The sequence below is a fragment of the Corynebacterium sp. HMSC034A01 genome (genome assembly GCF_001838175.1).
In the GTDB taxonomy this organism is placed as follows: Bacteria; Actinomycetota; Actinomycetes; order Mycobacteriales; family Mycobacteriaceae; genus Corynebacterium.
The window spans coordinates 16036-129551 of sequence record NZ_KV835964.1; the positions used below are offsets into that span (position 1 = coordinate 16036).

The following is a 113516-nucleotide window of genomic DNA, read 5'->3' on the forward strand; positions in this document are numbered from 1 at the left end:
GGTGATGGTGCCCTCGGTGACGGACTCGCCCAGCTCCGGCATTTCCACGTCGGTGGCGTCGCCGGAGGCCTTCTTGGCCGGCTTGTCGTCCTTCTTCGGCGCCTCAGCCTCAGCCTTCTCCTCGGCCGGCTCCTCAGCCTCAGCCTTGTCTTCCTTCTCATCGGAAGAGGAGTCCGCTTCCTCGCCCTCGTCGCCGATGATGGCGATAACGTCGCCGATCTCAACGGTGTCGTCCTCGTCGGCCTTGATCTCCAGGATCACGCCTGCGACCGGGGACGGGATTTCGGTGTCGACCTTGTCGGTGGAGACCTCGAGCAGCGGCTCGTCCACCTCGACCGTGTCGCCGACTTCCTTCAGCCACGTGGTGATCGTGCCTTCGGTGACCGATTCGCCCAGCTCGGGCATCTCAACTGAGTGCGCCATTTCTTAAGTCTCCTCATTGAAACGTTGGAAGCTATACAGGCACAAAGCGTACCTGTAACAAGCCCCGCACGTTGCCCAAGGGGTGACCTTTCCTGCCCGAAGTGCACCGTATGATGTGGGACGTGTTCAACCTGTTCGGCAAAGGCAAGAAGTCCACGACGTTTAAACCGCCCCGCGCACCGGGGGAGACGATTCGTCCGGACGATGCGCAGTACCTGCGTGACTGGGTCGTCGGGCGGTCGTACGTGGAGGGCTTTGTCGAGCCGGAGACGATGGTCAACGAGATGTCCGTCGTCCTTGTGGACGAGAAGGGCAACTACACCCGCCGCCGCATCGGCGGCCCGAAGGGCATCGACCAGGTGGCCGACATGTTGGGCATCATGCTCTACGACGTCGAGGAGACCGGCTACCCCGACCGCATGCGCAGAAAGATCGAGCAGGAGCGCATCCTGCGCAAGCGGGAGGAGCAAAAGCAGCGCCGCGCCCGGTTCGAGCGCGGCGAGAATCCTTACGGCTAGCTATTGCTTATCGACGAGGCGCGACAACGTCTCCACAATCGTCCGCACCGGCGCGCCAGTGGCACGCTTCGGGGTGTAGCCGTAGGGGGCGCCGCCGTTCCAGGCGGGGCCGGCGATGTCGACGTGCGCCCACTCGACGTCCTCCGGCACGAAGCGGGACAGGTACAGGCCCGCAAACAGCATGCCGCCGGTGCGCGCGTTGTGGGTGTTGCGGATGTCGGCGATGGGGGACTTCAGCTCGTCCTCCTGCTCCTCCAGAAGCGGCATGGCCCAAGCCTGCTCGCCGACGCCGCGGCCGGTCTCGGCGATGAGGTCGCGCAGCTCGTCGGAGCCCATCACGCCGGCGGTGCGGTTGCCCAGCGCCACCAGTTGCGCGCCGGTCAAGGTCGCCGTTTCGATCAGGTAGGACGGGTTGTCTTCGCAGGCGCGGGCGACGGCGTCGGCAAGCACGAGGCGTCCCTCGGCGTCGGTGTTGATGACCTCGCTGGTGATGCCGCCATAATGGGTGATCACGTCGCCCGGGCGGGTGGCGGTGCCGGACGGCATGTTCTCCGCAAGGGGCAGCCAGGCGTCGACGCGCACCGGCAGCTCAAGGCGCGCCGCCGCGGCGATCACGGCGAGCTGGGCTGCGGAGCCGCCCATGTCCGAGATCATGTCCTCCATGCCGGAGCCAGGCTTCAGCGAAATGCCGCCGGTGTCGAAGGTGATGCCCTTGCCCACCAGCGCGACCTTCTTTGCTGCCCCGGAAGGCGCCCAGGTCAGGTGCACCAGGCGCGGCGGACGTGAGGAGCCGCGGCCCACAGACAGGATGCCGCCGAAGCCCTGGCTCTCCAGCGCGGACTCGTCGAGCACCTCGATATCCAAGCCCGCAAAAGAGGCGACCTCGCCCATCACGGACGCGTAGGACTCGGGGTAGAGGAAGTTGGCGGGGGTGTTGACCAGGTCGCGGGCCAGGTTCACGGACTCGGCGACAATCACGGCGGCGTTGTACTCGTCCTCGTCGGCGTCGATGACGGTGACCTCGGTGGTCTGCGGCGTCTCGGCGTCGGCGTTTTCGTCGTCCTGCACCTCTGCCTGGGACTTCAAGCCGGTGTAGGTGTAGCCGCCCAACAGTAGGCCCTCCACCACGGGGGCGACGCCGAACTCGGCGGAGATGGCGGCGCGCTCCACGTCGTTCAACGCGCGCGCAGCCGCACCGACGCCGCGGCGAACGGCTTCATCGTCGATCTCGGAGGCGTCGCCGAGGCCGAATGCGGTGACCAGGGAGCCGTCGATAAGCAGACGCGTCACCTCGCCCTCGGTGCCCTTGGCGCCGACCGCAACCAGTGCCTCCAGAAGACCCTTGGGGGCGAGCGCGGTGACCGGGACCTCGATGCCGTCCTCGCCGTTCGCGACGGGGATAAGCAGCGCCGCACCCTCAGGGGCGGTGGCGCCGAGCGTTGTGTGCACCGTGGTGCCGCGGGCGGGAAGGCTGATGTCGAAGGCCATGGATGTCCTTTCGTTGTGCGGGCAATTACACCCTGTGAGGGTACTGAACGAGGGGAGTACCCTGGCCCGTATGGCTGAGATCGAATTCACAATTACCCCCACCGCGAACCCCACCCCCGACGCCGAGCGCGCGAAGATCCTCGAAGACCCGGCGTTTGGCCAGCAGTTCACGGACCACATGGTCTCCATCGACTGGACCGAGGACGAAGGTTGGCACAACGCGCAGGTGCGCGCCTATGAGCCGATCTCGCTGGATCCGGCGTCCAACGTGTTCCACTACGGCCAGGCCATCTTCGAGGGGCTGAAGGCCTACCGCCACGCGGACGGCAGCATCACCGCGTTCCGCCCGGAGCAGAACGCGAAGCGCCTGAACAACTCCGCCGCGCGTATGGCGATGCCGGAGCTGCCGGAGGAGGTCTTCCTGGAAGCGGTGCGCCAGATCGTGGACATTGACAAGGACTGGGTGCCGGAGGCCGGCGGCGAGGCATCGCTGTACCTGCGCCCGTTCATGATCGGCACGGAGAAGACGCTGGGCGTGAAGCCGTCGTCGAGCTACAGCTTCTACATCATCGCCTCGCCGGCCGGCGCGTACTTCTCCGGCGGTATCAAGCCAGTTAGCGTCTGGATCTCCGAGGACTACGTCCGCGCTGCCCCCGGTGGAACGGGCGACGCGAAGTTCGCAGGCAACTACGCCGCGTCCCTGCTCGCGCAGCAGCAGGCGGCGGAGAAGGGCTGCGACCAGGTGGTCTGGCTCGACGCGATCGAGCGCAAGTACATCGAGGAGATGGGCGGCATGAACCTCATGTTCGTCGAGGGCTCGGGCGCGGACGCGAAGATCATCACCCCCGAGCTGACCGGCTCGCTGCTGCCGGGGATCACCCGTAAGTCCCTGCTGCAGGTGGCCGAGGACCTGGGCTACACCGCCGAGGAGCGCAAGATCACCGTCGAGCAGTGGCGCTCCGGCGTCGAGGACGGCACGATCACCGAAACCATGGCCTGCGGTACTGCGGCCGTGATCACCCCGGTCGGCACCGTGAAGTCCAATGAGGGCGAGTTCACGGTGAACAACAACGAGGCCGGTGAGATCACCATGGCCATGCGCGAGCGCCTCCGCGGCATCCAGACCGGCGATGTCGAGGACACCCACGGCTGGAACACCGTGCTCATCGAGAGCTAATTGCCTATCGACGCCCCTTCGGCCAGCACCTCACCCGCCAACTCCGCGGCGAGGTTGAGCTGGCCGAGCGCGGCCAGGGCCCCTGCGCCCTGGCCCGTTTTCATTTCCAGCGCCAGTACGGGTGTGAGGCCCAGTGCCTCGAGGCAGCCGGCGTGTGCCGGTTCCGCGGTGGATTGGCCGGCGATCAGCCACGCCTTCGTGCCGGGGGCGAGCCGCTCGGCCACGTAGGCGGCGAGGGCGGGGTAGGCCTCGCCGATGAGCACCGGGGTGCGGCGCGCGGCGGACTGGGCGATCAGCCCCACCAGAAACGCGAAGTCCGGGCCAGTGAGTTCGGCGCAGACGCGCTCGGTGTCCTCGCGGAAACCGCGCACGCGGAACATCGCGTCACGCACGGCGGCGACCTTGACCTTCCACACCTTGTCGTTGATGCCGGAGCCGCGGCCGATGGCTTTGACCGGCTCGGTGCGGGTGAACACGCCGTAGACCGCCGCAGCGACGGTGGTGTTGCCCACCCCGATGTCGCCGGGGATGATCAGGTCCGCACCCGAATCGATCTCGTTGTCGGCCACTTCCGCGCCGGCGGCGAGGGCGGCATCGAACACCTCGGGGGAGGTGGCGGGCTCCACGTCGATGGCGCCGGTGGGGGTGTCCAGGTAGTCGCCGATGAAGCGCACCGTCGCACCCGCGAGTCGCGCCGCGGCGTGGGCCGGGCCGGCGCCGGCGCGCAGCTGCTCGGCCTGTGCGGCGCCCGCGTCTTCCGTCCACGCGGACACGCCGCGTGCAGCGACGCCGTGTGTGCCCGCCACGACCACCACGCGCGGGCGGACAAACAGGGCGGGGATATCCTTGCCCTGCACCGAGGCGATCCTCGACGCCAAGGAGCCCAGCCTGCCCAGCGCCAGCCCTGCGGCAGAGCCCGCCAATGCGTCGGCGACGGCGTGGCCGTGGGACTGCTTCGGGGCGTCAACCGGCGGAAACTGCATGGCCTAGACCTGCTCGCCCACGGCCACGCGCGGCTTCGGGGTGCGCCAGTTACGCGGCTGGGTGGCGCGGGAGAAGGCGTACATGCCCAGGCCGAAGCCGGTGTCGGCCTCCGGGAACTTCTCGCGCACCGCGCGGTTGGCGCGGATGCCGATGATGAAGCCCTCGATGAAGATGGTCAGCATGAACAGCAGGCTCAGCAGCGACAGCACGGCGGACACGCGCGGCAGCCAGGTGCCGATCAGCATGATCAGCAGAAGCACCAGCGCGGCTGGCATGACGTAGTTGTTGAAGAAGCGCTTGGAGTCCACCCAGTCGCGCACGAACCCGCGGACCTCGCCGCGGTCGCGCTCGGTGAGGTAGCGCTCGTCGCCGGCGTCCATGCGGGCCTGGATTTCGCGGTTGCGGGCGCGGTTTTCCTCCCGCACCTTCTTCTTGTGTGCCTTCCACTCCTCCTTGGACATGGTCTTCTTCAGCTCTTTTTCGCGCTGACGGATCTGCGCCGGGGTGGCGGCGTTGGGGTCGCGCACCACGCCGCGCTTGATCTCTTGGTCGATGCGCTTCGGCGTCGGGCGGCCTTTCGGCGGGGTGTAGCCCTTGGGGAGCTGTTCCTCCGCCTGCTCGGCCTCGGCCGTGGTGTCAGCCTTGTCAACGCCATCAGCCTCAGGCAGCTCGACTTTCGTCGAGCCCTGCGCCGCGTCTGCGCTCTGCTCGGTTTTCTGCCAGGGAAGTTTCACGCTCATTAGGCTACAAGGCCCGCGTGCGGGAGTGGAATAACCCGGCACGCCTACCGGTTGCACTGTGCATGGCCAGTGGCGCGTAGCATGGGCGCCACTCCACATCGAAAGACTTGAGTCGAGGCACGAAGGAGACTGCAATGACTGCCCCCACCTCTACCACCGGCGTGAACCTCACCGAGGCCGCCGCTGCGAAGGCGAAGGCCCTGCTTGATCAGGAGGGCCGCAACGACCTGTCCCTGCGTATCGCTGTCCAGCCGGGCGGCTGCGCTGGCCTGCGCTACCAGCTCTACTTCGACGACCGTGACCTGGACGGCGACAAGGCCGACGAGGTCGGCGGCGTGCGCCTGGTCGTGGACAAGATGAGTGTGCCGTACCTCATGGGCGCGACCATCGACTTCGCGGACACCATTGAGCAGCAGGGCTTCACCATCGACAACCCGAACGCGGGTTCCGCCTGCGCTTGCGGCGACAGCTTCAACTAAGCACTTCCTGCTTATCGACGGCTAAAGCTCCGCACCGCGATCGGTGCGGAGCTTTTTCGTGCGCTATTTGCAGCTGTGCTCGGCCGCGAGCCACGCGAGGGCCGCGTCTTCGTCGCCGGGCTCATCGGGCTGAATCGGGTCCTCGGAGAAAATTTCGCCGGTGCGTGCCTTATCTTTCGCAATGGTCAGCATCAGTGCGCTGCCATCGGGGAAGTCGTAGACCATGTTGGCTGAGGCGTAGCCGGCTGTCGGGGTGCCGAAACTCTTGGCGTTGTCCAAGCCCCGGAACGCCAGCATGGTGGCCTCGGCGGAGGAAGCGGTATCGCCGTCGACAAGCACCGCGACTGGTGCGTCCCACTTGCCGCCGGAGGTGGTCGTCGGGCTCCCGCCGCCGCGCACCCCGTTGCCCTCGACGGTTACGGGGCTGGCGTAGGCGTTGGAAACAAATTCCAGCGCCGTGCCGTCCGGCAGTAGGGGAGAGACCCCGGCGAGCATCGGTCCCATGTCCCCGCCGTCGTTGCCGCGAAGGTCCACTACTGCGCCGCAGGCACCGCCGTCGCGGGCGGCGGCCAGCCCTTCGGCAAGCGTGTCGGCGTAGTGCTGGCCGTCGTCGTGGCGGCCCACACCGGGCACCGTCGCCCAGGCCACGCCGCCCCTGACATTCACGGACGGGGAGCGGGTGTCCGCTTCACTTGCGTTGTCCTGCTCGGCACCAGGCTCGATGAGCTTGGAGTGCTTGCCGCCGGCAGCCTTCACGGCATCGTTGAGGGCGGAGCGGACGTCGTCACGCGAAGATGCCCCCTGAACCGCATCTTCGGCTGCGGCGCGCGCGGCCCGGAACTCCTCGGAGTCGCCGTAGATGCCCTCCTCCGACAGGTCCAACACCGTCTTTGCGTAGCGGCTTGGTGTGTCCGTACCCCAGAATCGCGCGGTTCCCGAAACCTTCGCGGTCATGGTGGGGCCGTAGACGAACGCGGCGGCGACGGCGACAAGCATCAGTGCGCCGAGGACACCGCCTACTGCGATGAGGACTTTCCGTGCAGTTGACATGCAGTCCATTGAACCAGGCAGCCGTCATGCAAGCAGCCGGATTCGCCGGAAAATGGCCGCGTTAGAGCTGGACGGGGTAGTCCTTGTGCTCGATCTGCGGGTCGATGCGGTGCTCGACGAAGATGCCGTGCCAGACCATGAACGCCAGCACCGTCCACAGGCGGCGGGAGTGATCGGAGACGCCGTCGCGGTGCTCCTTGAGCATCTCCAGCACCTGGTCCTTGGCAAAGATGTCGTCGGTCTGGGACTCGCGGATGGTGTCCTGCGCCCAGCCGAAGAGCTCGTCGCCCGCCAGCCAGTGGCGCATCGGCACCGGGAAGCCCAGCTTCTTGCGGTGCAGCACGTGCGGGGGCACGATCTGCTCCATCGCCTTGCGCAGGGCGTACTTGGTGGTGCCGTTGGCGATCTTTTGGTCGTAGGGGATCGTCTGGGCGACCTCGAAGACCTCCTTGTCCAAGAACGGCACGCGCAGCTCGAGGGAGTTGGCCATGTTCATCTTGTCGGCCTTGACCAGGATGTCGCCGCGCATCCAGGTGAACAGGTCCAGGTTCTGCATGCGGGCCACCGGGTCCATCTCGGTGGATGCCGCGTAGATCGGCGCGGTGACCTCGCGGTGGTCCCACTCACGCTTCGCCCACGGCAGCACGCGTTCGAGCTGATCGAAGTTGAAGGAGCGGGCGTTACCGTAGTAGCGGTCCTCGATCGGGGTGGTGCCGCGCTCAAGCAGGCTCTTGCCCTTCATGCCCTCCGGCAGCACGCGGCTCAAGCGGTTCAGGCCCTTGTTCAGCGCGCCCGGCAGCTTCTCAAACGGCGCGAGCGACAGCGGCTCCTTGTAGATGGTGTACCCGCCGAACAGTTCGTCTGCGCCCTCGCCGGAGAGCACCACCTTGACGTGCTTTCGCGCCTCCTGCGCCACGAAGAACAGCGGCACCAGCGACGGGTCCGCAACCGGATCGTCCAGGTACCACATGATCTTCGGAATCGCGTCGGCGTACTCCTCGGGGGAGACAATCTTCACGATGTGCTCGACACCGATCGCCTCTGCGGACTCGGCGGCCACGTCAACTTCGGAGTAGCCCTCACGCTCGAAACCGGTGGTGAAGGTGAGCAGGTTCGGGTTGTGGCGCTTGGCCAGGGTGGCAATCGCGGTGGAGTCGATGCCGCCGGAGAGGAAGGAGCCCACGGTGACGTCGGCACGCATGTGCTTTTCCACGGAATTCTCCAGAGCACGCGCGATGCGGTCGTAGAGGTCCTGCTCCTTGCCCTTCGGCACCGGCTGAGATGTGAAGTCCGGCTTGAAGTAGCGGTCCGAGTGCACCTCGCCGCCCGGCTTCAAGGTGACGGTGCAGCCGGACTCGACGCGGCGGATCTCCTTGTGCAGGCTCTCCGGCTCCGGCACGTACTGCAGGTCCACGTAGTGCTCAATCGCCCGGCGGTCAAGGCCCAGTCCTAGACCGAGCTCCGGCGCCATCTCCAGGATGGACTTCTTCTCGGAAGCGAAGACCGTGCCCTTGTCCGTGGTGGCGTAGAACAGCGGCTTGATGCCGAACTGGTCGCGCGCCGCGAACATCGTCTGCGTTTCGGTGTCCCAGATGACAAAGGCGAACATGCCGCGCAGATGCTCCACTACGTTCGCGCCCCAGTGGTGGAAGCCCACCACGATCGGCTCGCCGTCGCCGCCGGTGTTGAAGCTGTAGCCGGCCGCCTGCAGCTCCTCGCGCAGCTCGACGTAGTTGTAAATCTCGCCGTTGAACGTCAGCGCGTAGCGCTCCGGGTTGTCTGCCGGGCCCCAGCGCAGCGGCTGGTGGGAGTGCTCGATGTCGATGATGGCCAGGCGATTAAAACCGAACACGGCCGAGTCGTCGTTCCAGGTGCCGGCGGCGTCCGGGCCGCGGTGGTACATGCACGGCAGGGCGCGCTCGACAGAATCAACGAACTGGGCTGCGTTTGCGTCCGCGGTAAGCAGGGCAAGAAGGCCACACATACTCAAACCTCTCCGTATATATAAGGTGCGCCGTTTTTACGCGGCGGGAAGTCCCCTCAACAATAAGGTTTTGGGGCCGATTTTCGTGAACCGGAACCGCCCAACTTTCGCCGTGCCCCATAAGGGGGCCAACTTAAGGATGAACTTTTTCACGGCTTCGTTTGCCGGGCGAAGCTTTATCGTCGCTAAGCACTTGCTTATCGACGTTCCTCCCGCCCCACCGCAACCTCCACTTCCTAGATTCCGACGGGCCAAGCCGGATGAACTATTCTGACCCCGTAGGAATGTTCTGTCACGAACATGGGCATTCAGTGTTTTTAGTGTGGACAGGAAGGCAGACACACGTGGATAAGGAAGTAAACCGCGGTTTCGCCAAGAAGGCCGGCGTCGCGGGCGCGCTCCTGCTCGGCAGCTTCGGGCTTGCTGGCTGTGACGTTGCTGCGCCGGAGGCGGTCGCAAACATCCTCGACATGGGCTGGCCGGACCCGGTCACCCCGGAGGGCACCCAGATGTACAACTTCTGGGTCTGGACCTGGGTTGCCGCCTGGATTATCGGCATCATCATGTGGGGGCTGTTCATCATGGCCATCGTGCGCTGGAACGGTAAGGCCCGCACCAAGCGCGGCGCCGGCGAGTTCCCGCGCCAGACGCAGTACAACGTCGGCCTCGAGCTGGGGCTGACCATTCTGCCGATCATCATCGTGATGGTGCTGTTCTTCTTCACCGTCCAGGCGCAGACGAAGACCACTGCTCTGGACAAGGACCCGAAGGTGACCGTGGACGTCACCGGCTACCAATGGAACTGGAAGTTCGGCTACGCCAACGTCGCCGGTGAGCTGACCGCCGACGGCCAGGACTACGACGGTCTGGATGCCGAGCGTCAGGCGCTGGCGGAGGAGACCAAGTACGACCCGGAGGACATGCACAACGCGAACCCGATTCACGGCACCTCCATGGGCGACCAGTCCTACCTCAACTTCAACGAGATTGAGACCATCGGCTCCACCGAGGAAGTTCCGGTTCTGGTGCTGCCGACTGACACTGCGATCGAGTTCCGCCTCGCGTCCGGCGACGTGAACCACGCATTCTGGGTTCCGGAGTTCCTGTTCAAGCGTGACGTCTACGCGCACCCGGAGAGCAACCAGCAGCAGCGCGCGTTCCAGATCGAGCGCATTGAAGAAGAGGGCGCCTTCGTCGGCCGTTGTGCCGAGATGTGCGGTACCTACCACGCAATGATGAACTTCGAGGTCCGTGCCGTGACCCCGGAGAAGTTCGAGCAGTACATCCAGTTCCGCCGCGACAACCCGGGTGCACCGAACTCCGAGGCGCTGAAGTCCATTGGTGAGGACCCGTACGCGACCTCCACCCGTCCGTTCGTCTCGGGCCGCACTGATTCCCGCGACGGCAACAACACTGTCGACCCGAACGCGAACGTTTAAGAAAGAGAGAGCGAAGCCATGGGAACTGGATCAAAGGTTTTCTACGCCATCGGCACCTTCCTTGCTTTGATGGCCGTGTTCTACATCCTCGCCACCGCCTGGATCGGTGAGGACGCGTACCTCTTCGGCGTGGAGTGGGTCGGCGCAGTCGGCCTCGTGCTCGCTACCGCCATGTCCTTCATGCTCGGTGGTTACCTCGACATCACCGAGCGCCGCATGGATATCGTCCCGGAGGACTGGGAAGAAGCGGAGATCGAGGACGGCGCTGGTGTGCTCGGCTTCTTCTCCCCGAGCTCCATCTGGCCGTTCACGATGTCCGTCGCCATTCTGGTGCTCGGCCTGGGCATCGCCTTCTGGCAGCTGTGGCTGCTCGCCCTGGGTGCGGTGTTCCTGATTTGGGCCACCACCATGCTGAGCCTGCAGTACGGTATCCCGCGCGAGAAGCACTAGACGCTGAATCGAGAATTCCCCCGCCGCGAATGGTCGCGGCGGGGGAATTTTCTATGGTTATCGTGCGGTTTATGGCGCAGTCATCCGAAAGTTGGTCCCCCGTTTGGACCGCTGCGCCGGGCCACTCAAAGTGTGAGATCAGGCACACTCGGGAACTTCGCGGCAACTCGAAAAAGTGCGAAACTATTTTGGCCAAAACGTCTCGGAGGGGGAGGGGTACGGGCGGACGACGCGATGACCAGCATTGATCTAGTCGGATGCGCGGCGAAAAAGTTCCCGGGAAAACGAAGAAAGTTTCTCCGCAACAAGGATGCAGTCAAAACCTGCTGGTTGCACACAGGTTCACAGGAAAATTTCGGGGGTGAGTGAGATGAATATCAGGACGAGATAGGGGATAATCTCACCCGTGACGACCGCAATGACAAACCAAGATATGGCGACGCCGCAGAATCGCGTCCCAGCGCTGAACCGTCCGAACATGGTCAGCGTGGGCACGATCGCGTTCCTCGCCCAAGAGCTCATGTTCTTCGCCGGTTTGTTCGCGATGTACTTCACGTCGCGCGCAAACGGCCTCGCTAATGGTGACTGGAGCACCCAGACCGATCACATCAACGTTTTGTTCGGCGGCATCATCACCGCTGTGCTGATCGCTTCCTCCTTCACCTCCCAGTTCGGCGTTTTCGCCGCCGAGAGGGGTGACGTGTTCGGCCTGCGCAAGTGGTTCACTGTGACCGTTGTGCTGGGCGTCATCTTCCTCGGCCTGGTGGCCTACGAGTGGACCGAGTTGGTGCTGGCCGGCGTAACGCCGCAGTCCTCCGTATTCGGTTCGGTGGTGTACATCATCACCGGCTTCCACATGGCCCACGTGACCGCCGGCATCCTCGCGTTCATCGTGGTGCTGCTGCGCGTGGCCAAGTCGAAGTTCACCCCGGCTCAGGCAACCGCCGCAATGGCAGTTTCCTACTACTGGCACTTCGTCGACGCCATCTGGGTCGGCGTGTTCATCACCATCTACCTCGTTCAGTAGTCCTCTTCCAGGCGTTTGCCTGGGGGAGCGGAAAAGTTCTGAAAAGTCGATAAAGGGAACACAATGGAAAACACACCCAAGAAGAAGCGCCAGGGACGCAAGACGCAGCGCACGCTCGCTGGCGCAGCGGCCCTGACGCTGGGGTTGACCGGTGCGGGTCTGCTCGCATCTGCTCTGACCCCGAACGCACAGGTGGCAACGGCAGCCCGTGATGACCAGGCACTGATCCAGGAGGGCAAGGACCTCTACGACGTCGCCTGCATCACCTGCCACGGCGCGAACCTGCAGGGCGTCGAGGACCGCGGTCCGTCGCTCATCGGTACCGGCGAAGGTGCCGTGTACTTCCAGGTCAACTCCGGCCGCATGCCGATGATGTCCAACGACGCTCAGGCCGAGCGCAAGCGTCCGCGCTACACCGAGGAACAGGCGCTCGCACTTGCTGCCTACGTCGCGGCAAACGGCGGTGGCCCGGAGCTGGTGTACAACCCGGACGGCTCGCTGGCTATGGAGGAGCTGCGCGGCAAGGACTTCGACGGCAAGATCCAGGAAGCAGACGTCGCCCGTGGCGGCGAGCTGTTCCGCCTGAACTGCGCGTCCTGCCACAGCTTCACCGGCCGCGGTGGCGCACTTTCCTCCGGTAAGTACGCACCGGTGCTGGATCCGGCCAACGAGCAGGAGATCTACCAGGCCATGCTCACCGGCCCGCAGAACATGCCGAAGTTCTCTGACCGCCAGCTCTCCGCTGACGAGAAGAAGGACATCATCGCCTTCATCAAGTCCACCAAGGAAACCCCGTCCCCGGGTGGCTACGCCCTCGGCGGCCTCGGCCCCGTTTCTGAAGGTATGGCGATGTGGATCATCGGCGTGACCCTGGTCGCTGCCGCTGCTATGTGGATTGGATCTCGCTCATGAGTGATGTGAAGAAGAATTACACGAAGGAAGAGCTGGACCGCATGAGCAATGCGGAGCTGGCTGCCCTGGGCACCGAGCTCGACGACGTCACGGTGGCGTACCGCAAGGAGCGCTACCCGGTCGAGGGCGACCCGCGCGAGAAGTCCGCCGCCACCGGCATCGGCATCTGGTTGACCATCTCGGTCATCTCCGCGCTGGCCTTCCTCGGCGTGTACCTGTTCTGGCCGTGGGAGCCGAAGTTCCACGGCGACGAGGGTCTGTTCATCTACACCCTCTACACCCCGCTGCTGGGTCTGACGTCCGCGCTGGCGTTCTGCGGTCTTGGCGTCGCGATCATCCAGTACGTGAAGAAGTTCGTGCCGGAAGAGATCGCAGTGCAGCGCCGCCACGACGGCCGCTCCAGCGAGCTGGACCGCCGCACCACCACCGCGCTGCTGAACGACGCATGGGAGACGTCGACCCTCGGCCGTCGTTCGGCACTGAAGGGCCTGCTCGGCACCGCCGGTGTTCTCGCCGGCCTGATGGTTATTGCTCCCCTCGGTGGCGCGATCAAGAACCCGTGGAAGGTCCGCCACGAGCTGGACTACCACGGCGACGGCACCCTGTGGACCCACGGCTGGACCATCCAAGACAAGGGTGTGAAGGTCTACCTCGGCCGCGACACCGGCGCGATCGCCGAGCTGCACGAGGGCGAAACCGGCTCGCACTACACCACCGCGGGTGTCTCCCGCCTGGTGCGCATGCGCCCGGAGGACCTCGCAGCCGCCGCAATGGAAACGGTGTTCCCGCTCTACCCGGAGGACGTCAACGACGGCGACGAGTACGACCCGCAGCGTGACGTCTACGAGCACCACATGCACTCGATCCACGGTCCGCGTAACCCGGTCATGCTCATCCGCCTGCGTTCGAAGGACGCGGAGAAGGCGGTCGAGCGTGAGGGGCAGGAGGACTTCCATTACGGCGACTACTACGCCTACTCCAAGATCTGCACGCACATCGGTTGCCCGACCTCGCTTTACGAGGCTCAGACAAACCGCATTCTGTGCCCGTGCCACCAGTCGCAGTTCGACGCTCTGCAGTACGGTAAGCCGGTCTTCGGCCCGGCCGCCCGCGCACTGCCGCAGCTGCCTGTGACTGTTGACGAAGACGGTTACCTCATCGCCAACGGGAACTTCATTGAGCCCGTCGGCCCGGCATTCTGGGAGCGTCAGTCCTAATGAGCACTAAACTTGAGCAAGTCGCGGATAACGTTGATTCGCGCTACACAATCTCGGGCGTTCTGCGCCCGCAGCTGAACAAGGTCTTTCCGACCCACTGGTCCTTCATGCTCGGTGAGATGGCGCTGTACAGCTTCATCATCCTGCTGCTGACCGGTATCTACCTGGCACTGTTCTTTGACCCGTCTATCACCAAGGTCATCTACGACGGTGCGTACCTGCCGCTTAACGGCGTCGAAATGTCCCGCGCATACGCAACCGCGCTGGATATTTCCTTCGACGTCCGCGGCGGCTTGTTTGTCCGCCAGATGCACCACTGGGCCGCGCTGATGTTCATGATGGCGATGTTCGCCCACATGATGCGTGTGTTCTTCACCGGCGCGTTCCGTCGCCCGCGTGAGGCCAACTGGCTCATTGGCGTCACCCTGGTGCTGCTGGGCATGATCGAGGGCTTCATGGGCTACTCCCTGCCGGACGACCTGCTCTCCGGTGTTGGCCTGCGAATTATGTCCGCCATCATTCTGGGTCTGCCGATCATCGGCACCTGGATGCACTGGGCAATCTTCGGCGGCGACTTCCCGTCTGACCTGATGCTGGACCGCTTCTACATCCTCCACGTGCTGATCCTGCCGGGCATCATCCTCGCCCTGGTTGCGGCTCACCTCGCACTGGTTTGGTTCCAGAAGCACACCCAGTTCCCGGGCCCGGGCCGCACCGAGAACAACGTCGTCGGCGTGCGCATCATGCCGGTGTTCGCCACCGAGGCAATCGGCTACATGATGGTCGTGTTCGCCGTACTTGCCGCCATGGCTGGTCTCACCTCCATCAACGCGATTTGGAACCTTGGCCCGTACAACCCGTCCCAGGTGTCCGCCGGTTCCCAGCCGGATATCTACATGCTGTGGACCGACGGTGCTGCTCGTGTCATGCCGGCATGGGAGCTCTACCTGGGCAACTACACCATCCCGGGTGCGTTCTGGGTGGCCCTGCTCTGTGGCCTGATGGTCGTTCTCCTGATCACCTACCCGTTCATCGAGCAGAAGGTCACCGGCGACACCGCCCACCACAACCTGCTGCAGCGTCCGCGCGACGTTCCTGTGCGCACCGGTGTCGGTGTTATGGGTCTGACCTTCTTCCTGCTGCTGACCATCTCCGGTGGTAACGACCACGTGGCGCACTTCTTCCAGATCTCGCTGAACGCGATGACCTGGGTTGGCCGTATCGGTCTGATCGTGCTGCCGCCGCTGGCATTCTTCATTACCTACCGCCTGTGCATCGGCCTGCAGCGTTCCGACCGTGAGGTCCTGGAGCATGGCATCGAGACCGGCGTGATCAAGCGCCTGCCCAACGGTGCGTTCGTGGAAATCCACCAGCCGCTCGGCCCGGTGGACGAGCACGGCCACCCGGTGCCGCTGGAGTACGCAGGTGCACGCGTGCCGAAGCAGATGAACCAGCTCGGCTTCGCGGACTCCGACACCATCGGCAAGTTCTCCCCGGCAGAAATCGGTGTCACCGAGCGTGTGCGCGATGCAGAGGAGCAGAAGCACCACGAGGCCGTCGAGACGCTGCGTGCCCTTGAGGCCGCCAAGGACCGCTCCGACCGCGACGCAACCCACGAGAACGCGGAGTAGTCACGGAGTAAAGACAGCGCTCTAGCGGTCGCGAAAAGGCCCTCTTCCCGGCAACGGGAAGAGGGCCTTTTTCTTGGTTACAATCCCGTAAACTCCGCCATGTGACAAAGACCACAGAGATTCTCAGGTTGTGCTTGAGTACAAAGCGGGTGAGGTCGCTATGGGTGCACTATGGGTTCGAAAAGCCGCAGCATAGAAGGGGTAAATGCGGGATCGTCGGGTGTCTGAGTGGAAGTTAAATGCCGACGCGGCGAAACCGTGAAAAGGGCAATTTTGGTTGATAACGGAACTGTAACGGCGTGGCGGGTGGACACCGTTGTTGCCGTTTCGTAACCTGTTCGAGACATTGCGACAACAGCCGTTGGCAGCATGTACCGAAAACAACATATGAGCCGTAACCCGAAGCGGCGGACCGCACCCCGCGGAACGCGCGCCATGGGGACCGGGGAACCACCGCGGAGCGAAGTGCTCCCGAGGGGCGCAGGGCCATTTCTCAGCACCCCGCCCGACAGCTAACCCGGTTGGCGAAGAGAAGATATGGAGAGAATTATCGTGGCAAAGCACCGTCGCCAGGACAACACCGCAGCACGCGCAGCAGCGGCTACCGTAGCCGTCGCAGCGGGCGCCGCACTGGTCGCGCCGGCCGCCGCCTCCGCAGCAGAGGTTCGTGTTCCCAACACTCCGGTTTCCGTTCAGGTCCCGGGCATCGAGAACGTGCCGGGTGTGGCTTCCATTCCGGGCATTGACGCTTGGATCCCGTCGCTCGCAGGTGCCCCGGCAAACGGCAACGTCCAGAACGCTATCGCTTCCGTGAAGGCTTTGCCGGGCGTGGCTAACGTCCCGGGCTTCAGCCAGTTCCTCGCTAACGTTGAGCAGCAGGTCCGTCCGGCGGCCCCGGCTCCGGTCCAGCAGACCTACTCCGCACCGGTTGCCGCTCCGGCACCGGCGCCGGAGCCGTCCATCGGTGAGCGCATCGTTTCCATTGCGCAGTCCAAGATCGGCTCCCCGTACGTCTACGGCGCAGCAGGCCCGAATGCCTTCGACTGCTCCGGCTTCACCTCCTGGGTTTACGCGCAGGCTGGCAAGTCCATCCCGCGTACCTCCCAGGCTCAGGCTTCCGCCGGCCAGCAGGTCGCACTGAGCGATATCCAGCCGGGCGACATTGTCGCCTACTACGGTGGTGCCTCCCACGTCGCCATCTACGCCGGCAACGGCCAGATCATCGACGCGCTGAACTCCGGTATCCCGGTGGGCTACCGTGATCTGCACATGATGCCGATCCACTCTGTGGTTCGCTTCTAGTAGCCGGAGAATGTGCCCCGTCCCGCTTTGCGGGGGCGGGGCATTTTTTCTCTCTTACCTCAGTATTCACTCAAATCACACGTTGAGCATTTTGCTTTGCGACGGCGCCCGGAGCAGCTATAGTTTGTTCGTTCGCGCCGAAATCTGAAGAGGTGTCCATAGTGGGTAAACACTCGCTCCGCTCCAACCGCTCCCGCGCCGCCGTTGCGGCTACCGTCGCAGGAAGCGTCATCGCCACCACGGTGCTTCCCGCCGCCCCGGCGCTGGCGGACGACGTAGATACCTTGATCGAGGAGATGGAATCCGTTTCCCACGACGCCACGGCGAAGGCCGAGGAGATCAAGGAGCTGGAAGACGAGATCGCCGAGTCCGAGGCGAAGCTTCGCTCGGCGAACGCCCGCGCGGCCGAGGCGAAGTCCCAGCTGGAGTCGCTCCGCGGGGTTTCCGACGCGCAGCGCAAGAACGTCGGCGACATCGCGCATACCCGCTACCGTATCCCTCAGTCGGATGCGATTTTGACCACGCTGGATTCCGGCAATCCGCAGGAGGCGATCGACCGGTCGGCGTACCTGGCTGCGCTCGGACGCAATTCACAGCGCGCGCTTTCGGAACTTGAGGACGCGAACCGCGCCGCCGGCGAGCGCGCGAGCGTAGCCAGCATCGCGGTGGCGGAAGCGCAGCACGCGCGCAACGAGCTGGACGGCAAGCGCAAGAAGCTGGAGGAGGAGCGTGAGGAGCTGGATCTGCGCGTCGCCGACATTGAGCGCCGCGTGGACAGCCTGAGCGAGGCTGACCGCCAGCGCTGGATGAACAAGGACAACCCGGTGGACTCGGCGTTCCTGCCTGGCGCGGACTCCGGAATCGTCGCAGCGGCCATGGCGCAGCTGGGCAAGCCGTACGGATGGGGCTCAGCTGGCCCGGACGCGTTCGACTGCTCGGGTCTGATGGTGTGGGCCTACGCCCAGAACGGTATCGGTATCCCGCGCACTTCGCAGGCGCAGCTCGCGGGCGGCACCCCGGTGTCGATGGATGCCCTGCAGCCGGGCGACATCATCGGCTACTACCCGGGTGTGACGCACGTGGGCATGTACATCGGCGACGGCATGGTGGTCCACTCCTCGGACTACGGCATCCCGATCCAGGTGGTGCCGCTGAACTCCATGCCGGTCCAGGGGGCCGTGCGTTATTAAGACGCTGCTGGTCACCAACGACTTCCCGCCCACCGTGGGCGGGATTCAGTCGTATTTGCGGGACTTCGCCGCTGAACTTGCACGCCGCGTAGGCCCGGACAACCTCGTGGTGTTCGCCTCCACCCAAGACGCAGTCGCCGCGCGAGAGTGGGACGCCTCCGTGCCCTACATGGTGGTGCGCTGGCCGCGCCGCGTCATGCTGCCCACCCCGGCGACGGCCCGCGAGATGCAGCGTCTGATACGCGCCCACGGGATCGGCACGGTGTGGTTCGGGGCCGCTGCACCGTTGGCATTGATGGGCGCGGCCGCGAAGCGGGCCGGCGCGACCACCGTCATCGCCACCACCCACGGCCACGAGGTCGGCTGGGGCATGCTGCCCGTCGCCCGCCGGGCCCTAGCCGCCATCGGCCGCAGCGCAGACACGGTCACCTACATCTCGGACTACACCCGGCAGCGTCTGAAAGCATTCGGCACCCACCCCCGGTTCGTGGCGCTGCCGTCCGGCGTGGACACGGAGTTCTTCCGTCCCGCCACAGCATCCCAGCGGGCCGCCACCCGCGAGGACCTCGGCGTCGACGGCGCGCCGCTGGTGGTCTGCTCCTCGCGGCTGGTGGCCAGGAAGGGGCAAGATGTGCTGATTCGGGGTTGGCCGGAGGTTCGTCGACAAGCACAAGGCGCCCGGTTGGTCATCGTGGGCTCCGGCCCGTACGAACGGAAGCTGCGGGCGATGGCGGGCGAGGGCGTCGTATTCACGGGCGCGGTGCCGGGGGAGCGGCTGCGTGACATCGTGGCGGCCGCGGACGTGTTCGCCATGCCTGCGCGCACGCGCCTCGGCGGGTTGGACGTCGAGGGCCTGGGCATCGTCTATCTGGAGGCGCAGGCCTGCGGCGTGCCCGTCGTCGCGGGCAACTCCGGCGGCGCGCCCGAGACCGTCACCGCGGAGACGGGGGTGGTGGTCGATGGGCGGGACACCGATGCCGTCGCCCAGGCAATTGCGCAGTTGCTTCTCGACGACCAAAGGCGCACCCGCATGGGCCGCGCCGGACGCACGCATGTGACCGAGCACTTCTCCTGGGACGTGCTCGGGGCGCGGCTGGCTGCGCTATGCGGCGCTGGCAAGCGGCGGGACTAGACTGCCATTCCATGGTTGCTCACTCACCGATGACCGTCGGATTCGACATCGGCGGCACAAACGCACGCGCCGCCGTGGTGGACGCTGACGGTGTGATCGTCGATTCGCTCGGCACCGACACCCCGCACGACGCTGAGGGACTCACCCGCACGATCGTCGAGATGGTTGGCGAGCTGCGCGCCAAGCACGACATCGGGGCAGTCGGCGTGGCCGTGGCAGGCTTTTTGGACCCGGACTGCGAAATCGTCCGCTTCGCGCCGCACCTGGCCTGGCGCGACGACCAGCCCGTGCGCCGCGACCTCGAGCAGGCGCTGGGCCTGCCGGTGCGCCTCGAGCACGACGCGAACTCCGCCGCCTGGGGCGAATACCGCTACGGTGCCGGCCGAGACCTGGACACCTGGGTGTTCTTCGCCGTGGGCACAGGCATCGGCGCGACGCTGATGCACCACGGCGAGATTTACCGCGGCGCATTCGGCACCGCGCCCGAAATCGGCCACATCACCGTGGTCCCCGGCGGTCGCGTGTGCTCCTGCGGCAAACAGGGGTGCTTGGAGCGCTACGCCTCCGGCACGTCGCTTGTGGACTGCGCGATTGAAATCGCCACCAAAGGCAGCTTCCGCGATTCGTCGGTGTACCGGGCGGTCGTCGAGAAGCGGGCGAGCGGGCACGACATCATGGCCGCAGCCCGTGCCGGCGACCAGCTGGGACTGGCTGCCCTGGACAGCTTCTCCACCTGGCTCGGCCGCGGGTTGGCAATCGTCGCCGATGTGCTGGATCCCGCGCAGGTCGTCCTCGGCGGCGGCGTGAGCGAAGACGCCGACCTCTACCTGGACGACGCGCGCACCTCCATGGAGGCCAACATCGTCGGCGCCGGATATCGTCCGCAGCCGGAGATCCTCTGCGCTGAGCTGGGGTCCCGGGCGGGTATGATCGGGGTCGCTGATCTGGCCCGTGAACTGCTGTAGAAGGCGAGCGACGATGAACAACAAGTGGTATTCCCTGTTCAAGGTTATTCTCGGGCCGCCGCTGCTTGTGTGGAACAGACCCACCATCGAAGGCGCGGACAACATCCCCGACGACGGCGCCGCCATTTTGGTGTCCAACCACCAGGCCGTGCTGGATTCGTTCTACCTGCCGCTGATGGTGCGGCGCCAGATCACCTTCCCCGCGAAGAAGGAGTACTTCACGGGGAAGGGGCTCTCCGGGCGCATCCAGAAATTTTTCTTCTCATCGGTGGGCCAGATCCCCGTGGACCGCGGGGCGAAGGGCGCCGGCGACGCGCTGCAGACCGCGGCGGAAAGAGTGCTGGGTAAAGGCGACCTGTTCGGCATCTACCCGGAGGGCACCCGATCCCCGGACGGGCGCGTGTACAAGGGCCGCACCGGCATGGCGCGTGTGGCAATGGCCACCGGCGCACCTGTCGTGCTCATCGGCATGATCGGCTCCGGTGAGGCGAATCCGATTGGCACGAAAATCCCGCGACCGGTGAAGGTGCGCATCAGGGTCTCCGAACAGATCCACCCCCATGCGTGGGCCGCCGAGCACGGCTTCGACCCCGACTCGCGCGAGGTCATGCGCTCGTTTACGGACTACTGCATGCGCCGCCTGGCGGACATGGTGGGGGAGGACTACGTGGATGTCTACGCCTCGGACGTGAAGAAGTCCCTGGCGGAGACGGGGGAATACCCGGAGGAGGCACGCCCGTGAACAAACCCCTGATTATCCGTTTTGCTCTGGTCGCCGTCGTGGTGGCGATCTACCTGGTCGCTTCTGAGGCCGGCTGGTATCCCAAGTTGGCCGGGCCGCTCGCAGTACTGGCGGTGGCTGCTGTGATGTTCTGGCCCCGCCGCGGCGGGCCGAAGGGGCCGTCGAGACGCGAGCTTCTCGACGACATCCGGTCGGAGTCGCGCAAGTAGATGCGGTATTTCTACGACACTGAATTTATAGAGGACGGCTCTACCATCGAGCTAGTCTCCATCGGCATTGTCGCCGAGGACGGGCGCGAATTCTATGCCGTGAGCACGGAGTTCGACGCTTCCAACGCCAACGAATGGGTGCGCGAGAACGTGCTGAGCAAGCTGCCGCGCGCCTCGCACCCGGCGTGGAAGCCGCTGCAGAAGATCCGCGACGAGGCCCACGCGTTTCTCACCGCCGGCCGCGGCAAGCCGGAGCTGTGGGCGTGGGTCGGCGCCTACGACCACGTGGTGTTCGCCCAACTCTGGGGTGACATGGCCGGCCTGCCCAAGGACTTGCCGCGTTACACCCGCGAGCTGAAGCAGTACTGGCAGATGGCGGGGCGTCCGCGCCTGCCCAAGGTCCCGGACGGCAACCACGATGCACTCGTGGACGCGCGCCACAACCTGCGCAAATTCCGGGTGTGCATGGAGGCATTGCCTATCGACGCCTCCGGCACTGTGTCCAAATAGTGAGATTCAATCTTCGCATTTTGGGAAATTGCAGGTGAAGGTGGTTGTAGCCTGGGGTGAATCGTGCTACAACTGAATGGGTGAGTTGGACAATCGACATCCCCAAAGACGTACTGCCGGACCTGCCCCCGCTGCCGGGCGACCTGAACGAGCAGTTCCAGGACGCAATCTCCCGCGACGCGAAGCAGCAACCTTCCTGGGACCCCGCCCAGGCGCAGTATGTGCGCAAGATCCTGGAGTCCGTGCCGCCGGTCGTGCTCGCCCCCGAAGTGGAGGAGCTGAAGACCCAGCTGGCCGACGTCGCCAACGGCAAGGCGTTCATGCTGCAGGGCGGCGACTGCGCCGAGACCTTCGAGTCCAACACCGAGCCCCACATCCGCGCCAACGTCCGCACCCTGCTGCAGATGGCCGCGGTGCTGACCTACGGTGCCTCCATGCCCGTGGTGAAGCTGGCCCGCATCGCCGGCCAGTATGCCAAGCCACGTTCCTCCGACCTGGACGCCAACGGCCTGCCCAACTATCGCGGCGACATCGTCAACGGCGTCGAGCCCACCGAAGATTCGCGCCGCCACGATCCCGCGCGCATGGTCCGCGCCTACGCGAACTCGTCTGCAGCCATGAACCTGGTCCGTGCCCTGACGGCTTCAGGCACCGCGGACCTGCACAACATCAACGACTGGAACCGCGAGTTCGTGACCAACTCCCCGGCAGGTGCGCGCTACGAAGCTTTGGGCCGCGAGATCTCCCGGTCCCTGGCTTTCATGGACGCCTGCGGCGTGCGCGACGACAACCTGCGCACCTCCAACGTCTACGCCTCCCACGAGGCGCTGCTGGTGGACTACGAGCGCGCCATGCTGCGCCTGGCCACCGACTCCAACGGCGACACCAGACTCTACGACCTGTCCGCCCACCAGCTCTGGATCGGCGAGCGCACCCGCGGCATCGACGACTTCCACGTCAACTTCGCCGCCCTGATCTCCAACCCGATCGGCATCAAGCTAGGTCCGACCACCACCCCGGAAGAGGCCGTCGCCTACGGCGACAAGCTGGACCCGGACCGCGTGCCTGGACGCCTGACTATGGTCATCCGCATGGGTCAGGACAAGGTCCGCGAGGCCCTGCCGGGCATTGTCAAGGCCGTCGAGGCATCCGGCCACAAGGTGGTCTGGCAGTCCGACCCGATGCACGGCAACACCTTCACCTCCTCGAACGGCTACAAGACCCGCCACTTCGACAAGATCCTCGACGAGGTCCAGGGCTTCTTCGAGGTCCACCGCGAGCTGGGCACCCACCCGGGCGGTATCCACATCGAGCTCACCGGCGAGAACGTCACCGAGTGCCTCGGCGGGGCCCAGGACATCACCGACGTCGACCTGCCCGGCCGCTACGAGTCCGCCTGCGACCCCCGCCTCAACACCGAGCAGGCCCTCGAGCTGTCCTTCCTTGTCGCCGAGATGCTTCGCTACTAGTTTTCGGCAGGGCTCGCCTGTGTACTCCACCGGTCTTCGGGGCCTCCGGGGCCGACAGGTTTTGTAAAAATCGACAGCGCTCCAGCATTTCCCCAGGTGGGAAAATTGGGAACCGGGGCGTTTTGCCGATTCGTACAAAAGACTCCGATTGCGGACTCCGCATTGCGGACAACTCGGCCAGCACCAATGATTGGTCGCCACCCACTATGCAGCTGCATAGTGGAAGTCGGCCGGCTAGGGTTGGGGGACGATGACCTCCGGGATTTCTCCGTACATGCCGGAGCCGAACCACCAAGCCCCCAGCGCCACGGCGACGATCACGATGATGACGAAGACGGTGTACAGGGCCACGCCGAACGGAGAACGGTTCGACACGGGTTTAACGGTGGGAAGTCGGGAAGCGGGCTCGCGCGCTGAAGGGGCATCCGGGGCGTCGGGGGAAAGCGGCCCCGGAACAGGCCTCGGCGCAGGCGCAGGTGCCGGGCCAGCGGCCGGGACTGGCGTAGGAACGGGCGCCGGACCTGCCGCGGGCCACTGGCCACGGGTCGGGCCGGGCGCAGGCTGGGCGGGGGAGGGGGAGACGCGGGTGGGCGCGTCGTCGCCGGGGAAAAGCCGCTGGTGGGCGGCACTCCTGGCACCAGCACCGCCAGCACCGTCCGCGCCACCAGCACCAGCACCGCCGCCAACACCCGCGGCCAGCCCAAAATTGGTCGGGTGTTCAGCGGCGCGGTGTGCAGCGGAGTTGCGCGGGGCGGGCACGGTGTAGGTGGGCAGCGCCAGCTCGCTGGCCACGTCGTCCAAGGCCTCCAAAAAATCGGCGGCGTCGTGGAACCGGTCTTCGGCGTTGCGGGCGGTGGCGGTGGCGACGAGTTCGTCGAAAAGCTTGGGCACTCCGGCGATCAGCGAAGACGGCGCGGGCACGTCGGAGCGCAGCCGGGCGTAGGCGTGGGCCAAGGGGGTGTCGCCGCTGAAGGGGGTGCGGCCGGTGAGTAGCTCGAAGAGCACGATGCCGGCGGAGTAGACGTCGGAAGCCGCGGTCAGTGCGCCGCCGTCGACCTGTTCGGGCGAGAGGTAGGCGACGGTGCCGACGATTTGGTCGGTGGATTGGGTGGTTTCGGCCGCGGCGCGCACGAGCCCGAAGTCGGAGAGTTTGACGCGGCTGGAAGTGTCGATGAGTACGTTGTCGGGTTTGATGTCGCGGTGCACCATGCCTTTCGCGTGCGCGACACTCAACCCGGTGAGCATGCCGCGCATCACGGCAGCGGCGGCGTGTGGGGGCATGGGGCCGCGTTCGGCGAGCAGTTCGCGCAGGGTGCCGCCGGTGATGAGTTCCATGATCAAAAACACTTCGCCGCCGGACGCGGAGAAGTCGTACACGTTGACCAAGTTTGGGTGGCTGAGCTGGGCCATTGCGCGGGCTTCGCGGCGGAAGCGTTCGCGGAACACTTCGTCGTGCACGTATTGCTCGTGCATGACTTTTGCGGCCACTTCACGTCCGAGGCGTGCGTCGACGCAGCGGTAGACGGTGGCCATGCCGCCGCGCGCGATTGGGCGGTCGACAACGTAACGCCCGTCCAGTGTCGTGCCTGCCCGCAAGGTTGCCATGTGCACCAGAGTAGAATCGCGGACCGTGAGCGCACAAACGAATCTTGAGCAATTGCTTATCGACGAAACCCTGCTGCCGTTTCCGGATGTCGCCGAGAAGCTGGGCGTGCCGGTGACCAAGGTGCACGACTACGTCGGCGCGAAGAAGCTGGTGCACTACGTCAAGGACGGAAAGAAGGTTGTGCCTGCCAGCCTGCTCGGCGAGGACGGCTTGAGCAAGTTCGTCTCCGGCGCGATCACGGTGCTTTCCGACGGCGGCTACGACGCGGACGAGATCTTGGCGTTCCTGTTTACGTCGGATGAGTCGCTGCCGGGGCGTCCTGTGGACGCGCTGCACGGCCAAAAAGCTCGCGAAGTGATCCGCCGCGCGCAGGCGATGGCGTTTTAGCCGGGTCCCGGAACAGCCACTCCACCGCAACGACGGCGGCGATCGCCGCGAGTGCGAGGAACCACGCGTCGTAGAGGCGGTGATTGCCGCTGCCCTGGAATGCGAGGGCGACGATTATCGACGCCCCAACGGTCACCCGCACTACCCAGGCCGGCGGGCGGAATGTGCCTGCCAGCGAGATGACGGAGGCGTAGTACCAGGGCAGGGTCACCGCGTTGGCGGCAAATGCCACCGTGTAGGCGGCGGTGGTGCCGGCGACGGAGCGCCGCTCGTAGGCCTCGCCACGGCGGGGGCGGAAGATCCACCACACCGCCGCCAGGCCGACCAGCATGAGCACGGAGAAGACGGTGCGGGTCCAGGAAAGGGCGGTGTTGTAGCGGAACGTGTCGTCGAAAAGCTGGAGTACCGGCGTGATGAGCTCGGCGGCGAGGGTGGGGCCGGCGAGCGGGTTGATCACCTTCGAGTTGCCGGTGATTTCCTCGAGCCACCCCCACGTGGTGCCGGATGCCCAGGTGACCAGCTGGATCACTGCGATGTTGACGGCGAGCGCCCACGCCCCGCAGACAACCAGCATGCCGGCGGCACCGAGGGTGGTCCTGCTGCGCCGCTTAACCATCAGCCACACCACGAACGGCAGTGCCACCGCCGCTGTGGCTTTCAGCGACACCGCCAGAGCGATCAGCCCGATGCCCGGGGTGCACCAGCGGCTGCGCAGGCACCACAACAGGCCCACACTGACCAGACCAACCATGACGGCCTCGTTGTGCATGCCGCCGATGAGGTGCAGCAGCATCACCGGGTTGGCTGCCCCCAACCACAGAGCAAGGACGGGGTCGCCGCCGATCTGCTTCGCAATCCGCGGCAGTGCCCACACAATCAGCGCGAACCCTGCCAGGGAAATCAGCCGGTAGACCACCAGGCCTAAAGTGACGTTCTCGCCGACCAGCGACGTCACCGCCTTGCCCACCCCGAGGTGCAATGGGCCGTACGGCGTGGTGGTGTTGCGCCAGTCGTGGGAGACCTCCCACAGGTACGGCCCCGGGTTTATGGCGGCGCCTTCGGAGTAGGGGTCGAAGCCGTCGCGAAGCATCGCGCCTTGCATGAGGTAGGAGTACACGTCGCGCGACAGGATCGGCGCGGACAGCGCGATAACGCCTGCCCACCAGCACACGCTGCGGCGCACCTGGGCTAGACCGGGCCTGGCTTTCCACAGCAGTACCCACGCCACCACCAGGCCGATGATGCCGGCGGTGAGCAGCATGTCCATCAGCGCCCGGCCATGACCGTAGGAGAGGTGCTCCAGGCCTACTGCGCGCAGCAGGCCGCCGCGGTAGCGGGTCGCGCCTGCGCCGAACGAGCCCACGGCAATCAGCGCGCAGGCGGCGACACCCAGACTCTGCGGGCGCATCACATCCGCCGGTCGGTGGCCTTGTGCGCGAGCACGGTGAGCGCTTCCACGGCTGCGTCGTCGATGCCGGCGCCGTCCAAGAAGCCGAGGCCGGAGGCGGTGAGTTCTTCGATGCGCGCCTCCACCGCGTCTTTGGCGCCGCTGGAGCGGATGAGCCCTGCTAATCGACGCAGCTCCGCCTCATCCTCCGTCGTACCAATCCCGTCGCGAAGCTCTTGCGCCGCCGCCGGGTCCGTCTGGTCCAGCAGCTCAAGGGCCGTGGCGAACAGTTCCGTGCGCTTGCCCTCGCGGATGTCGTCGCCGGCCGGCTTGCCGGTCACGGCAGGGTCGCCGAATACGCCAAGCAGGTCGTCGCGAAGCTGGAATGCGATGCCGATGTCGCGGCCGTAACCACGGAACGCGTCGATGAGCGACTCGCTCGCGCCCGCAAGCGCGGCACCCAAGTGCAGGGGGCGCTCGATGGTGTACGCCGCGGTCTTGAACCGGTTGACGCGGTTGGCCATCTCCACCGACTCGCTGCCCAGGCTCTCGAGCATGATGTCCAGCAGCTGGCCGCCAATGACCTCGGTGCGCATGCCCACCCACGGCTCCGCGGCGCGAGCGAGAGCGTCCTGGGAGACACCGGAGTAGCGCCACATGTCCTCAGCCCAGGCGAGTGCGAGGTCGCCGAGCAGAATCGCGGCGTTGGTGCCGTATTCCTCCGCGGAGCCGAGCAGGCTCTGGCTGCGGTGCTCAGCCTCGATCGCGCGGTGCACTGTGGGGTTGCCGCGCCGGGTGTCTGAGGCGTCGATGATGTCGTCGTGCACCAGCGCGCAGGCCTGGATCAGCTCCAGGGCGCTCACAGCGCGGAGCACGGCCTCGGGGTCTTCCGTACTTTGCAGGCCGCCCGCGCCGACGAAGCCTGCCCAGCCGTACGTGGGGCGCACGCGCTTGCCGCCGCCGAGGACGAAGCGCCGCAGGTGGCTCACCGCCTGTGCGACAGGCTCGCCAATGGCCTCGACAGCTTTCGCACGCTCGTTGAAAAACGATTCAAGATGCTGCTCCACCTGTGCCGGTACGTCGTTGAGCCCAAGATCTGTCACGCCTACGCTCCTTGTGCCTGAAGTTGATGATCTCCCCGCAACCCTACCCAGTGCAGTTTTGTAGATCGAGGGCGAGGATGGCGAAGGGGCGTTTATCCCCCTCGTAGAGAAAATTACGCGCCACGTCCGTGAATCCGAACTTGCGGTACAGCCCGAACGCGTTGTTCGCCTCGTCTGCAACTTCCGGTGTGGATAGCAGCGCCCAGCGCGTCGGGGCTTCCCTCAGTAGCTCCGTGAGCAGGCGGGAGCCCAGGCCTTTGCCCTGCAGCGCGGGGGAGACGTGCACTTCCGCGACCTCGAAGTAGCTGCGCAGCATCTCCCGGTCTTGGTCCGTGATCCCGCCGTTTGCGTCCATCGCGCGCACGAGCTGACGGTCCCACCAGCGATCGCGGGTGCCGATGAAGCCGTAGGCGATGCCGACGACTTGGCCGCTATCGATCGCCGCGACCGCGGTGAAGCCGGGGGAGCGCACCTCGCCTTTCCACACCTGGATGCGTTGGCGGCGCATGGTCTGCGGGTAGCCCATGGCCTCTATATAGATGTCTACGAGCGTTGGGGCGAGCATCAGGAACTCGGCGGCCGTCAGGCGCTGAATGGTTGCAGTCACCCCTCTATGGAATCACTTGCGGGCGCTGTGTGTGGCAGGAACCCACACTTCTGGTCGAACAAGTGTTCCCATGTATGTCGGGTGGTGTCGAACGCGTGTTTTAGGGTGAGTCCATCACTTGTACAAAAGCAATGTTTATGCAGGAGGAAGCCATGGCGGGAAGCGTAGTTTCGGCAACAACCGGCGCGGTGTACGGACGGGGTGCGCGCATGAGTAAGGCCGACCAATTCTTGTCCGCGGCCGAGGAGCTGATTGGGCTGGCGCATGATGATTTCGAAGCTGGCCGGCACGACGTGGCAATGGAAAACGCCTATCGTGCGGCGCTTCGGATTGCCGGGGCGCGCAACGCGGCCTCGCCGATCGTGCGCAAGCGCAAGCGTCTACCTACGAGCGCGTGGGACAAGCTCGCGCTCACGGGTGATGACGGGGCGCATTGGGCCGCCGTGTTCAAGCGCTATTCGACGCAGCGCGGCAGGGTGGCGTCCGGGATTGAAATGGACCCGGGTGCGGCTGTGGTGCACCGGCTGCTCTCGGATGCGGAGGAGTTTTATCTGTCCACCAGGGCTGGGGAGGCTCCGATGGCTGCATAGTGTGAGGAAAGTGGGGCACGGGAACAATCTGCGTACCATGGCCGTTATACGGATAACGTCAGTCCGCCATCGGTATCGGGAGAGTGAGCAGTGTCTCTATCTGAGCAGGAAATGCGGGCGTTGCGCGAAATTGAGCAGTCTCTCTTCGCGGACGACCCGAAGTTTGGCAGCAGTGTCGTGACTGAATCTGGCTTCGGTTCCGCGCCAAAGACCGGTCAATTGACCATGCGCAGCGTCGCCCTGATCGTCTTGGGTCTGGTGCTCCTGCTTGGTGGTGTGGCGCTGGCGAGCCTGAGTATCTGGACGATTGTGCTGAGCGTCATCGGCTTCGCTGTCATGCTCTTTGGCGGCATCATGGCGCTGCGCACCCCGTCGAACCAAGTGTCTCCGTCTGCGCGCTCGTCCCGGCAGGCGAAGCCGCGCACGCAGCGCAGCGCCAGCATGGAGGAGAGCTTCCGTCGTCGTTTCGAAGACCGTCAGTAGTACTTAGCGGTATTTGCGGCAGCGCCTTCCCGTCGTGTCGGGGAGGCGCTTTTTCGTGCCCACCCCAAATCCCCCACTTCTCCCCACTAGCGCCCAAAGGGGGCTGAAACATGGGCAGTGCCGCCCCCTCGGGGCGTGAATCGTGGGGGTGCAGATATCGAGTGTGGCGCGTGTGGGGCATGTTCTGAGTTTTCGCGGGTAAACTCCCCACGGCAAAAATGGCACTCTGAAATGCGCAAACACGACACACTGGAACTAAAAACTGCTGAGGTGTGGCGTTTGTGGGGGAAAGTGGGTTAAAGTGGGGCTCAGCGGAGTGACGTGGCGCGCATCTTGACTACGTGCGCGGTACGGAACGAAGCCGAGAAAATTTCACAGCCAACGTCAGAAAGTGAAGGAAGGTAGGTCGCCGGATGTTTCTGGGAACCTACACTCCCAAGCTCGACGACAAAGGTCGCCTGACGCTCCCCGCGAAGTTCCGTGAGGATCTTGCAGACGGGTTGATGGTGACCAAGGGGCAGGACCACTCGCTTGCGGTATATCCGCGCGACGAGTTTGCCGCCCGCGCCCGCAAGGCCGCAGCGGCATCCCGCACAAACCCCAAGGCGCGTGCTTTTATCCGCAACCTGGCTGCCAGTGCGGATGAGCAAACGCTCGACGGGTCTGGGCGAATCACCCTGTCCCCGGCGCACCGGGAGTACGCAAGCCTTTCCAAGGAGTGCGTGGTCATCGGTTCGGTGGATTTTCTCGAGATCTGGGACCTCGAGTCCTGGAATAAGTATCAAGAAGAGACTGAAGCCGCGTTCTCTGCGGCGGATGACGACGACATTCTCTCCGGTCTGCTGTAGGGCTGACTACCCCGCAGGAGGCATCGACTACGGAGAGCGTGTACGGACTCTGTCCGGGGCGTGAAGCGTTCTGGTGTACTTCCCCGACATCAGAACAGCCGCCCCGGGCAGGGCTCTATGCGCTCCCCGCGCCGACAAAGAAGCTGACAACCACCGCACGAGCTAGGGACACTGAAGAGACACGGAGGGCACGCCATGGCGAACTTCACGCTCGCTGACGACCCGCACGGTCACGTCCCCGTCATGCGCGACCGCATGGCTGAACTGCTCGCGCCCAGCGTTGAGGCATTCGGAGCAAAAGCGGTGCTTATCGACGGCACGCTCGGCGCCGGCGGACACACAGAGCACTTCCTCAACGTTTTCCCTCACGCCCGCGTGATTGGTGTGGACAGGGACCCGAACGCGCTGCGTCAGGCGTCGGAACGCTTGGCGTCCTTCGGCGACCGCTTCGTGGCAGTGCAGTGCCGTTTCGACCACGTGGATGAGGCGGTTGCGAACAACGAGGGCGACATATTCGACGCAGCCCGCGAACACGGCATCGCGGGCGCCCTGTTCGACCTAGGTGTGTCGTCGATGCAGCTGGACCAGCAGGAACGAGGCTTCTCCTACCGTGGTGACGCCCCGCTGGACATGCGCATGGACCAGACAGAAGGCATCACCGCGGCCGAGGTGCTCAACACCTACAGCCACGGCGACTTGGCCCGCATTCTGAAGACGTACGGCGACGAGCGCTTCGCCGGAAAGATCGCCTCCGCCGTGATCGCGGAGCGCGAGCGCGAGCCCTTCGGCCGTGCCGCGCGCCTGGTGGAGTTGCTTTACGCCACCATCCCGGCCGCAACCCGACGCACTGGCGGACACCCCGCGAAACGCACGTTCCAGGCGCTGCGCATCGAAGTCAACCGTGAGCTCGAGGCGGTGGAAAACGTCGTGCCCGTGATCACCGACCTGCTCGGCGAGGGCGGGCGCGCAGTGTTCATGAGCTACCAGTCCCTGGAAGACAAGATCGTCAAAGCCGCGTTCAACGAGCTCACCACCTCCAAGACCCCGGTTGGCCTGCCGATGGACCTGCCGGGCACCGAGCCGGAGTTCCGCACCGTCACCCGCGGGGCGGAGAAGGCTCCGGCGGAGGAGATCGAACGCAACCCGCGCGCCGCGCCCGTGAGGGTGCGTTGCATTGAAAAACTCAGCCCACCCCAGCCCACCCCCTAAGCCCGACAAGGACGGACACCATGGCCGCACGAGCAACGCGATCGGCGACGCTGACCCGCAACCAGAGCCGCACACCTGGCCGCACTCAGGGCCACACTCAGGGCCGCACTCAGCACTCGGCCAGCCGCGTACGCACCATGCCCGGCGTAAAGCCGCACGTGGAGCACCCGAAGTCCCGCGGCCGGCTGGGATCCAACCAGGTGGTGTCCGTCCGTGGACGCCGGGTGGCCACCACGAAGGTGCGCTCGAAGTTCTCTTCGCTGTCCCAGATCGCTTTGCCGTTGCTGGTGGTGGGAATCGCGGTGGCCATGATCTTGTCCGGCATCGCCACCACACAAACCTTTGCGATTCAGAAGCTGCAGGCCAAGGAGCAGGAGCTGGCGAACGAGGTCGAGTCGCTCAACCGCGACCTGGAGGACCGTCGTTCCTCGGCGGCGCTCGCGCAGCGGGCAGACTCCATGGGCATGGTGCTCGCCGGCGAGCCGGGCGTGGTTGCCGTGAACGACGAGGGCCACGCGGAGGAGCAGCGCCCGTACAACCCGGAGTCGGCCTCCAAGCTGGTCGATGTCAACGGCGAGGGCAGGCCCGCCTCCCGCGCGTCCTCGGACGATCGTGCGACGAAGGAGCTGGAGGATGCCCTGACGCAGCGCCCCGGCCGCGCCGCGAACGCACCCCGTATTGACAACTTGGCGCCCTACCAGGCCAACGTTGCGGCCCAGCCGTAACGGCAGGCGTGGCGCACCTAGGTATCTGCCCGGGGGCGGGGCATGATGGTTGTCGACATAACGGCGGGTACCAGCCAGTGGATATGGGAGGTGAGCAGTGCCACGCTCTAATGCGAACTCGCAGGTAGCGCGGGAGAATCCGAAGCCTGCGCCGACTTCTCAGAAGCACATCACGGGCAAGCGTGTGTACTGGCTCGGCATTGCCTTTTTGGCGGTGGCCGCGTTGCTCATCGGACGTTTGTTCTGGGTGCAGGTCATCATCGGCGACGAGCTGCGCGAGCAAGCCAACGACCAACGAAGCCGCACCTACGTGGACCGCGCGCGCCGCGGCGAGATCGTGGACCGCGACGGCAACAAGATGGCCTACACCATGCAAGCCCGCTCCCTGACGGTGTCTCCGGTGCAGCTGCGCAAGGAGCTCAAGGAGCAGCAGGAACTGGAAATGCGTGTGGACGGGCTGTCTCCGGAGGACATCGCCGCCCAGGTGGACGCCCGCGTCGAGGACGTGCTGCGCACAATGGCCAACGAGATCCCGGGCATGATCGGCGATGGGGAAGTGGTGAGCGACACCCCGTCGAACACCGCTTCCGGCGAGCCGACCACCAAGGTCGGCCAGGTCAGCGCCAAGGAGATCCTGGACAAACTCCACGCGGATTCCAGCTACGAGGTGCTGGTGCGCAATGTGGACCCGGATGTGGCCGCCACCGTCGCAGACGCCTTCCACGGCATCGCGGCGGACCACCAGGACATCCGCCAGTACCCGAACGGGGCGGTGGGCGAAAACATCATCGGCAAGGTTTCCATGGACGGGCAAGGCCAGTTCGGTATGGAGGCCTCCCGCGACGCGGACCTCACCGGCATCGACGGCCGCTCCACCGAGGACGTGTCCGCGAACGGCCAATCTATTCCGGGCTCGCTGCGCGACGTTGTCCCGGCCGTCGGCGGCGCCCAGATCGAACTGACCATCGACCTGGACCTGCAGACCTATGTCCAGCAGACCCTGGAGCAGGCCAAGGCCAACTCGCTAGCCAAGGAAGCGCAGGCCGTGGTGCTGGATAGCCACACTGGCGAGGTGCTGGCCATGGCGAATACCGACACGATCAACCCGAACGGCAACGTCGACCAGCAGGTCAAACAGGGCAAGGACTTTGAGAACCCGAGCGTGTCTCACCCCTTCGAGCCAGGCTCGGTGGCGAAGGTGATCACCGCCGCCGCGGCGATCGACCAGGGGCTGACGGACCCGTTCGAGGTGCACCAGGTGCCCGGTTCGATCGATATGGCGGGCATTACGGTGCGCGACGCGTGGGAGCACGGCGTGATGCCGTACACCACCGCGGGCATCTTCGGTAAGTCCTCAAACGTGGGCACACTCCAGCTCGCCCAACGCTTGGGGGAGGAGCGGTTCTGGGATTACCTGAACCGTTTCGGCATCGGCCAGGGCACCGGGATCGAGCTGCCCAACGAGTCTGCGGGCCTGCTGCCGGTGCTGGAGCAGTGGTCCGGCGGCACTTTCGCCAACCTGCCCATCGGCCAGGGAATGAGTTGGACCACGTTGCAGATGGCGGGTGTGTTCCAGACGATCGCGAATGAGGGCGAGCGGATCCAGCCGCGCATCATCCACAAGATCACCGGCCCGGACGGTGAGGAGATCGCGCAGGAGGAACCGGAGCACTCCCGAGTGATCAGCGAGGAGGCCGCGCGCACCACGCTGGACATGTTCCGCGCCACGTTCCAAGAGGACCCGGCTGGGGTCAACAACGGCACTGCCCAGGGCAACAACCTGGAGGGGTACCAGTTCGCCGGCAAGACCGGCACGGCGCAGAAGGTCAACCCGGACACCGGCGCGTACTCCAACAGCGCGTACTGGATCACCTTTGCCGGTGTCGCGCCCGCGGACGATCCCCGCTTCGTGGTCGCGGTCATGCTGGACGAGCCGCAGCGCGGCGTCCTCGAGGGCGGCAACGGCGGACAGTCCGCGGCCCCGATTTTCAAGCAGATTGCGGGCTGGCTGCTCAACCGTGAGAACGTTCCGCTGAGCCCGCCGGCCGAGCCGTACCCGTTGCAGGGCCAGTAGATACAGATGGAGGTCTGAGAAAAATGACAAGCTTGCAGCAGCTCGCCGACATCGCTGGCGCGCGCATCGTCAACCCGCCGAGCGCGGATACCCCGGTGACCTTTGTCGGCCTGGACTCCCAGAACGTCGAACCTGGCGGCCTGTTCGCCGCGCTACCCGGCACCCGTGTCCACGGCGCGACCTACGCGTTCGATTCCGCCGCGGGCGCGATACTTACCGACGAGGCTGGTCTGGCGATTATCCAGCAGACGGCAGACCGACGCCCGGTGCTCGTGGTCGAGGATGTGCGGGCAATCCTGGGCCATGTGGCGGCTGAGGTGTACGGGCACCCGTCGCAAAGCTTCATGCTCCTCGGCGTTACAGGCACCTCCGGCAAAACCACGACCACCTACATGCTGGAAAAGGGGCTGACCGCTGCCGGCTGCAAAGTGGGGCTGATTGGCACCACCGGCACGAAGATCATGGGGCGCGACGTGGCCACGGAGCTGACCACGCCGGAGGCGCCGATGCTGCAGCGGCTGTTCGCGCAGATGCGCGACGAAGGGGTCACGCATGTGGTCATGGAGGTGTCCTCGCACGCGTTGATGCTGGGGCGCGTCACCGGCTCGGACTTCGACGTCGCCGCGTTCACCAACCTTTCCCAGGACCACCTGGATTTCCACCCGACCATGGAGGATTACTTCCAGGCGAAGGCGCTGTTCTTCGACCCGGCGAGCGAGCTGCGGGCGAAGCGCAGCGTCATCTGCGTCGACGACGAGTGGGGCCAGCGCATGGCTGATCTCGCCGAAGCGCCGGTCACGGTCGCTACCACAAGCGACGCCGATGTGACCGCGGAGCTTGTGCGTATCGACGACCAAGGCCGCCAACGCATCCAGCTCACCGCCGACGATACTTTCGAGTTCACCCTGCCCATGCCAGGCGCGTTCAACGTGGCCAACGCCGCGCTCGCCGCGGCCATCGCACAGACCGCGGGCGTGGAGCTCCCGTCGTTCTTGAACGGCCTGGAGCAGGCGGCGGTGCCGGGGCGCATGGAGCGTATCGACGAAGGCCAGACCTTTGTCGCCGTCGTGGACTACGCCCACAAGCCGGCTGCCATCGGCGCGGTGCTGGCAACCCTGCGCGGCCAGGTGGAAGGGCGCATCGGCGTGGCCGTGGGCGCGGGCGGCGACCGCGATTCCTCCAAGCGCCCGCTCATGGGCGCTGAGGCGGCCAAGGGGGCGGACTTCGTGGTGGTCACAGACGACAACCCGCGCACCGAGGACCCCGCCGCCATCCGCGCCGCAGTCCTTGCGGGCGCGCGCGAGGCCGGCGCGAGCGCGGAGATTGTCGAGGTCAGCCCACGTGGCAAGGCGATTGACGCGCTCGTTGAGTGGGCCCGGCCCGGCGACGCAGTGATCGTGGTTGGCAAGGGCCACGAGGTGGGCCAGCTCGTGGGCACCGAGAAGTTGCACTTCGACGACCGCGAAGAGATGCGCAGGGCAATTACAGAAAGGCAATCTCGAGCATGATCGACATGACGCTGGCGCGCATCGCCGAGGTCACCGGCGGGCGCTTGAGCCCGGAAGCCGACCCGAACACGCACGTGACCGGGTTCGTGGAGTTCGACTCCCGCAAGATCGGCCCGGGCGGACTCTTCGTCGCCTTCCCGGGGGCGCGCGTGGACGGGCACGATTTCGTGGACAAGGCCGCAGAGGCCGGCGCTGCCGCGTCGCTGACCACGCGGGAGGTGGGCAGGCCTTCGGTAGTCGTCGAGAAGCGGCCACCGCGCGAGGGGGACAACTCGGACCTGGCCGCGAATGACCCGGACGGTTCCGCGGCGGGGGTGGTGGACGGCATGTCTAAGCTCGCCTCCGCGGTCGCGCGCGAGCTGACGGGGGCGCACGGGCTGACCATCGTCGGCGTGACCGGCTCTGCGGGCAAGACGTCCACGAAGGACCTCATCGCCGCGGTGCTCTCGCGCGCCGGTGAGACGGTGGCGCCCCCGGGCAGTTTCAACAACGAGATCGGCCACCCGTACACGGTGCTGCGCTGCACCGAAGACACAGACTTTTTGGTCGCGGAGATGTCCGCGCGCGGCATCGGCCACATCGCGCACCTGGCCACCATCGCGCCGCCGACAATCGGCGTGGTGCTCAACGTCGGATCCGCGCACATCGGCGAGTTCGGTTCCCGTGAAAACATCGCGAAGGCCAAGGGGGAGCTGGTGGAGGCGCTGCCTCGCGACGGCGTCGCCGTGCTCAACGCGGACGACGAGCTCGTCGCCGGTATGGCCGGGCGAACGGATGCGCGCGTGGTCACCTTCTCCGAGTCCGGCAACACGGCCGCAGACTACTACGCCACGGACGTTGAGCTCGACGCGGTGGCGCGCGCGTCCTTCACCATGCACACGCCGAACGGTGATCCGCAACGGGTCACGCTCGGCGTGTTCGGCGCGCACCAGGTGGGTAACGCGCTCGCCGCCGCTGCCGTGGGCACGGAGCTGGGCATGGACGCGGCCACCGTTGCCGAGGCGCTGTCCGCGGCGAGCTCGGTGTCCGTCAACCGCATGGACGTGAACACGCGCGCCGACGGGGTGACCGTGATCAACGACGCCTACAACGCTAACCCCGAATCCATGCGCGCGGCCATCGCGGCGTTGGGCTATACCGCCGCCGCCCGCCCGGGCGTGCGCTCGGTGGCCGTGCTCGGAGAGATGAGCGAGCTGGGTGCCGGCGCCGAACAGGAGCACGCGCTGCTCGCGGACGAGTTGGCGCGATACCGGGTGACGCACCTCGTGGCCGTCGGCAAGTCCGACGCGATGGTTGCGCTCACCCAGCGCGCCGAGGGGCAAGGCATCCGCACCACCGCCGTCGCCGACACCGACGAGGCGGCGCAGACGGTGCGCGAGCTGCTAGCGTCCGCGCCGGTAGGGGAGGACAATTGGCGCGAGCGCAAAGACCGGGATGTTGTGCTGGTCAAGGCCTCCAACGCCGCCCGGCTGTGGGTAGTGGCGGAAGCGCTCCTGCAAGGGCATACGCTTAGGTAGTCACGCGACGTAGAGAAATAGCAAGGTACAACTTCCATGGTTCAAGTTATCTGCGCCGGAATCATCAGCTTCTTGGTTTCGATCTTCCTCACCCCTGCGCTCATCCGGTACTTCAACCGGCGGGCGATGGGGCAGGAGATCCGCGAGGACGGTCCGGCGTCCCACGCCCGCAAACGCGGCACCCCGACGATGGGCGGCATTGCCATCCTCGTGGGCATCACCATGGGCTACCTCGGCGGCAGCCTTGTTGCCCTGTTCACAGGGCATACTGCGTTTACCGCCACCGGCCTGATCGTGCTGTTTCTCACCCTGTCTCTGGGCTTGGTCGGCTTCGCGGACGACGGCATCAAACTGTTCATGCAGCGCAACCTGGGCCTGAACAAGACCGCGAAGCTGGTGGCGCAGCTGGCCATTTCGCTGATTTTCGGAGTGCTCATTCTGCGCTTCCCTGACGAGAACGGGCTGACACCGGGCTCGCAGTTCTTGAGCTTCGTGCGCGACATTGAGACGATCGACCTGACCTTCGGCGGCGGGACCATCGGCACGATCTTCTTCCTCGTCTTCATTTACATCCTGCTGGCCGCCTGGTCGAACGCGGTGAACCTCACCGACGGGCTGGACGGGCTCGCCTCCGGCACCACCGCCTTGGTGATGGCCGCGTACGTGGGCATTACCTTCTGGCAGTTCCGCAACTCGTGCGAGGCCGTGGCCGCCGCCGGCTGCTACAGCGTGCGCGACCCGCTGGACCTGGCCATCCTGGCCTCTGCCGGCTTCGGCGCCTGTGTGGGTTTCCTGTGGTGGAACGCTGCCCCGGCGAAGATCTTCATGGGAGACACTGGCTCGCTCGCACTCGGTGGCTTGGTTGCGGGCCTGTCCGTGGGGTCGCGCACGGAGCTTTTGATGATCATCATCGGCGCGCTGTTCGTGCTCGAGGCCGCCTCGGTGGTGATCCAGGTGGCGTCGTTCAAGTCCACCGGCAAGCGCGTGTTCCGCATGGCGCCGTTCCACCACCACTTTGAAAACGGCGGCTGGCACGAGATGACCGTCGTGGTCCGATTCTGGATCATCTCCGCCATGGCGTTCATGCTCGGCCTTGCGGTGTTCTACGGCGAGTGGCTGAACGGGGCGAACCTGTGACGCAGCCGATCCTGTCGGACTACACCCTGGTCGCCGGCGCCGGTGTGTCGGGGCTCGGGGCGGCGCAGCTGCTTCGGCGCGCCGGCGCCCGCTTCACCGTTGTCGACGACAACGAGGCAGGCCGCGCCCGCGCCGCCGAGGCTGGCTACGACACGTGCACCGGCGACGAGGCCCGCGCCCGCTTCGGCGAGGTCGGGCTCGTGGTCACCTCGCCCGGGTGGCGGCCGGATACGCCATTGCTTGTGGACGCCGCATCCGCCGGCATCGACGTCATCGGCGACGTGGAGCTGTGCTTCCGGCTGGACCGCGCCGGCGTGTTCGGCGAGCCGCGCACCTGGCTGGTGGTCACCGGAACGAACGGCAAAACCACCACCACGGGCATGCTCGCGCAGATGATGATTGAGGCTGGCAAGGACACCGGCCTGCGCGCCGGCGCGTGCGGCAACATCGGCGTCGCGGTGGGGGAGGCGATGCTCGCGCCGGAGCGTTTGGACGTGCTGGTAGCCGAGCTTTCCAGCTTCCAGCTCCACTGGTCCTCCCAGCTCGTTCCCGATGCGGGCGTGCTTTTGAACCTGGCGGACGACCACATTGACTGGCACGGCAGCTTCGCCGAGTACGCCGCGGCCAAGGCCAAGGTGCTTCAGGCGCCGGTGGCGGTGGCGGGTATCGACGACACCGAGGTCGCGCGGATCGCCGCCGACACGGGGCGCGAGGACATCGTCGGGTTCACGCTCGGCGAGCCGGCAGACGGCCAGGTTGGTGTGGTGGGCGGACGCATCGTCGCAAAGCTTGGCGGAACACCCGTGGATGTCGCACCGGCCGACGGCATCGAGCCCGCCGGTGCCGCAGGTGTGCTGGACGCGCTGGCCGCCACCGCGGTGGCGTTGACGCAGGGAGCCACGACCGAGCACATCCAACGCGCGCTGGACGCGTACCAGGTGGAGGGCCACCGCGGCGCGGTCGTGCACTCCGGCGGCGGAGTGGACTGGGTGGACAACTCCAAGGCCACCAACCCGCACGCGGCGGATTCGGCGCTCACCGGCGCTGGTTCCGTGGTGTGGGTCGCCGGCGGGCAGCTCAAGGGCGCTTCCGTGGATGCCGTGGTCAAAGCGCACGCCAAGCAGTTCCGCGCGGTGGCGCTTCTGGGCGTGGACCGGGAGATGATCCGCGCCTCGCTCGAGCAGGTGGTGCCGGAGGTGCCCGTTTTCGTCTCCGACGCGCAGGACCCGGAGCAAGCGATGGACGAGGTCGTGGCGTGGGCGGCCACCCAGGCGCAGGCGGGCGACACCGTGCTTTTGGCACCCGCCGCGGCGAGCTTGGACATGTTTTCCGGCATGTCTGCGCGTGGCGACGCATTCGCGGCCGCCGCAATGCGACACTGGAACCCGCACAACAAGTAAGCTCAACTAAAGGTTGAGGTTTTCTTCCGCGGTTCCAATCGAAAGGGCAGCATGACGGTTCAACGCGCACCCCGGCAACGCGCACCACGGCCGGACGCGCCGCGTAAGGCGGCACCCGCTCCCGAATCGAAGCTCAGCGCAGGGCTCCGGCGCATCCAGGATGCGCTCGATTCCCGGCCGCTGATCGACTACACCATGATCCGCAGCATCGTGCTCTTCCTCGCCGGTCTCGGCGTGGTGATGGTCATGAGCTCGTCCATGGCGACCTCGTTTGCCGCGAGTGCGAGCGTGTGGTCCCTGGCCGTGCGCCAGTTCGTGATGGTCGTGCTCGGCCTCATCGCGTTCTGGGCCGCGTTGAAGACGCCGCCCGAGCGGCTCCGGGGCCTGAGTAATTGGCTGATGGTCATCGCGATTGTGCTGCTCATCGCCGTGCTCACGCCTCTGGGCACTGGCCGTGCCGAGGTGGGCTCGCAGTCCTGGCTGGTCGCCGGCCCGCTGCGCCTGCAGCCTTCCGAGTTCGCCCGCGTCGCCATCGCCATGTGGGGAGCGAAGATCCTGGCCAACAAGGACCCGCGCCGTTTGTTCGCCCCGGACAACGGATTCGCCGCCTTCCTCACCGTCTCCATCCTCTGCGTGGGGCTGATTGCCATGCAGGGCGACATGGGGATGGCGCTCTCGTTTGCCGTGGTGGTGGCGTTCATCTTGCTCTTTGCGGGTGTGTCGCTGAAGGCCGTCGGCGTGGTTGCGGCCTCGGGCGTTGTGGCGTTGGTGGTGATCTTCCTCTCCGGCAGCTTCCGCTCCGCCCGCTTCCACGTCTATTTCGACGCGCTGCGCGGCCACTTCGACGACACCCGTGGCGTGGCGTTCCAGTCCCACCAAGGCTTTTTGTCGCTGGCGGACGGCCACATCTTCGGCGTCGGCCTGGGCCAGTCGCGCGCGAAGTGGTTCTACCTGCCGGAGGCGCGCAACGACTTCATCTTCGCCGTCATCGGCGAAGAACTCGGGTTGTGGGGCGGCGCCCTGGTGATCCTCCTGTTCGCGCTGCTCGGCTTCTTCGGTATGCGCACCGCGCTGCGCGCGCAGACGCAGTACCAGACGCTCATGGCAGCGTCCCTGACCGCGGCAGTGGTCTCCCAGGCCTTCATCAACATGGGCTACGTGGTGGGCCTGCTTCCGGTCACCGGCATCCAGCTGCCCATGTTGTCCGCCGGCGGTTCCTCGGCCGTGTTCACCCTCGGCGCGATGGGCGTGCTGGCGTCTGTGGCGCGCCACGAGCCGGACGCGATCTCGTCCATGCAGAATTACGGTCGCCCCATGTTCGACCGCATGTTCTTCATCGGCGAGCCCCGCGCGCTCAAGCAGCGCCGCCAGGCGCCTGCGGCCGCGCCGCGCCGCGAGCGCTACGGCACGCCGGTGACCCAGCCGGTCGCCGCGTCCTACCATAGGCAGCCGCACCGCCGGACCCCGCGCCGATAGGAGAGCCATGTCTACCGAGAAGTTCAGCGTCGTCATCGCAGGCGGCGGCACTGCGGGCCACATCGAGCCCGCTCTTGCAGTCGCGGAAGTGCTTCGCGACGCGTACGGGGCAAACGTGGTCGCCCTCGGCACTGAACGAGGCCTGGAAACCACCATCATTCCGGCCCGTGGGTTCGAGCTTTCCCTGATCGACCCGGTGCCGATCCCACGCAAGAAGCCCTGGAAGCTCGCCTCCGTGCCGTTCAAGCTGGCCCGTAGTGTCCGCCAGGCCAAGCAGGCAATGAAGCGCTGCGGCGCACGTGCCGTCTTCGGCACCGGCGGCTATGTCTCCGGCCCGGCGTACCTGGCCGCGAAACAGCTTGGCCTGCCGTTTTTCGTGTTGGAGACCAACGCGCTGGCAGGCATGGCCAACAAGCTGGGCGTGAAGATCGGCGGCACCGGGTTCAACGCGGTGCCCAATTCCGGCATGGACGGCGAGGTCGTCGGCGTGCCGGTGCGCCCCGGCGTGGGCGTGGACCCGGACGGCGCGAAGCGCGAGCGGGGCCTGCGCATGTGGAACCTACAAGAAGACCGCCCGACCATCCTGGTCACCGGCGGCTCGCAAGGTGCGGTGAGCATCAACGCGGCCTTGGCCGACGCGGTGGAGCGGCTCACCGGCGCGGGGTATCAGATCCTGCACGCCTACGGGCGCAAGAACGACGCCCCGGTCACGCACGACCACTACACGGCGGTGCCGTACATCGACGACATGGAGGCCGCGTACGCAATCGCCGACGTGGTGGTGTGCCGCTCGGGCGCGATGACGGTTGCGGAAAACTCCGCGGCCGGCATCCCCGCCATCTACATCCCCCTGCCGCACGGCAATGGCGAGCAGGGGCTCAACTCCGCCCACCTCGTCGACGCCGGGGCGGCCCTGCGTATCGACGACGCGGCGCTGACCGGCGACGTGCTCGTCGACAAGCTGCTGCCTCTCTTGGAACCCGATGCCCGCGCGATTATGCGCGCGGCGCTCGAGGACTCGGGTGCCGGCAGCGTTGCCGAGGACCTTGCCGCGCGCATCGCCGCGGCTGCTGGAAAGGACACATAAATGACAGATCTCTCCCGCGTCCACCTCATCGGCATCGGCGGGGCCGGCATGTCCGGCGTGGCGCACATCCTGCTGGACCGCGGCGCGACAGTGACCGGCTCCGACGCCAAAGACTCCCGGCCAGTGCGCGCGCTCAAAGCGAAGGGCGCCAAGGTCGCGCTCGGCCACGACGAAGCAAACCTGGAGCTGTCCGGCGAGCTGCCCACCGCAGTGGTGACCAGCTTCGCCGCCATCCCGCAGGACAACCCGGAGCTGGTGCGCGCCAAGCGCGAGGGCATCCCGCTGCTGCGCCGCTCCGACCTGCTTGCGGAGCTGATGGAAGGCTCGACCCAGCTGCTGCTCGCGGGCACGCACGGCAAGACATCCACGACGTCGATGGCCGTGGTGGCGCTGCAGGCGGCGGGGGAGGACCCCTCGTTCGCCATCGGCGGCCAGCTCAACCGAGCCGGCACCAACGCGCACCATGGCCACGGCGACGTGTTTGTTGCGGAGGCCGACGAGTCCGACGCCTCGCTGCTGCGCTACTCCCCGGATGTTGCTGTGATCACCAACATCGAGCCGGACCACCTGGATTTCTACGGCACGCGCGAGAAGTACTTCCAGGTCTTCGACGATTTCGCGGACCTGGCCAAGCATGTGGTCGTCTGCCTCGACGACGACAACGCCGCCGCCTGCGGCGAGCGCGCCCTCGAGCGCGGCTTGACCGTCTCCGGCTACGGCACCGCGGAGGCCTCCGCACGCCACCCCAAGATCCCGGCAGGCGCTGTGGTCACAGGCGAACGGCAGGAGGGCGAGCACACCGTGGTCGAGGTGCAGCTGCGCACCGGCCGCATCTCCGGTGGTGTTATGTACACTCTGGCGATTCCGGGCCGCCACATGGTGCTCAACTCTGCCGCGGCACTGTTGTCAGGCGTGCTGGTTGGCGCCGACCCGGCGAAGCTCGCCCAGGGGTTGAGCGAGTTCACCGGCGTGCGCCGTCGCTTCGAGTTCAAGGGCGAGGTGGGCGGAACCCGCGTCTACGACGATTACGCCCACCACCCGACGGAGGTGGCCGCCGTGCTCACCGCCGCCCGCGACAAGGTCGACGCTGAGGGCAACGGCGCCCGCGTTGTGGTCTGTTTCCAGCCTCACCTGTACTCGCGCACGCAGGAGTTCGCAGGCGAGTTCGCCGACGCGCTGTCGCTCAGCGACGAATGCGTGCTGCTGGACATCTTCGGCGCCCGTGAAACGCCGGTGGAGGGTGTGACCTCCCGGATTATTTCCGAAAAGATGACCGCGCCGGTGCGTGTGGAGCCGGACTTTTCCGCGGCGCCTGCGACCGTGGCGGCGGTAGCCAAGCCCGGTGACCTGGTGCTGACCATGGGGGCGGGCAGCGTGACCATGCTGGCGGACGAGATCCTCGCCGCGTTGCGGGAGGCGTAGGATGTCCCGCCGCGCGATCACCATCGTCGCCGGCTGCGTCGCACTTGTGCTCGCAGTCGTGGCGGCGCTGCCGTTTACCCTGGCCATGCCCGTCGACGACGTCAACATCGAGGGTGCGGTGAACCTGCCCGCCGAGGAAGTGAAGTCGCTCTCCGGCGTGGAGGTGGGCACCCCGATGGGGCGCGTGGATGTGCACCGGGCAGCCCAGGACGTGGCGGCGAATCCGTGGGTGGATTCAGTGACGGTGAAGCGCCGGTGGCCAGATGCGGTGGACGTCACTGTGCAGGAGCACACCCCGGTGGCCTGGATAGACCAGGGCGGCGAGCCCCACCTGATCAACAGCGAGGGCAAGGATTTCGTGGTCGCCCAGCCGCCGCTGGGGGCGGTGCAGCTCGTCGGCATTAACGAGGAGCAACTGCCGAAAGCGGTGGAGGTCGCTTCCGCGATCACGGACCCGGCCCGCCCGCAGGTCCGCGAGCTGACCCGCGACGGGGACCACAGCTTCGTGCTCAAGCTGGACGGGGACAGGACAGTCACGTGGGGTTCGTCCGAGGACAACCAGAACAAGGCGCTCGCGCTTGAGACCGTGCTGCAGCTGGACGGAAAAACATTCAATATTTCCAACCCAGAACTGGTCACTTCGCGCTAAAACCGCAGGTCACAACCCTAAAGTACAGGTTTAGGGTTGTGACACGCCGGACCAGAAAACAAAAATCCGCATGCTTTCACACAAGATGGGTAGCAACTGCAAAAACCAACTTGTGAAAGGCGAGACCACCACCATGACCTCTCCCGCCAATTACCTCGCCATGATCCGCGTCGTCGGTGTCGGCGGCGGCGGCGTCAACGCCGTCAACCGGATGATCGAGGAAGGCCTCAAGGGCGTCGAGTTTGTCGCGATAAACACTGACTCCCAGGCGCTGCTGTTTACGGATGCCGACACGAAGCTCGACATCGGACGCGAGGCCACCCGCGGCCTCGGCGCAGGCGCCAACCCTGAGGTTGGCCGCACTTCCGCTGAGGACCACAAGCAGGAGATCGAGGAGTCTCTGAAGGGCTCCGACATGGTCTTCGTCACCGCCGGCGAGGGTGGCGGCACCGGCACCGGCGCCGCCCCGGTGGTCGCCGGCATTGCCAAGAAGATGGGCGCGCTGACCATCGGCGTGGTCACCCGCCCGTTCACCTTCGAGGGCAAGCGCCGCACCCGCCAGGCGCTCGAGGGCATTGAGAACCTCAAGGAAGTCTGCGACACCGTCATCGTCATCCCGAACGACCGCCTGCTGCAGCTGGGCGACGCGGAGCTTTCCATGATGGAGGCCTTCCGCGCGGCGGATGAGGTGCTCTACAACGGTGTCCAGGGCATCACCAACCTCATCACCATCCCGGGCATGATCAACGTCGACTTCGCGGACGTGCGCTCCGTCATGGCCGACGCTGGCTCCGCACTCATGGGCGTCGGCTCCGCCCGCGGCGACAACCGCGTGATGACGGCTACCGAGCAAGCCATCAACTCCCCGCTGCTGGAAACCACCATGGAGGGTGCCAAGGGCGTGCTCATCTCCGTCGCCGGCGGCTCCGACCTGGGCCTGATGGAGGTCAACAACGCGGCGTCCATCGTGGAGGAGAAGGCCGACGAGGACGCCAACATCATCTTCGGCACGATCATCGACGACAACCTGGGCGACGAGGTCCGCGTGACCATCATCGCCACCGGCTTCGACGAGAAGGCCAACGCCCGCCCGGCCGAGCCGGCTGAGTCGGCTGAGCAGGAAACGCCGCAGCCGGAGCGGAGCTCGACCAAGGTCGTGGAGGCCGAGCCGGCCAAGGAGGAGTACCAGCCGCGCCACCGCTACGAGCCGTCCAGCCGCAGCGGCCTGTTCACCGAGCGTGAGCGTGAGCCGCGCGAGGCCCGCGACGGCGGCTTCGACGGCGGCTTCGATGACGTCGATGTGCCGGACTTCATGCGCTAGTTAAGCTGGCAGGCATGCCAGATCTTTCCACTCGCCCCGTCCGCATGGTGTTCACTTCCCGTGCGGGCGGGGTTTCTGCTGCCCCCTACGACTCGTTCAACCTGGGCGCCCACGTCGGCGACGACCCCGCAGATGTCGCCGCCAACCGCGCCCGCCTTGCGCAGGTGCTCGGCCTGCCCGAGGAGCGTTTCGTGTGGATGGAGCAGCTGCACACCAACACAGTCACGCTTGTCGACGGACCTTCGGCCACCCCCGTGGAAGCCACCGACGCCCTCGTCACCAGAGAAAAGAACCTGGCGCTGTGCGTGCTCGTGGCAGATTGCACTCCGGTGCTGCTGTCCGACCACACTGCCGGCGTCATCGGCGCGGCCCACGCCGGCCGGATGGGCGCGCGCAACGGGATCGCGGAAAACACCGTCGAGGCGATGGTGGGCCTCGGCGCCGAACCGTCGCGCATCCAGGTGCTGCTGGGTCCTGCCGCGGCAGGGGAGTCGTATGAGGTCCCGGAGGGGATGGCTTTAGACGTCGAGAAGCATTTGCCCGGATCCCGCACACGCACAACGAAGGGCACGCCCGGCATCGACGTGCGCGCCGGGCTGGTGCGCCAGCTGCTGAGCCTGGGCGTGACCCACATCGACGCGGACCCGCGCGACACCATCACCGACAACGATTTCTTCTCCCACCGCCGCGAAGGTGTGACCGGACGGCAAGCTGGCGTAATTTGGATGCCTAATGTCTGATCTCGCACAAAACCTTGAAACCGTCCGCCAACAGATCCGCGACGCGGAGCGCGCCGCCGGCCGCGAAGAAGGCAGCGTGGCACTTTTGCCGGTAACGAAGTTCCACCCGGTGGAGCGCATTGTCGAGCTCGCCTCGCTCGGCGTTGAGCTGGTGGGAGAGAACCGGGAACAGGAGGCCCGCGACAAGGCGGCCGCGCTTGAAGGCCGCTGCGGCATCGCCATGATCGGCCAGATCCAGTCCAAGAAGGCGAATTCGGTGGCGCGTTGGGCCTCGGAAGTGCACTCGCTGGACTCGCTGAAGCTGGCCCACGGGCTCAACCGCGGCATGGCGCTTGCGCTCGAACGTGGCGACCGCGAAGGCGAGATATTGCCGTGCATGGTGCAGCTGTCTTACGACGGCGACACTGCCCGCGGCGGCGCATCCCTGGCGGACGTGCCCGCGATCGTGGAAGCGGTGGAGGAATCCGAGCACCTCGAGCTGGCCGGGTTCATGGTCGTTCCACCGCTGGATTCGCAGCCGCGCGAGGTGTTCGCTCAGGCGCGCTCGTTGACGGATGACTACGCCGCCAAGCTCAACCGAAACTTGAGGCTTTCTGCAGGTATGAGCGGTGATTTCGCCGACGCGATCGCGTGCGGATCCGATATCGTGCGTGTCGGAACAGCCCTCCTCGGGCCCCGCCCCGTAGTCTGAAATCCACCGCGAATCACCCCATAAAAGGAGCCGCCCGCATGTCCTTCTTTGACAGTGCTAAAGACTTTTTCGGCCTCGGCCCCGTGGATAACGGCGAGGACGACGCCTACTACGACGACCCGCAGTACAACTCACACACCGCCGGTTCTACCGCGTATGACCGCACCCCGCGCGCCGAGCGCCCGTCCCGCATGGATCGCCCCGCCCCCCGCGATTACGGCCGCGACGCTGTGCGCCCGAGCTACCGCTCCACTCCGCATATCGTGACCGCCGCGCCGCGCAACTACAACGACGCCAAGGAGATCGGCGAGCCGTTCCGCGACGGCGACGCTGTGGTCATGGACCTGACCGACCTGGACACCGCCGACGCGAAGCGCATCGTGGACTTCGCCGCTGGCCTGTGCTTCGCCCTGCGCGGGAGCATGCACAACCTCTCCCGCGGTGTTGAGACGCGCAAGCGGATGTTCGCCATCGTGCCGGAGAATGCGAACCTGGAGAAAGACGACCTCAAGCGTGCTGCTGGCTTGCGCTAGCCGGTAGGGTGGTTCGGCGTGGCACTTTTCGGAGCAATCATCTACGCCCTTGTGGGGCTGTACTCTCTATTGGTTATCGTGCGCATCATCATTGAGATGGTGCAGGCGTTTTCCAAGCAGTTCGACCCGCCGCACTGGTTCATCATGGTGGCCGAGCCCATCTTCCGGATGACGGACCCGCCAGTGAATGCGCTGCGCAAACTCATCCCGCCGCTAAAGCTCGGCGGTAGCGGGGTGGGCCTGGATGTGAGTGTCATTGTCCTGTTTTTCATCCTCATGCTCATCCAGATGCTCGTTGGCGCCGTGCTGATTAATCCGGCACTGCGGTAGCTTTACTTGAGCTTTAACCCGGCTTTACAGCTAGGCTGGGCTACACTCGTCGAGCGAAACCGTTACAATTCAGCAAACAATGCTTCGCGCTAGCGAGTACTCACACGATTATCGAAGGGAACGCAAATGCCGCTGACACCAGCTGACGTGCACAATGTCGCTTTCAGCAAGCCGCCGATTGGCAAGCGAGGCTACAACGAGGACGAGGTTGACCAGTTCCTCGACCTCGTCGAGGACACGCTTGCACAGCTGCAGGATGAGAACGACGAGCTGCGTTCCCGTCTTGAGGAAGGCGGCACGGACGCAGTTGCTGCAGCGCCGGTGAAGCGTTCCGATGATTCCGCGAAGGTCGACGAGGCTGCCATCCGCCGCGAGGTGGAGCAGAAGGTCCGCGCTGACTTCGAGGCGCAGCTGCGTTCCGCGAAGCAGGCGCAGGAGAAGGCTGAAGCTGAGGCCCGCTCCGCCAAGGACGAGGCCGCCAAGGCCCGCAAGCAGGCTGAGGAGGCCGCGAAGGCTCCGAAGCAGGCGACCGCTCCGGCCGCTGCCGTGTCCGAGCCGGCCCGCAGCGATGTCTCCGCTGACACCCACGTGCAGGCGGCCAAGGTGCTCGGCCTCGCGCAGGAGATGGCGGACCGCCTGACCAGCGACGCGCAGGCCGAGGCTTCCTCCATGCTGGCAGACGCTCGTGCCGCTGCAGAGCGCGAGATCGCCGAGGCCGAGTCCAAGTCCAAGAAGCAGATCGAGGACGCACAGACCCGTTCCCGCACCCAGCTGCAGGACGCGGAGACCCGCTCCAAGCAGCTGGTCACCGACGCGCAGAAGAAGGCCGAGGAGACCACCAACGAGGCAAACTCCCGTGCTGAGGCGCAGATCCGCCAGGCGGAGGAGCAGGCGAACAAGCTCAAGGCCGACGCGGAGCGTAAGCACACCGAGATCATGAACACGGTGAAGCAGCAGCAGACCGCGCTGGAGAACCGCATCGCTGAGCTGCGCACCTTCGAGCGCGAGTACCGCACGCGCCTGAAGACGCTGCTGGAGTCCCAGCTGGAAGAGCTGGAGTCGCGCTCCAGCACCGCGCCGAACGAGAAGTAGTTCCTGGCTCTTCACAAACGCCCAGCATCCCTGTAGGATGCTGGGCGTTACTCGTAACACGCAACGATCCGGCCATCACCGGGGAGCGTATCCGGAAGAACGGCTTGTGCTTAATAGACCCGGACGTCACACACGGAAGACGTAACTTCCTTCACCGCAACGAAGTGGGGGCGCATCGCGCGCCCCAAGCAGGGTGGTACCGCGCAGCAATGCGTCCCTGCACGGCTGAAGGAGTGATGTCATGGTTGGCAACGTTTACCCCAAAGTGGACATGACCGGCGGCAGCGACCGCTTCCCGGAGATGGAACGCGTCGTCCTTGATTATTGGAACACGGACGGCACGTTCAAGGCGTCCCTGGAGCAGCGCGAGGGCTGCGAGGAGTACGTGTTCAACGACGGCCCGCCGTTCGCCAACGGCATGCCTCACTACGGCCATCTCCTCACCGGCTATGTCAAGGACATCGTGCCGCGTTTCCGCACCATGTCTGGTTACCACGTGCCGCGCGTGTTCGGCTGGGATTGCCACGGCCTGCCCGCAGAGCTTGAGGCGGAAAAGCAGCTCGAAATCACCGACAAAGCCCAGATCGAGGACATGGGCCTGGAGAAGTTCAACGAGTACTGCGCCAAGTCCGTCATGCACTACGCGGGCGAGTGGGAGGACTACGTCACCCGCCAAGCCCGCTGGGTGGATTTTGAAAACGGCTACAAGACGATGGACCCGGAGTACATGGAGTCCGTCATGTGGGCGTTCAAGGAGCTCTACGACAAGGGCCTGATCTACCAGGGCTTCCGCGTCCTGCCGTACTCCTGGGCCGAGCACACTCCGCTGTCTAACCAGGAGACCCGCCTGGACGATTCCTACCGTGACCGCCAGGACCCCACCGTCACGGTCACCTTGCCGTTCACCGGTGGGCGCGCAGGCTACGCGGCGGAAAAGACGTGGGCCGAGCATCCTGAGCTTCACGACGCCGCAGCTATCGCCTGGACCACGACCCCGTGGACCCTGCCTTCCAACCTGGCTCTGGCTGTCCACCCCGAGGTGGAGTACTCGCTTGTTAAGGTCGGTGCGGATGGGGCCGAAGGGTTCGTCGATAAGCAATTGCTTCTTGCCTCGACCCTGCTGGGCGCCTACGCGAAGGAGCTCGGTGAGTACGAGGTAGTGGCTACCTTTGAGGGCGCGCAGCTGGAGGGCCTGGAGTACGAGCCGGTCTTCGACTACTTCCGCGACCACGACAACGCGTTCATGATCCTCAACGCGGACTACGTGACCACCGAGGACGGCACCGGCGTGGTGCACCAGGCACCCGCCTTCGGTGAGGACGACATGCTCACCTGCCAAGAGTACGGCATCGACCTGGCCATCCCCGTCGACGCCGACGGCAAGTTCACCTCGCTCGTGCCGGAGTACGAGGGCAAGCTCGTCTTCGACGCGAACCGCGACATCATCCGCGACCTGCGCGCCAAGGGCCGCGTCGTGCGCGACCAGACCATCGTGCACTCCTACCCGCACTCCTGGCGCTCCGGCGAGCCGCTGATCTACATGGCGCTGCCGGCGTGGTTTGTGAAGGTCACCGACATCCGCGACCGCATGGTGGAGCTCAACCAGGAGATCGAGTGGATCCCCGCGCACATCCGCGACGGCCAGTTTGGCAAGTGGCTGGAAGGCGCGCGCGACTGGAACATCTCGCGCACCCGCTACTGGGGTTCGCCCGTGCCGGCGTGGGTTTCCGACAATCCGGACTACCCGCGCGTGGACGTCTACGGCTCCCTGGATGAGCTGGAGCGCGACTTCGGCACCCGCCCGAAGTCCCTGCACCGCCCGCACATCGACGAGCTGGTGCGCCCGAACCCGGACGACCCGACCGGCAAGTCCATGATGCGCCGCGTGCCGGACGTTCTGGATTGCTGGTTCGAGTCCGGTTCCATGCCGTTCGCGCAGTACCACTACCCGTTTGAGAACCGTGAGGAGTTCGACACCCGCCAGCCCGCGGACTTCATTGTGGAGTACTCCGGGCAGACCCGCGGCTGGTTCTACGTGCAGCACGTGCTGTCCACCGCGCTGTTCGACCGTGTGGCGTACAAGAAGGTCGTCGCTCACGGCATCGTGCTGGGCTCGGACGGGCAGAAGATGTCCAAGTCGAAGGGCAACTACCCGAACGTGATGGAGGTCTTCGACCGCGACGGCTCCGACGCGATGCGCTGGTTCCTCATGTCCTCGCCGATCCTGCGCGGTGGCAACCTGATCGTCACCGAGCAGGGCATCCGTGAGGGCGTGCGCCAGGCGCTGCTGCCGATTTGGAACGCGTACACGTTCCTGCAGCTGTACTCGTCCTCGGATGCTCAGTGGTCTGTGGATTCGGACAACGTGCTCGACCGCTACATCCTGGCCAAGACCCACGACATGGTGGCAGCTGTGGGCAAGGCGCTCGACGACACCCGCATCGCCGACGCCTGCGACGTGGTGCGTCGCTTCGCCGACACGCTGACCAACTGGTACGTGCGCCGCTCCCGCGACCGTTTCTGGGAGGGCCAGGAGGCGCACCCGGAGGCGTTTAATACGCTCTACACGGTGCTGGAGGTCGTCTCCCGCGCAGTGGCGCCGCTGCTGCCGTACGTCTCCGAGGTCATCTGGCGCGGGCTCACCGGCGGTCGTTCGGTGCATCTGACGGACTACCCGCAGGCCTCCGAGTTGCCGGCGGATGCCGAGCTGGTCGCCGCCATGGATGCGACCCGTGCGGTGTGCTCTGCGGCGTCGTCAGTGCGCAAGGCGAACAAGCTGCGCAACCGCCTGCCGCTGCCGAAGCTCACCGTCGCCCTGCCGGATTCGGCCAAGCTTGAGGCGTTCCGCTCCACCATCCGCGACGAGGTAAACGTGAAGGACGTCGCTTTGACTGACGACGTCGACGCGGCCGGATCCTTCGAAGTCGTCGTTAACGCGAAGGTGGCTGGCCCGTCGCTGGGTAGGGACGTGCAGCGCGCCATCAAGAACGTCAAGGCCGGCAACTACGAGCGCCGCGGCGACGATGTGGTGGTCGACGGCGACATCGTGCTCACCCCGGAGCTGTACACCGAGCGTCTGGTGGCGGAGAACCCGGAGAGCACCGCGCGTGTCGACGCCGACGGCACCGTCGGCCTGGTCGTCCTCGACACCGAGGTCACCGAGGAACTCGAGGCTGAGGGCTGGGCTGCCGACGTGATCCGCGGGCTGCAGGACGCCCGCAAGCGCGAGGGCTTCGACGTTTCCGACCGTATCGCTGTCGTGCTGGCCGTGCCGGCGGAGAAGAAGGAGTGGGCCCGCACCCACGCCGACCACATCGCCGCCGAAACCCTGGCGACATCCTTCGACGTGGTCACCGAGCCGGTCGAGGGTCACGACGTCATCGATGGTGTGACCGCCACTGTTCGTAAGAACAGCTAGGTTCTTTCGGGCTTGGGTCTCACTCGTGCAGAGTGGGCCCCTTTTTGTCTGCTCAGCGGGGGTGTCGCACCGTCGTTCGATGATTCGCACTATGCAGCTGCATAGTTTCTCGTGCCAATACTGGGGTGGCACCAACTATGCAGCGGCATAGTTTCTGGGGGTGTTTGTGTGGGGTGCTGACTATGCAGCTGCATAGTTTTTCTTGCCAACACTTGGTTGGCACCAACTATGCAGCTGCATAGTGAATGGGGTTTATGTTCGACTTCTGGGTAAGCGAAACCGCATGCGTTGTCCACTTCAATGGACATTTTCCGCAAAACCCTTGACTCGAACACATGAGCGTTCTATAAAAGTGTCAATGTTCATGAGTAAGGGGATCAACCATGACAATTGCGGTGGACGAACGGACAGAAGATCGAACGAGTGACCTGTCGGCAGAGGTGCTCGAGGACCAGATCAAGTGCAATCAATTGTCGGCGAACCACCACCGGGCGCGGATGCTCGATGCGGTGGGGCAGTTCGACGAACAGGGGCTTGCGGAACAGTACGGGGAGAAGTCGACGGCAACGTGGTTGCGCAGCGAGCTCAACCTCCCGCAGGCCACGGCATTCGAGTACGTGCGCGTGGCGCGAGGGCTGAGAAAGTTCAGGCTCTTGTTCGACGCATTTGAATCGGGGGTGATGCCGTATTCGACGGTTCGCTTCCTTCTCCAGTATTTGGAGGAGTGCAACGAGGAGCAATACGTCCAACTCGCGCTGAGCATGTCGTTCGCCGATCTCCAGCTTGTGCTTGCCGGGGCAAGACCCAAAGAGGAGGACCCGACTGAGCCGTATGCGCGCGCCCGCGAGTGCGACGACGGCATGCTTGCTTTCGAGGCGCGGCTTCCGGCGGTAGCTGGCCAAAAGCTTCTGACCGCGTTAAAGGTGGCCCAGCTTGCCAGTTTCGGTCTCGAGGATGTGGACCCAGATGATCTGCAGGATCCGGAGAAGGTGCAGAAGCTTATCGACGACGCAGCTGCCGCCGAAGACGCCGTCCCATCAGAGCAAGACCGCGCTCCGCGAAAGCGCACGAAGATCACCATGGACGACATCGTGCGTTCGGTGTCGCGGTACGGGCCTCCGGAAAAACAGGACGTTTACGGGGCGTTGTTGGCGATGATCGATATGGTTCGCGCGAACCCAAAGAGTCCGCTTCGCAGTCCAGGCGTGCAGGTCAACCTCATGGTCAACCAGTTTGGCCAATGTTGGATGCCGGAAAACCGCTCGGCCAGTTCTGAGGACGTGCGCAGCTACCTCGCCAACGCGATGGTGCGTTTGCACTTGCTGGATGACACGGGACTGACGATCCACGTTGGCCGTTCGCGGCGGTTCGCCACCGACGGCCAAGTGCAGGCACTGTTGGCAGTCTGGGGGTATCAATGCGCCATGCCTGGATGTTCGCATAGGCGCTTCATAGAAATGCACCACATAAAGGAGTGGGAGCACGGAGGTATGACTGATCTAGACAACCTGATCCCACTGTGCTCGAGCTGCCACTCTCAGGTGAGCCACGGAGTGATTGCCATCGAGCGCCAAGGAGCTGACCTGTTCTTCACGTTCAAAAACGGTGCCCGGTTCGTCTCGCGCAACAGAGGACTGCCGAGGCGGATGGAGTATGTCACCGGAGATTCGTTCGCCGTGTGATCGGATTGGAACATGGTGGTACCGGTGGTGCACAGTGGTGGACATGAACCGTTGGGTGCTGCACATCGACATGGATGCGTTCTACGCATCGTGCGAGCAGCTGACCCGCCCAACGCTCAAGGGGCGCCCCGTGCTGGTGGCGGGAGTGTCCGGCCGCGGCGTGGTCGCAGGCGCCAGTTACGAGGCGCGCAAGTACGGGGCGCACTCGGCGATGCCGACGCATCGGGCCGCACGGCTGGTGGGTTCAAAAGCGGTGCTGGTGGCGCCGCGCAGGCCGGTTTACGCGGTCGCGTCGCGCCGGGTGTTCGAGATCATCGGCAGATACGTGGACGTGGTGGAGCAGCTGTCCATCGACGAGGCGTTCATGGAACCGGAGAACTTGATCGGGGCGAGTCCGGAAGACGTGGAGCAATGGGCGAACGAGCTGCGGGCGGCGATCAAGGAAGAAACAGGCCTGCCCAGTTCGATCGGCGCGGGTCCAGGAAAGCAGTACGCCAAGATCGGCTCGGGCCGGGCGAAGCCGGACGGGGTCTTTGTCATTCCGCACGACCGGCAACTAGAGATCCTGCACCCGATGCCGGTCAGCGAGTTGTGGGGTGTGGGACCTGTGACTGAGTCGAAGCTGCTTAGTGCCGGGATTGAAACGATCGGGGATCTAGCAAACCTCAGCGAGAAAGAGCTGGACATTGCCATCGGAGGCGCGGTGGGCAGGCAGCTGTGGTGGTTGGCGCGCGGGGTGGATGAGCGGCCGGTGGCGCCGAGGGCGGAGTCGAAACAGATCTCCTCGGAACACACGTACCCGCAAGATTTGACCACCCCGCCGGAGGTGGACGCGGCGTTGGAACGAGCGGCTGCGGAATCACACCGCAGGCTGCGCAAGGATGGGCGCGGAGCACGCACCGTGACGGTGAAGCTGCGGATGGCAGACTTCCGCATCGAGTCGCGTTCGGCGACGCTGCCGTACGCCACCGACGACGCGGAGACGCTGCTGGCCACCGCGTTCCGAATCGTGCGCTACCCCGACGAGGTGGGCCCGATTCGGCTGGTGGGAGTGTCGTACTCCGGCCTGGAGGAGACGCTGCAGGACGTGCTGTTTCCGGAGTTGGATCAGGCGATTGTGAAGCCTTCGCCGGTGTCGGCAGACTATGAAACCGGCGTCAGCGACCACGAAACGCAACTCGACACGGAGGTGCACCGGGAGACCGCTCCGGAGCGCGGCGTGTGGCGCGCGACGCAGGACGTCTACCACCCGGATTACGGGCACGGCTGGGTCCAGGGGGCCGGCAAGGGGTGGGTGACGGTGCGGTTTGAAACGCGGGCGACGGGGCCGGGCAGGATCAAAAGCCTTCGTGCGGATGATCCGCAGCTCCAGCAAGCTGACCCGCTGGATTCGTTGGCGTGGGAGGAATGGTTCTCACAGCAGTGAGCGCGGGTCCACGCCGGTGGCCAGCGCGGTGGCCAGCGCGATGCGGGCCTGCCCGGCGCTGAGGTAGCCGGCGGGCAACGCGCCCAGGTCGCCGAGGGTGGAGCCGCCGCCGGCGCCGCCGTAGGCGAACGACACCTCGCCGTAGGGCACCGACGTTGCGACGACCACAGGCACCCCGCGGCGCAGCAGCTTTGCGACGGCGCTGCCCATGTACGCCGACACATTGCCGGAGCCGAGGGCTTCTAAGACGAGCCCGTCGATGGGCCCGAGTGCGCGGATGAGGGCGTCATCGGCGCCTGCCCACGCGCGGATGATGGGGATGTTCAACCCGGCCAACGGCGCGGCAGGCACCGCCATGGGGCGGGGCAGGGGCGTGTCGCTGGTGAGGGTGAAGGCGTGCTCGGCGGTGGTTTGCGTCTTCATCAACCCGCGCGCCGGGAGGGTCTCGCCCGCGAAATGGACGAGCACGCCGCAGTCGCGCCGGGTGGCGGCCACCTCGATCGCGCCGCGCAGGTTGGCGGGGCCGTCGGGGGAGGCGTGGTCGGCGGAGCGCATCGCGCCGGTGAGCACAACGGGGCGGGGATCGGCGTGGACGAGGTCCAGCGCGAGGGCGGTCTCGGCCATGGAGTCGGTGCCGTGGGTGATGACGAGGGAGGCGGAGTCGTCGAGAAGCGAAGTGCGCACGGTTTCGCGCAGTAGGTCGATCTCAGCCAAGCCCATGGACGATGAGTCGAGGCTGGCCACATCGATGGCGCGCACCTGGCGCGTGGTGCCGCAGCGGGCGACGAGCTCGTCGCCGGTGAGCGTGGGCACGAGCGCGCCACGGTCGTTTGTGGTGGAGGCGATCGTGCCGCCGGTTGAGATGACTAACACGTTCATGCACACAGAGTGCCAGAAAGTTGCGGGTGTGCAGTAACGTGAAGCAAGAGATTTACGCTACGCAAGGAGAACACGTGAAAGCACCGAAACTTGTCGCAGCCGCAGCTGTCGCTGGCCTCGCACTGAGCTTGACGGCCTGCTCCGAGGATTCGGACACGACCGAAACCACCGCCGCATCCCAGGCGGCCTCCTCCGAGGCCGCGCCGGTGGCCGAAATGCCGACGGCGGAAGAGCTCAACGCTGTGCTGCAGCGCGCCGCTGACCCGAACCTGCCCATCGCCGAGCGTGCGAATACCGTGCAGGGCGGCGAAACCACGCCGGAGCTGTTCGACCTGATGACGCAGTCGCAGCAGGAATCCGGCGCGAACTTCCAGGTGGTCAACCCGGTGCTGCCGGGCTACACCGCCAACTCGGTGCTGGCCACCGTGAACTTCACCCGCCCGAACGCGGAGTCCCAGCTGGCGGAGGACGTGGAGTTCATCAACGAAGGCGGCCAGTGGAAGATCTCCCAGAGCTGGGCTTGCTTCCTGGTCAGCAACACCCTTGCCCCGGAGCAGGTGCCGGACATGTGCAAGACCGGGGCGCCGGCCGCCCCTGAGGCACCGGCCGAAGCGCCGGCTGAGCAGGCTCCAGCAGAGCAGGCGCCGGCCGAAGCTCCGGCGCTCTAAGCTCCGTACTGCACAGCGCGGGTGATGTCTTGGACCACCCGCGCTTTGTCGTCTCCGCCGTAGATCAGGCGCGTGGTCCAAGCGGTCTGGCCGGACACCGGCAGCGGGCGGGTCAGGTCCACCACGATCTGGCCTTCGGAAGTGGTGCGCGAGGAATCCACCTGCACGCTTTCGCCCTCGAGCTCACCGGGGCCGTCGATGGTGACGTTGTTGTTCTGGGGGCGCTCCTCAACCTTCGTATCCAGCGTCAGCGTGTCGCCTTCGCGGGAGATCAGCGTGTAGGTGGTGGTACGCGTCATCGCGGTGTCGCCCGCGACGCGGCTTTCCACGGTCCAGGTCGCACCGGGGCCGATCGGCTCGTCGGGGAAGACGACGGAGTTGTTGATTAAGGAGATGAGGGTGGGCTCGACAAGCTGGAGGCCGCGCTGCGGCGCGTCGGCGGGTGCGAGCAGTTTGAGAGTGGAGATGCGGCCGGTGTCCTCGGTGCGCCAGCTCATGCGGAACCCCTCGGAGGCGGCGACGTCCTGGCCGATGTCCAGGTCGGAGTGCTTGCCGGAGCCGACGACGAAGTCGATGCGGGAGTCCGCGACTTCCTCGCCGTCGCCCGGATCGGGGGCATCGCCGGCTGTGACCGTCAGCGGCAGGGTGGTTTTGTTCACGTCCCCGCCGGCGGGGACGTCCGCAACCTCGGCTTCACCCGGGGCGGCCACGTGCTGGTCCACGCCGGCGGACACGGCAACGGCGGTGTCCCACTCCGCGTCCGGGGAGTAGCGCACCTCCTCCGGGTTTTCGCCGGGGTTGACCAGGGTGACCGAAGGGGCGTCGATAGGAAATGCTGGCACCCCCGCAACCGGATCGTCCTCGGCGGAGGAGCATGCGGTGAGCGCGAGGGTGAGGGTAGCGGCGGCGGTGATACTGCGGAGGGGGCGGAACATTCTTCAAAAGCTACCTGTCGCGCGCAGCGGAATACAGGCAGGCCGTCCGCGACCGGCTAAAGTGGGTCGGCGATGAAGCAGGACACGACAGCACAACGCACCCCCCGCTACCTCGCCTTGGTGGTGGCGGTCATGCTCGCGGTCGCCGCGGTGGACCAGGGCGTCAAGCAGCTGATGCTGAACTGGCTGGAGCCCGGGGTGGCGCAGCCGGTGATCGGGGACTGGTTCCGCTTCTACCTGCTGTTCAACTCCGGCGCGGCGTTTTCGATGGGGGAGAACCTCACCTGGTTGTTCACCGCGATCCAGCTGGCGTTCGTGCTGGGTGCGCTGTGGTTTGGGCCGAAAATGACCTCGAAGTGCGAGGCGCTGGGCCTGGCACTTGTGGCCGGCGGCGCGCTGGGCAACCTGATCGACCGGTTGTTCCGGGATCCTGGATTCTGGTTCGGGCACGTGGTGGACTACATCTCTGTGGGAAGCTTTGCGGTGTTCAACTTGGCGGACGCCGCGATCACGGTCGGCGTGGTGGTGTTCATCCTGGGCACGATCGCGGCGGAGATGAAGGGAGGCAGCGATGGGCGGTGAGTTCAGGGCCCTGCCCGTGCCTGAGGGGCTCGAGGGGATGCGGGTGGACGCGGCGATCGCCAAACTCTTCGGCGTCTCCCGCTCCGTCGCAGCCGAGATGACGGCGGAGGGCGATGTGCTTGTCGACGGAGCTGCCGCCCAGAAATCCGACCGCGTCACCTCAGGCGCGATGCTGGAAGTCACCCTCCCTGAGCCGAAGCGCGCGCCGCAGCCGGTGGCTGAGCTGGTGGAAGGCCTGGAGATTCTCTACAGGGACGCGGATGTGATCGCCGTGGACAAACCGGTGGGCGTAGCTGCGCACCCGACGCTGGGCTGGGAAGGCCCGGATGTCGTCGGCGGGCTGCAGGCGATGGGTTTCACCTTGCCGGACGCCGGGCCCCCGGAGCGTCAAGGCATCGTGCAGCGCCTCGACGTCGGCACCTCCGGCGTGATGATCGTGGCGGCGAGCGTGCCCGCCTACTCCGTGCTCAAGCGCGCCTTCAAGGAGCGCACGGTGGACAAAACCTACCACGCGCTGGTCCAGGGGCTGCCGGACCCGATTGAGGGCACCATCGATGCACCGATTGCGCGCCACCCGTCGGCAGGCTGGAAGTTCGCCGTCACCCAGGACGGCCGCCCGAGCGTGACCCACTACAGCGTCATCGAGGCCTTTCGCCGCGCGAGCCTTCTGGACATCCACCTGGAAACCGGGCGCACCCACCAGATTCGCGTGCACATGTCCTCGGTGGGGCACCCCTGCGTGGGCGACCCGATGTACGGCTCGGACCCGAACCTGGCCAAGGAGCTGGGCCTGAAGCGCCAGTGGCTGCACGCCACCAAGCTGGGTTTTACCCACCCGCGCACCGGCGAGTACATGGAGGTCGCCTCCGAGTACCCGGAGGATCTGCGCACCGCGCTGGATAAAGTGCGGAACGGCTAGATGCGCGCACTCGCCGTGGCGCTCGCGCTGGTGGCCGGGTTCTGGCTGGTCGGCGCGGCCAACCCGCCCGCCCCGCCCGTGCTGCAGGGCGACAGGTTAGGCCCGGAGGACGGGGAGACGATACAGCAGTACGCCCAGCGCGCAGCCGGCACTCTCGATCACGAGGAGGCGTCCTTCGCGCTGGTCACCTTCGCCCGCCCGCTAGGCCCCGACGAGGCTGCCGCAGCGCTTGCCCCGGCACCCCGCGTGAGTGCACTCGTGGTGCCGGGGGAGGCTCCGGTGGTGGTCCCGGAGGCGTCGGTAGGCACAATGCGTATCGACGTCCTCCGGTCCGCCACCACCTCCCCCATTGCCGGAGCAGTAGTGTTTGCCCCGCGCACACAACTCGAGCAGATGAACGCCACGGACACTGTCTTCGCTGTGGAAATGCTGCCAGCGGACGCGGTGTGGGGAGCATTTTCCATCACTACTTCCGCGACACGTGGGGGTGTATAGTTTGCGGAGTTGTACGCAGGCCCGTTTTGCACCGTTAGGCAAGGAGAGCTCTTGACTTCCTCTACCGAAAACTCGACCGGACACAAGCGTCTCACCCGAGCAGGGCTTGCGCTGGTGACAACCTCCGCACTCTTCCTCGGCGCCTGCGGTTTCGGCGGAGGCGGCGACGACAGTGCTGAGGGGGCAGGGCTGAACCCCGGCGACTACACCGTGGCCACCAACGAGGGTGTGTCAGACAGCGTTGTGGTCAACGGCACGGTTGAGCCGATCCGCTCTGTGAACATTTCCACCGCGGTGCAGTCCGAGGTGGAAAAAGTGGCAGTTAAGGCTGGCGACCGCGTGCAGCCGCAGCAGTTCCTGGCCAGCATGAACTCGGAGCAGCTGGAGCGCCAGCTGGAGGTGCAGCAGAAGCAGCAGGCCAACGCGCAGGCGGATGCCCAGGCGCAGGTGGATCAGGCGCGCGCGGCCCTGAATGCTCATCAGGAGAGCGTGAACAACGGCACCAACGAGGCCATCCGCGCCGCCCAGGCGCAGGTCAACCAGGCGCAGGCGGCGTACGACGCGGCTGTGGCCGCTAACGGCGGTGCCCGGATTGTCAACCGCGGTATTGCGGCCGTCGAGCGGGCCGCCGGCGATATTTCCTCGAACCTGGGCATCAAGACGGCGCCTCCGGCGGCGCCGCAGCCCCCGGCGGCACCGGCAGTGCCCGATCAGGCTCCCGCGCCGGGTGCGCCGGGCCAGCCGGGTGGGCTGAGCCCCGAGCAGCTGGCGCAGCTGACGGGGGAGAACGCTGGCGGCGGTGGCGGCGCTGCCGTGGGCGCGAATTTGAGCGTCGAAGAAGCCAGCGCGGCGCTGGAGGACGCGAAGGCCGGCCTGGCTGCTGCGCGTTCGGCAGCGGCGCAGGAAGGCAACCAGCTGCAGGCGCAGTTGGATTCCGCCACGCGCCAGGCGGAGACTGCACAGCTCGGCGACGGTGACGGCACCCTGGAGTACCAGGTGCGCGAATCCACCATCTACGCCCCGATGGCGGGCCTGGTCACCAGCGTGGACGTGCGCGAGGGCGACATCCCGCAGGGCAAGCTGCTCACCATCGCGGACGATTCCCGCTTGGTCATCCGCACCGACGTGCGCGAATCGGATGTGCCCAACATTAAGGAAGGCGACCGGGTGGAGTTCACCACCACCGCGACCGGCAAGAAGACGTTTAAGGGTCGCGTCACCCGCATCGCGCCGGCGTCCGATTCCGTCGCCAGCGGCAACGAGAACCCGATGCAAGGCATGCAGCAGCAGGGCAACAACAAGTCCAACGAGGTGACCTTCCCAGTGGAGATCGAGGTCACCGGCGACAAGGAAGGCCTGCTGCTCGGCGGCTCCGCCCGCGCGGAGATCATCACCGCCGAGGCGAAGGACGCGCTGAACGTGCCGCTGGACGCCGTCTACGGCGAGGACAACGACCAGAAGGTGCTCGTGCTGGCCACGGACGGCGACGATGCGACATCCGGCACCGTCGAGGAGCGCAAGGTGAAAACCGGCGCCTCCAACGACGTGGACGTCGCGGTCACCGGTGGCGAACTCGAGCCTGGCGACATCGTGATCAATTGGCCGGAGGAGTACCAGGGCCGCCTCGGCGAGACCGTCGAGATCACGGACCCGAACTTCAACGCGGACCAAGTGCGCCAGGCGCGGGAGAAGAAAGAGCGCACCACGGCCACGGTGACGGTCACCAGCACCCGTCGTGCGGCCGAGGGGCAGCAGTAAATGACGGAGGCTCCCAAACACGGCGGCATGGCCGATTCCGGCCTGCTCATCGACATGCGCAATGTGGTGAAAACCTACAACGAGGGCGAACCCAGCGAGCTGACGGTGCTGCACGGGGTGGACTTCTACGCCGACCAGGGCGAGTTCGTCTCCATCGTCGGTCCGTCCGGCTGCGGCAAGTCCACGTTGATGAACTTGATCGGCATGCTGGATAGGCCCACCGAGGGCGCCTACGCCTTCAACGGCGAGCCGGTCTACGCCAAAGAAGACAAAGAGCTCGCGTCCTACCGCAGCAAGAACATCGGCTTCATCTTCCAGAACTTCAACTTGATCGGGCGCATGGATGCGCTGCAGAACGTGGCCATGCCCATGATGTACGCCGGCGTGGAGCGCAAGGAGCGCGAGGAACGTGCCGCCGAGCTGCTGGACCGGATGGGCATGGGCGATCGCCTGCACCACAACCCGAATGAACTGTCTGGCGGCCAGAAGCAGCGTGTGGCTATCGCGCGCAGCCTGGCCAACGACCCGGACTTGCTGCTCGCGGACGAGCCCACCGGCGCGCTGGACTCCAAGACCGGCCGTATGGTGATGGATCTGTTCCACGAGCTGAACCAAGACTTGGGCAAGGCCATCGTGTTTATTACCCACAACCCTGAGCTCGCTGAAGAGACCGGGCGCGTGGTGGAAATGATGGACGGCCGCATTGCCGGCGTGCGTCAACCGGGAGGGGCGAGCTAGATGAACATCCGTGAATCGATGCGGCTGGCCGTGTCCAGCCTGAACACCAACAAGCTGCGCTCGCTGCTGACATTGTTGGGCATCATCATCGGCATCATGGCCGTGATCATCATCATGACGCTCGGCCGCGCTCTGGAAAACGACGTCATGGGCGGGCTCGAAGACGCCGGCACCACCACCTATCCGGTCATGGTGCACGAGCGCCCCGAAGAGGGCGAGGGCAGCGACGACCCGTTCGCGGGATTCGGCATGGCCCCGCCGTCGGATGAGCGCGACGGCATGAGCCTGGACGACCTCAACGACCTGTCCGCCACCTTCGGCGACCGGGTCCGCGGCGTGGACATCGACGTCTCCGGCCAGGGCGAGGCCAGCACCGGCGACAACTCGATCTCCGTCGGTATCAACCCCGCGCTCACCGGCTCGCTGGATCTGCGCAGCCTGAAGGTGCAGTACGGCCGCGGCATCACGCAGGACATGCTCGACGGCCGCCGCCCCGTCGCGGTGGTGTCACCGGAGCTTGTGGAGTCGCTTTTTAACGGCGATTCTGCCGCCGCCCTCGGCTCCCGCTTCGACGTGGACGTGGACGGCACCACCAGCGTGTTCACCATCGTCGGTGTGCTGGAGCGGGCAGAGAAGGACCCCGCGTTCGGGCAGTCCGCGGCCGCCGAGATCTTCATCCCGGCCACGTCGGCGGACCGGGTTGGGCTGGACGCCAGCTGGACACCGTCGTTTAGCGTGCGCTCCTCACCCGAAGAAGACCCGGAGGTCTTCCGCAACGATTTGCAGTCCTACCTCGACCGCAAGTACGCGGGCAACGAAAACTATGAGGCCGAGGTCTTCGATATTTCCGCGAGCCTTGAAGGCCTGACCACGATCTTCCGCACCCTGTCCACGGTGTTGTCCGCCATCGGCGGCATCTCCCTGCTCGTCGGCGGCATTGGCGTGATGAACATCATGCTCATCACCGTCACGGAGCGCACCCGCGAGATCGGTGTGCGCAAGGCCCTGGGCGCGACGCAAAACGACATCCGCGTGCAGTTCATCGTCGAGGCGATGCTGGTCTGCCTCATCGGCGGCATTATCGGCGTGATCCTCGGCGGCGCGGTCGGCATGATCGCCAGCTCCGCGGTGCTGGACATGACGTGGCCGCCGCTGAGCGCAGTGATCTTCGCGCTGTTGTTCTCGCTTGCGACAGGTGTGTTCTTCGGCGCGTACCCCGCCTCGAAGGCAGCAAAGATGCAGCCTATCGACGCCCTCCGGTACGAATAACCGCACTGGTTTTCGAGGGGATTCGCGCGTGTCGGCGCGCCGTCTAAGATGAGCCGCATGGCCAAAAAATCCTCCTTCGTGCACCTGCATAACCACACCGAATTTTCCATGTTGGACGGCATGGCGAAGGTGGACATGCTCGCCGACGAAGTGGTCCGTCAGGGCATGCCCGCGGTGGGCATGACCGACCACGGCAACATGTTCGGCTCGAACGCGTTCTACCGCCGCATGGTGGATGCAGGGGTCAAGCCGATCATCGGCATCGAGGCCTATATGGCACCGGAGTCCCGTTTCAACAAAAAGCGCGTGCTGTGGGGCACCCCGGATCAGAAGCGCGACGACGTTTCCGCGTCCGGCGCGTACCTGCACCAGACGATGCTGGCGGAAAACGCCACGGGCCTGCGCAACCTGTTCAAGCTGTCGTCGTTGGCCTCCTACGAGGGGCAGTTGGGCAAGTGGCCGCGCATGGACGCGGAGCTGATTGCCGAGCACGCTGACGGCATCATCGCCACCACGGGTTGCCCGTCGGGCGATGTGCAGACTCGCCTGCGCCTGGGCCAGTACGACGCGGCACTGGAGGCCGCGGCGATGTGGCAGGACATCTACGGCAAAGACAACTACTTCCTGGAGCTGATGGACCACGGCCTGCACATCGAGCGGCGCGTGCGCGAGGACCTGCTGCGTATCGGCCAAGCGCTGGATCTGCCGCCGCTGGTGACCAACGACTGCCACTACGTGCTCGAGTCCCAGGCGCCGTCGCACGAGGCGATGCTGTGCGTGCAGACCGGCAAGACCTTGCTTGACCCGGACCGCTTCAAGTTCGACGGCACCGGCTACTACATCAAGTCCGCCGAGCAGATGCGCGAACTGTGGGATTCCACGGTGCCGGACGGCTGCGACAACACCTTGTGGATCGCGGAGCGAGTCGGCGACTACGGAGAGTTGTGGGAAGAGCACCCGCACGACCGCATGCCGATCGCGGACGTGCCGGAGGGCCACACACCGACGTCGTGGCTGCGCGAGGAAGTCCTGCGCGGGTTGAAGGAGCGCTTCGACGGAGGAGAGGTCCCGGAGGAGTACCTGACGCGCGCGAGCTACGAGATCGACGTCATCGACATGAAGGGCTACCCGTCGTACTTCCTCATCGTGGCGGAGCTGATCAAGCACGCCCGCGAGATTGGCATCCGCGTCGGTCCGGGCCGTGGTTCCGCGGCAGGTTCCCTGGTCGCGTACGCGTTGACGATTACCAACATCGACCCGATGGAGCACGGTCTGCTCTTCGAGCGATTCTTGAACCCGGAGCGTCCGTCCGCGCCGGATATCGATATCGACTTCGACGACCGCCGCCGCGGCGAGATGATCACCTACGCCGCCGAGCGCTGGGGCGAAGACAAGATCGCTCAGGTGATCACCTTCGGCACGGTGAAGACCAAGCAGGCGATTAAGGACTCGGCGAAGGTGAACTTCGGTCAGCCGGGCTTCCAGATGGCAGACCGCATCAACGGCGCGCTGCCGCCGGCGATCATGGCGAAGGACATTCCGCTGTCCGGCATCACCGATCCGGAGCACGAGCGCTACGCCGAGGCTGCGGAGGTCCGCTCGCTGATTGAGACGGATCCGGACGTGGCCAAGATCTATGAGACGGCCCGCGGCCTCGAGGGAGTGGTGCGCCAGGCGGGCGTGCACGCGTGTGCCGTGATTATGGCGTCGGTGCCGCTGATGGAGCACATCCCGATGTGGAAGCGCCCGGCGGACGGCGCGATCATCACCGGCTGGGACTACCCGGCGTGCGAGGCCATCGGCCTGCTGAAGATGGACTTCCTGGGCCTGCGTAACTTGACGGTGCTCGGCGACGCGTTGGAGAACGTGAAGAAAAACCGGGGCGAAACCATCGACCTAGAAGCACTGGACACCGACAACCAGGCGGTCTACGAACTCCTCTCGCGCGGCGACACCCTGGGCGTGTTCCAGCTGGACTCCGGCGGCATGCAGGAGCTGCTCAAGCGCATGAAGCCGACCGGCTTTAACGATATTGTCGCCTCGCTAGCGCTGTACCGCCCGGGCCCGATGGGTGTGAACGCCCACTGGGATTACGCGGACCGCAAGAACGGGCGCAAGCCGATCACGCCGATCCACCCGGAGCTGGAAGAGCCGCTCAAGGAGATCCTGGACGAGACCTACGGCCTGATCGTCTACCAAGAGCAGATCATGAACATCTCGCAAAAGGTGGCGAACTACACCGCTGGTCAAGCAGACGGCTTCCGCAAGGCGATGGGTAAGAAGAAGCCGGAGGTGCTGGCGAAGGAGTACGAGACATTTTCTGCCGGCATGTTCTCCAACGGCTACTCCAAGGAAGCCGTGGATGCGCTGTGGGGCACCATCGAGCCGTTCGCGTCCTACGCGTTCAACAAGTCTCACGCCGCGGGCTACGCGCTGGTGTCCTACTGGACCGCCTACATGAAGGCGAACTACGCCGCCGAGTACATGGCTGCACTGCTGACCTCTGTGGGCGACAAGAAGGACAAGTCTGCGATCTACCTGTCGGACTGCCGCCACCTGGGCATTAGCGTGCTGCAGCCGGACATCAACGAGTCCGAAGAAAACTTCATGGCTGTCGGCGAGGACATCCGTTACGGGCTTGCAGCCGTGCGCAACGTCGGCGTGGAAGTGGTGGAGTCCATCAAGAAGACCAGGAAGGAAAAGGGAGCCTTCACCAGCTTCTCCGACTACCTGGACAAGATCGAGCTTGCGGCCTGCAACAAGCGAATTACTGAATCACTGATCAAGGCCGGCGCGTTCGACTCGCTGGAGCACCCGCGTAAGGGGCTCATGCTCATTCAGGAAGATGCGGTTGACTCTGTCCTTGCCACAAAGAAGGCGGCGGACAAGGGACAGTTCGACCTCTTCGCCGGCTTCGGTGGGGAAGAAGGTGCCGACAACTCCGCGTTCACCATCGAGGTACCTGACGACGAATGGGACCGAAAACACAAGCTCGCACTGGAGCGCGAGATGCTCGGCCTGTACGTCTCCGGCCACCCGCTCGACGGCTTCGAGGAGGCCATCGACGCGCAGACGGACACGCAGCTGACCACAATCCTGTCCGGCGAGATGCGCAACGGGGCAGAGGTGACCATCGGCGGGCTGATCTCTTCCGTGGACCGCCGCTTCTCCAAGAAGGACGGCTCGCCGTGGGCGATTGTCACCATTGAGGACCACCACGGCGCCCAGGTGGACGTACTGCTGTTTAATAAGGTGTACGCGCTGGTCGCTCCGCAGATCGTGGAGGACAACATCATCCTGGTCAAGGCGCACGTGTCCATCCGGGACGACCGCATGAGCCTGTTCGGCGACGACGTGAAGGTGCCTGAGCTCGGCCCCGGCAACGGTGCGGGCCTGCCGCTGCGTCTGACCATGCGCACCGACCAGTGCACGGCAGAAAACATCGCGAAACTCAAGGGCGTGCTGGTGAACAACGCCGGCGATTCCGACGTGTACCTGAACCTGGTCAACGGCGACAACAGTCAGCTGATGATCCTGGGCGACCACCTGCGTGTGAACCGGTCCGCCAGCTTGATGGGCGATTTGAAGGCGACACTGGGTGCCGGAATTTTAGGCTAGTGTCTGGCCCTAGAGAAGCGGAAAGCCCGTCCGGTGGGGACCGGACGGGCGCTCGGCTTGCGAGAAAGCAGCTCTACTTATTCGAGCCTGCCATCTTCTTGAGGCTCTCTTTCAGGCCTGGGACTGCGCCCACGACCACCATGATGGAGCTGATCGCCGCTGCGAGTGCGGTGACCCACAGCGAGATCTTGCCGATCACTTCGAGCGCCTGATCCTCGTAGGAGGACGGCTGCAGCCATGCCGGTGGGGTGTAGGTCGCCGTCGGGGTGTTGGTTACGACGTTCGTGCCGGTCGGCTTCTCCTTTTCGGTAGTTGCCGGGGTGGTGGTAGCCGGGGTGGTGGTGCCGGTCGGCTCAACCACCGACGGGCCCTCCTTGGTGGGGGCCGGCTCGTCAGCACTGGTAGGCGTCGTCGTAGAGGTGGCGGTCGTCTCAGATTCCTTAGTGGCCGAGGTAGTCGGCTCTGCGGTATTGGACGTGGTCGTCGTCGAAGTATCAGCTTCGGCGGCGGCTGCGGCCCCCGCGAGGGAGCCGGCTGCGATAGCGGTGGCCGCGAAGGACACGGCTACGAAACGGGACTTCATTGATTGACCTTCCTCAGGCGAAAGAGAGTTGGTGGATTAGAAGGGGAGGTTCGGAAGCTGGAAGTTGGGCAGCTGAACCTTCGGGGTGTGCAGGTGCGGCAGACCCAGGCCGAACTGAGCGTTGACCATGTCGATGATCTTGTTCGCACCGCGCGGGTCGGAGAACACGATCAGGGTGGTGGTCAGCACAGCACCCAGGGTGCCGGAGAAGATGCCGACGATGGTGCCCTGGGAGGAGCCGGAGCTCTTCTGCTCCGGCTTCGGAGCCGGGGTGGTCGGCTGAGTCGGCTCGGTCGGGGTGGTCGGCTGAGTCGGCTCGGTCGGCTCAGTCGGGGTGGTCGGCTGAGTCGACTCGGTCGGCTGAGTCGGCTCGTCGGTCGGCTCAGACGGGGTGGTGGTCTCGCTGGCCGGCTCAGACGGGGGGGTGGTCTCGCTGGCCGGCTCAGACGGGGTGGTGGTCACCGTAGCGGTTTCGGTGGTCGTAGCTGCAGTGTTCTCCTGAGCCATCGCCGGGACGGTGGCCAGCGACAAAGCGGTTGCGGCAGCCACGGCTGCAGTGGAAATGCGCTTCATATGTTCTCTTATTCTCCTCGTAGAAGATCCAAAACAGTCGATGCGGACGCTGTGCCCGACATGACACCCCGATGAACCTAGCAGGTTTAGGGTTAAAAATGTAGTGAAGCAACGGTCTTTATTTCATGGACAAACGTTGCCCGTCTGCGCGGGTTTACCTGGCAAACACCGAGCTCATAACGTTTCCGAGCGCGCCAAGCGCACCGATAACCAGCGCGACAGCGGAAAGTGCGATTGCGATCACACCGCCCTTGGAAAGGGAGCTGCCGGCACCGTCGGCGCCGGGTTGAGCGGGCTCGGCTGGCTCAGCCGGTGCCTCGACGAGCGAGTCCACCTGGAACACGGTGGTGGTGCCTGAAACCTCGTTACCAACGATCAGGAGGTTCTCGCCGTTCGGGGAGTCCTTCGCCGGCACAAAGGTCAGGCCCTCGGCGCCCAAGTCGCCGACCTTGTCCAAGCCGGCCTTCACGGCGTCGTCGCCTTCCTCGGCGAGCTCCTCCATATTGATGGAGAAGTCGCGGTTGTTGATGTATGCGGTGTAGGCCGGCGTCGCCGGGTCAGTGATGTCGTAGACCATCACGCCGCCGAGGCGCTCAAAGCCGATGAACGCGTAGGTCCGGCCGTTGATCTCGCCGACCGTGACGCCCTCCGGCTCCGGGCCCTTGTCGTCGGAGCGGGACTCGAACTCATTTTCCGTGTGGTTGGTGTTGAAGTACTCCGGCAGAAGCTTCGCGGTGATCTCCTCGAACTCGGCGCCGGAGTCGAACACGCGCTTGCCGTCGGCAGTGAAGATGGAGAAGCTGCGGCCTCCGTAGGTGTAGAGGTCCTCGTAGCAGTTCTTCTCCTCGTTCAGGCCGAATGCGGTGGTGATCTTCAACCGGCCCGCGTTCTCGTCCTGCTGGAACTCCTCGATCTCGGCTGCGGTCATCCCGGCGTAGCCCTCGCAGATCGGGGCCACCTTCTTGCCGCCCAGCTTCTTGATGCGCTCTTCCTCGGAGTAGGCCTCCCAGTCGCGGGCGTCGCCCTCGTTGGCGGTGACCAAGTAGGTGGTGCCGTCAACCTCGTAGGCGGCAATCGAGTCCGGCTGCAGGATGCTCTTGACCGGCGCGGTGCGGATGTTGATCTTGTCGTCCTTGTCGGAGATGTCCATGGGCACCTCGCGGCGGTCGGTGTAGCCCAGCGGCCACACGTCCTCGACGGTGGCAGAGGCGATGTCCACCACGGCCACGGCATTGTTTTCCTGCAGCGTGACGTACGCCTTGTCGCCTGCGACTGCGATGTACTCCGGCTCGAGGTTCTGCGCCTCGGTCGTGGAGGCGCCCACCTGGCCGTAGATGTGCACGCCCTTGTCTGCCAGGGTGCCCTCGAAGGCGCGGAAGTCGGCGGTGCGCACGTCGGCCTGCGTTGCGGCCTCAACAGCAGCAGGCAGCTTGACGACGGCTACGCTGCCCTCCGGATCAACCGAGTAATCCTCAGCAGGCTCGCCCTCGTTCGCCACCAGCGCGTAGTCGCCCTCCGGGGTGATGGTGACCATGTCCGGCAGGGCGCCGACGCCGACGCGGCCGAGCACGGCGCCCAGATTGTCGGCGCCGGCGTCGAAGAAGATCAGCTCGCCAGCATCGGTTTTGTTCTCCGGTTCGACGGTGGCCACCGCGAGGCCGTCGTTACGCACGGCGACGGAGTTAATGGTGGTGTTCTCGCCGCCGGAGACCTCGCCGACCTTCGTGGGCTTGGCGGGGTCGGCCGCGTCGAGGACGTCGATCTTGCCGGACAGTGCGTTGACGGTGAGGATGCGCTTCGAAGCGGCGTGGAAAGCGACGATTTCGGCGGCGGACTTCTCAAACGCGCCAGCGCCGTAGGAGCCCAGCACCGAGATGTCGGCGGTGGCACCGTCGGCAACATCCTTCACCGGTTCCGCAACAACGGCGGCGGTTGCCGGGGAGACAAAGCCGAGGGTGAGAGCGGTAGCGCACGCGGCGGCGATGCCGGTGCGGGAAAGGCCGGTGCGAGAAAGAGGGTGTCCGTTCATGGGGGAACCTTTCGGGGAGGCTGCAAAAACTAATACGTGAGCATGTGTACAGCCTGAAGGTGGGCGCGAAGTTACGGTGAGGTGAAGGGGGAGTGAACGAGTGGGGCAGTTGTAGACTCGCTAACCATGCGCACAGCCACACCGAACACGTCCGACTCCGCCTTCCAGGAAGTCCACGCAGCCGACATCCGGTTTGCGCAGGGCCGGATCTCATCGGTGATTTCGCCGACCCCGCTGCAGTATTGCCCGCGCCTGTCGGAGCAGCACGGGGTGGAGGTATACCTCAAGCGCGAGGACCTGCAGGACGTGCGTTCCTACAAGATCCGCGGCGCCTACTACGGCATCTCCCGGTTGAGTGAAGACGCCCGCGCTGCCGGGGTCGTGGCGGCGTCTGCCGGCAACCATGCCCAAGGCGTGGCCTACGCCTGCCGCGCGATGGGCATCCAGGGCAAGATCTTCGTGCCCAAGCCCACCCCAAAGCAGAAGCGCGACCGTATCCGCGTCCACGGCGGCGACGCCATTGAGCTTGTGGTTACCGGCAATACTTTTGATGAGGCCGCGCAGGCCGCCCGCGAGGACGCCGCGGCGCGCGGAGCGACGGTGATTGAGCCGTTCGACTCCCGCGACACGGTGATCGGCCAAGGCACCGTCGCCGCCGAAATCGTGGCGCAGCTAGCCAGCATGGGCAAGGAGCTGGACTCCGTGCTGGTGCCGGTGGGCGGCGGCGGGCTCATCTCCGGCGTGATGTCCTACCTCGCCGACATGTCCCCGGCGACAAAGGTGGTTGGGGTGGAGCCGAAAGGTGCGGCGTCGCTAGGCGCGGCACGTGATGCGGGCGAACCTGTCACCCTTGAAGACATTGATCCCTTTGTGGACGGTGCCGCGGTCAAACGCATCGGCGACATCCCCTGGCAGGTGTTCAACGCTCACCGAGATGCCACCGGACTGTTCGCTGTGGACGAAGGCGCGGTGTGCACCGAGATGCTCGGGCTCTACCAGAACGAAGGAATCATCGCCGAGCCGGCCGGCGCGCTTTCCGTGGCGGGCCTCGGGCTGGCGCAGCTGGCGCCCGGCTCGACTGTGGTGTGCATCATCTCGGGCGGCAACAACGACGTGCTGCGCTACGCCGAAGTTATGGAACGCTCCATGGTGCACCGGGGTCTGCGCCACTACTTCTTGGTCAACTTCCCGCAGGAGGCCGGCCAGCTGCGCCACTTCCTCAACGACATCCTCGGGGAGGAAGACGACATCGTCCTGTTCGAGTACCTGAAAAAGAACAACCGGGAAACCGGCGCCGCCCTCGTAGGCATCGAACTCGCCCACTCGGAGGACCTCACCCGGCTGCTGGAGCGCATGGACGCCTCGCCGATTGGGTGCCGCCGCCTCGAACCCGGTACGCCGGAGTACGACTACATCGTTGCGGGCTAAGCCGATGGAGCAGTCATACGCCCGCCCCGCGGATGAACTTGTCACCCACGAGTTCGAGGTCAAGCGCTCCCGCTTCATCGGCTGGATTGCCCGCGCGACCACCGAGGAGGAAGCGCGCGAAGTGATCAACGCCGCGCGCGAGGAGTACCCGGATGCGCGCCACCACTGCTCCGCGTTCATCGTGCACCAAGACGCCGCGCAGCCCATCGAGCGCTCCTCGGACGACGGTGAGCCGTCCGGCACCGCCGGCAAACCCATGCTGGAGGTGCTCAAAGGCTCCGGCATGCAAGACGTGGTGGCGGTTGCGATCCGCTACTTCGGCGGCATCAAGCTCGGCACCGGCGGGCTGGTCAGCGCCTACACCGAATCCGTGGCTGACACGCTCGAGCACGTCACCCGCGTCACGCGCGAGGTCCGCGAGCTGGGCACCGTGGATTTCCCCCACGCGGAGGCCGGTCGCATCGAGTCCGAGCTGCGCGCTGCGGGCATCGACGTCGTGGACGTGGAATACGGGCGCGCCGCCACCTACACCCTGGCGTTCGAGCCGGGGGAGCGCGAGCGTGTGGACGCGCTGTTGGCCGCCGCCACCCACGGCGGCGCCGAGATGAAAGAGGCTGGCTACCGCTGGGTCGAACGCGGCGCGTAAGGCGCTACACTTAGACCCCATGACGATGCAGCCGCGCCCCAATGACCCGATCGCACAGCGCAAGGCCGCCGTGCGCCAATATTCCCGCAACGCCGTCCTGTGGGCCGGCGGCGGCGTAGCCGGAGGCATCGCGTTCGGCCTGATTTTCGGTTCCTGGACCTTCCTGTTCCTCGGACTCGTAGTCGCCGTTGCAGGCGGGTTCACCAACTGGAACAAGGTCCAGCGAATCGTCAACCACAAGGACCAGTACTAGTTTGACCCAGCCAACCATGGCGGCGGTGCGCATCGACGCCTGGCTGTGGGCCGTGCGCATCTTCAAAACCCGCAGCCAAGCCGCGGACGCCGTGCGCGCCGGGCACGTCAAAATCGACGGCAAAGCCGTTAAACCGGCCCAGCAGGTCGTGCCGGGGGAGACGGTGCGCGTGTGGAAGGACCACCGCGAGTACATCCTTGAGGTGGCCGCGACTGTGAGCAAGCGCGTCGGCGCGCCGATTGCCCGCTCCTGCTACATCGACCACTCGCCGCCGCCCCCGCCGCGCGAGCTGTTTGCGGCCCCGCCGGTGCGCGACCGCGGCACGGGCAGGCCGACGAAGAAGCAGCGCCGCGAGATCGACCGGCTGATGGGCCGGCGCAACTGAACTACTCGCCGCGCAAAAGCCGCAAACGGTTAGTCAGCCGCTTGCGCCGTACCTGCGGGCGGTTGCCGGCATCCCAGGTGCGCTCGATGTGCTCGGTGCCGAAGCGGTTGAGCAGCAAATCGTCCACGATGCGCACTTGGCCCGGCACGAAGGGGTAGGACAGCGAGTTCGAGATCGCCTCGATGTCCGCCGGGTTGGTCAGCTCCGCGACGTCGGAGACGTGCTCCATGCCGTGGGCGCGCAAAAGCTCCGTGCAGAAGCGGTAGTCGCCCGCGCGCGACAGTGGGAACTGGTTGCCCAGCAGCACGGTGAGGATGCCCGGCAGGGTCTCCGGGGAGATTTCCGCGTCCACATCGGTGTTGACCTTGTCTGCCGGGTCCTCCGGGTTCGCCAGCGATGCGATCTGGTCGAACTGCTGGTCCGCAAGCTCTATCAGGCCGGCCGCGAGGGTGAAGGCGCGGTCCACCTGCGGGTCCAGGTTCTCGGTGGCGCGCTTGTACCGGATGTCGTGCTCGAACTCGGCCCAGGCGTGCTGCAGCACGGTGCGGATCTGCACCTCAAAGACTTGGCCGACGTACTCTTCCAGGCCTTCGGACTGCTCCTGCACCCGCACGATCATGTGGTGCGAGCCGTAGCCGAAGCCGCCGGCCACGCGCGTTTCTTCGGCCTTGTCCACGCTGCGCAGCACTTCGAATTGGTCCGCGAGGAGGCGCTGCACGGCCGGGATTTCGGTGGAGTGCAGCACCGTGATGCGCGCGCCGATGATGTCTTTGATGTCGTGCCACGGGTCGGGGTAGACCATCTCGCCGTCATCGCGCGTCTTGCGGGCCTTTTCCTTCAGCGAGGTCCAGGATTTCACGCGCGCGTCCACGCGGTCGAAGTTGACGCCGGCGTCGCGCATGAGTTCGTGCAGCGCGTGCCGAAACGCCGTCGCGATGTCGTCGTGTTCGCGCATCCAGGCAAAGTAGGTCGACCCGAGGCGGGCGATGGTGTCGTCCATCGCCTTGTTCCTCGGTTTCGCCGGCTTCGCGGGATGCTTTGCAGTGCTCATAACGGCGGGATAGCTTACATGGTCAACAGCACCGCAGGCAGTTCGGCGCACAGCTGCGACAACTCCACAGTGCCGGAATATTTCTGCCCGGTGAGCCGGTCGGTCCAGGTGCCTTCGGGAAGGGTGAGGGTGGTGCCGCGCCAGCCTCCGGCGCGCTCCAAGCTGAGCGGGGCGCGGGTCGCTACGGCGATGACCTGTGGTTCGTCGTGAAGCAATCGCACCATGCCCACTGCGTGCTCGCGCGCGGGGCCGGCGGCGAAGAGTGCCCGGTAACTGCCTTCGAGGAAGAGCTGTGGGCGCTCGCGGCGCAAGGTGAGGGCGGCGCGCACAAGGCGTTGCTTATCGACGTCCTCCCGAGCCCCCTCACCAGCACAAAGGGCCTGATAAGCGACGAAGCGGCGGTTGTCCGGGTCCACCAGCGAGAAGTCGAGAAACTCGGTTCCTTGGTAGGTGTCGGGGATGCCGGGTCCGACAAGTTGGAGCAGCTTGCGTCCGAGCGAGACGGCCACCCCGCCGCGGTCGAGTGTGCGCGCGAAGTCCGCGACGAGGCGCGTAGCGGGGCCATGCGTGAGGTGCGCAATCCACTCGGTCACTTGTGCCTCGTAGTCATGGTCGTTGTCGTACCAGCTCGTCAGCGTGTCCGCCTCACGCACAGCTTTGACCGCGTACGACTGCAGGCGCTGGGTGAATGCTTCGTCCGCGCGGCCGTCACGCGGCCACGCGCCCAGCACGTTGTGCAACAGAAACAGGCCAGTGGCGGTGTCAGGCGGCGGGGTGAGCGCGAACACGTCGTCGACGAGCTGGCTGAATTCGCCCGGCACCTCAGAGATCTCGATCATGCGGGCGCGGGTGTCTTCGCTGCGTTTCGTGTCGTGCGTGGTCAGCGTTGTCATGGTGCGCGGCCATAACCTGCTGCGCTCGTCCTGCAGGAGGTGGAATTCAGCCTGGCTGACGCCGAATCGCCCGGGTGCGCCGCCGACTTCCTGCAGTGCTACCAGACGGCACGCGCGGTAGAACAGAGTGTCCTCCACCCCTTTGGCCATCACCGCTCCGCAGACCTGGGCGAAGCGGTGGGCCGCCTCGCCGTGCGCGGCCAAGGCAGTCGCAACAAGGTCGAGCGCCGCCGCGTCAAACCCGATTGGGCTCTGGGCCAATTCCGCAATCAGCGTCGCGGTCACTCTCGATAGCGAACGGTAGTCAGCGCGGTAGACGGGCATGCCGGCAACCAGTTCCACAAGCACCTCGGTGAGCGCCGTGTCGCTGACCTGGGAGCCTGCGGAAGAGAGGCTGTCGTGGCGCACCGCGCGGGCGAGCCTGCGGATCTCCGCAGCGAGCTCGTCTTCCGCAACGCGCGCTTTGAGCATCCACTCGGCCTTTTCCACAGCGTGCGCGTCCCAAGTGGTGCCGCTGAAGCGCAACGCCACCGCACCCAGCGCGGTGGCGGCGTCGGTGTTGACGAAGACGCCGTCGAACTCGCGCAGCGCGTCGTAGCCGGTGGTTCCGTCGACGTTCAGGCGTGGATCCAAAGGCTCGTCCGCCGCGAGGATTTTCTCCACGATCAGCCAGGTGTCCGGGCCGATAAGCTCGCGCAGCCGCGTGAGGTAGCCAAACGGGTCGGTCAGGCCGTCGGGGTGGTCGACGCGGACGCCGTCGATAAGCCCTTCGCCCACAAGTTCCCGCAGGCAGGAGTGGGTGGCGTTGAAGACGTCTTCGTCTTCTTGGCGCACGCCGGCGAGGCCGTTGATGGAGAAGAAGCGGCGGTAGGAGATGATGCCGTCGCGCCAGTACATCAGCCGGTAGTGCTGGCGCTCGTGCACGGCGGCCGGGTCGTCGTTGAGGTCGGTGTAGCTGCCGGGGGCGAGTGGGAAGACGTGGTCGTAGTAGGTGAGCACGTCCTCGCCATCGGGGTGCTTGAGCTTCAGCGCGTCCGTGTCGCCGGGTGCGCCAAGGACCGGCAGCGCGATTTTGCCGCCCGCGCCGTTGTCCCCGGCCCAGTCGATGTCGAAGAAGTGGGCGTAGTTCGAATCCTTCCCGTGCTTGAGCACGTCCCACCACCACCGGTTGCGCCGCGGCACTTCCACGCCGAGGTGGTTAGGAACGATATCCACCACCAGCCCCAACCCGGCGCCGTGCGCCACACGGGCAAGCCGGCGCAGCCCGTCAATGCCGCCGAGCTCTGGGTTGATCACGGTCGGGTCGATCACGTCGTAGTTGTGGTTCGACTCCGGCGCGGCAGCGAAGATCGGGGAGAGGTACAGGTGCGAGACCCCGAGGTCGGACAGGTAGGGCACAAGCTCGGCGGCCTGGGCGAAGCCGAACGCGCGGCCGTGAGGGTCCGCATGCGGGCCACGCAGCTGCAGGCGGTAGGTGGAGGTGATGGGGCGCTTCACGCCCCACACCCTAGCTGGATTTTGTGTGGCGCAGCAGGGGAAACCCCACGGAATAGGCCAGCACATTCGCGCCGGGCAGGCGACCCGCCACCTCGTCGGCGTCCGCGTCGAAAACGAATAGCTCGCGCCAGTCGCGGGTGGCGTAGACCAGCCCGGTCTGCGGCCGCAGCACGGCCTCGAAGTGGCGGTGCAGCAGGGTAAAGGGGCGTGGGTGGGAAAGCCACCAGGCGGCGGGGGAGTCGTGTCCGTCCACCTCGAAGCCTCGCGGCAGCTCGTCGCAGTCCAGCGCGACGCTGGGGCAACGTACTAGAAACTCCACGCCGTCGTCGCGCTGCGCGCGGGATATCAGCTGTTCGGCCGCGACGTTCCACAGCTGATGGGCGCTCACACCTGCGGCGCCGACCTCTTGGTGGGTAAGGCCAGTGGAGTCAGGGGAGTCGAATACGCACATCAAGCCAGGCGAGAGGCTGATAAATGCGGTGGAGGTGCTAAAACCGGCGGCGATGCGCGCGCGAGTTGCCGCGCCGTCCACGTGCGCAAGCCGCAACGTGATCGCCGTGGCGGGAACGGGTGCGTGTTGGAGAAGCTGCATGGCTACTTAGACGCAGCCGCACCCGCCCCGGTTCCCTAGGGGCCGAAGTTTTTTTTAAAACGGCGGCTGCTCGTCTAACCCCAGGGCCTCAAGCAGCTGGTCGGCCTGCCAAATCTGGATGTCCTGGCCTTTGTCCTTCAGCTCGCGGGCGCGTTTTTCCTTCGAGGTCACCGTGGCCCATTCGCCCACCACCAGTACGGTAGTCTTCTTCGTCACGTTCTTGCCCACCTGCGCGCCCTGCTCGGCGATCTTTTGCCACAGCTCGCCCTTGTCGTGCGGCTCAAACTCGCCGGTCAGCGTGACGTTTTCGCCGTACAGTGGCGCGTTCGGATCTGCGTCCGGGTTCGGCTCCGGCACAGTGTCTGGGGTGGCCACGGACTGCCAGGGGCGCTGGGGACCTTTGTTTTGCTGCGTCCGCTTCGCCGGGCCCGCTTGATTAGAGCCCTGCGGCGCCGCCGATGCTGCAACCGCAGCGGCAACTCCGCCCTGAGCCGCCTTTTCCGCCTGCATCGCGCGGCCCGCGCCGGAGCGGTCGCGCAACACCGGGGTCACGCGGGCGGCGTCAATCGAGCCGAGCGTGAAGCCCGAGTCGTGCACAAAGCTCATCAGGCTGCCGGTGTGGCCAGCCCGGCGCGCCAGGCCTACCATCACGCCGGCGCAGGCCGCGGCATCCTCGCAGGCGTCGTGGTGGTTGTCCAGCGTGATGCCGAAGTGCTCCGCCAGCGTAGGCAGGCGGTGGTTGGCCACATCCAGCTTGGTGGCGCGCGCCTGGGCGAGCGTGCAGGCGAACAGCATCTGCGGCACCTCGACGTCGGAGGCTTGGCAGGCGTCGCGCAGCGCGGAGGCGTCGAACTGGGCGTTGTGCGCCACCAGAGGCAGATCGCCGACGAACTCGGCCATCTTCGGAATGCAGTCGCACACGTCCGGCGCGTCGGCGACGTCTTGCTCGGTGATGCCGTGGATGGCCACGTTGCCCTCCTCGAACTGTGCGAGAGACGCCGGCGGCTTGCACAACCACGATGCGCGGTCCACCTCCTCGCCGTCAACTATCTTCACCAAACCGATTTGGCAAATCGAGCCCCAGCGGCGGTTCGCTGTCTCCACGTCGAAGCCGACGAAGGAAAAGCCAGGGATGCCAGCGCCGCCGGCCACGGTGCCGGTTGCAGGGGCGTGGCCGTGCTGTGCGTCGTCGAGAAGCTTGCAAAGCTCGGCGGGGCCCTCCTCGTCGCCGGGGGCGAACCAGACGGCCACAGTGCCGCCGGCAGTGTCGATGTCCACACGCGGGCGGGTCCACGCGTCGCCCGGGACGGAGGTGGTGCCCGAGATGTCGGCGATGGCCACCTCGCGGGAGTTGCTGCCGCCGCGCAACGAGGCCGCGAGTGCGGTGGGAGTGAGGGTCAGTGCCTCGTTGGTCACGGTCAACGTTGCGCCGTGCGCGGTGATCATTACTGGCTGGCCTCCGAATTTCCTTCGCCTGCGGGTGGTTGGGTGCGGCGCAGCACCACGGTGGAACGTTGGCCCACAGTCACAGCCGCGCCGGGCTGGACCGGCTCGGCATTCTCGCGCACGCCGAGCGCTTCGGTGGTGTCCACGACTACCTCCCACTCGTCGCCGAACTCGGCGTCCGGCATCGTGAAGTCGATGTCTTCGTAGTGGGCGTTGAACATCAACAGGAAAGAATCGTCCACCACGCGCTGTCCGCGCGCGTCCGGCTCGGCGATAGCTTCGCCGTCCAAGAACACCATCAGAGCACGCCCGAACGGGGTATTCCAATCGTCCTGCGTCATCAGCGTGCACTCGGGTGTCAGCCACGCGATCTCGCGGCCGTGCTCCTCGTCGCCCAACGCGCCGCCGGCGAGAAAGCGGCGGCGGCGGAACACCGGGTGGTCGCGGCGCAGCTCAATCAGCCGACGGGTGAAGTCGTGCAGGTCGGACGCTTCCTCGAGTCTGGACCAGTCCATCCAGGCGATCTCGTTGTCCTGGCAGTAGACGTTGTTGTTGCCGCCCTGGGTGCGCGCGATTTCGTCGCCGTGGGCGAGCATCGGGGTGCCCTGGGAAAGCAACAAGGTGGTGAGGAAGTTGCGGCGCTGGCGCGCCCGCAGGTCCAGCACTTCCGGGTCGTCCGTTTCACCCTCCACGCCGCAGTTCCAGGAACGGTTGTGGCTCTCGCCGTCCCGGTTGTCCTCGCCGTTGGCCTCGTTGTGCTTGTCGTTGTAGCTGACCAGGTCGTTGAGGGTAAACCCGTCGTGGGCGGTGATGAAGTTGATCGACGCGGTGGGCCGGCGGCCATTGTGCTGGTACAGATCCGACGAGCCGGTCAGCCGCGAGGCGAACTCGCCGAGGGTGGAATCCTCGCCGCGCCAGAAATCGCGCATGGTGTCGCGGTACTTGCCGTTCCACTCGCTCCACAGAGCAGGGAAGTTGCCCACCTGGTAGCCGCCTTCGCCCACGTCCCACGGCTCGGCAATGAGCTTGACCTGGCTGACCACCGGGTCCTGCTGCACCAGGTCGAAGAACGTGGCTAGGCGGTCCACGTCCGAAAACTCGCGGGCCAAGGTGGAGGCGAGGTCGAAGCGGAAGCCGTCCACGTGCATGTCCGTGACCCAGTAGCGCAGCGAATCCATGATCAGCTGCAGCGAGTGCGGGTAGCGCACGTTGAAGGAATTTCCGGTGCCGGTGTAGTCCATGTAATGGAACTTGTCGTCGTCCACCAGCCGGTAATACGCCTCGTTGTCGATGCCTCGGAACGCGATGGTGGGACCCATGTGGTTGCCCTCGGCGGTGTGGTTGTACACCACGTCCAGGATGACCTCGATGCCCGCCTCGTGGTACGAGCGCACCATCTGTTTGAACTCGGCCACCGCGTCGCCCGGGGCAGTGGATGAGGCGTAGTTGTTCTCCGGGGCGAAAAATCCGAACGTGTTGTAGCCCCAGTAGTTGCGCAGGCCCAGATCCCGCAGGCGGTCGTCCTGCAGGAACTGGTGCACCGGCAACAGCTCAATCGCGGTCACGCCCAGATCCTTGAGGTAGTCCACCATCACCGGATGCGCCATGCCGGCGTACGTGCCGCGCAGGTCCTCCGGGATGCCGGGGTGCGTCTGCGTCATGCCTTTGACGTGGCACTCGTAGATGACGGATTCGCCCTCGGGGATTCTCGGCGCGCGGTCGTCACCCCAGTCGAAGAACGGGTTGATCACCACGGACAGCATCGTGTGGCCCAGCGAGTCCTCTTCGTTGCGACCCGTGCCCGGCTCGTCCGCGTGCGCGTCGTAAGAAAACAGCGAGGAGTGTTGGTCAAACTCGCCGTCGAAAGCGCGCGCGTACGGGTCCACCAGCAGCTTGTTCGGGTCGCAGCGTTTGCCGTTGTGCGGGTCCCACGGCCCGTGCACGCGGTAGCCGTAACGCTGGCCGGGGCTCACGCCGGGCAGGTAGGCGTGCCAGACGTGGTTGTCCACTTCCTCCAGCGGGATGCGGGTCTCCGCCCCGCCGTCGTCGATAAGGCACAGCTCCACTTTCTCCGCGACACCGGAGAACAGCGCAAAGTTCGTGCCTGCGCCGTCGAACGTGGAGCCCAGGGGGTAGGAGGAACCGGGCCAGACAATGGTCTCACTCATGGGGCCACAGCCTAGTGCCCCCTCAGACACTTCGCTTCAGGCCGTCGAGCAGGAAGGCCACTGCCGCTGCGTGCTCGTCCGCGCCGTCCGTCTCCTCGTCCGCGCCGGTGGCCTGCGCCAGCTGCGCGGCGGATTGCTGCACCGCCGCATCGCCTAAGGTCAGCCGCAGCAAACCGAGGGCCGCGATGCGCACATTGCTTATCGACGCAGCCTCGCCCAGCCACGCCCTCACCGAGGCCGCGAACCTGGTCTCCAACTCTTTTTGCACCTGCGAGCCCGGCTGGCTCACCGCCGCGACTACGACCTCCGCGCCGTCGCGGGTGGCCAGCAGCGCCTCGCGCAGCTCGCCGCTTAAGCGTGCGGGATCGGACAGTGGGCCGTCGAAAAGCTCCTGCACAATCTCCTCCGCCATTGAGGCGATGAGTTCCTGCTTGTTGGCGATGTGCCAGTACAACGCGCCGGGCGCGACGGACAGCGAGTTGGCTACCCGGCGCATGGACACGTCCGCGAGACCGTACTCGGCGAGGATTGCCAGCGCCGCCTCGGTGATGCGCTCACGGGTTAACTGCATTCCTCCAACATAGACGCGCGCGTGGGCCGTCGGCGCGGAAAATACCTTTACGCGACCTCACAGAAACCCTCCAGAATGCTTGTATAGATGTCCAACGGGGGAAACAGTGAGTAGTTGGTACTATTTCTGGCAGGTCTTCACCGCGACTGTATTTACTGATACCGAAAAGACACGGAAGAAACAGTCGCTGGTGCCAGCCCGCGCCGTATTTCCGGGCGGGTCCGACAACGAGAGGTACAGGTATACCGTGAAGTTGCAAACGAAGCAGAGCTTGGCAGTCACGACGGCGGCACTCGCCCTCGTGCTACCGCTCACCGCGTGCGGGTCCGACGACGAAGGCGCCTCCGGCGGTCTGTCTACCGCCGCTGAGGCTCCTGAAGCATCCGCCGCGAACTCTTCCACGGAGGCCTCTGCTGAGAAGTCTGGAAAGTCTGAGGAGAAGACGGAAAAGACTTCGAAGACCTCCGAGAAGGAGAAGAAGGAAGAGAACAAGGACGGCAAGCAGAAGTCTAACCAGGCGCAGGGCGGCGAGGAGCAGCCGCCGACACTGGTGAACCCGTTTGAAAACGGCATGCCGGAAAACACCAACGAGCCGCTGGCCAACGGTAAGGAAGGCAGCGAGGACGACCGCCGGGAGATGGAAGATACCGCCCGCGCCGTGTTGAACCCGGGCTCGTTCGCGGACTGGACCCCGACCATCCTGGAGAACTCCTGCAAGGCGGTGACCGAGCCGATGCTTGAGGAGCTTGAGCGCCAGGGCATGAGCCTGGAGCAGGTCCAGGAGGCCAGCCGTCTGGCTGAGGAACAGGGCCAGGGCATCGAACTTCCGGAGACGGAGGTCAGCCTGACCGATGTGCGCATCGACGGCGACCGCGCGTCCGCAAGCTTGACCGCGAAGAGCGACCAGGGCGAAGAAACCTCGACCATGATCTTCCAGAAGGAAGACGGCCGCTGGAAGCTGTGCAACTAATCCGCAAGTCCGCACTGAGCGCCGGAGCTGGGCTCCTGGCGCTCGGTTGCGTTTTGGGCATCCTCGGCGGCGGGGTGTGGGCGTTGGTGAGGCCTGCATACATAGGCGTGGTTGAAGGAGGCGGCCTGCGGGTGGATCAGGCGGAAAGTCCCGCCAACGCCGAGTTTGCGGGCTTCGGATCGTTTGCCCTGCTTACCGCCTTCGCCGGTGTCGTGGTGGCCGCGGTCGCCCTGATCTCTGCGAACCGCGGAAGGGTCCGCGGTTCGGTGGCGTGGCTGCTCTGGGCTGGCACCGTCAGCGCGGTAGCTGCGGCAGCGCTGTACATTTTCGGCGGCTGGTTCGTGGGGGTTGTGCATCCCCTCCCGTCGCCGGACGAGCTTGCGGACGGCGACACGTTGACGATGGTCCCGCCCGTGCGACCCGGTGCCGCGTGGGCGGCGGGCCCGTTCGCGGCGGTGCTGGTCTACTGGGCCGCCAACCTGCTGGCCTACACCGGGCAAGACGAGTAGTCAGCGCCTACCGGGCCAATCCACCACCGAGTGGCCGGCCGTCTGCTGGCTCACGTGGTCGATGGCCGCCAGACACGCCGCCATGGCCGAGATGACAAATTCGCCGACCTGCTCAGGTGCGGCGCCCTCGGAGACGAGCATGGTGGACTCGGCGTGCATGTGCGCGGCACCGTCGAACTCGTGCAGGTAGGCGGAGGTAGCGCAGGTGCGCTCGTTGACATCGTTGCACACCAGCCATAGCGGCAAGAACGCATCCAAGGCGTCGCGGCCGGTGTCCCACATACCTGTCACTCGGGCATAGCGCGTGCCCGGTTCGCCGTCGATAGTCAGGGCAAAGGCCACGCCGTTGACGCCGGTGGCAATCACGTCGTCGTCGCCCACGCCGTAACGGAAATCCAGTTGCTCCAAGGCGTCGGTGAGATCGTCGATGCCCACCGGCGCGATGTCACCTGCCGGGCCGCCCACTTCGCGGTAGAGCTCCGGTGCCGTGGACACCTCCTGCCTGCCGCCGCGCGGCAAGTGCCGCAGCGAAGGGTGCCTGCCCAGCAACACGTCGGTGTCCTGGGTGCGCAGGAGCTGCGGCGGTAGCGGCTGGTCCAGGCCCGCGTCTACGAAACGCTCGCGCAGCTTCCGGTAGAACGCGGCGGCGTGCTCGAGGGTGTCGACCAATTCGGCGGCCAGTTGATCGTCGCTAAGCCCATGCTTGATGTGCACCCCGCGGCGCATCCGCGCGCACAAATCCCCGGATTCCAGCAGGCGGAAGCTCGCCCATGGCCCGACCCGGTCGTGGTTCCACGTGTTGATGAAGCGGGCGAGAGCGCCTGAGTGCTCGAAGTCTGTGGGGATGCGCTCTGCGGTGTCGATGACCAGCGCCATCGGGCGGGAGTAGTCCACCCAAATCGCCACAGTAAAAGCGTGAGCCCCGATGACCAGGCGGTCCGGACGCACCATCGGCTCGAAGCCGAGGCCCTCCAATACGGCAGCGACGCGCTCGAGAGTGACCTCGCCGGGGCGCTGTCGGCCCACCGGTGCAGCGTGCTTTCCCATACAGCGAGCATAACGCCCGATGCGAAGCCAGCGCCCTTGGATTCCGCCGCAACGTCTACAATGTCGGCGGAATCGACTTGGTTGCGAAGGAGGTCATTGCGGTGTCCGCTGTCGGGAATCCGATTTTGGTGGTGGTGCTCAGCCTTGTGGCGGGGCTTCTCGTCGGCGGAGTGTGGTCCAGCTACCAACGCGGCGCTCCGCGTGCGGTCACCGCCGTGCTCGCGCTTTTGGCTGTCATGGCCCTGCTCTTCGCGGCGCTGATGCTTCTGGAGGTGATGTGAGATGGCATGGTCCAAACAGCCGCTGACCCGCGGGGAAGTTGAATCGTTGACCAACGTGTGGCGCGCCCGCGGGTTGATCCCCGTGCTCGTTGCGGTGGCTTCGGCGTTCGCGGCGTGGGCGCTGCTGCTGCCGGTGGTGCCCACCGCGGTGATCGACGCGGGCCAGCCAGCCTCCCTGGCAGGGCTGTCCACCGGCGTGTTCATGTTCGCCACCGTGATCACGCAGATATTCACCCCGAAAGCGCTGAAGACGTTCGGCTTCGGCTGGGTTTTGGCCATTTCCTCGCTGCTGCTGGGCATCCCGGCGTTCGGCTACATGCTCGGCATGGACGCCGCACCGCTGCTGACCGTCAGCGCCATCCGCGGTATCGGCTTCGGCGCACTGTCCGTGGCGGAAGCCGCCATCATCGCCGAGCTTGTGCCGCTGCGACTGTTGGGCAGTGCCACCGGCATCTTCGGCATGGTCGTCGGCCTCGCACAGATGGTGGCGCTGCCGTCAGGCCTGGCGCTGGTGGACAAGATCGGCTACGACGCCGTGTACATGATCGCCGCCTCCATCGGCGCAATCTCGCTGGTGGCCTGCCTGGCCATCCCGCCCATTCCGCCGGCGGACCCGGACGCGGAGACGCAGCAGAGCGTGCGCGTGCCCATGTGGCACCTCGCGCTCGTGCCGGCGCTCGCCTTGATGTTTGTCACCACCGCCTACGGCGCGATCACGAACTTCCTCCCGGTGTCCATGCGTGAGCTCGACCCCGTCTCCGGCGCAGCGCTGGCGGGTGTGATGCTGGCGGTGCTCAACTTCGCCGCGATGGTGGCGCGCTACGTCGCCGGGCGGATCATGGACCGCCGCGGCTACCCGGGCAGCGTCATCATCCCGTGCCAGATCATCGCCGCCCTCGGTGTGGCGCTGATGGCGATGATCCTGTCCATGGAGCTGCCAGCGTGGACCATGCTTATCGCCGCGCTGTTCTACGGCGCAGGTTTCGGCGGGGTGCAGAACGAGGCGCTGACGATGCTGTTCTACCGCCTGCCGCGCCACAAGACCTCGGAGGCCTCGGCGATCTGGAACATCGGCTTCGACGGCGGTACCGGCTTAGGCTCCACGTTCTACGGGATGCTGGTGGCGCAGATGGCGTTTGCCCCGGTGTTCGGCATCGCCTCTGCGGTGATCACCATCGGCCTTGCCATCACGCTTCTGGACCGCCAGCTGGGCCGCCACCGCGTGGTGGAAGTGAACAACCTGTCCGCGCGCCTGAAGTCCGTGCAGGTCCCGCGGCCCTACCCGCGCAAGCGCCAGTAGTCTGCGAGGAAGCTACACTACGCACCTATGAGCGAGACAACCCCCAGCCCGACGGCCCCCGCTGTGGCAGTGTTCGACACGTTTTCGGGGACAGACCCGGCGGTGGCGGCGCTGCGCGACGCATTACGGGCTGAAGGGGTAAACGCGGAGGTCACCTCGGACCCGGCGAGTGCCGTCGCCGCGGACGGGCTGGTCGTGGCCGCCTCCGGTGACGCCGCCGAAGCGCTGCGGGCACTGCGCACCGCTCAGGCTGATCGCGTTGTGGGGCAGCGTCTCGCCGGATCGCGCCCGGTGCTTGTGGTCGGCGCCGCCATGGACGCGCTGTTCGAGCGCGGCGCGGACGGTGCGGCTGGGTTCGGGGAGTGGCCGGGAGGCGTCGAGAAGCTTGAAGCCCCCGTGGAGCGTGCGGAGGTTGTGGCCGCGGACGGTTCGTTGATGCTCGACGGCGCGCAGGAGTTCGAGTTCAACGCCGCCACCGGCGCCCGCGATTTCGAGCTGAAAGAGGACGAGTTCATCGCCTACCCGAAGCTGAGCTGGGCGGGCGAGGTGCTGGCCGCGGTGGAAAACGGCCCGCTGTGGGCGACGCGTTTCCACCCCGAAGCTTCCGGCGCGGCTGGCACCGGCGTGCTGCGCAACTGGATCTCGCAGCTGGGGTAGTGCGATGACCGATGTGACGGGGAACCTCAAGGCCGCAGAGGCGGCGGTTGACGCCGCCCGCGAAATCTTCGTCAACGAACTCGGCGCGGCGCCTGCCCTGCGCAAAGGCTCGGGCGACTTCGCCACCGCAGCGGATCTGGCAATTGAGGAGCTCCTGCGCGACAAGCTCACCGGCGCAACCGGCATCGGTGTGTTCGGCGAGGAGCAGGGCGGCAAGCTGGACGAGCACGCCTGCTGGGTGGTGGACCCCATTGACGGGACCTCGAACTATTCCACTGGCAACCCCAACTGCGCGATCCTGGTCTCGCTGCTGGTGGAGCGGCAGCCGGTGGTTGCGGTGGTGGACGCGCCGCTGCTGGATATGCGCATGACGGCTATCGACGGCCAGCCGGTGCATCTCAACGGCACCGAGCTGCCGCCGCTGAGCGAGGCCACGTCCGCGCCGCACGTCGGCGTCGGTTCCCTGTTTTCCCGCGACCGCAGGCGGATGCCGTCCAACCAGCGCCTGGACCTGGCGGGCGCGCTGACCCGGGCGCACCTGCGCCCACGGATCTCCGGTTCGGTGGGCATCGACTTGGCCTTCGCCGCCCAGGGCATCTACCAGGCCGCGGTGAGCTTTTCGCCGCACGTGTGGGACAACTCCGCGGGCATCCTGTTGGCTCGCAGCGCAGGTGCTGTGGCCACCGCCGGCGACGGCACGCCGTGGGAGCCCGGCAAGGTCGGGGCCGTAGTGGGCACCGCAAAGGCCCACGCCGCGGTGATGGAGGCGATCCGGAAGGTACGAGTTGATGCGGGCGAGGAGGAATAACGCATGAGTACAACTGCACAACCCGACAAGAAAGCCGCCCGCGAAGGGGCGATCGCACTCGGCGTCGCGGGCGCGCTGACCTGGATCAGCTCGCGGATGGATTGGGTGCGCGCCGAGTTCGTCGACGACATCTCCGGCGGCGGCGAGGCCAGCGTCAACGGCGCGGACTGGTCCACGGAGACCGGCGCGATTGCGGTGCTGCTGCTTGCCGGCATGGTCGCAGCATTTGCTTTGCGGCGCCTCGGCCGCCGCGTCATCGGCGTCATCTGCGCGGCGGCGTCCGTGGGGCTGGCGGTGCCGACTGTGCGTCTGCTCACCGGCGGGGCAGACCCGGAGCGGGTGCACGCGCTGCTGACCGCTGGCGCGGACGAGGCGCAGCAGGGCAATTCCGCGCCGGCGATCGCGCAGTGGGCTGAGATCACCTCCGCCACCACGGAGGTGGCCGGCCCCGGGCTGGCGCTCGCGGCCGCGGTGCTCGGCCTGGCCGGCGGGGTGCTGCTGGTCGCGCGGCCGGGTGAGGATTCGCCGCGGCAGCACAAGTACGAGAAGGAAACCGTGCGCCGGGAGAAAGTGCGCGAGGACTTGGAGGAGGATCCGCAGTCGGGCCGCGTGCTGTGGGACGCGATCAGCGCAGACATCGATCCGACGGATCCGGATTTCCGATCCTCCAAGCCCACCCGCTAGCCTTATGCGTGACAGGCCAGGCCCCTTGCAACTGGGAGGTAGCCATGCCGGCACCGAGCACACTCGACGACGTCGTCGCTGGTGTGCTTCGCGATGTTGCTAAGCGTGAGGCCGCCGTTTCCTTCAAAGAGATCAAAGCGCGCTCGCGCGATATGGCGCCGACCCGGGATGCCCGGGCGGCGCTTTTGCGTCATGGCTGCAGCGTGATTGTGGAGATCAAGCGCAACTCCCCGGTCTTCGGCCCCACCGGCGCCGGGCTTGCCAGCATCGAGGCGCTGGCCCAGAACATCGAAGCGGGCGGCGCCCACCTCATCGCGTGCCAGACGGAGCGCTTGCGTTTCGACGGCTCGCTGGCGGACATGGCCCAGGCCAGGGCGGCGGTGGAGCTGCCGATGATGTGCCGCGACGTGATCGTGGACCCGTACCAGATCCACGAGGCGCGCTGCTACGGCGCCGACGCCATCCCGCTGCAGGTGGGCATCTTGGACCAGGCCCGTTTCGAGGCGCTGTTGGACCGCGCCGAATCTCTCGGCATGGCTGCTGTGGCGGAGGTGCGCACCCCGGAGGAGGCGGACCGCGCGCTGCGCGCGGGCGTCTCCGTGGTGGCGGTGAACTCCTGGACCTTCGACACCAACGACCTGAACCGCAACGCGTTCGCCGAAATCGCGCCCGGGCTTCCCAGCGAAGTGATCAAGATCAGCCTTGGTGGCGTGGCCACTCCGCGCGATCTGATTAACGCCGCCTCCTGCGGCGCGGACGCGGTGCTCGCGGCGGAGGCCGTCATGGCGGCCGGGGACGTGCTCTCCGCGACGCGCTCGCTGGCTACCGCGGGCCAGCACCCCGCGTGCCCGTCGCGAAACTAAATGGCACACTGTTTGGCGTGCAAACGCTGAATTTGGCCAACATTCCGTCGCCGCCGCAGGGCGTGTGGCACCTCGGTCCCATACCCATCCGCGCCTACGCGCTGTGCATCATCACCGGCATCGTCGTCGCGATGGCGATCTCGCTGCGCCGCTACAAAGCGCGCGGCGGCAACCCGGAGACGGTGTGGGACGCGGCGATTGTGATTATCCCCGCCGGCATCATCGGCGGGCGCCTGTACCACGTGATCACGGACCACCAGAAGTACTTCGGCGAGGGCAAAAACCCTTGGCAGGCGTTCAACATCACCGCCGGGGGCTTGGGCATTATCGGCGCGGTCGCGCTCGGCGCGCTCGCGGTGTGGGTGATGATGCGGCGCAAGGGGCTGCCGATTGCCCCGCTTGCGGACGCGATTGCGCCGTCGGTGATCCTCGCCCAGGGCATCGGCCGGCTGGGCAACTACTTCAACCAGGAGCTCTACGGTGCCGAGACGGACGTGCCATGGGCGCTGGACATCTACTACCGCGTCAACGAAGCCGGCCAGTACGCGCCGCTGACGGGCCGCTCCACCGGTGAGGTGATCGCGAGCGTGCACCCGACGTTCCTCTACGAGCTGATCTGGAACGTCGCGGTGTTTTTCGTGCTTATCTGGGCGGACCGTCGCTTCCGCCTCGGCCATGGGCGTGTGTTCTGGCTCTACGTGGCCGGCTACACGCTGGGCCGCTTCTTCATCGAGTTCATGCGCCGCGACGAGGCGAACCTGATCCTCGGCCTGCGCGTGAACACGTGGGTCTCCGCCATCTTGTTCATCGTCGCCGTGGCGATCTTCTTCATGCTGCAAAAGGGGAGGGAGACCCCGGAGGAGGTTGACCCAGAGTACAACCGCAGGCCCACGGCAGACTCACAGGATCGGGAGTACCGTGGGGCGCTGAAGAACACGAATAACACCGACGACAACACCGAAGATAACGAGGTTGGTACACGTGGATAGAAGGACAAAGATCGTCTGCACCCTCGGCCCGGCCGTGGCCAGCAAGGATGCGATTTTGGGCCTGGTGCGCGACGGCATGGACGTGGCGCGCCTGAACTTCTCGCACGGCGACTACCCGGACCACGAGCAGAACTACCGCTGGGTCCGCGAAGCCACCGACGAGACCGGCCACGCCGTGGGCATCCTGGCTGACCTGCAGGGACCGAAGATCCGCCTCGGCCGCTTCGAGGGCGACGGCAAAACCTACTGGGAAACCGGCGAGACCGTCCGCATCACCGTGGACGACGTCGAGGGCACGCACGACCGCGTGTCCACCACCTATAAGCAGCTCGCCCAGGACGCGAAGCCGGGCGACCGCCTGCTCGTGGACGACGGCAAGGTCGGCCTGGTCTGCACCGAGGTCGACGGCAACGACGTGGTCTGCCGCGTCACCGAGGGCGGCCCGGTGTCCAACAACAAGGGTGTGTCGCTTCCGGGCATGGACATCTCCGTGCCGGCGCTGAGCGAGAAGGACAAAGCCGACCTGCGCTTCGCACTCGAGCTTGGCGTGGACATCATCGCCCTGTCGTTCGTGCGTTCCCCGGCGGACGTGGAGCTGGTCCACGAGATCATGGATGAGGTCGGCCGGCGTGTGCCTGTCGTCGCAAAGCTTGAAAAGCCCGAGGCGGTCGACGCGCTGGAGTCCATCATCCTCGCATTCGACGCCGTGATGGTCGCCCGCGGCGACCTGGGCGTGGAGATCCCGCTCGAGCAGGTGCCGGCGGTGCAGAAGCGCGTGATCCAGATTGCGCGTGAAAATGCGAAGCCGGTGATCGTGGCTACGCAGATGCTCGACTCCATGATCGAGAACTCGCGCCCGACCCGCGCGGAGGCCTCCGACGTGGCCAACGCGGTGCTCGACGGCGCGGACGGCGTGATGCTCTCCGGCGAGACGTCCGTGGGCGTGGACCCGCATAACGTGGTGCGCACGATGAGCCGCATTGTGCGCTCCGCGGAGACCATGGGTACCGTGCCGCCGCTGAACCACATCCCGCGCACGAAGCGCGGCGTGGTGTCCTACTCAGCCAACGACATCGCCGACCGCCTCAACGCGCGCGCGATTGTCACCTTCACCACCTCCGGCGATACCGCCCGCCGCGTGGCGCGCCTGCACCCGGATCTGCCGCTTCTGGTGTTCACGCCGGTGCAGCAGGTGCGCTCGCAGCTGGCCATGACGTGGGGCGCGGAGACGTTCCTGTGCGAGGAGGTCCACAGCACCGACGACATGATCAAGGTGGTGGACCGCCAGCTTCTGGCCATGGAGCAGTACAACGAGGGCGACACCATGGTTGTTGTCGCAGGCACCCCGCCGGGAGTTGCGGGCACGACGAACACCATCCACGTCCACCAGCTCGGCGAGGACACGCGCCGGCAGTAACTGGTTACGCTGGTGGGCATGCCTGAAACAGGAATTGAAGTTCGCGACGCCCACCTGCACAACCTCCGCAACGTGGATGTGGACATCCCGCGCGGCACGCTCGTCGCGGTGACCGGGGTGTCCGGCTCCGGCAAGTCCTCGCTCGCCTTCGGCACCATCCACGGCGAGGGCCAGCGCCGCTACCTCGAGTCGGTGGCACCCTTTGCCCGCCGCCTGATCGGTTCTGCTGTGGACCCGCAGGTCGGCTCCGCGGAGGGCCTGCCGCCAACGGTGGCGCTGGAGCAGTCCACCTCCGGCGGCGGCGCGCGCTCGACGGTGGGCACTGTCTCTGCGCTGTCCAACAGCATCCGCCTGCTGTACTCGCGCGCCGGCGACAACCCGACGGGGCTGTACTCCGACTCGTTCTCCCCGAACACGCCGGAGGGCATGTGCCCGACGTGCCAGGGCACCGGCGTGGTGCACGAGCCCACGGAAGCATCGATGGTGCCGGACCCGACGCTGTCCATCGAGGACGGTGCGATCCAGGCCTGGCCGGGCGCGTGGGCCGGCAAGAACTTCCACGACATCCTGGCCACGCTGGGCTACGACTTGGATTCTCCTTGGCAGGAGCTGCCGCAGGAAGACCGCGAGTGGATCCTGTTCACCGAGGAGCGCCCCGTGGTCACCGTCAAGCCGCTTCGCGGCGAGGATCAGATCCAGCGCAACTACAAGGGCACGTGGCGCTCCGTGGCGTCGTATTTGACCAACACGCTCGCCGAGACCCAGTCCGACACCCTGCGCAAACGCGTGCTGTCCTACATGGAGTCGCGCGTGTGCGAGACTTGCCAGGGTCGCCGCCTCAATCCGGAGGCCCTCAAGGTCACCTACGCGGGAATGCCTATCGACGAGCTCGGCGCCCTGCCGCTCGACCAAGTCTATGAGGTGCTGGCAGCGCAGGATCCGTCCGAGGGTTCGGCCGAGGACCTGCTGCTCAAGCAGATCCTGCCCGCGCTGCAGTCCGCGCTCGACCTGGGCCTTGCTCACTTAAGCTTGGACCGCCCCGCGCCGACCCTGTCCGCCGGCGAGCTGCAGCGCATCCGCCTGTCCGCCCAGCTGCGCTCGGGCCTGTTCGGCGTGGCGTACGTGCTAGACGAGCCGTCCGCCGGCCTGCACCCCGCCGAACGCGGAGCCGTGCTGGACATCTGCCGCCGCTTCATCGACGCCGGCAACTCGGTCCTGCTGGTCGAGCACGACATGGAGCTCGTCGCCCAGACCGACTGGCTCGTGGACGTCGGCCCGCTCGCCGGCGAGCGCGGCGGCGAGGTGGTCTACTCCGGCCCCACCAGCGACTACACCGGCGACGCACCCACCGCGAAGGCGTTGGCGAACCGGGCACTTTCGCCTAACGACGACCCACGGTCCGCTACCGGCGAACTAGTTTTGTCCGGCGTCTCGGCCCGCTCCATCGACGGGTTGGACGTGTCGTTCGGGATGGGCCAGTTCACCGCGGTGGCCGGCGTGTCCGGCTCCGGCAAGTCCACGTTGGTCAGCACGGTTCTCGCGGGCGTGCTCCGCGACGCCGCGTCCACCGTGGTCGAGGAAGAGGACGAGGTGGCGGGGGAGGCCGGATGGACCGTCGATAGGCAAGAAGGCTTCGACGCGGTGAGCCGAGTCGTGCAGATTACCCAGAAGCCCATCGGGCGCACGCCGCGCTCGACGCTGGCGACCTACACTGGGCTGTTCGACGGCGTGCGGAAACTGTTCGCCGGCACCGACGAAGCGAAGCGGCGCAAGTGGACCGTGTCGCGCTTTTCCTACAACGTGAAGCAGGGGCAGTGCCCGACCTGCGGCGGCGCCGGCAAGATCGAGGTCGAGCTGGTGTTCCTGCCCGGCTCGTACACCACCTGCCCGGACTGCGGCGGCGCGCGCTACAACGACGAAACCCTCGAGGTGACCTGGGAGGGCCTGACCATCGCGCAGGTGTTGGAACTGACTGTCGACGAAGCCGCCGACGTCTTCGCCGACGAACCGAAGATCCTGCGCGCCGTGGAAACCCTGCAGGCCGTGGGGCTGGGCTACCTGCGCCTGGGCCAGGGCGCACCGGAGCTTTCCGGCGGCGAGGCGCAGCGCATCAAGCTGGCCACCGAGCTGCAGCGATCCCGCAACTCGCGCCGGGGCCACACCGTGTATTTGTTGGACGAGCCGACCACCGGCCTTCATCCCGCTGATGTGGCGTTGCTGGTCAAGGAGCTCAACAGCCTGGTCGACGCGGGCCAAACCGTGATCGTGGTCGAACACGACCTGTCCGTCATCGCGCAAGCCGACCGCGTGATCGAGATGGGCCCCGGCGCCGGTGCAGAGGGTGGTCAGGTGGTGGCCACCGGAGCCCCCGCCGAGCTGGTCGAGCGCGACACCGCAACCGGGAAGGTGTTGGCCGAGCGGTCGGCGTAGGTCGCTGTCGGTGGGGGCTATGCAGCTGCATAGTGCTGTGGGGGTAGTCCTTCGCTATGCAGCTGCATAGTCGCGGAGCCTCCGTTCGCGTGGTTCGTTGGAATGCCCTCCTAAACGAAACGTGCAAAAGTTGACAATTGGGACGGCCGTCCAGGTTTAACGGTGCAGGTCAGACGCTTATAAGTGTTGCCGCATGTAAATTCATACAAAACACGAGCAGGCAAAGGGCTTGAATCACTATGCAGCGGCATAGTCTTGTTGGCTGATTTCACTATGCGACGACATAGTTCTTCAAGCCGAACCAACTATGCAGCTGCATAGTTTTCTGCGATAGTCGGTCCGTCTCAGAGGAGATTGGCTCAGCTTCGTTGACTATGCAGCGGCATAGTCTCGTCGGCCGGGATTGCTATGCAGCTGCATAGTTTTTCGCGATGCCTGGTCCGCCTCGGGGGAGGTTGGTTCAGCCTCGTTGGCTATGCAGCGGCATAGTCTTGCTGACCGGTCCCGCTATGCAGCGGCATAGTCTCGGCACGGTCATCCACTATGCAGCTGCATAGTCGAACGAGGGGGATCGGATCACTTCACGTGCTGGATTCCGGGTTACCGTTCTTGCCAGATGCGAAGCAGCTGGTTTTCGGTGTAGGCGTAGTCGGGGTCGACTGCCGCGATCGCGCGGGTGAGGCGCTCTTCCCACCGCTGCATGATTTCCGCACCAAGAGGGCCGATCGGGCCGTCCGGGTTCTCCACGGCGGCGTCAAGCACGATGCCGGCAATTTCGACGTCGGGCCGCGTCCAATTGCGCCCGTCGCTTATCTCCAAAAAGGTGCGACAAGCTGCGAGCGCCTTATTCGGATCTTCGAGTGGTGCTTCATGGAACAGCATCGCGGTGGCCCAGTGGTGCATGGCGAGAAGCTCGTCGCTATGCGACGGCGCTTCCGCCTCCGCCGTGCCGATCTTGTGCTCGATTTTGTGGCAAAGCACCGTTCTCTCCTTGGTTTTGCTTGCCTGCCTGGGCTAAACCGCGGATGGGCGGCCGGGGTATACGCCTTCGGCAACGCCAAGATCGTAGAGCTTGCCCAAAATGTCGTCACCGGCGAGGTACGCCCGCAGTTCGTCGGTGTAGATGGGGTAGACGCCGAAGAAGTGGACGGTGTCGTCGCCCACAGGCGTGCGCAGAAAATCTCCGTCGGCGTCAACCGTGAATGCGCTGCCGATGATGAAGCCGGAGAATTCGCTGCCCGGATAAGTCTCGCTCGGGTCGAGCCCTGCCTGGCCCGAGGTTCCGTAAGACAGCCACGTATCCATGTCTTTGGGGAGGCGTGCGGTGGACTTGAGCAGGGTTATTGGCCAGCTGATCGCGTCGCCTTCGGGGCCGTTTTGCGAGCCAATCTCCGCAAGTGGCCAATCGTCCGGAAGCGTCATCACCAGCTCTGTGCGGTTGAATTCTTCCTTCCCGGGTGGCATCTGCATCCGGTAGTCATTCATCCCCGAAGTGCACAGCGTCCAGAATTGACGCTGCTCGGTGGGGGCCCAGCAATAGACGTCGATGTGCAGTTCGTCCGAGATGAGCTCGTGAAACACCGAATAGTCCTCGCCCAACAGCGGGGCAAGTCGGGAGTGTACAATGTCTTGTGGAATTTGCGGGTTAGTCATGTGACCTAAAGTACGCAAATCACGCGTTCGTGACTGATAGCGGGTTGTCAGTTTCCTGTGATGTGTTTAAGCCCCCGGCTGAACCCGCCCCACCACCAGTCGCACCACTCAACAAAGGAGGGGTGCACCGGGGGAGTGATCACGGCGCCACCGGCGTGCAGTTCGCTGACCGGGCTGATGCCGTGCAGGGAGTTGAGGAACCACAGCGGGCGCTCGGCGGCGGCGTCGGGGTACAGCCGGCGCCGCTCAACACGCATGCCCAGCCGCTCAGCCCGCGAAACAACCTGGTGCAACGTCACGCTCGGGAGCCACACGCCGTCGGGGAGGCACAGGGTGTCGCCGTCCCACATCACCAGTGCGCCGGTGGTGGTCTCCAGCATGGCGCCATGCTTATCCGCGATCACCGTGTCGTCCGTCCCCGCCACCTGGTACCGCGAACGGTACGCACGGAACGCGGCGAAGTCGGGTCCCTTCACCTCGGGACGTGTGCGCGGGTCGGGGGCCTGCGCAAATGACAGTGATGTGGTGGGGCGCGGGGGAGGGGCGGAGCGGACGTCGAGAAGCAAAAGCCCCTGCGACAGCGCGATGCGGGGGAACAGTTCGCCCTCGGACAGCAGTGGCATGAGCTTATCGACGAACCCGGCAGGCAGCGGGCCAGCAGCGCGCGAAAACCGCTGAAGGTGCAGGTCGAGGCCGTTGGTGTGGCCGGAGGATTGACGCCAGGAATCGGCGACGTCGAGGGGCACGTCGGGGACATCGCGCTCGACGAACGAGCCGTGCCAGGCGTACCTACGCATCCCACGCCCCCAGCACGGACTGTGCCTTCAAGTTGCGCTCGGCGAGTTCGGCCTCTGGGTCGGAGGCGAGCACGATCGCTCCGCCGGCGCCCACGGTCACAGTGTCGTCTGAGCGCACGGCGGTGCGGATCACCACCGACAGATCGGCCTGACCATCGAAGCCGAAGTAGCCCAGAGCGCCGGAGTAGACGCCGCGCGGGGAAGTCTCCAGCCGGTCGATGATCTCGCAGGTGCGCAGCTTCGGCGCGCCGGTCATGGAGCCGGGCGGGAACGTCGCGCGCACGGCGTCGACGGCGGTGTGGCCCTCGCGCAGGCGGCCAGTGATGGTGGAGACCAGCTGGTGGACGGTGGCGTAGCTCTCCACCTGCATCAGCCCAGGCACGCGTACGGTGCCGGGCTCGCAGACGCGGGAGAGGTCGTTGCGGAGCAGATCCACGATCATGAGGTTCTCGGCGCGGGTTTTCGCATCATTCAGCAGCGCGGGGTCCTCATCGGCGGCGATGGTGCCCTTGATCGGCTTCGCCTCCACGTCGCGGCCGCGCACGGTGAGGAAGCGTTCGGGTGAGGCGCTGGCGACTTCGACGCCGTCGAAAAGCAGGTGCGCGGCGTACGGCGCCGGGTTGTGTTCGCGCAGCGCAGCATAGATATCGCCGGTTGCGCGCGTGGTGAAAGTGTCGGTCAGGCACACCTCGTAACTCTCGCCCGCGCGCAGCAGCTCCTGTGCCTCTTTGATGCTGGCGAGGTAGTCCGGGTTGCTCCAGGAGCCTTCGCCTATCGACGCCCCTCCGGCCGTGCCCGCCTCCTCAAGCGCCTGTGCAAGCCGGTCGAGCAAGCCGTCGGCGCCGTCGCCGGCCAGGGCGCAGAGGTGCGCGGCTTCGGCCTCGTGGTCGTAGACGATGAACGACTGCGGGCGCACGAAGTACGCGTCCGGGTAGGGCGAGCGGTGGCGCAGCGTGATCGGCATGGTCAGCTCGGCGCACTCGTAGCCCAGGTAGCCGATCCAGCCGCCGGTAAATGGCAGGTCGGGCGCGTCGAAAACCGGGGTGGATAGCTCGGTGTCGAGGGTGTCGAGCACGTTGCCGTCGCCAAGCGAATAGCGAATGGAGCGCGAGAGTGCACCCGCGGTGTCGCCGAGGATGGAGTAGCGCCCGCGCGCATCGGCGGAGTCGAGGAAGAACGCGTCGTTGCCGTCGCGTGTGATCGCATTGAAGACGCGCTGGCAGTCGAGCGCGCCGGGCACCTCGTGGTGGATGACGCGCCAGCCGCCGAGGAAGTTGCGCATGAGTGCCGCGCCGTGCTGGGTGAGCACAGATTCCGGGTGGAATTGCACGCCCCAGTGGTTCAGCCCGTCGACCTTGAGCGCCTGGATCACGCCGTCCTCGCTGCGGGCATGCACGGTGATGCCGGGAACCTCCTCGATGTGCAGCGAGTGGTAGCGCACCACCTCGAAGTCCTGCGGGATGCCGGCGAAGATACCCTCGCCGGAATGGGCGACGGTGGAGACGAACCCGTGGCGCGGCTCGGGCGCGCGGGTGACGCTGGACCCGGCGAGCATGGCCAAACCCTGGTGGCCGAGGCACACGCCGAGCAGCGGGATGCCGGTATCCGCGGCTGCCTCGATGACGCGCCGGGCAGGGCCGAAGTCCTCCTCGCGCTCCGGGGTGCCGGGGCCGGGGGAGATGACCACGTGGCTGAACTCGCCGGCGCGCACCCGCGGTGGAAGGTCGCCGGCCTCGCCCGCGGGGACCACGAGGGGCTCGCGGCCGGCGGCCTCGGTAATGAGGTGGGCGAGGTTGAATGTATATGAGTCGTAATTGTCAACGAGCAGAATCATTGTGCCGAGATCGTATAGCGTTTAGCTGCATGGACGCCACAATCCGGCCAGCTCGCGCCGAAGACGCCGCCACTGTCGCCGCCGTGCACAACCGTTCCCGCGCCCAAGCGTTCCGCGGGCATATCGCCGACGAGGTGCTAAACGACTATGCGTCGCTCGAGCGCAAGTGGGCCGAGTACTTCGACGCGCCGGACGGCCGCGTCCACCTCGCGGAAGTGGACGGCGAGGCGGTGGGCATGGCTTACGGGGTGCCCGGTGAGCCCGCGTTTTGTGGGTCGCGGAGTTCAACGAGCGCGCCCAGGTGTTCTACGCCAAGCAGGGCTTCGCCTTCGACGGCGAGGAAACGCACCACGCGGGCGACGGCATCACCTTGAAGCGCATGGTGCGCGGCTAGCTAGTTGATCGGGGTGGGCTCGATCTTCCACACGTCCTCGGCGTAGTCGCGAATCGTGCGGTCGGAGGAGAAGCGGCCAGACTCGCAGATGTTGATCCAGCACTTGCGGGCCCACTCGTCCGGGTCTGCGTAGTAGTCGGCTGCCATGCGGTCGCGGGTCTCGCGGTAGGCGGCGAAATCGCCGAGCACGTAGTAGACGTCCTGCTCGCCGTAGCCGTTGTCTTCCAGCAGCGAGGCGCGGATGTCGTGGAAGGCGCCGGTGCCGCGGTCGTCCAGGGTGCCGTCGACGAGCGCGTCGAGCGCGCGCATGAGGCCCGGGGTCTGCTCGGCCACCTGGCGCGGGTTGTAGTGCGACTTCAGCTCCGGCAGCGCCTCCTCGCGGGCGCCGAAGATGTAGGCGTTGTCCTCGCCGACCGCGTCGACGATTTCCACGTTCGCGCCGTCCATGGTGCCCAGGGTGAGCGCGCCGTTCATCATGAACTTCATGTTCGACGTGCCCGAGGCCTCCTTGCCGGCGGTGGAGATCTGCTCGGAGACGTCCGTGGCCGGGATGATCTGCTCGGCCGGGGAGACGTTGTAGTTCTCCACAAACACCACGTGGATGTACTTCGAGGCATCCGGGTCGTTGTTCACCAGCTCCGCGATGGTGTTGATGAGCTTGATGATGCCCTTGGCGGTGACGTAGCCGGGGGCGGCCTTCGCGCCGAAGATGAAGGTGCGCTTCGGCACGTCGCGCTCCCCGTCGACCGTGATACGGAAGTACAGGTCCAGGATGTACAGCGCGTTCATGAGTTGGCGCTTGTACTCGTGCAGGCGCTTGATCTGGGTGTCGTAGATGGAGTCCGGGTCGATCTCCACGCCCTGGCGCGCGGCGATCCACTCGGCGAAGTCGCGCTTGTTCGACGCCTTGATGTCGCGGAGTTCGTTCAGCACCTTTGGGTCGTCGATAAGCGGGCGCAGCTCCTTGAGCTTGTCCAAGTCGGTGACCCATGCGTCGGAGCCGGAGAGGCGGTCCAAAAGCTCAGACAAACGCGGGTTGCACATGCGCAGCCAGCGGCGCGGGGTCACACCGTTGGTTTTGTTGTTGAAGCGCTCCGGGTACAGGCCGTGCCAGAAGCCGAGGGTGTCGCGTTTGATGATCTCGGTGTGCAGCGCCGCCACGCCGTTGACGGAGTAGGAGGCGTAGCAGGCGATCCACGCCATGTGCACGCGACCGTCGTGCACCGGGGAGTAGTGGTGCGCCGTCTCCGCGTCCACGCCGCGGGCCTCCATGTCCAGGCGGTAGCGGCGGTCGATCTCTTCCACGATCTCCCAGATGCGCCAGAACAGCTGCTTGAAGATGGATTCCTCCCACGTCTCCAACGCCTCCTGCAGCACCGTGTGGTTGGTGTAGGCGAACGTGTGGGTGGTCACCTCCCAGGCCTCGTCCCAGCCCAGGCCGTGTTCGTCCATGAGCAGGCGCATCAGCTCGGGGATGCCAAGCACCGGGTGGGTGTCGTTGAGCTGGATGGAGTTGTACTTGTGGAAGTCGCGCAGGTCGTCGCCGTGGGCGGCGCGGTAGTCGTCGATAAGCTCCTGCAACGATGCGGAGCAGAAGAAGTACTGCTGGCGCACGCGCAGAAGCTTGCCGGCGTAGGTGGAGTCATTGGGGTAGAGCACGCGAGTGATGTCGTGGACGGCCTCGCGCTCCAGGATCGCGTCGGCGAAGCGCTGGGAGTTGAACGCGTCGTAGTCGAACTCGGCGATCGGGGAGGCGTCCCACAGGCGCAGCGTGCCCACGTTGTCCGTGCCGTAGCCGGTGATCGGCATGTCGTAGGGGATGGCGCGCACGTGCATGTCGTCGAAATTCACAATGCGCTGCTCCGAGCCGCGGCGGATTATGAAGGGATAGAAGGACTCCTTCCACGCGTCCGGGTGCTCGCGCTGGAAGCCGTCCTCGAACTCCTGGCGGAACAGGCCGTAGCGGTAGAGCAGGCCGTAGCCGGTGAGCGGGAAATCCTGCTCGGCGGCGGAATCGAGGAAGCAGGCGGCCAGGCGCCCCAGGCCGCCATTGCCGAGCGCGGCGTCGTGCTCAGCCTCCAGCACGTCCGAAAGCTCGAAGCCATTCTCTTCGGCGATAGCCTTCGCCTTATCGACGAGCCCAAGGTTAGTCAGGTTATTCAGCAACGCCCGACCCTCCAGGAACTCTGCCGAGAAGTACGCCGCACGGCGGGTGTTCTTGTAGGTGTTGCGGGTTTTATCCCAGTTGTCGGCGATCTGCTCGACGGTGGCGGCGGACAGGCCAGTCCAGAACTTCTTCACCGTGGAATCTTGCGGTGCGCGGCCGGAGAAGCTGCGGACGTGGCCCTCGACGGTCTGCTCGAATGCTGGCTGAGATGCAGTCATGGGTCCCGAGCGTACCGGCGCGATCGGGAACGTGCAGGTGAGCTACTTAGCCAGGTAAGTCAGCGCGGCGGTCAGGCCCGCGCGGGTGGAGGCGTCGATGGTGGGCTCGTATTCCGGCAGGAAGGTGGACATGTGGTTGACCGGCACGTCCTCGCCGACGCGGTCTTCCTCCACGGCCTTGTCCCACACGTCGTGGGGCGTGCAGCCGATAAGCCAGAAGAAATACGGCGCGCCGTAGGCCTGGCCGATGACGGGGAAGTCCTCCGAGACAGTCTTCGGGTCGGCGGTGACGGAGGCGTCGCCGAAGACGCCGTCGAACTCCTCGCGCACGCGGGTGAAGACTTCCTCGTCGTTGTCCAGTAGCTCGCCGTGGGCGAAAAAGGAGATCATGGCCTGTTCAAGCGAGCCGGAGGCCAGCACCTCGGCGTGGACAACGCGCTTGATGGCGGAGTACACCTTCGCCTTGACCCGGTCGGAGTAGAAACGGCAGTTGAGCACCAGCTCGGCCTCGCCCGGGATGATGTTGTTGGTGGTGCCGGCGTGCATGCTGGCCACGGTGACCACGGCGAAGTCCGCCGGGTCCACCTCGCGGCCCACGATGGCCTGCAGGCGGGCGATGATCATCGCGGCGGTGTAGGTGGGGTCGATGGCGTTGTGCGGCATGGAGCCGTGGGCGGCGCGGCCCGGGATCTTGATGCGGATGGAGTCGCAGGCGGCGAACTGGGGGCCCGGCTTGGACATCACCTCGCCGGCGCGGCCCGGCATGACGTGCTGACCGAAGACCACGTCGGGGGCGGGCACCTTCTCGGTCAGGCCGCCGTCGGCCATGTCCTGGGCGCCGGCGCCGATCTCCTCGCCCGGCTGGAACAGGGCGATGAACGTGCCGGACCAGTGCTCGCGGGTGTTGTCCATAAAGTCGCACATGCTCAAAAGCGCGGTGGTGTGGATGTCGTGGCCGCAGGCGTGCATGGTGCCCACGGTCTGCCCGTCCGCGGTCTTGGCCACCTTGTGGGAGGCGTACGGCGCGCCGGTCTGCTCGGTCACCGGCAGGCCGTCGAAGTCCGCGCGGTGCATCACGGTCGGGCCCTCGCCGTTTTCGAAGACGGCGCAGATGCCGAACTTGCCGATCGGGGCGATGACTTCGCAGTCGAAGCGTGACAGCTCCATCATCAGGCGGCTGTAGGTCTCCTCCTCCTGCAAGGACAGCTCCGGGTTGGCGTGCAGCAGCTCGTAGAGGCGGCGCTGCCACACCTCGTCCACGGAGTAGGAGCGCAAAATCTCGGAAATACTACTCAAAACTCATCTCTCCAAATTTGGGTTATATCGCAATAGGTTGGGCGCCGGGGTGCATTCCTCGGCGATGCGCAACGACGCAGCCACGTGGCCGTCGTCACGCAATGTGCGAAGTGCCGCGGTGGTGCGGTCGTGCATGTCAAACGGCGAGAGCGTGTTCACATAAATCTGCGTGCCGCCCTCGAATCCGGCGAGGGTGGAAATGCGCCATTTCAGGTTGATACGCCACGGCATGGGCACGTCCAGGTCCACGGGGCGGTAGTGCCACTCCTCGTTGGTGGCCACTTGCCCGCCGGTGGCGGCGTGCGCCGCGTGCAGCAGGTCGGACACCGCGCGGACCTCCTCGTCCGTGTGCTCCCACGGCTCGCTGGCGCGCGACTTCGAGTACACCGTCATGGTGGGGTAGCGGTGGCCCACGCCGGCGGTGAGAATGGCGTAGTCGTTCTCCGCGATCACCAGGTTTTGGTAGAACGCGTGGTTGACACCCCAGTCGTTGTACAAGTTCAAATTCTGGCGCAGCTTCGCCGTCTCGGTCTCGGCGTTGACGCCGCGCTCGTCGATGGCCACCAGCTGCTTGTGCAGGTGCTCGAAGGACGCGCCGGCGGGCGAGAGCCAGTTTTGAAACACCACCACGTAGCGGGCGTAGGTGTGCTGCTCCACCAAGTCGCGCAGTGAATCCACGGTGAACGCGATGAAACGGTAGTGCTCCTCCGGGGTCAGCGACCCGGAGCCGGCGAGCTGCGCTGAGTTCTCCGCCCCGTCCACGAAGTGGCGCCGGCCGATGATCACGTCGTGGCCGCCGCCGAAGTACGCCGGGGCCAGCTCAAGCAGCTCGTCCTCGGGCCTGTCCGGGTCCTGGCCTGCCGCGGCCAGGCGCGTGCGCACGATCTGAAGCACATGCTCGCGCCCGGCGGGGTCGGCCAGGTAGCGGTCCATGTGACTGCGCCGCGCGGCCGGCATTTCGTAGCCGTAGTTTTTCTGCCAGTAGTCGTAGCTGACAATCTCGAACAGGTTGGGCACCCGCCGAAACTGCGCGACCGTGTTGTCCAACTCGTCGGGCATGGCGTCGCGCAGGATGGCAAACCCGTCGCCGTCGGCGATGAGCCGCGATTTCTCCGGCGGGGTGCGCAGCTTGCGCGCTTCGCAGAAATTGCAGGTGTCCGTGTGCGCGCCGGGTGCAAGCGGCTCCGGCGGGGCGCCAGCTGCGGCCAGGGGCCTGTTGCCGCGCCCCGGCACCGTCCACACCTCCGTGCCGGAGAACGGATTAACCTGCTTTAAGGTCCCGTCCGCCATGGTCCGCAGCGCAACGTGGTAAGAGTGCGCTGGGTTCACGGCGGGGTTGGACATGCCCGCAACCATACCGGTTAGCCTTACACGCATGTCTGTGATCCAATTCGACGTCCTCGTCCCACCCACTGTCGCCGACGAGGTCAAAGAGGTCTTCCAGCGCGCACTCGACATCCTCGTGCACCGGGAGATGCTCACCGCGGGCACGGTGGAAATGGAGCAAGTGCTAATCGACGACTCCGTGCGCACGCAGCTGGCCGAAACCTACGAGCGGGACCGGGGCGAAGACCCCGCGGACGCCGAGGTGTTCCGCTACAGCATCACGCCCGAAGGGGCGGACAGCCTCAACCGGCTGGCCATGGGCCTGTCCCGCATCCTCACCCCGAAGGTGGACCTGCCGAAAGACCCGGTGATGCTAGAGGACCAGGACCGCTTTGAGTCGCCCTCGATCTACCCCTGGACCGTGGAAGTGTTGAGGTAGGCCACGGCGATCTCAGCACCGGCCTGGGTGAGCTGCTCGCGCACGTTGTTCGTCTCCGGGTCGATCTCCGGCAGCGTGACCGCGATGGTGCCCTCCTCCGGCTGCTCGTCGAAGCTTCCTGCGGCCACCGCGAACGCCGCTCCGGACCCGCGCGCCAACTCGCCGACGACGGAGGCGACCTTGCCGGTGCCTGTCTGCCCGTCGAAGCGGCCCTCGCCGGTGATCACAAGAGCCGCACCCTCGACCTGCTCCGCCAGCCCGTTGGAATCCGCCACCACGCGCGCGCCGGGCAGGATGTGCACGTGAGAGGAATCCCCGTGGAGCATGGTGGACAGCCACGTGATGCCGATGCCCACGCCGCCTGCAGCGCCCATGCCCGGGGTTGCCGGGTCCACGTCCGCGACCTCGCACAGACGCGCCAGGCCCCGGTCGAGCACCTCGATGTCTTCTTCCGTCGCGCCCTTCTGCGGGCCGAACACGTGCGCCGCGCCCTCGGGCCCGGTGGCGGGCGCGGTGGTGTCCGTCAGAAGCACCCACTCCACCGCGCCGGCGGGGACGTTGACCTTCGCGGTGTCGAAGTTTGCCAGCTGCTCGAGCGCCCCGCCGCCGGGTTTCAGCTGGTAGCCGGTCTGGTCTAAGGGGTTCACCCCCAGGGCGACGAGGATGCCGGTGCCGCCGTCGACGGTTGCGGTGCCGCCGAGTCCCAGCACGATGCGCTCGGCGCCGCGCGTCTCGGCGTCCGCGATGAGCACGCCGGTGCCGTAGGTGTCGCCGGTCAGGGGCACCGGCTCATCCACCGCGGGCAGGCCGGAGGCGGAGGCGACGTCGATGTAGGCGGTCTTGCTCGGGGCGTGGAAGGTGTACTCCGCTTCGGTGAGGCGGCCGGCCGCGGTAGTCGTCGGCAAGCAAATGCGCTCGCCCTCGAACAGCGACGAGGTGCCTTCGCCGCCGTCCGCCATGGGGGTGAGCACGATCTGCGCGTCGCGGATGACGGAGCGCACGCCTTCGGCGAGCCATTCTGCGGCCTCGGCGGCGGTGGCGGTGGACTTGAAGGAGTCCGGCGCGACAACGATTTTGGGCGACGGAACTGCGTCGAGGGGAGAAACCATGGGGGAGAGTTTAGCTGCCGCCCACGCGCGGCCGAATGGTGTTGTACAGTTTGTCCGGTACACAATTCTGCATAGCTATAGATATCGGAGGCCACGCCCAATGAGCGCGATTGATCAGGAAGTTGCCGGCTACTACCAGAAGCTTTTGGAGCGCAACGCGGGCGAGCCGGAGTTCCACCAGGCGGTGGCCGAGGTGCTGGATTCGCTGAAGATCGTGCTGGGCAAGGACCCGCACTACGCGGACTACGGCCTGATCGAGCGCCTCTGTGAGCCGGAGCGCCAGATCATCTTCCGCGTGCCCTGGCTGGACGATGACAACAACGTGCGCGTCAACCGCGGCTTCCGTGTCCAGTTCAACTCCGCGCTCGGCCCGTATAAGGGCGGTCTGCGCTTCCACCCGAGCGTGAACCTGGGCATCATCAAGTTCCTCGGTTTCGAGCAGATCTTCAAAAACTCCCTGACCGGCCTGCCCATCGGCGGCGGCAAGGGCGGCTCTGACTTCGACCCGAAGGGCCGCTCCGACGGGGAGATCATGCGCTTTTGCCAGTCCTTCATGACGGAGCTGTGGCGCCACATCGGCGAGTACCGCGACGTGCCCGCCGGCGACATCGGCGTCAGCGGCCGCGAGATCGGCTACCTGTTCGGCCAGTACCGCCGCCTGGTGGACCAGCACGAATCGGGTGTGCTCACCGGAAAGGGCCTGACCTGGGGCGGCTCCCTGGTGCGCAAAGAAGCCACCGGCTTCGGTTGCGTGTACTTCACCAACGAGATGATGAAGGCCAACAACGAATCCATCGACGGCGCAAAGGTGATCGTGTCCGGTTCCGGCAACGTGGCCATCTACGCCATGCAGAAGGCGCAGGAGCTTGGCGCGACCGTGGTCGGCTTCTCCGATTCCTCCGGTTGGGTGGAGACCCCCAATGGCGTGGACATCGAGCTCGTCCGGGACATCAAGGAGAAGCGCCGCGGGCGTGTGTCCGAGTACGTGGAGGAAACCACCGGCGCGACCTTCCATAAGGACGGTTCCATCTGGGACCTCAAAGCCGATGTGGCGCTGCCGTGCGCGACGCAAAACGAGTTGGGTGGGGACCACGCGCGCACCTTGGTTGACAATGGTGTGCGCTACGTCGCCGAAGGAGCGAACATGCCGTCCACCGCTGAGGCGATCGAGGTCTTCCGTGAGCGCGGCGTGTGCTTCGGCCCAGGTAAGGCCGCTAACGCCGGCGGTGTGGCCACCTCCGCTTTGGAGATGCAGCAGAACGCCTCGCGCGACTCCTGGTCCTTCGATTACACGGACGACCGTCTGCACAAGATCATGTCCAACATCTTCAAGGTGACCAACAACACCGCCGAGGAATACGACCGCGCGGGCGACTACGTCATCGGCGCAAATATCGCCGGTTTTAAAAAGGTGGCCGACGCGATGCTCGCTCAGGGCGTGATTTAGCGCTCTAACGGGTACGCTTAGGCACCATGTACCGCGTTTTTGAAGCCCTGGATGAGCTAGTTCAGACCCTGGAGCAGGCCTATGGCGTGCCCATGACCTCCAATTGCATGGTTCCCCGCAACGAGATGCTTGGGCTTCTCGACGACCTCCGCAACGCCCTGCCCGTCGACTTGGACGACGCGCAGGACGTGCTGGACAAGCAGGACGAGATCCTGCGCGGGGCGCAGGACCGCGCCGACATGCTCGTCGGCGACGCGGAGGAGGATGCCCGCCGCATTGTCTCCGACGCCCACTCCGAATCCGAGTCCATGCTCTCCGACGCGCAGGCGCGCGCGACCAACCTGGTCACCGACGCGGAGGAAGAATCCAACATGATGGTCACCCAGGCGCAGAACGTGGCGGAGATGACCGTGACCAACGCCCAGCGCGAGGCCGACAACATCGTCGAGTCCGGCAACGCCGAGTACCAGCGCACCGTGGACAAGGGCCTGGCGGAGCAGGAGCGCCTCATCTCCGAGTCCGAGGTCATGCGCCGCGCCGACGAGGAGGCGCACCGCTTGGTGGACGAGGCGACGGCCGAGTCCAACCGTCTGCGCTCCGAGTGCGACGACTACGTCGACTCCAAGCTCGCCGAGTTTGAGGAGGGGCTGCGTAATGTGCTGCAGACCGTCTCCTCCGACCGCTCTGCGCTGCGCCGCGGCGCGGGTGCCGCTGGCGCTGCGGCGCGCGGCCGACGCGACGAGTACTAACGGGTAGTCTGTTGCCGTTATGTCTACCAATCCTTTCGTATTCGACGTCAGCGACGTTCTCGGCGGCGACGGCACGCCAGAGACAGTGACGCAGACGGGCCCGTCCCCGTCGCGCATCGGCCCGGAAATGATCGCGATCCCTGGAGGGCGCGAGGTTGAGGTTGAGGCGACCCTGATCCCGCTGGGCTCCGGCGTGATGGTTGATGCCACCGCGACCGCGCAGCTCGAGGGGCAGTGCGTGCGCTGCTTGAAGAAGCTCACCCCGACCGAGACGCTGCGCATCTCGGAGGTGTTTTCCGCCTCCGACGACTTCATCACCGGCGACAGCGAGGAAGACGAGGACCAGGGCTCCGGCGACGAGATCCGCAAGGTTGTCGACGGCACCGTGGACTTAGAGCAGGCGTTCGTGGACGAGGCCGGCATGTACTGGCCGTTCAACCCAACCTGCGAGCCGGAGTGCGAGGGCGACACCGACGTGCCGGCCCCCGACGCGGTCGAGGGCGAGGAGAACAACCTGGTCGACCCGCGCTGGGCCGGCCTGGAGAAGTTCCTGTGAGCCGCTCGAAGAAGAACAAGGGCAACGCGGACGAGCTGTGGGAGCAGGCGTTTGACGCCGTCGACCACACCCCGCTCATCGCGCACCTCGGCGTGGAGATCGAACGCGAGAGCCTGAAGCTCGCGCTGACCCACCGCTCGTTCGCCAACGAGCACGGGCACCTGCCCAATAACGAACGCCTGGAGTTCGTCGGCGACGCCGTGTTGGGCCTGTCCGTGGCAACCAAGCTGTTCGAGCTGTACCCGTCGCGCCCGGAATCCGACCTGTCGCCGATGCGCGCGGCCATCGTCTCTCGCTACGGTCTGGCGGACATCGCCCGCGAGATCGACCTGGGCGCCCACGTGCTCATCGGCAAGGGTGAGGAGCTCACCGGCGGCCGCGAGAAGGAGTCGATCCTCGCGGACACCACCGAGGCCATCTTCGGTGCGATCTACTTGCAGCACGGCTTCGAGCCGGCGCGCGACGTGATTCTCAAGCTTTTCGACGAGAAGCTCCGCACCGCCACCGTGAACAAGAAGCACCACGACTGGAAGACCGACCTGCAGGTGCGCCTGGCCGAGCTGAAGCTGCCGGTGGCCGAGTACGTCTCCGAAGCGTCCGGCCCCGAGCACAACCAGACGTTCACCGCGCAGGCGCTGGTGGGCGGCGTTTCCCGCGGCATCGGCACCGGCCCGAACAAGAAACTGGCGGAGCAGGAGGCGGCCCACCAGGCGGTGCTGTACCTGCGCGACCACGCTGCGGAGGCCGTTCGCGGCAATGCCTGAGCTGCCCGAAGTTGAGGTGGTGCGCCGCGGGCTGGACCAGCACGTGGTCGGCCGCACCTTCCAGCGCGTGGAGGTGCTGCACCCCCGCGCCGCCCGCGGCAACACCGTGGACCTGGAGCAAACCCTGCCCGGCCTGACTATCACCGGCACCGGCCGCCGCGGCAAATACATGTGGTTCACGCTCAGCGACGGCGCAGCACTCCTCGTGCATTTGCGCATGAGCGGGCAGATGCTCGTCGCAAAGCATGGCACCGTCACCTCGCCGCACCTGCGCATCCGTGCGGACATGGGGGAGGTGGAGCTGGATTTTGTGGACCAGCGCACCTTCGGGTTCTGGCAGTACACGCAGCTTGAGGGCGGTATCCCGCAGCCTGCGCTCCACGTCGCCCCCGACCCGTTCGAGGACGACTTCGACCTGCGCGAGACCGCCCGCGCGATGCGGCGCAGAAAGTCACCGCTGAAGAACGTGCTGCTAAACCAGGAGGTGGTCAGCGGCATCGGCTCCATCTACGCCGACGAAGCGATGTGGGCCGCGCGCCTGAAGCCTTGGCGCAGCGCCAAGACCATGCGGCAGCGCGACGCGGAGGCCGTGCTGGACGCCTCGCGCGAGGTGATGGCCCGTTCGCTGGAGCAGGGCGGCACCAGCTTCGACTCGCTGTACGTCAACGTCAACGGCGCGTCCGGGTACTTCTCCCGCTCGCTCAACGCCTACGGGCAGGCGGACAAACCCTGCGCGCGCTGCGGCACCCCGATCGAGCGCGTGACGGTCGGCGGGCGCTCCAGCTACTACTGCCCGGTCTGCCAGGTGCTGTAGCGCGCGAGTACGGTGGTGCGACATGGTTGATCAGTCAGCATTCAAAGACGCAATGAGCCAGCTGGCTGCCGCGGTGGCGATCGTGACCACCGGTTCCGCGACAGACCCGCACGGCACCACCGTCAGCGCGTTTATGTCCCTGTCGCTGGATCCGCCGATGGTGCTGGTGTCGCTGGACAAGAGGTCGTCGCTGTTGGCGTTGTTGGCCGAAGGGGCGTCGATAGGCATTAATGTGCTCTCCACCGAGCAGAACCTGCTCGCGCGGCGCTTTGCTAGCAAGGGCGTGGACCGCTTCGCGGGGGTGGAGTGGGCGATGGCCGACGGCGCGCCGCAGCTGACCGGCAACCACACGTGGGTGGCCGGGCAGGTCTCGCAAATGATCGAGGCGGGCGACCATGTGCTCGTGCTTGTCGACGTCACCGCAACCGACGTGAACACCAACTGCCCGCTGCTGTACTGGCAGCGCGAGTTTGGCACCCACGGCGCGATTCAGCCCGGCGAGGTGTGCACCCCGGCGGTGGAGGGGTAAGCGCCTGTTCGCGTCCCTTTTGCGCCCCTTTTTTGCGCAAACCCTGAGGAGCAAAGGGTGAGTTTGCCCGAAATTGGGCCATACTAGGGGTCTTTTCCTCAGGGTTTGTGCGAACGGGTGCGGTGGAGGGGTGGCTCAAAGACCCGTCGTTGTGTGAGGTGGGCAACCTGGCGATACACTGCCCGCCATGGATACCGCTACCTCATTTGTCGAGGACACCCTCAACGGCGCGATCTGGAACGTCGTCCCGGTGTTCCTCATCCTCGCCGGCGTCTACTTCGGCGTCCGCACCCTGTTCGTTCAAATCCGCCTGTTCCCGGAGATGCTCAAGGCGGTCGCCGAGACCCCGAAAGGCAAGGACCGCGAGGGGCGCGACCTCGATGAAGAGTACGGCGGCCTGTCCGCTTTCAAGGCCTTCACCATCTCCGCCGCCTCGCGCGTGGGCACCGGCAACATCGCCGGCGTGGCGCTGGCGATCTCCATCGGCGGGCCGGGCTCGGTGTTCTGGATGTGGATGCTGGCGCTGCTCGGCGGCGCGACCGCATTTGTGGAATCCACCCTGGCGCAGCTGTGGAAGACCAAGGACGCCGACGGCAACTACCACGGCGGCCCGGCCTACTACATGACCCGCGGCCTGGGCTGGAAGCCGCTGGCCGTGATCTTCTCCGCGTTTTTGGCCGTCACCTACGGCTTTGTCTACAACGCAATCCAGACCAACTCCATCGTCGAGGCGGTCGGCGGCTCCCTGGGCACCGACTCCGTCGTGCTCAAGGCCGTCGTCGCTGCAGTGATCGCTACCCTGACTGCCCTGGTCATCTTCGGCGGCGTGACCCGCATCGCCTCCTGGACCCAGGTCATCGTGCCGTTCATGGCTGGCGCCTACATCCTCATCGGCCTGGCCGTGCTGGTGATCAACTGGCGCGAGATCCCGGGCATGATCGGGATGATCGTCGGCCACGCTTTGGGCCTCGAGCAGGTTGTCGGCGCCGGTGTTGGTGCCGCGTTCATGCAGGGCATGCGCCGCGGCCTGTTCTCCAACGAGGCCGGTATGGGCTCCGCCCCGAATGCCGCCGCCACCGCCACGGTGTCCCACCCCGTCAAGCAGGGGCTCGTGCAGACCCTCGGCGTGTACTTTGACACCCTGCTGGTCTGCTCCATCACCGCGTTCGTGGTGCTGCTCGGCCCGGCCGTGACCTACGGCCGCGACGACATCCAGGGCGCGTCGCTGACCCAGTCCGCGCTGGCTGACTCCGTCGGCGCTTGGGGCGCGCACGCCATCACGTTCATCCTGTTCTTCCTGGCGTTTTCCTCCGTGATTGGCAACTACTACCTCGCGCAGGCCAACCTGCAGTACCTCACAGACTCGAAGACCGCCATGACGGTGTTCCGCCTCGTCGTCATCGGGTTCGTCATCTTCGGCGCGTTCGGCTCCGTCCCGCTGGTGTGGGCGCTCGGCGACACCATGGCCGGCTTGCTGGCCATCTTCAACATCGTGGCCATCGTCCCGCTCGGCGGCGTGGCGCTGAAGCTGCTGAAGAACTTCAACGACCAGCGCCGCAAGGGCATCGACCCGGTCTTCCACCGCGAGATGCTGCCGGAGCTGAAGAACGTGGAGTACTGGGACGGCTCCGACCCGGTGACCCGCCGCAGCGAAGAGGACCGCATCACCATCAGCGAGGGCAACGGCGAGCGCTAGTCCCCGCTACGCTTGGGCGGCATGGCAACGACACGCATGACCGCCCACGTCCGCGGCAACGTCCAGGGGGTGGGATTTCGCTGGTGGACCCGGTCCCGCGCCTTAGAGCTGGGGTTGGCCGGCTACGCGAAGAACCTTTCAGACGGCAGGGTAGAGGTGGTTGCGGAGGGGGCCGAAGGTGACGTCGAGAAGCTCAAAGCACTTCTTGAAGAGCAGCCTTCGACTGCGAAGCGCCCGGGGAATGTGGAGCACGTCCAGGCGCAGTTCGGGGAGCCGAAAGGCGCTGAAGGGTTTGAGGAGCGATGAGGAAACGCACCGCGGTGGTAGCGGCCGCACTCGCAATCACGCTGGTCCCGGCACCCGCGCAGGCGCAGGACTTGTCTTCCAGCTTCGCGTCCATGAGCAGCCTGCCCGCCCGGCAGTACGACCCCGGGCTGCCGTGGGACGTGGCGGAAGCTTCGCGCGCGAAGACGTACCGCAACATCAACTTCTACCGCATGCAAAACGGCAGGTTGCCGTGGTTGCGAACTGGACAGTTGGATGCCCAAGCGCAGGCGTGGGCCGAAGAGCTCAGCCGCACCAACAGTTTCCGGCATTCTGCGACGAATGTGTACGAGAACATCGCCTTCAGCTCGCACAGCCCGGAGGCGGCATTTGAGCAGTGGCGGACCTCGCCGGGGCACAACCGCAACATGCTTTCTAGCGCACACGTGGTGGGCATCGGTGCGGCGCACGGCTATGTGGCCGGGCACGGTTGGGGCTACATCGTGGTCATGCAGGCGCGCTAGCTTGCGCGCGGTAACATCCACAAAATGCACCTGAAATCGCTGACACTCAAAGGATTCAAGTCCTTCGCGTCGGCGACGACGATGAAATTCGAGCCCGGCATTTGCGCCGTGGTGGGGCCGAACGGCTCCGGCAAGTCCAACGTGGTGGATGCGCTCGCGTGGGTGATGGGCGAGCAGGGTGCGAAGAACTTGCGCGGCGGGAAGATGGAAGACGTCATCTTCGCCGGCGCGGGCGGCCGCAAGCCGCTGGGGCGCGCGGAGGTCACCCTCACCTTCGACAACACGGACAAGCGCCTGCCCATCGACTACACCGATGTGGCCATTACCCGCCGCATGTTCCGCGACGGCGCCTCGGAGTACGAGATCAACGGCTCCAAGGCGCGCCTGATGGACATCCAGGAGCTGTTGTCCGACTCCGGCATCGGCCGCGAGATGCACATCATTGTCGGCCAGGGCAAGCTCTCCGAGATTTTGGACTCGCGCCCCGAGGAGCGTCGCGCGTTTATCGAGGAGGCTGCGGGTGTGCTCAAGCACCGCCGCCGCAAGGAGAAGGCGCAGCGCAAGCTCACCGGTATGCAGGCGAACCTGGATCGCCTGACCGACCTCACCGATGAGCTGGGCAAGCAGCTCAAACCCTTGGCCCGCCAGGCCGAGGCGGCCAAGCGTGGCGCTGCGGTGCAGGCGGAGTTGCGCGACGCGAAGCTCAAGCTCGCCGGTGACCAGGTGGTGCGCCTTCGTGCGAAGTACGCCGACGCCGAGCGCGCCGCCGAGATGCTGGCGGAGCAGGTGGAGACCGTCACCGCGACGCTGGAGACCGCTGTGGAGGAGCAGGAGGCCGTTGAGGCTCGCCAGCAGGAGTTGCAACCACAGGCCCAGGAGGCCCAGCAGTTGTGGTTCGCGCTGTCCACGCTGGCCGAGCGGGTGAGCGCCACCCAGCGCATCGCGTCGGAACGCGCCCGCAGCTCCAACTCGTTCGCGCCCTACGCCGGCCAGGATCCGGAGGACCTGGAGGCGAGGGCTTCGCTTGCCGACGAGCGCTACGCCGAGGCCCTTGAAGCTGCCGAGGAGGCCGCCGAGAAGCTCGAGACCATCCGCGAGGAAGTTGCCGAGCGGCAGGAGGCCTTCGACGCCGCTGAGCGCGAGCACATGGCGCAGGTGCGCGCGATCGCGGACCGCCGCGAGGGCGTGGTGCGCCTGATCGCGCAGGAGGAGTCCCAGGCAGCGGCGGTCGAGGCGGCCGAGGACGAGGTCCGCCGCCTGGAGGAGACACTCGCGGAAACCAAGCAGCGCGCCCGCGAGGCCGATGCGGAGGTCGCGTCCGTCGAGGAGCGCATTTCTGGCTTTGCGACGGAGCGCTCGCCTCTCGACGACGCATTCGCCCGTGCCCACACAGAATCCGATGCCGCGGACAAGCGCCTGGACCAGCTGCGGGCGAAGCAGCGCGAACACGAACGGGCCGTGGCGACCCTGCAGTCGCGCATCGACACCCTGGCGGAGCAGGCGCCGAAGCGTTCGGCGGAGGA

106 protein-coding genes and 1 riboswitch (1 of these 107 running past the window's edge) are annotated in these 113516 nt (G+C 66.0%); of the genes, 76 read left to right on the plus strand and 30 right to left on the minus strand.

Annotated elements, in window-relative coordinates; genetic code table 11:
• Window positions 1-423: biotin/lipoyl-containing protein (locus tag HMPREF2791_RS05940; protein ID WP_305764546.1), on the minus strand; the 423-nt coding region annotated here is incomplete at its 3' end.
• A 122-nt stretch (window positions 424-545) separates the two neighbouring features.
• Here HMPREF2791_RS05940 and HMPREF2791_RS05945 point away from each other — a divergent pair.
• Window positions 546-941 carry an oxidoreductase gene (locus HMPREF2791_RS05945; protein WP_070475217.1) on the plus strand — a complete coding sequence of 132 codons (396 nt, stop codon included), beginning with the start codon at window positions 546-548 and terminating at the stop codon, window positions 939-941.
• Here the strand turns inward: HMPREF2791_RS05945 and HMPREF2791_RS05950 are convergent, their stop codons facing one another.
• Complete coding sequence (locus HMPREF2791_RS05950) at window positions 942-2429, minus strand: leucyl aminopeptidase (RefSeq protein WP_070844729.1); 1488 nt, start codon at window positions 2427-2429, stop codon at window positions 942-944.
• 70 nt (window positions 2430-2499) lie between these two features.
• On the opposite strand from HMPREF2791_RS05950, the gene HMPREF2791_RS05955 reads away from it, so the two are divergent.
• Window positions 2500-3606, plus strand: coding sequence for a branched-chain amino acid aminotransferase (locus tag HMPREF2791_RS05955; protein ID WP_070844730.1), 1107 nt, complete (start codon window positions 2500-2502; stop codon window positions 3604-3606).
• Here HMPREF2791_RS05955 and HMPREF2791_RS05960 read toward each other — a convergent pair.
• Entirely contained in the window at window positions 3603-4589 is a 987-nt protein-coding gene (locus HMPREF2791_RS05960) for a nicotinate-nucleotide--dimethylbenzimidazole phosphoribosyltransferase (protein ID WP_070844731.1), read from the minus strand. The two genes, HMPREF2791_RS05955 and HMPREF2791_RS05960, sit on opposite strands and share 4 nt — an antisense overlap.
• 3 nt (window positions 4590-4592) lie before the next feature.
• Window positions 4593-5324, minus strand: coding sequence for a DUF3043 domain-containing protein (locus HMPREF2791_RS05965; protein ID WP_070844789.1), 732 nt, complete (start codon window positions 5322-5324; stop codon window positions 4593-4595).
• Between the two features lie 140 nt (window positions 5325-5464).
• On the opposite strand from HMPREF2791_RS05965, the gene HMPREF2791_RS05970 reads away from it, so the two are divergent.
• Window positions 5465-5809: a HesB/IscA family protein gene (locus tag HMPREF2791_RS05970; RefSeq protein ID WP_034998489.1), complete on the plus strand. Its 345-nt coding sequence runs from the start codon at window positions 5465-5467 to the stop codon at window positions 5807-5809.
• A 63-nt stretch (window positions 5810-5872) separates the two neighbouring features.
• Here HMPREF2791_RS05970 and HMPREF2791_RS05975 read toward each other — a convergent pair whose 3' ends face one another.
• Both HMPREF2791_RS05975 and asnB read right to left on the minus strand, forming a co-directional pair.
• The gene (locus tag HMPREF2791_RS05975) at window positions 5873-6859 is read right to left on the minus strand and encodes a S41 family peptidase (protein ID WP_070844790.1); all 987 of its coding nucleotides are present in this window, start codon (window positions 6857-6859) and stop codon (window positions 5873-5875) included.
• Window positions 6860-6920: 61 nt separating this feature from the next.
• On the minus strand, window positions 6921-8843 hold the full coding sequence (gene asnB, locus HMPREF2791_RS05980) for an asparagine synthase (glutamine-hydrolyzing) (protein ID WP_070844732.1): 1923 nt from the start codon (window positions 8841-8843) through the stop codon (window positions 6921-6923).
• A gap of 344 nt (window positions 8844-9187) precedes the next feature.
• Between asnB and HMPREF2791_RS05985 the strand changes: the two genes are divergently transcribed.
• The 14 genes from HMPREF2791_RS05985 (at window position 9188) to HMPREF2791_RS06055 (ending at window position 23038) form a co-directional block, all read left to right on the plus strand.
• On the plus strand, window positions 9188-10282 hold the full coding sequence (locus tag HMPREF2791_RS05985; RefSeq protein WP_070475134.1) for an aa3-type cytochrome oxidase subunit II: 1095 nt from the start codon (window positions 9188-9190) through the stop codon (window positions 10280-10282).
• Between the two features lie 18 nt (window positions 10283-10300).
• Window positions 10301-10732 (plus strand): aa3-type cytochrome oxidase subunit IV, encoded by a 432-nt coding sequence (locus tag HMPREF2791_RS05990; protein ID WP_070475135.1) that lies wholly within the window; start codon window positions 10301-10303, stop codon window positions 10730-10732.
• Window positions 10733-11138: 406 nt separating this feature from the next.
• On the plus strand, window positions 11139-11759 hold the full coding sequence (locus tag HMPREF2791_RS06000) for an aa3-type cytochrome oxidase subunit III (protein WP_210400162.1): 621 nt from the start codon (window positions 11139-11141) through the stop codon (window positions 11757-11759).
• A gap of 63 nt (window positions 11760-11822) precedes the next feature.
• Window positions 11823-12671 (plus strand): cytochrome bc1 complex diheme cytochrome c subunit, encoded by an 849-nt coding sequence (locus HMPREF2791_RS06005; RefSeq protein WP_070475137.1) that lies wholly within the window; start codon window positions 11823-11825, stop codon window positions 12669-12671.
• Window positions 12668-13888 (plus strand): cytochrome bc1 complex Rieske iron-sulfur subunit, encoded by a 1221-nt coding sequence (locus HMPREF2791_RS06010; protein WP_070475138.1) that lies wholly within the window; start codon window positions 12668-12670, stop codon window positions 13886-13888. The genes HMPREF2791_RS06005 and HMPREF2791_RS06010 overlap by 4 nt, the downstream gene beginning before the upstream one ends.
• The gene (locus HMPREF2791_RS06015; RefSeq protein WP_070844734.1) at window positions 13888-15519 is read left to right on the plus strand and encodes a cytochrome bc1 complex cytochrome b subunit; all 1632 of its coding nucleotides are present in this window, start codon (window positions 13888-13890) and stop codon (window positions 15517-15519) included. The genes HMPREF2791_RS06010 and HMPREF2791_RS06015 overlap by 1 nt, the downstream gene beginning before the upstream one ends.
• A 410-nt stretch (window positions 15520-15929) precedes the next feature.
• Window positions 15930-16058, plus strand: a riboswitch (cyclic di-AMP (ydaO/yuaA leader).
• A gap of 13 nt (window positions 16059-16071) precedes the next feature.
• Window positions 16072-16821: a C40 family peptidase gene (locus HMPREF2791_RS06020; protein WP_070844791.1), complete on the plus strand. Its 750-nt coding sequence runs from the start codon at window positions 16072-16074 to the stop codon at window positions 16819-16821.
• Window positions 16822-16982: 161 nt separating this feature from the next.
• Complete coding sequence (locus tag HMPREF2791_RS06025; protein WP_070844735.1) at window positions 16983-18011, plus strand: C40 family peptidase; 1029 nt, start codon at window positions 16983-16985, stop codon at window positions 18009-18011.
• Window positions 18007-19143 carry a glycosyltransferase family 4 protein gene (locus HMPREF2791_RS06030; RefSeq protein ID WP_070475141.1) on the plus strand — a complete coding sequence of 379 codons (1137 nt, stop codon included), beginning with the start codon at window positions 18007-18009 and terminating at the stop codon, window positions 19141-19143. Before HMPREF2791_RS06025 ends, HMPREF2791_RS06030 begins: the two co-directional genes overlap by 5 nt.
• A gap of 11 nt (window positions 19144-19154) precedes the next feature.
• Complete coding sequence (locus HMPREF2791_RS06035) at window positions 19155-20108, plus strand: ROK family protein (RefSeq protein ID WP_070475142.1); 954 nt, start codon at window positions 19155-19157, stop codon at window positions 20106-20108.
• Between the two features lie 13 nt (window positions 20109-20121).
• The gene (locus HMPREF2791_RS06040; RefSeq protein WP_070844736.1) at window positions 20122-20850 is read left to right on the plus strand and encodes a lysophospholipid acyltransferase family protein; all 729 of its coding nucleotides are present in this window, start codon (window positions 20122-20124) and stop codon (window positions 20848-20850) included.
• Window positions 20847-21059 carry a hypothetical protein gene (locus HMPREF2791_RS06045; protein ID WP_070475144.1) on the plus strand — a complete coding sequence of 71 codons (213 nt, stop codon included), beginning with the start codon at window positions 20847-20849 and terminating at the stop codon, window positions 21057-21059. Before HMPREF2791_RS06040 ends, HMPREF2791_RS06045 begins: the two co-directional genes overlap by 4 nt.
• The gene (locus HMPREF2791_RS06050; RefSeq protein ID WP_070475145.1) at window positions 21060-21569 is read left to right on the plus strand and encodes a polyadenylate-specific 3'-exoribonuclease AS; all 510 of its coding nucleotides are present in this window, start codon (window positions 21060-21062) and stop codon (window positions 21567-21569) included. It begins immediately after the preceding gene.
• A gap of 80 nt (window positions 21570-21649) precedes the next feature.
• Window positions 21650-23038: a class II 3-deoxy-7-phosphoheptulonate synthase gene (locus HMPREF2791_RS06055; protein ID WP_070475146.1), complete on the plus strand. Its 1389-nt coding sequence runs from the start codon at window positions 21650-21652 to the stop codon at window positions 23036-23038.
• Between the two features lie 234 nt (window positions 23039-23272).
• Here HMPREF2791_RS06055 and HMPREF2791_RS06060 read toward each other — a convergent pair whose 3' ends face one another.
• Window positions 23273-24643 carry a protein kinase domain-containing protein gene (locus HMPREF2791_RS06060; RefSeq protein WP_070844737.1) on the minus strand — a complete coding sequence of 457 codons (1371 nt, stop codon included), beginning with the start codon at window positions 24641-24643 and terminating at the stop codon, window positions 23273-23275.
• Here HMPREF2791_RS06060 and HMPREF2791_RS06065 point away from each other — a divergent pair.
• Window positions 24642-25031 (plus strand): Rv2175c family DNA-binding protein, encoded by a 390-nt coding sequence (locus HMPREF2791_RS06065; RefSeq protein ID WP_083327918.1) that lies wholly within the window; start codon window positions 24642-24644, stop codon window positions 25029-25031. The genes HMPREF2791_RS06060 and HMPREF2791_RS06065 overlap by 2 nt on opposite strands.
• Here HMPREF2791_RS06065 and HMPREF2791_RS06070 read toward each other — a convergent pair.
• The 3 genes from HMPREF2791_RS06070 to HMPREF2791_RS06080 are packed head-to-tail and all read right to left on the minus strand — an operon-like array spanning window position 24934 to window position 28128.
• Window positions 24934-26439, minus strand: a complete 1506-nt coding sequence (locus HMPREF2791_RS06070) for an alpha-(1->6)-mannopyranosyltransferase A (protein ID WP_070844739.1) — start codon at window positions 26437-26439, stop codon at window positions 24934-24936. The two genes, HMPREF2791_RS06065 and HMPREF2791_RS06070, sit on opposite strands and share 98 nt — an antisense overlap.
• On the minus strand, window positions 26439-27521 hold the full coding sequence (locus HMPREF2791_RS06075) for a polyprenyl synthetase family protein (RefSeq protein WP_070844740.1): 1083 nt from the start codon (window positions 27519-27521) through the stop codon (window positions 26439-26441). Before HMPREF2791_RS06075 ends, HMPREF2791_RS06070 begins: the two co-directional genes overlap by 1 nt.
• A 43-nt stretch (window positions 27522-27564) precedes the next feature.
• A complete protein-coding gene (locus tag HMPREF2791_RS06080) occupies window positions 27565-28128 on the minus strand; it encodes a GNAT family N-acetyltransferase (RefSeq protein ID WP_070844741.1) in 564 nt (187 codons plus the stop codon).
• A 209-nt stretch (window positions 28129-28337) separates the two neighbouring features.
• Between HMPREF2791_RS06080 and HMPREF2791_RS06085 the strand changes: the two genes are divergently transcribed.
• From HMPREF2791_RS06085 to HMPREF2791_RS06195, 23 genes are all read left to right on the plus strand, one after another.
• Window positions 28338-28718 carry an SAV_6107 family HEPN domain-containing protein gene (locus tag HMPREF2791_RS06085; RefSeq protein ID WP_083290276.1) on the plus strand — a complete coding sequence of 127 codons (381 nt, stop codon included), beginning with the start codon at window positions 28338-28340 and terminating at the stop codon, window positions 28716-28718.
• Between the two features lie 90 nt (window positions 28719-28808).
• Window positions 28809-29201 (plus strand): DUF3040 domain-containing protein, encoded by a 393-nt coding sequence (locus HMPREF2791_RS06090; RefSeq protein ID WP_070475151.1) that lies wholly within the window; start codon window positions 28809-28811, stop codon window positions 29199-29201.
• 413 nt (window positions 29202-29614) lie between these two features.
• Window positions 29615-30049 (plus strand): division/cell wall cluster transcriptional repressor MraZ, encoded by a 435-nt coding sequence (gene mraZ / locus HMPREF2791_RS06095; protein WP_070475152.1) that lies wholly within the window; start codon window positions 29615-29617, stop codon window positions 30047-30049.
• A 195-nt stretch (window positions 30050-30244) separates the two neighbouring features.
• Window positions 30245-31258, plus strand: a complete 1014-nt coding sequence (rsmH, locus tag HMPREF2791_RS06100; protein WP_070844742.1) for a 16S rRNA (cytosine(1402)-N(4))-methyltransferase RsmH — start codon at window positions 30245-30247, stop codon at window positions 31256-31258.
• A gap of 20 nt (window positions 31259-31278) precedes the next feature.
• Window positions 31279-31983 (plus strand): cell division protein FtsL, encoded by a 705-nt coding sequence (locus HMPREF2791_RS06105; protein WP_141764932.1) that lies wholly within the window; start codon window positions 31279-31281, stop codon window positions 31981-31983.
• 97 nt (window positions 31984-32080) lie between these two features.
• Window positions 32081-34057, plus strand: a complete 1977-nt coding sequence (locus tag HMPREF2791_RS06110) for a peptidoglycan D,D-transpeptidase FtsI family protein (RefSeq protein ID WP_083290271.1) — start codon at window positions 32081-32083, stop codon at window positions 34055-34057.
• A gap of 23 nt (window positions 34058-34080) precedes the next feature.
• On the plus strand, window positions 34081-35565 hold the full coding sequence (locus HMPREF2791_RS06115; RefSeq protein WP_070844743.1) for a UDP-N-acetylmuramoyl-L-alanyl-D-glutamate--2,6-diaminopimelate ligase: 1485 nt from the start codon (window positions 34081-34083) through the stop codon (window positions 35563-35565).
• Entirely contained in the window at window positions 35562-37082 is a 1521-nt protein-coding gene (gene murF, locus HMPREF2791_RS06120; protein WP_070844744.1) for a UDP-N-acetylmuramoyl-tripeptide--D-alanyl-D-alanine ligase, read from the plus strand. The genes HMPREF2791_RS06115 and murF overlap by 4 nt, the downstream gene beginning before the upstream one ends.
• A 36-nt stretch (window positions 37083-37118) precedes the next feature.
• Window positions 37119-38219 (plus strand): phospho-N-acetylmuramoyl-pentapeptide-transferase, encoded by a 1101-nt coding sequence (gene mraY, locus HMPREF2791_RS06125; RefSeq protein ID WP_070475157.1) that lies wholly within the window; start codon window positions 37119-37121, stop codon window positions 38217-38219.
• The gene (gene murD / locus HMPREF2791_RS06130) at window positions 38216-39619 is read left to right on the plus strand and encodes a UDP-N-acetylmuramoyl-L-alanine--D-glutamate ligase (protein WP_210383729.1); all 1404 of its coding nucleotides are present in this window, start codon (window positions 38216-38218) and stop codon (window positions 39617-39619) included. The genes mraY and murD overlap by 4 nt, the downstream gene beginning before the upstream one ends.
• A 51-nt stretch (window positions 39620-39670) precedes the next feature.
• Entirely contained in the window at window positions 39671-41095 is a 1425-nt protein-coding gene (locus HMPREF2791_RS06135) for an FtsW/RodA/SpoVE family cell cycle protein (RefSeq protein ID WP_070844745.1), read from the plus strand.
• 7 nt (window positions 41096-41102) lie between these two features.
• Complete coding sequence (gene murG, locus HMPREF2791_RS06140) at window positions 41103-42182, plus strand: undecaprenyldiphospho-muramoylpentapeptide beta-N-acetylglucosaminyltransferase (RefSeq protein WP_070475160.1); 1080 nt, start codon at window positions 41103-41105, stop codon at window positions 42180-42182.
• Complete coding sequence (murC, locus tag HMPREF2791_RS06145) at window positions 42183-43604, plus strand: UDP-N-acetylmuramate--L-alanine ligase (protein WP_070844746.1); 1422 nt, start codon at window positions 42183-42185, stop codon at window positions 43602-43604.
• Window position 43605: 1 nt separating this feature from the next.
• A complete protein-coding gene (locus HMPREF2791_RS06150) occupies window positions 43606-44253 on the plus strand; it encodes a cell division protein FtsQ/DivIB (RefSeq protein WP_070844747.1) in 648 nt (215 codons plus the stop codon).
• Window positions 44254-44386: 133 nt separating this feature from the next.
• Window positions 44387-45574, plus strand: coding sequence for a cell division protein FtsZ (gene ftsZ / locus HMPREF2791_RS06155; protein WP_070475223.1), 1188 nt, complete (start codon window positions 44387-44389; stop codon window positions 45572-45574).
• Window positions 45575-45588: 14 nt separating this feature from the next.
• Entirely contained in the window at window positions 45589-46314 is a 726-nt protein-coding gene (pgeF, locus tag HMPREF2791_RS06160; RefSeq protein ID WP_070475163.1) for a peptidoglycan editing factor PgeF, read from the plus strand.
• The gene (locus HMPREF2791_RS06165) at window positions 46307-47005 is read left to right on the plus strand and encodes a YggS family pyridoxal phosphate-dependent enzyme (RefSeq protein ID WP_070475164.1); all 699 of its coding nucleotides are present in this window, start codon (window positions 46307-46309) and stop codon (window positions 47003-47005) included. Before pgeF ends, HMPREF2791_RS06165 begins: the two co-directional genes overlap by 8 nt.
• 38 nt (window positions 47006-47043) lie before the next feature.
• Window positions 47044-47538 (plus strand): cell division protein SepF, encoded by a 495-nt coding sequence (locus tag HMPREF2791_RS06170; protein ID WP_070844748.1) that lies wholly within the window; start codon window positions 47044-47046, stop codon window positions 47536-47538.
• An 18-nt stretch (window positions 47539-47556) separates the two neighbouring features.
• Entirely contained in the window at window positions 47557-47868 is a 312-nt protein-coding gene (locus HMPREF2791_RS06175; RefSeq protein WP_034998551.1) for a YggT family protein, read from the plus strand.
• Window positions 47869-47994: 126 nt separating this feature from the next.
• Complete coding sequence (locus HMPREF2791_RS06180; RefSeq protein ID WP_070844749.1) at window positions 47995-48960, plus strand: DivIVA domain-containing protein; 966 nt, start codon at window positions 47995-47997, stop codon at window positions 48958-48960.
• A gap of 241 nt (window positions 48961-49201) precedes the next feature.
• Complete coding sequence (ileS, locus tag HMPREF2791_RS06185) at window positions 49202-52378, plus strand: isoleucine--tRNA ligase (RefSeq protein ID WP_070844750.1); 3177 nt, start codon at window positions 49202-49204, stop codon at window positions 52376-52378.
• 383 nt (window positions 52379-52761) lie between these two features.
• Window positions 52762-54060 carry an HNH endonuclease signature motif containing protein gene (locus HMPREF2791_RS06190; protein WP_070844751.1) on the plus strand — a complete coding sequence of 433 codons (1299 nt, stop codon included), beginning with the start codon at window positions 52762-52764 and terminating at the stop codon, window positions 54058-54060.
• Window positions 54061-54103: 43 nt separating this feature from the next.
• A complete protein-coding gene (locus HMPREF2791_RS06195) occupies window positions 54104-55486 on the plus strand; it encodes a DNA polymerase IV (protein WP_070844752.1) in 1383 nt (460 codons plus the stop codon).
• On the opposite strand, the gene HMPREF2791_RS06200 is transcribed toward HMPREF2791_RS06195, so the two are convergent.
• Entirely contained in the window at window positions 55475-56365 is an 891-nt protein-coding gene (locus tag HMPREF2791_RS06200; RefSeq protein ID WP_070844753.1) for an asparaginase, read from the minus strand. The two genes, HMPREF2791_RS06195 and HMPREF2791_RS06200, sit on opposite strands and share 12 nt — an antisense overlap.
• Before the next feature lie 74 nt (window positions 56366-56439).
• On the opposite strand from HMPREF2791_RS06200, the gene HMPREF2791_RS06205 reads away from it, so the two are divergent.
• On the plus strand, window positions 56440-57033 hold the full coding sequence (locus HMPREF2791_RS06205; protein WP_070844754.1) for a WKL family lipoprotein: 594 nt from the start codon (window positions 56440-56442) through the stop codon (window positions 57031-57033).
• Here HMPREF2791_RS06205 and HMPREF2791_RS06210 read toward each other — a convergent pair.
• Window positions 57030-57968 carry a DUF6263 family protein gene (locus HMPREF2791_RS06210; RefSeq protein ID WP_070844755.1) on the minus strand — a complete coding sequence of 313 codons (939 nt, stop codon included), beginning with the start codon at window positions 57966-57968 and terminating at the stop codon, window positions 57030-57032. The two genes, HMPREF2791_RS06205 and HMPREF2791_RS06210, sit on opposite strands and share 4 nt — an antisense overlap.
• A 72-nt stretch (window positions 57969-58040) precedes the next feature.
• Here HMPREF2791_RS06210 and lspA point away from each other — a divergent pair, with 72 nt between their 5' ends.
• From lspA to dnaE, 7 genes are read left to right on the plus strand one after another with little or no spacing between them, the layout of a single operon-like run.
• Window positions 58041-58550, plus strand: a complete 510-nt coding sequence (gene lspA, locus HMPREF2791_RS06215; protein WP_070844756.1) for a signal peptidase II — start codon at window positions 58041-58043, stop codon at window positions 58548-58550.
• Complete coding sequence (locus tag HMPREF2791_RS06220) at window positions 58540-59469, plus strand: RluA family pseudouridine synthase (protein ID WP_070475174.1); 930 nt, start codon at window positions 58540-58542, stop codon at window positions 59467-59469. Before lspA ends, HMPREF2791_RS06220 begins: the two co-directional genes overlap by 11 nt.
• Window positions 59470-59964 (plus strand): hypothetical protein, encoded by a 495-nt coding sequence (locus tag HMPREF2791_RS06225; protein ID WP_070844757.1) that lies wholly within the window; start codon window positions 59470-59472, stop codon window positions 59962-59964. It begins immediately after the preceding gene.
• Between the two features lie 51 nt (window positions 59965-60015).
• Window positions 60016-61722 (plus strand): efflux RND transporter periplasmic adaptor subunit, encoded by a 1707-nt coding sequence (locus HMPREF2791_RS06230; protein ID WP_141764933.1) that lies wholly within the window; start codon window positions 60016-60018, stop codon window positions 61720-61722.
• On the plus strand, window positions 61723-62460 hold the full coding sequence (locus HMPREF2791_RS06235) for an ABC transporter ATP-binding protein (RefSeq protein WP_371335896.1): 738 nt from the start codon (window positions 61723-61725) through the stop codon (window positions 62458-62460).
• Entirely contained in the window at window positions 62461-63729 is a 1269-nt protein-coding gene (locus tag HMPREF2791_RS06240; RefSeq protein WP_070844759.1) for an ABC transporter permease, read from the plus strand.
• Window positions 63730-63786: 57 nt separating this feature from the next.
• Window positions 63787-67347 (plus strand): DNA polymerase III subunit alpha, encoded by a 3561-nt coding sequence (gene dnaE, locus HMPREF2791_RS06245; protein ID WP_070844792.1) that lies wholly within the window; start codon window positions 63787-63789, stop codon window positions 67345-67347.
• Window positions 67348-67420: 73 nt separating this feature from the next.
• Here the strand turns inward: dnaE and HMPREF2791_RS06250 are convergent, their stop codons facing one another.
• The 3 genes from HMPREF2791_RS06250 to HMPREF2791_RS06260 all read right to left on the minus strand — a co-directional run bounded on the left by HMPREF2791_RS06250 (window position 67421) and on the right by HMPREF2791_RS06260 (window position 70532).
• A complete protein-coding gene (locus HMPREF2791_RS06250) occupies window positions 67421-67930 on the minus strand; it encodes a hypothetical protein (protein WP_070475178.1) in 510 nt (169 codons plus the stop codon).
• A gap of 36 nt (window positions 67931-67966) precedes the next feature.
• Window positions 67967-68503, minus strand: coding sequence for a hypothetical protein (locus tag HMPREF2791_RS12170; protein WP_070475179.1), 537 nt, complete (start codon window positions 68501-68503; stop codon window positions 67967-67969).
• 154 nt (window positions 68504-68657) lie between these two features.
• Window positions 68658-70532, minus strand: coding sequence for a choice-of-anchor I family protein (locus HMPREF2791_RS06260; protein ID WP_210400163.1), 1875 nt, complete (start codon window positions 70530-70532; stop codon window positions 68658-68660).
• 126 nt (window positions 70533-70658) lie between these two features.
• Between HMPREF2791_RS06260 and ilvA the strand changes: the two genes are divergently transcribed.
• From ilvA to HMPREF2791_RS06280, 4 genes are read left to right on the plus strand one after another with little or no spacing between them, the layout of a single operon-like run.
• Window positions 70659-71960 carry a threonine ammonia-lyase IlvA gene (ilvA, locus tag HMPREF2791_RS06265; RefSeq protein WP_070844760.1) on the plus strand — a complete coding sequence of 434 codons (1302 nt, stop codon included), beginning with the start codon at window positions 70659-70661 and terminating at the stop codon, window positions 71958-71960.
• 4 nt (window positions 71961-71964) lie between these two features.
• Entirely contained in the window at window positions 71965-72606 is a 642-nt protein-coding gene (locus tag HMPREF2791_RS06270) for a YigZ family protein (protein WP_070475181.1), read from the plus strand.
• Between the two features lie 19 nt (window positions 72607-72625).
• Complete coding sequence (locus HMPREF2791_RS06275) at window positions 72626-72859, plus strand: hypothetical protein (protein WP_070475182.1); 234 nt, start codon at window positions 72626-72628, stop codon at window positions 72857-72859.
• A gap of 16 nt (window positions 72860-72875) precedes the next feature.
• Window positions 72876-73244 carry an RNA-binding S4 domain-containing protein gene (locus tag HMPREF2791_RS06280; protein WP_070844794.1) on the plus strand — a complete coding sequence of 123 codons (369 nt, stop codon included), beginning with the start codon at window positions 72876-72878 and terminating at the stop codon, window positions 73242-73244.
• Between the two features lies 1 nt (window position 73245).
• Here HMPREF2791_RS06280 and HMPREF2791_RS06285 read toward each other — a convergent pair whose 3' ends face one another.
• The 6 genes from HMPREF2791_RS06285 to HMPREF2791_RS06310 are packed head-to-tail and all read right to left on the minus strand — an operon-like array spanning window position 73246 to window position 81462.
• Window positions 73246-74295, minus strand: a complete 1050-nt coding sequence (locus HMPREF2791_RS06285) for a GTP pyrophosphokinase (RefSeq protein WP_246825472.1) — start codon at window positions 74293-74295, stop codon at window positions 73246-73248.
• Window positions 74296-74309: 14 nt separating this feature from the next.
• Complete coding sequence (gene treY, locus HMPREF2791_RS06290; RefSeq protein WP_070844795.1) at window positions 74310-76685, minus strand: malto-oligosyltrehalose synthase; 2376 nt, start codon at window positions 76683-76685, stop codon at window positions 74310-74312.
• A gap of 10 nt (window positions 76686-76695) precedes the next feature.
• Window positions 76696-77277, minus strand: a complete 582-nt coding sequence (locus HMPREF2791_RS06295; RefSeq protein ID WP_070844762.1) for a hypothetical protein — start codon at window positions 77275-77277, stop codon at window positions 76696-76698.
• A 54-nt stretch (window positions 77278-77331) separates the two neighbouring features.
• Window positions 77332-78723 carry an exonuclease domain-containing protein gene (locus HMPREF2791_RS06300; RefSeq protein WP_070844763.1) on the minus strand — a complete coding sequence of 464 codons (1392 nt, stop codon included), beginning with the start codon at window positions 78721-78723 and terminating at the stop codon, window positions 77332-77334.
• Window positions 78723-80891: a glycogen debranching protein GlgX gene (glgX, locus tag HMPREF2791_RS06305; RefSeq protein WP_070844764.1), complete on the minus strand. Its 2169-nt coding sequence runs from the start codon at window positions 80889-80891 to the stop codon at window positions 78723-78725. Before glgX ends, HMPREF2791_RS06300 begins: the two co-directional genes overlap by 1 nt.
• A 22-nt stretch (window positions 80892-80913) precedes the next feature.
• Window positions 80914-81462: a TetR family transcriptional regulator gene (locus HMPREF2791_RS06310; protein WP_070475187.1), complete on the minus strand. Its 549-nt coding sequence runs from the start codon at window positions 81460-81462 to the stop codon at window positions 80914-80916.
• 271 nt (window positions 81463-81733) lie between these two features.
• Here HMPREF2791_RS06310 and HMPREF2791_RS06315 point away from each other — a divergent pair, with 271 nt between their 5' ends.
• Both HMPREF2791_RS06315 and HMPREF2791_RS06320 read left to right on the plus strand, forming a co-directional pair.
• On the plus strand, window positions 81734-82432 hold the full coding sequence (locus HMPREF2791_RS06315) for a nuclear transport factor 2 family protein (RefSeq protein WP_141764934.1): 699 nt from the start codon (window positions 81734-81736) through the stop codon (window positions 82430-82432).
• Window positions 82433-82539: 107 nt separating this feature from the next.
• Complete coding sequence (locus tag HMPREF2791_RS06320; protein WP_141764935.1) at window positions 82540-82941, plus strand: hypothetical protein; 402 nt, start codon at window positions 82540-82542, stop codon at window positions 82939-82941.
• Here the strand turns inward: HMPREF2791_RS06320 and HMPREF2791_RS06325 are convergent, their stop codons facing one another.
• Window positions 82942-83988: a YbjN domain-containing protein gene (locus HMPREF2791_RS06325; RefSeq protein ID WP_070475190.1), complete on the minus strand. Its 1047-nt coding sequence runs from the start codon at window positions 83986-83988 to the stop codon at window positions 82942-82944.
• A 101-nt stretch (window positions 83989-84089) separates the two neighbouring features.
• Between HMPREF2791_RS06325 and HMPREF2791_RS06330 the strand changes: the two genes are divergently transcribed.
• Genes HMPREF2791_RS06330 through HMPREF2791_RS06370 form a run of 9 tightly spaced genes read left to right on the plus strand, consistent with a single transcriptional unit; the run spans window position 84090 to window position 93417 of the window.
• On the plus strand, window positions 84090-84269 hold the full coding sequence (locus HMPREF2791_RS06330) for a hypothetical protein (RefSeq protein ID WP_141741387.1): 180 nt from the start codon (window positions 84090-84092) through the stop codon (window positions 84267-84269).
• Window position 84270: 1 nt separating this feature from the next.
• On the plus strand, window positions 84271-85569 hold the full coding sequence (locus HMPREF2791_RS06335) for an MFS transporter (protein WP_070475192.1): 1299 nt from the start codon (window positions 84271-84273) through the stop codon (window positions 85567-85569).
• A gap of 27 nt (window positions 85570-85596) precedes the next feature.
• The gene (locus HMPREF2791_RS06340; protein WP_070844767.1) at window positions 85597-86226 is read left to right on the plus strand and encodes a type 1 glutamine amidotransferase family protein; all 630 of its coding nucleotides are present in this window, start codon (window positions 85597-85599) and stop codon (window positions 86224-86226) included.
• Window positions 86227-86230: 4 nt separating this feature from the next.
• Entirely contained in the window at window positions 86231-87034 is an 804-nt protein-coding gene (locus tag HMPREF2791_RS06345) for an inositol monophosphatase family protein (RefSeq protein WP_070844768.1), read from the plus strand.
• A gap of 3 nt (window positions 87035-87037) precedes the next feature.
• Entirely contained in the window at window positions 87038-87718 is a 681-nt protein-coding gene (locus tag HMPREF2791_RS06350) for a TIGR02234 family membrane protein (RefSeq protein WP_070844769.1), read from the plus strand.
• 44 nt (window positions 87719-87762) lie between these two features.
• Window positions 87763-88581 carry an indole-3-glycerol phosphate synthase TrpC gene (locus HMPREF2791_RS06355; protein WP_070475195.1) on the plus strand — a complete coding sequence of 273 codons (819 nt, stop codon included), beginning with the start codon at window positions 87763-87765 and terminating at the stop codon, window positions 88579-88581.
• 17 nt (window positions 88582-88598) lie between these two features.
• The gene (lgt, locus tag HMPREF2791_RS06360) at window positions 88599-89570 is read left to right on the plus strand and encodes a prolipoprotein diacylglyceryl transferase (protein ID WP_083290273.1); all 972 of its coding nucleotides are present in this window, start codon (window positions 88599-88601) and stop codon (window positions 89568-89570) included.
• On the plus strand, window positions 89563-90987 hold the full coding sequence (gene pyk / locus HMPREF2791_RS06365) for a pyruvate kinase (RefSeq protein ID WP_070844770.1): 1425 nt from the start codon (window positions 89563-89565) through the stop codon (window positions 90985-90987). Before lgt ends, pyk begins: the two co-directional genes overlap by 8 nt.
• Before the next feature lie 18 nt (window positions 90988-91005).
• Window positions 91006-93417, plus strand: coding sequence for an excinuclease ABC subunit UvrA (locus HMPREF2791_RS06370; protein WP_070844771.1), 2412 nt, complete (start codon window positions 91006-91008; stop codon window positions 93415-93417).
• A gap of 600 nt (window positions 93418-94017) precedes the next feature.
• Here HMPREF2791_RS06370 and HMPREF2791_RS06375 read toward each other — a convergent pair.
• The 4 genes from HMPREF2791_RS06375 to HMPREF2791_RS06390 are packed head-to-tail and all read right to left on the minus strand — an operon-like array spanning window position 94018 to window position 97701.
• Window positions 94018-94398 (minus strand): hypothetical protein, encoded by a 381-nt coding sequence (locus HMPREF2791_RS06375; RefSeq protein ID WP_070475198.1) that lies wholly within the window; start codon window positions 94396-94398, stop codon window positions 94018-94020.
• 33 nt (window positions 94399-94431) lie between these two features.
• Window positions 94432-95070, minus strand: a complete 639-nt coding sequence (locus tag HMPREF2791_RS06380) for a suppressor of fused domain protein (RefSeq protein WP_083290274.1) — start codon at window positions 95068-95070, stop codon at window positions 94432-94434.
• A gap of 47 nt (window positions 95071-95117) precedes the next feature.
• Window positions 95118-95867 (minus strand): aminotransferase class IV, encoded by a 750-nt coding sequence (locus tag HMPREF2791_RS06385; protein ID WP_070844773.1) that lies wholly within the window; start codon window positions 95865-95867, stop codon window positions 95118-95120.
• Entirely contained in the window at window positions 95860-97701 is a 1842-nt protein-coding gene (locus HMPREF2791_RS06390; protein ID WP_070844774.1) for a chorismate-binding protein, read from the minus strand. The genes HMPREF2791_RS06385 and HMPREF2791_RS06390 overlap by 8 nt, the downstream gene beginning before the upstream one ends.
• Before the next feature lie 268 nt (window positions 97702-97969).
• Here HMPREF2791_RS06390 and HMPREF2791_RS12325 point away from each other — a divergent pair, with 268 nt between their 5' ends.
• Window positions 97970-98095, plus strand: coding sequence for an N-acetyltransferase (locus HMPREF2791_RS12325; protein ID WP_256365533.1), 126 nt, complete (start codon window positions 97970-97972; stop codon window positions 98093-98095).
• Here HMPREF2791_RS12325 and HMPREF2791_RS06395 read toward each other — a convergent pair whose 3' ends face one another.
• From HMPREF2791_RS06395 to HMPREF2791_RS06405, 3 genes are read right to left on the minus strand one after another with little or no spacing between them, the layout of a single operon-like run.
• On the minus strand, window positions 98096-100480 hold the full coding sequence (locus HMPREF2791_RS06395; RefSeq protein ID WP_070844775.1) for a glycogen/starch/alpha-glucan phosphorylase: 2385 nt from the start codon (window positions 100478-100480) through the stop codon (window positions 98096-98098).
• Window positions 100481-100522: 42 nt separating this feature from the next.
• Window positions 100523-101776: an amidohydrolase gene (locus HMPREF2791_RS06400; RefSeq protein WP_070844776.1), complete on the minus strand. Its 1254-nt coding sequence runs from the start codon at window positions 101774-101776 to the stop codon at window positions 100523-100525.
• Window positions 101777-101779: 3 nt separating this feature from the next.
• Window positions 101780-103120, minus strand: a complete 1341-nt coding sequence (locus HMPREF2791_RS06405) for a DUF4921 family protein (protein ID WP_246825473.1) — start codon at window positions 103118-103120, stop codon at window positions 101780-101782.
• Window positions 103121-103151: 31 nt separating this feature from the next.
• Between HMPREF2791_RS06405 and HMPREF2791_RS06410 the strand changes: the two genes are divergently transcribed.
• A complete protein-coding gene (locus HMPREF2791_RS06410) occupies window positions 103152-103541 on the plus strand; it encodes a hypothetical protein (RefSeq protein WP_070844777.1) in 390 nt (129 codons plus the stop codon).
• Here the strand turns inward: HMPREF2791_RS06410 and HMPREF2791_RS06415 are convergent.
• Window positions 103511-104650 (minus strand): glycerate kinase family protein, encoded by a 1140-nt coding sequence (locus tag HMPREF2791_RS06415; RefSeq protein ID WP_070844778.1) that lies wholly within the window; start codon window positions 104648-104650, stop codon window positions 103511-103513. The genes HMPREF2791_RS06410 and HMPREF2791_RS06415 overlap by 31 nt on opposite strands.
• A 100-nt stretch (window positions 104651-104750) precedes the next feature.
• On the opposite strand from HMPREF2791_RS06415, the gene gdhA reads away from it, so the two are divergent.
• From gdhA to smc, 10 genes are all read left to right on the plus strand, one after another.
• Window positions 104751-106097 (plus strand): NADP-specific glutamate dehydrogenase, encoded by a 1347-nt coding sequence (gdhA, locus tag HMPREF2791_RS06420; RefSeq protein ID WP_070844779.1) that lies wholly within the window; start codon window positions 104751-104753, stop codon window positions 106095-106097.
• Window positions 106098-106123: 26 nt separating this feature from the next.
• Entirely contained in the window at window positions 106124-106846 is a 723-nt protein-coding gene (locus HMPREF2791_RS06425) for a DivIVA domain-containing protein (RefSeq protein WP_070475207.1), read from the plus strand.
• Between the two features lie 19 nt (window positions 106847-106865).
• On the plus strand, window positions 106866-107402 hold the full coding sequence (locus HMPREF2791_RS06430) for a YceD family protein (protein WP_070844780.1): 537 nt from the start codon (window positions 106866-106868) through the stop codon (window positions 107400-107402).
• A complete protein-coding gene (rnc, locus tag HMPREF2791_RS06435) occupies window positions 107399-108166 on the plus strand; it encodes a ribonuclease III (protein ID WP_070475209.1) in 768 nt (255 codons plus the stop codon). The genes HMPREF2791_RS06430 and rnc overlap by 4 nt, the downstream gene beginning before the upstream one ends.
• Window positions 108159-108980: a bifunctional DNA-formamidopyrimidine glycosylase/DNA-(apurinic or apyrimidinic site) lyase gene (mutM, locus tag HMPREF2791_RS06440; RefSeq protein ID WP_070475210.1), complete on the plus strand. Its 822-nt coding sequence runs from the start codon at window positions 108159-108161 to the stop codon at window positions 108978-108980. The genes rnc and mutM overlap by 8 nt, the downstream gene beginning before the upstream one ends.
• 22 nt (window positions 108981-109002) lie before the next feature.
• Window positions 109003-109509 (plus strand): flavin reductase family protein, encoded by a 507-nt coding sequence (locus HMPREF2791_RS06445; RefSeq protein WP_070475211.1) that lies wholly within the window; start codon window positions 109003-109005, stop codon window positions 109507-109509.
• Window positions 109510-109696: 187 nt separating this feature from the next.
• Window positions 109697-111205, plus strand: a complete 1509-nt coding sequence (locus HMPREF2791_RS06450; RefSeq protein WP_070844781.1) for an alanine/glycine:cation symporter family protein — start codon at window positions 109697-109699, stop codon at window positions 111203-111205.
• A 21-nt stretch (window positions 111206-111226) separates the two neighbouring features.
• The gene (locus tag HMPREF2791_RS06455; RefSeq protein WP_070844782.1) at window positions 111227-111511 is read left to right on the plus strand and encodes an acylphosphatase; all 285 of its coding nucleotides are present in this window, start codon (window positions 111227-111229) and stop codon (window positions 111509-111511) included.
• A complete protein-coding gene (locus HMPREF2791_RS06460; protein WP_070844783.1) occupies window positions 111508-111993 on the plus strand; it encodes a CAP domain-containing protein in 486 nt (161 codons plus the stop codon). The genes HMPREF2791_RS06455 and HMPREF2791_RS06460 overlap by 4 nt, the downstream gene beginning before the upstream one ends.
• 24 nt (window positions 111994-112017) lie before the next feature.
• Window positions 112018-113516 carry the start of a chromosome segregation protein SMC gene (gene smc, locus HMPREF2791_RS06465; RefSeq protein ID WP_070475215.1) on the plus strand. 1960 nt of this gene lie beyond the right edge of the window, so only the first 1499 of its 3459 coding nucleotides appear in the window; its start codon is at window positions 112018-112020; its stop codon lies off the right edge, out of view.

Excerpts from the sequence above, each read along its gene's own strand:
- HMPREF2791_RS05950 (WP_070844729.1), bottom strand. The coding sequence starts at position 2,429 with ATGGCCTTCGACATCAGCCTTCCCGCCCGCGGCACCACGGTGCACACA.
- HMPREF2791_RS05955 (WP_070844730.1), top strand. The coding sequence starts at position 2,500 with ATGGCTGAGATCGAATTCACAATTACCCCCACCGCGAACCCCACCCCC.
- HMPREF2791_RS05960 (WP_070844731.1), bottom strand. The coding sequence starts at position 4,589 with ATGCAGTTTCCGCCGGTTGACGCCCCGAAGCAGTCCCACGGCCACGCC.
- HMPREF2791_RS05970 (WP_034998489.1), top strand. The coding sequence starts at position 5,465 with ATGACTGCCCCCACCTCTACCACCGGCGTGAACCTCACCGAGGCCGCC.
- HMPREF2791_RS05975 (WP_070844790.1), bottom strand. The coding sequence starts at position 6,859 with ATGTCAACTGCACGGAAAGTCCTCATCGCAGTAGGCGGTGTCCTCGGC.
- asnB (WP_070844732.1), bottom strand. The coding sequence starts at position 8,843 with ATGTGTGGCCTTCTTGCCCTGCTTACCGCGGACGCAAACGCAGCCCAG.
- HMPREF2791_RS05990 (WP_070475135.1), top strand. The coding sequence starts at position 10,301 with ATGGGAACTGGATCAAAGGTTTTCTACGCCATCGGCACCTTCCTTGCT.
- HMPREF2791_RS06005 (WP_070475137.1), top strand. The coding sequence starts at position 11,823 with ATGGAAAACACACCCAAGAAGAAGCGCCAGGGACGCAAGACGCAGCGC.
- HMPREF2791_RS06010 (WP_070475138.1), top strand. The coding sequence starts at position 12,668 with ATGAGTGATGTGAAGAAGAATTACACGAAGGAAGAGCTGGACCGCATG.
- HMPREF2791_RS06015 (WP_070844734.1), top strand. The coding sequence starts at position 13,888 with ATGAGCACTAAACTTGAGCAAGTCGCGGATAACGTTGATTCGCGCTAC.
- HMPREF2791_RS06035 (WP_070475142.1), top strand. The coding sequence starts at position 19,155 with ATGGTTGCTCACTCACCGATGACCGTCGGATTCGACATCGGCGGCACA.
- HMPREF2791_RS06040 (WP_070844736.1), top strand. The coding sequence starts at position 20,122 with ATGAACAACAAGTGGTATTCCCTGTTCAAGGTTATTCTCGGGCCGCCG.
- HMPREF2791_RS06050 (WP_070475145.1), top strand. The coding sequence starts at position 21,060 with ATGCGGTATTTCTACGACACTGAATTTATAGAGGACGGCTCTACCATC.
- HMPREF2791_RS06065 (WP_083327918.1), top strand. The coding sequence starts at position 24,642 with ATGTGCACCAGAGTAGAATCGCGGACCGTGAGCGCACAAACGAATCTT.
- HMPREF2791_RS06060 (WP_070844737.1), bottom strand. The coding sequence starts at position 24,643 with ATGGCAACCTTGCGGGCAGGCACGACACTGGACGGGCGTTACGTTGTC.
- HMPREF2791_RS06070 (WP_070844739.1), bottom strand. The coding sequence starts at position 26,439 with ATGCGCCCGCAGAGTCTGGGTGTCGCCGCCTGCGCGCTGATTGCCGTG.
- HMPREF2791_RS06085 (WP_083290276.1), top strand. The coding sequence starts at position 28,338 with ATGAGTAAGGCCGACCAATTCTTGTCCGCGGCCGAGGAGCTGATTGGG.
- mraZ (WP_070475152.1), top strand. The coding sequence starts at position 29,615 with ATGTTTCTGGGAACCTACACTCCCAAGCTCGACGACAAAGGTCGCCTG.
- rsmH (WP_070844742.1), top strand. The coding sequence starts at position 30,245 with ATGGCGAACTTCACGCTCGCTGACGACCCGCACGGTCACGTCCCCGTC.
- HMPREF2791_RS06105 (WP_141764932.1), top strand. The coding sequence starts at position 31,279 with ATGGCCGCACGAGCAACGCGATCGGCGACGCTGACCCGCAACCAGAGC.
- HMPREF2791_RS06115 (WP_070844743.1), top strand. The coding sequence starts at position 34,081 with ATGACAAGCTTGCAGCAGCTCGCCGACATCGCTGGCGCGCGCATCGTC.
- murF (WP_070844744.1), top strand. The coding sequence starts at position 35,562 with ATGATCGACATGACGCTGGCGCGCATCGCCGAGGTCACCGGCGGGCGC.
- mraY (WP_070475157.1), top strand. The coding sequence starts at position 37,119 with ATGGTTCAAGTTATCTGCGCCGGAATCATCAGCTTCTTGGTTTCGATC.
- HMPREF2791_RS06135 (WP_070844745.1), top strand. The coding sequence starts at position 39,671 with ATGACGGTTCAACGCGCACCCCGGCAACGCGCACCACGGCCGGACGCG.
- murG (WP_070475160.1), top strand. The coding sequence starts at position 41,103 with ATGTCTACCGAGAAGTTCAGCGTCGTCATCGCAGGCGGCGGCACTGCG.
- murC (WP_070844746.1), top strand. The coding sequence starts at position 42,183 with ATGACAGATCTCTCCCGCGTCCACCTCATCGGCATCGGCGGGGCCGGC.
- HMPREF2791_RS06150 (WP_070844747.1), top strand. The coding sequence starts at position 43,606 with ATGTCCCGCCGCGCGATCACCATCGTCGCCGGCTGCGTCGCACTTGTG.
- ftsZ (WP_070475223.1), top strand. The coding sequence starts at position 44,387 with ATGACCTCTCCCGCCAATTACCTCGCCATGATCCGCGTCGTCGGTGTC.
- pgeF (WP_070475163.1), top strand. The coding sequence starts at position 45,589 with ATGCCAGATCTTTCCACTCGCCCCGTCCGCATGGTGTTCACTTCCCGT.
- HMPREF2791_RS06165 (WP_070475164.1), top strand. The coding sequence starts at position 46,307 with ATGTCTGATCTCGCACAAAACCTTGAAACCGTCCGCCAACAGATCCGC.
- HMPREF2791_RS06170 (WP_070844748.1), top strand. The coding sequence starts at position 47,044 with ATGTCCTTCTTTGACAGTGCTAAAGACTTTTTCGGCCTCGGCCCCGTG.
- HMPREF2791_RS06180 (WP_070844749.1), top strand. The coding sequence starts at position 47,995 with ATGCCGCTGACACCAGCTGACGTGCACAATGTCGCTTTCAGCAAGCCG.
- ileS (WP_070844750.1), top strand. The coding sequence starts at position 49,202 with ATGGTTGGCAACGTTTACCCCAAAGTGGACATGACCGGCGGCAGCGAC.
- HMPREF2791_RS06190 (WP_070844751.1), top strand. The coding sequence starts at position 52,762 with ATGACAATTGCGGTGGACGAACGGACAGAAGATCGAACGAGTGACCTG.
- HMPREF2791_RS06195 (WP_070844752.1), top strand. The coding sequence starts at position 54,104 with ATGAACCGTTGGGTGCTGCACATCGACATGGATGCGTTCTACGCATCG.
- HMPREF2791_RS06200 (WP_070844753.1), bottom strand. The coding sequence starts at position 56,365 with ATGAACGTGTTAGTCATCTCAACCGGCGGCACGATCGCCTCCACCACA.
- HMPREF2791_RS06210 (WP_070844755.1), bottom strand. The coding sequence starts at position 57,968 with ATGTTCCGCCCCCTCCGCAGTATCACCGCCGCCGCTACCCTCACCCTC.
- lspA (WP_070844756.1), top strand. The coding sequence starts at position 58,041 with ATGAAGCAGGACACGACAGCACAACGCACCCCCCGCTACCTCGCCTTG.
- HMPREF2791_RS06220 (WP_070475174.1), top strand. The coding sequence starts at position 58,540 with ATGGGCGGTGAGTTCAGGGCCCTGCCCGTGCCTGAGGGGCTCGAGGGG.
- HMPREF2791_RS06225 (WP_070844757.1), top strand. The coding sequence starts at position 59,470 with ATGCGCGCACTCGCCGTGGCGCTCGCGCTGGTGGCCGGGTTCTGGCTG.
- HMPREF2791_RS06235 (WP_371335896.1), top strand. The coding sequence starts at position 61,723 with ATGACGGAGGCTCCCAAACACGGCGGCATGGCCGATTCCGGCCTGCTC.
- HMPREF2791_RS06240 (WP_070844759.1), top strand. The coding sequence starts at position 62,461 with ATGAACATCCGTGAATCGATGCGGCTGGCCGTGTCCAGCCTGAACACC.
- dnaE (WP_070844792.1), top strand. The coding sequence starts at position 63,787 with ATGGCCAAAAAATCCTCCTTCGTGCACCTGCATAACCACACCGAATTT.
- HMPREF2791_RS06250 (WP_070475178.1), bottom strand. The coding sequence starts at position 67,930 with ATGAAGTCCCGTTTCGTAGCCGTGTCCTTCGCGGCCACCGCTATCGCA.
- HMPREF2791_RS12170 (WP_070475179.1), bottom strand. The coding sequence starts at position 68,503 with ATGAAGCGCATTTCCACTGCAGCCGTGGCTGCCGCAACCGCTTTGTCG.
- HMPREF2791_RS06260 (WP_210400163.1), bottom strand. The coding sequence starts at position 70,532 with ATGAACGGACACCCTCTTTCTCGCACCGGCCTTTCCCGCACCGGCATC.
- ilvA (WP_070844760.1), top strand. The coding sequence starts at position 70,659 with ATGCGCACAGCCACACCGAACACGTCCGACTCCGCCTTCCAGGAAGTC.
- HMPREF2791_RS06270 (WP_070475181.1), top strand. The coding sequence starts at position 71,965 with ATGGAGCAGTCATACGCCCGCCCCGCGGATGAACTTGTCACCCACGAG.
- HMPREF2791_RS06275 (WP_070475182.1), top strand. The coding sequence starts at position 72,626 with ATGACGATGCAGCCGCGCCCCAATGACCCGATCGCACAGCGCAAGGCC.
- HMPREF2791_RS06280 (WP_070844794.1), top strand. The coding sequence starts at position 72,876 with ATGGCGGCGGTGCGCATCGACGCCTGGCTGTGGGCCGTGCGCATCTTC.
- HMPREF2791_RS06285 (WP_246825472.1), bottom strand. The coding sequence starts at position 74,295 with ATGAGCACTGCAAAGCATCCCGCGAAGCCGGCGAAACCGAGGAACAAG.
- HMPREF2791_RS06295 (WP_070844762.1), bottom strand. The coding sequence starts at position 77,277 with ATGCAGCTTCTCCAACACGCACCCGTTCCCGCCACGGCGATCACGTTG.
- HMPREF2791_RS06300 (WP_070844763.1), bottom strand. The coding sequence starts at position 78,723 with ATGATCACCGCGCACGGCGCAACGTTGACCGTGACCAACGAGGCACTG.
- glgX (WP_070844764.1), bottom strand. The coding sequence starts at position 80,891 with ATGAGTGAGACCATTGTCTGGCCCGGTTCCTCCTACCCCCTGGGCTCC.
- HMPREF2791_RS06310 (WP_070475187.1), bottom strand. The coding sequence starts at position 81,462 with ATGCAGTTAACCCGTGAGCGCATCACCGAGGCGGCGCTGGCAATCCTC.
- HMPREF2791_RS06325 (WP_070475190.1), bottom strand. The coding sequence starts at position 83,988 with ATGGGAAAGCACGCTGCACCGGTGGGCCGACAGCGCCCCGGCGAGGTC.
- HMPREF2791_RS06335 (WP_070475192.1), top strand. The coding sequence starts at position 84,271 with ATGGCATGGTCCAAACAGCCGCTGACCCGCGGGGAAGTTGAATCGTTG.
- HMPREF2791_RS06340 (WP_070844767.1), top strand. The coding sequence starts at position 85,597 with ATGAGCGAGACAACCCCCAGCCCGACGGCCCCCGCTGTGGCAGTGTTC.
- HMPREF2791_RS06345 (WP_070844768.1), top strand. The coding sequence starts at position 86,231 with ATGACCGATGTGACGGGGAACCTCAAGGCCGCAGAGGCGGCGGTTGAC.
- HMPREF2791_RS06350 (WP_070844769.1), top strand. The coding sequence starts at position 87,038 with ATGAGTACAACTGCACAACCCGACAAGAAAGCCGCCCGCGAAGGGGCG.
- HMPREF2791_RS06355 (WP_070475195.1), top strand. The coding sequence starts at position 87,763 with ATGCCGGCACCGAGCACACTCGACGACGTCGTCGCTGGTGTGCTTCGC.
- HMPREF2791_RS06370 (WP_070844771.1), top strand. The coding sequence starts at position 91,006 with ATGCCTGAAACAGGAATTGAAGTTCGCGACGCCCACCTGCACAACCTC.
- HMPREF2791_RS06380 (WP_083290274.1), bottom strand. The coding sequence starts at position 95,070 with ATGACTAACCCGCAAATTCCACAAGACATTGTACACTCCCGACTTGCC.
- HMPREF2791_RS06385 (WP_070844773.1), bottom strand. The coding sequence starts at position 95,867 with ATGCGTAGGTACGCCTGGCACGGCTCGTTCGTCGAGCGCGATGTCCCC.
- HMPREF2791_RS06390 (WP_070844774.1), bottom strand. The coding sequence starts at position 97,701 with ATGATTCTGCTCGTTGACAATTACGACTCATATACATTCAACCTCGCC.
- HMPREF2791_RS06395 (WP_070844775.1), bottom strand. The coding sequence starts at position 100,480 with ATGACTGCATCTCAGCCAGCATTCGAGCAGACCGTCGAGGGCCACGTC.
- HMPREF2791_RS06405 (WP_246825473.1), bottom strand. The coding sequence starts at position 103,120 with ATGTCCAACCCCGCCGTGAACCCAGCGCACTCTTACCACGTTGCGCTG.
- HMPREF2791_RS06410 (WP_070844777.1), top strand. The coding sequence starts at position 103,152 with ATGTCTGTGATCCAATTCGACGTCCTCGTCCCACCCACTGTCGCCGAC.
- HMPREF2791_RS06415 (WP_070844778.1), bottom strand. The coding sequence starts at position 104,650 with ATGGTTTCTCCCCTCGACGCAGTTCCGTCGCCCAAAATCGTTGTCGCG.
- gdhA (WP_070844779.1), top strand. The coding sequence starts at position 104,751 with ATGAGCGCGATTGATCAGGAAGTTGCCGGCTACTACCAGAAGCTTTTG.
- HMPREF2791_RS06425 (WP_070475207.1), top strand. The coding sequence starts at position 106,124 with ATGTACCGCGTTTTTGAAGCCCTGGATGAGCTAGTTCAGACCCTGGAG.
- HMPREF2791_RS06430 (WP_070844780.1), top strand. The coding sequence starts at position 106,866 with ATGTCTACCAATCCTTTCGTATTCGACGTCAGCGACGTTCTCGGCGGC.
- mutM (WP_070475210.1), top strand. The coding sequence starts at position 108,159 with ATGCCTGAGCTGCCCGAAGTTGAGGTGGTGCGCCGCGGGCTGGACCAG.
- HMPREF2791_RS06445 (WP_070475211.1), top strand. The coding sequence starts at position 109,003 with ATGGTTGATCAGTCAGCATTCAAAGACGCAATGAGCCAGCTGGCTGCC.
- HMPREF2791_RS06450 (WP_070844781.1), top strand. The coding sequence starts at position 109,697 with ATGGATACCGCTACCTCATTTGTCGAGGACACCCTCAACGGCGCGATC.
- HMPREF2791_RS06455 (WP_070844782.1), top strand. The coding sequence starts at position 111,227 with ATGGCAACGACACGCATGACCGCCCACGTCCGCGGCAACGTCCAGGGG.
- HMPREF2791_RS06460 (WP_070844783.1), top strand. The coding sequence starts at position 111,508 with ATGAGGAAACGCACCGCGGTGGTAGCGGCCGCACTCGCAATCACGCTG.